We start from the raw sequence: 110,602 nt of genomic DNA on the forward strand, positions 1-110,602 counted from the left end.
TTGATGCCTGACAGGCGTATCTTCTCAGCCTGCTGATATAACGGCATGTCGACTGTGTAGATGTTGAATTCACTTTCACGCGCCAGCAGGCCTAAAGCGATTTCGTTACCCAGGCTATCTTTGCTGTGCTTGAAATTGCGGTCTGTAGGCGTGCCGGTGCACAGGCGAGCGCCTGAGTCAGTGTGAACAACATCCGCTCCTTGATTATCGGGACTGGCAGCCTGCGGGCGCTTATCTACCGGAGTGTCAATCCATTTAGCGATCTGCTTTTTGATATCCGGCCACTGTGCAGAATCTTTTGTGTTCTCACGTACCCATGCGAGCAGCTGCTCCTGCCGTTCCGGCGCCAGCGCCAGCGCGCGGGTCTCTTTCGCCAGTGCTTCTGCCAGTTCGCGGGTGAAGCTGGTGGCGTCGTCGTTCACCAGGTCGACAATCTGGCCGTACTGCGCCGCGGTGATTTCAGATACCGGGCCAAACAGCGCCAGAACCGAACAATCAATCGACTCTTCACCTACCAGTTCGTAACCATCCTCCCCGTCAGTGAGATCGATATTAAATGCAGCAAAGCACCAGCCTGCTGATTTGTTCGGACGGGCCAGCATGTCCATCCCGTTAGGCCGTTCGCGAGCTGCGCCGCCACAAGCATCTGCTGGAGGGGTTACCAGTCCTTTGTTAATCAGGGAGTGCTGGTTCCATCGGACGGTGCAGAAGTGGATTACCGCCTTATTTACGAAGCGATCCTGAAATTACGTGAAACCGTGAAAATAGCGGCGAGCCCGATTGACCCCTATGGCGCAACCGGACTGTCTCACATGTTGCAGGATGAAGGGCTGGAGCCCGTCACCATTACCCAGAACTACACCAACATGAGCGACCCGATGCGAGAGATTGAGGCTGCGATTGCTGCTGGCCGCTTCCATCACGACGGCAATCCGCTGATGACCTGGTGCATATCAAACGTGGTCGGCAAATATTTACCAGGTAGTGACGATGTTGTTCGCCCGGTAAAAGAGGGCGCAGGCAACAAAATCGATGGTGCAGTTGGCCTGATGATGGGTGTTGGCCGCGCAATGCTGAATGAGCCGAAAGACTTCCTTTCTAACCTCAATCCTGATGAGGACCTGTTATTCCTGTGAAATCACTAATTATCGATGTGGCCGGGCTGGCAGGCTTCGGCGCGCTGGTAGGAGGCGTTTACCTCAAATTTGGCGCGGCGGTAGCTCTCATGGCTGGCGGTAGCGGTCTGCTGCTGTGGGCGCTGCTGGCCGCCAGGAGAATAAAGTCATGCTGATTGATGCCATTTTTCGAAGTAACTCGCTGGAAAACCCCGCGGTACCGCTCACCGTTGAAGCCGCCGAAAATGACGGGATTTTTAACGGCGATGTGATCGTTAATCCCCGTACGGCGATGAAACTGGCAGCGGTTTATGCCTGTATTTACGTCATTTCGTCCAACGTTGCGCAGATGCCGCTGCACGTTATGCGACGCACCGGGAAGAAAGTCGAGGCCGCCCGCGATCACCCGGCGTTTTATCTGGTTCACGACGAGCCGAATGCCTGGCAGACCAGCTATAAGTGGCGCGAGCTGAAACAGCGGCACATTCTGGGCTGGGGTAATGGTTACACACGTGTAATCCGCCACGGCCGGACCGGTGAAGTGATCGGTCTTGAAGACTGTATGCCATGGGAAACAACGCTGCTCAACACCGGCGGACGTTATACCTACGGTGTTTATAACGAAGAGGGTTCCTTTGCCATCAATCCTGACGACATGATCCACGTCAGGGCGCTGGGCAACGATCAGAAAATGGGTCTCAGTCCGGTACTGCAGCACGCCGAAACCATCGGAATGGGCATGAGCGGCCAGAAATACACGGAAAGTTTCTTCAGCGGCAACGCCAGGACTGCGGGTATCGTCTCGGTTAAAGGTGAGCTGAATGATAACTCCTGGGATCGTCTGAAAAAAATGTGGCAGAAAGCCACCGTGATGCTACGCAGCCAGGAAAACAGGACGATGCTGCTCCCGGCACAACTGGACTATAAAGCGCTGACAGTCTCCCCGGTCGATGCCCAGCTCATCGACATGATGAAACTCAACCGCTCAATGATTGCCGGAATTTTCAACGTTCCGGCACACATGATCAACGACCTCGAAAAAGCCACTTTCTCCAACATCTCCGAACAGGCGATTCAGTTTGTCCGTTACACGATGATGCCGTGGGTGACGAACTGGGAGCAGGAGATTAACCGCAGGTTATTTACCCGCGCCGAACGTGAGGCCGGGTACTACGTGCGTTTTAACCTGACTGGACTTCTCCGCGGCACCCCGAAAGACGGGCTGGACGAGATGCTGGTCAGTGTCAACGCAGCAGATCCTATGAAAGATTTTAAAGACGAAGATAAAACGGAGGACAAAACCGATGAGTGACGATCGGGAAACACGCTGTTATAGCGATGAAGTCAGGGCCGAGCAGCACGATCAGCAGCCGACGCGCATTATCGGTTATGGCTCGGTGTTTAATTCACGCTCAGAACCGCTATGGGGATTCCGCGAAATTATTAAGCCAGGCGCGTTCGATGATGTGCTTGGCGATGATGTGCGCGGTCTGTTCAATCATGATCCTAACTTTATTCTGGGCCGCAGCGCGTCCGGCACGCTGACAGTTTCGACTGATGAGCGCGGGTTACGTTATGACATTGAAGCGCCTGATACCCAGACCATCCGCGATCTGGTGCTGGCACCGATGCTGCGCGGCGATATCAACCAATCATCCTTTGCCTTCCGCGTCGCCCGAGATGGGGAACGATGGTACGAGGATGAAGACGGTGTGGTGATATGTGAAATTTCACGGTTTTCCCGCCTTTTCGACGTCAGCCCCGTAACGTATCCCGCTTACACGGAGGCAGATTACGGGGTACGTTCCATGAAAGCCTGGCTGGAGGCGCGCGACAGTGGCGCGCTGCAGAAAGCCATTAACCAACGAATGGCGCGTGAGCGCGTCCTGACCCTTCTTAACGCGTAAGGAAAAACCATGAAATTGCATGAACTGAAACAAAAACGTAATACCATCGCGACCGATATGCGCGCGCTGAATGAAAAAATCGGCGATAACGCATGGACGGAAGAGCAGCGCACCGAGTGGAATAAAGCGAAGTCAGAGCTGGAAGGCCTCGATGAGCGTATTGCCCGCGAAGAAGAGCTGCGCCGCCAGGACCAGACCTACGTGGATGAAAACGAGGAAGAGCAGCGCAATAATCTGGATCCTGATAAAAACACGCAGCAGGACGAAAAACGAGGTCAGATCTTTGATAAATGGATGCGTCACGGCGCCAGCGAACTGAGTTCAGAAGAGCGCAAAGCCTTAAAAGAACTACGAGCACAGGGCGTGGCGCCAGATGAGAAGGGCGGTTATACCGTGCCTGATACCTTCCTGGCGAAAGTCGTTGAGCAGATGAAAGCTTATGGCGGCATTGCCAGCGTGGCGCAAATTCTGACGACTTCCGACGGTCGCACTATGGAGTGGGCAACCGCTGACGGTACCGCTGAAATGGGCGTGCTGCTGGGTGAGAACGAAGAAGCTGGCGAAGAAGATACCGAATTCGGTATGGACTCCCTGGGCCCGGTGAAAATGACGTCCAAAATCATCCGTGTTTCCAACGAGCTGCTGCAGGATAGCGCGATCGATATGGAAGCCTATCTTGCCCGCCGTATTGCTGAGCGTATCGGCCGCGGTGAAGCACGATACCTTATTCAGGGTACCGGCACCGGCACGCCAAAACAGCCGAAAGGGCTGAAAGCATCCGTCACCGGCACCACTCAGACGGCCGCCGCTGCCGCAGTGAAATGGCAGGAAATTCTGGCCCTGAAACACAGCATTGATCCGGCGTACCGCCGCGGGCCGAAGTTCCGCCTGGCGTTCAATGACAACACGCTGAAACTCATCAGCGAGATGGAAGACGGTCAGGGACGTCCGCTCTGGCTGCCGGATATCGTCGGCGTGGCGCCAGCGTCAGTGCTCAATGTTCCGTATGTCATCGATCAGGAAATTGACGATATCGGCGCGGGTAAAAAATTCATGTTCTGTGGCGACTTCGATCGCTTCATCATCCGCCGTGTTCGTTACATGATCCTGAAGCGCCTAGTGGAGCGTTACGCAGAATATGACCAGACAGGCTTCCTGGCATTCCATCGCTTTGACTGCATCCTGGAAGATACCTCCGCCATTAAAGCGCTGGTGGGCAAGGGCTCTGCAAGCAGCTAATAAACTACATCACTGATCAAACCATGCCGCGTTAAGCGGTTTTTTTGTGCCCGCCATCTGGCGGGCGCAGGAGGATCCTATGTTGCTTTCTCCTGAGGAAATCAAAACTCAGCTCAGGCTGGACGAGGATTACACCGATGAAGACAAGTTTCTTGAGCTGCTGGGGCGGGCGGTTCAGGCTCGGACAGAAAATTTTCTGAACCGGAAACTTTATGCGGCGGAGTCGGGGGTGCCATCCGACGATCCGGAGGGGCTTATTCTCTCGGATGACATACGGATGGGGATGCTGCTTCTGGTGACGCACTTCTACGAGAACCGCTCAACCGTCACCGAAGTGGAGAAAGTCGAGCTGCCGATGAGCTTTAACTGGCTCGTCGGTCCATACAGGTACATCCCGCTATGAAACTCAGGCAGGCGCAGGCTAGCGCCACATACCTTTTGCCCGACCCGGGCGAACTGGACCAGCGTATCGTTATCCGGCGGCGCGTCGACGTGCCAGCAGATGATTTTGGCGTGTCACCTACTTATCCGGAGCAGGTCCGGACGTGGGCCAAAAAAACACAACCCGGCGCAGCGGCGTATCAGGGGTCTGTGCAGGTAGAAAATAAGGTGACCCATTATTTCACCATCCGTTTTCGCCGCGGCATTACCGCCGATCATGAAGTGGTTCACGACGATATTTCTTATCGGGTAAAACGCGTCAGGGATCTGAATAGCAAACGCCGTTTCCTGTTGCTCGAGTGCGAAGAACTGGGTACCGACAGCGGGAGTGACTATGCCGCAGACAGCATTTTTACACGTTGATTTCGAACAGCCGGACGAGCTGGTCTTTAACCGGGCGAGGATGCGACGAGCGTTCGTCAAAATCGGTCAGGTTCACATGCGCGATGCCCGGCGGCTGGTAATGAAACGTGGTCGTTCGAAGCCTGGCGAAAACCCCTCATACCGGACGGGGCAGCTGGCGCGCTCAATCGGCTACTACGTGCCCCGCGCTTCTAAAAAACGTCCGGGGCTCATGGTGAAGATTGCACCAAACCAGAAGAACGGGGAGGGCAACCGCCATATCAACGGCGCGTTTTACCCTGCATTCCTGTTTTACGGTGTGCGCCGTGGCGCGAAGCGTAAGAAAGGGCACCATCGCGGCGCGTCCGGCGGCAGCGGGTGGCGCGTGGCACCGCGTAACAACTACATGACGGAGGTGCTGGAAAAACGCCGCAGCTGGACACGTTACGTGCTTTCCCGCGAGCTGCGTAAATCCCTCCGGCCTCAACGCAGGAAGAAAAAATGAAACTAACCCCGATAATTGCGGCGCTTCGCGCCCGATGTCAGCTGTTTGAAAACCGTGTTGGCGGTGCCGCGCAGTTTAAAGCGATTCCCGAAGCCGGAAAGCTCGCCGTGTTGACCCGTTCGGTGAACTGTGGGTTATCGCTGTGCCTGAGAGCGGGCAGGCGGCAACCGGCACGATCACCTTCTCAGGCACGGCAACAGATACGGGGGCGGTAAACCTGTATATCGGTACCACCCGTGTACAGATTACCGTGGCCGCTAATGACACCGGCGCAAATGCGGCGCAGGCGCTGCTGGCTGCCATTAACGGCAATCAGGATCTTCCGGTCACCGCGCAGTATAAGATGACCTCGGCAGGACCTGCGCAGGGAACGCTTGCGGCTATATCGATTATCTGGCGCGCAATATGTTGCCCGATTTGTGCGATGAGGACTGGTTATACCGGCACGGCAGAATCAAGCGTTGTCCCCGAAAGGATGCCGTGGCCGCGGCGGGATATGTGCGCTGGGATGGAATCAGCGGAACGCCGACGCTGCCCGCCGGTACGCAGATACAGCGTGATGATCAGGTGACTTTTACCACCACGCAAACCGTGAAAGCGTCAGGTGGCGTGTTGCGCGTGCCGCTGGTGGCGGATAACCCTGGAGCGGCAGGAAACACCGATGACGGCATTGCCTTACGTCTGGGCACGCCGGTGAGTGGCATCCCGTCTACGGGGTATGCCGACTCGGTGGTGGGCGGCGATGACACAGAAGAGCTGGAGACCTGGCGCGCCCGCGTCATGGAGCGCTATTACTGGATCCCTCAGGGTGGTGCCGACCCGGATTATGTCATCTGGGCAAAAGAAATTGCGGGCATCACCCGCGCGTGGACACTGCGCCACTATAAGGGGATCGGAACCGTAGGCGTCATGGTGGCAACCGGCGACCCGACGCACCCGGCACCGGGTGATGATCTGGTTCAGGCTGTGCGTAACCATATTCTGCCGCTGGCACCCATCGCAGGAGCAGGACTTTTCGTTTTCGCGGCCACGGAAAAAGTTATTCCGATGACGATTGCGCTGGCGAAAGATACCGCAGAAATTCGCGCGGCCGTAACAGCAGAGCTTAATTCTCTGATGCTGCGTGACGGCGTTCCTGACGGAAAAGTTTACCTGTCACGCATCAGCGAAGCGATAAGCCTGGCAGCGGGTGAGGTCGCACACCAGCTGCGTGCGCCGGTTGCTGACGTCGCGCTGGGGCCTACCGAACTGCCCGTGGTTGGCACCATCACCTGGGCAACATATACGGAGGCGAGCAGCTGATGGCAATGCAGGATGAATATGAGCAGCTGCTCTACAGGCTGCTTCCCCCTGGTCCGGCATGGGAGGGAGAGAACCCGCTGATTGAAGGTCTGGCCCCGTCGCTTACGCGCGTGCACCAGCGTGCCGATGCACTGATGAAGGAAATCGACCCGGCGCAGACAACAGAGCTGATTGATCGCTATGAAACCGTCTACGGTCTTCCGGACTCCTGTACCCCTGATGGGGTGCAATCGCTGGTCCAGCACCAGCAACGGCTGGATGCAAAAGCTAACGTGGCGGGCGGTATCAACGAACAGTTCTACCGTAACCAGCTGGACGCGCTGGGTTATACCACCGCGACAATCGAACAGTTTCAGAACCTCGACAGCACACCGGACCCTGAATGGGGGAATTCTGGCGCTATTACTGGCGTGTGAATATCCCTGCTGATGCCAACGTTAACTGGCAGACCTGCACCAGTGCGTGCAACTCCGCTATCAGAACCTGGGGCGACACGGTTGCGGAGTGTGTAATAGAAAAACTTGCGCCGTCACATACCGTCGTCGTTTTTGCTTACCCGGAAGGAACAGACAATGCATCGAATTGACACACCAACTGCTCAGGCCGATAAATTTGGTCAGGGCAAAAATGGTTTTACAAATGGTGACCCGGCCACCGGCCGCCGCGCTACTGACCTAAACAGCGATATGTGGGATGCCGTTCAGGAGGAGATCTGTAACGCTATCGAGAAATCAGGCGCGGTGCTGAATAAAGGGCAACATGATCAGCTATATCAGGCTATCGTTAAGCTCATCACCGACCGTGTGCCTGATGCGCTTTTACGCAGCAAGAATCTTGCTGACGTGGTAGATAAAGCACTGGCGCGCTCGAATCTGGAGCTGGGAACAGCGGCAATACGTAACACCGCTGACAACAGCAACAACAATGCTCTGGTGCCTGTTGGTTACAAGGGGAACTTTACAGCCGACTCTAATCACAGCGCGATTGATTTTGCGACTTATCCCTTCGTCGTTGGTGAGTCATTATTTATTGATACGCGTGGGTGTACCAACATTCCACCGTTCATCACTCAGGATTTTTATTATATTGACGTCGTCTGCGCGACCGGACCCGCTGTCGGGGGAAGAGTTAACAGGCCTTTAGTCCAGTTCGTCAGTTACACAAATTCAAAATTAATCCTCGCCATTCGTGAAGATGACGGTACGACTACAGGCTGGCGTTATTTCCGTGCGGTACAGTACGATTCTGACAATACTACCGTTACCATTCCAGGAGCACTTAAAGCTGTCAATGGCTCTACCGAGCTTTCGCAAAATGCGATAAACATTCGTGGGGCAGGGAATAAACACCTCTGGTTTTTTAATACTTCCGGTGCAGAAATGGGACTCGTTTATGCCTCAGATGATAAAGTGCTTCATCTACGCGCAGCTCAGGGACCTTCAGTAGATATTCAGTCAAACGGAAGTGTGATTGCGCCTAACTATCTTGAGGCTAAGGATGATATCCATTCAGGGCGGAACATCAGCAGTGTGGGGCTAATTCAGGCGGGGGCGGGCCTTTATGACACGCCAGGAGTTCGGGTGTACTCGCCCAATAACCCACCGCCACAACAGGATTTAAGCCCATACGCGAGACGTGACTCTATTACTACCGTAGGGCTATCATCAAACAATCCTGCATACCCCTATATGCGCCAGGAGTCCACAGGTGAAGTTATAGAACTTGCTCCTCAAAACTGGGTTAGAGGTAATTTCCTGCAGGGCATGCAGTTAGGGGCGCAGTCACTGAGTCTTTCCGCCGATGCCTCAGGAGGAAGCCTTTATTTGCCTTCGGGATGCATTGCAACAGGATATACATCACCAGGCTCATCAAATGCTAACGCAGTAAGGTTTTATTACAAACCAATTCAAGTTTATATCAATGGTTCGTGGGTAAATATATCTGGTTAAAGGTGGTATCATGCAAAATATTAAAAATTTTAAGGTTGTTTCTCCATCGGGAGATCAAATTAAAAAATTCTCAAACGACAGTGGTCTAACTCCTCTTTTTCTTATATCAGAAGATGGTAAGGATTGGTATGAATGTCAGAGTTTATTCTCTGATGATACAATTAAAATTATGTATGATGAGAATGGGATAATTTGCTCAGTCGTCGATGAGCCCATCCCTGAGCGCGGAAATATTTATGCGGTATCAATGTTTTATCCAGAAAATATGAGCGTGGCAGAGGTTCCTTTAAGTGATTATCCTGAAGGAGTGAAAATAGACGGCTCTTGGATGTTTCAAGACGGGGTAATTACCCAAGTTCCTATTGATGCTTTTGAACAGGCAACACAGCGAATAGGGGAAGCAGAGAAAGTAATTGCACCTCTTCAGAGGGCTGTAAAATATGGAATTGCTACAGATGAAGAAAAGCAACAACTTGAGGAGTGGGAAGTTTACACTGTGCTTTTAAACCGTATTGCAGCTTCTCAGTCTTCAGCTATTGAGTGGCCCGAGAAGCCTGGGATGGATACGAAAAACACCAAGTGAAGCAATGGTTGGTTAGTATTGCTCCTCCTTATCACTCCAGGAGCTCATCGATAAGCTTCAAAATCGGGCTAACATCAGCATCCATAACTCGTCGCTCTTTTAGTCTAACCTGATATGCTAATTTATAGTTTGGCCCCCACACATCTGCGTTATCTGCTGGGGCGACCAGTATTTTGAATGGGTAAACACAAATTAATTTTTTATTGAATGCTCTCGACACGTGTACAAATGATGTGTCTGGAGAGATGACTAATGCGCTATCTTTGATTATTTGTGCGGCAGAAAAGAATGAAGGGGTCGTGTTTTTAGTAACATTATATGAGTCAGGAATAGACGCAATCCGGTGTTGCTCCCCGAGGATGATCATATGATGTGAATTGGCATATTTTGCCATGTGACCAGTTATGGCTTCAATTTGGGAATCTGAGAAAAACCGCTCACTAACACTCCCGTAAGGGATGAATGAAACAATTTTTTTGTTTGTTGTATTTTTAATGAGGTTCCGCGCGGTCTCTGCATCCTCATTCGGAATAATAACACAGTAGTCATAATTTGTTGTTTGGATCCCCAGGCGCTCAAGCAAATCAATGTACCTAGTGCTAATATGGGATAGAGGGTGTTTTATTTTAATAACTTCATCATATATACGATATTTATCAGTAAACCCAATAGTTCTATAAGGTTTGGCGAGCCTAATCAAATTAAATGTGTCAATATTTGAATGAGTAACTTCGTGCGAGTCAATCAGCACATAGGGATTGATTTGCTTGAGAGTTGCAATTAGGTCTTTTTTATTGTCAGGATTATATAAATATAAGCCCTCTAAATTTCTCCATTCCTTAAACAAAAAATGAGTTCGTTTGTCAGCAATAACAGATACTCGAAAATTATTTTTCACTAAAGTCTCAATTACACCACCAATAACAACAGCATCACCAATCCCTTTAGCGATGAAAGGTATTACTAAGTGGTTTGTACCTAACTCACTTTCATGCCTACGTGGACGACACAGGGCAGTTATTGTGCTCAATAGGTTAAGTTTTAACCTTAGTTTCGCTCTTTTCAGAATGTAATTTTTGGAGCGGTTTGTTTTCCTGAGCCATCTGATCACGAACTTTTCCTTGTAAAAATCGATATTAGGAACTTAAAGACTATGTTTTACATTTTACCCGGCACATCAGTTTGGGGCAAATTTGGGGGCAAAATCACGCTGGGGGCATGATTTGGGGCGATAAAATGCCCATTATTGTCCGATAATGTCCGCCCTGAAATTGTTATAAGTTATTGATTAATAGATAAGTTATTGTTTTGGCGATGGTTGTGTTTTTCGCTAAGCAGTTTAACGCTGATTATGTTGTTGTGGGGATAAACATTGAGTAAACCGGGGAAAAGCATCCCCCTTTTCGGGCGAAAAGGGGGAGAGGAGCGTTACTTCAGCTCATCGACCATAGTGATGGCGCGGCCAATGTAGTTCGCCGGAGTCATCGCTTTCAGGCGCGTTTTCTCTTCTTCCGGCAGCGCCAGACCGTCGATGAACTGCTTCATGCCTTCGGCGTCAACGCGTTTGCCGCGGGTCAGCTCTTTCAGCTTCTCGTACGGTTTTTCGATACCGTAACGGCGCATCACGGTCTGGATTGGCTCCGCCAGCACTTCCCAGTTGTGATCCAGCTCGTCCAGCAGACGATCGCGGTTCACTTCCAGTTTGCTCACGCCTTTCAGGGTGGACTGATAGGCAATCAGCGCGTAGCCAATGCCCACGCCCAGGTTACGTAGTACGGTGGAGTCGGTCAGGTCGCGCTGCCAGCGGGATACCGGCAGTTTGCTCGCCATATGCTGCAGCACAGCGTTCGCCAGGCCCAGGTTGCCTTCGGAGTTTTCGAAGTCGATTGGGTTAACTTTGTGCGGCATGGTGGAAGAGCCGATTTCACCGGCAATGGTTTTCTGCTTGAAGTGGTTCAGGGCGATGTAGCCCCACACGTCACGATCGAAGTCGATCAGGATGGTGTTGAAGCGCGCGATGCAGTCAAACAGTTCCGCGATATAGTCGTGCGGCTCAATCTGCGTGGTGTACGGGTTCCACAGAATGCCCAGAGAGGTCACGAACTCTTCGCTGAACTGGTGCCAGTCCACTTCCGGGTAAGCGGCGATGTGGGCGTTATAGTTACCGACCGCGCCGTTGATTTTGCCGAGGATCTCAACCTGCTCCAGCTGACGGTACTGGCGCTCCATACGGTACGCGACGTTTGCCATCTCTTTACCCATCGTTGATGGGGTGGCCGGCTGGCCGTGGGTACGGGAGAGCAGCGGAATTTCGCGGTATTCCACGGACAGCGCTTTTACCGCGTCGATGATTTTACGCCAGTAAGGCAGCACCACCTCTTTGCGCGCGGTGGAGAGCATCAGCGCATGAGACAGGTTGTTGATGTCTTCAGAGGTACAGGCGAAGTGAATGAACTCAGACACTGCGTGCAGCGCAGGGACGCTTTCAACTTTCTCTTTCAGGAAGTACTCAACCGCTTTCACGTCGTGGTTGGTGGTGCGTTCAATGGTTTTAATGCGCGCGGCGTCTTGTTCGCTAAACTCGGCAACGATTTTATCAAGGTAATCGTTTGCCTTTTCGTCAAAAGCAGGAACTTCCCTGATTGCTGCCTGGGCGGCCAGCTTTTGCAGCCAGCGTACTTCAACCTGAACACGGAACTTCAGCAAACCATATTCGCTGAAGATCCCGCGCAGCGCGCTGACTTTATCGCCGTAGCGTCCATCGACAGGGGATACGGCGGTCAGTGAGGATAATTCCATAATTCGCAACTCCGGGAGGTTAACAATGAGCAAGAATTTGTTTTGCCTGAGTGGTCAGGCGATTACGAGAAAACATTAATTGCAGGCGGCCTCCGCCAACCTGGTGCCACAGCACGGCGGCGCGGATCCCTGCCAGCAGGGACGCGCGCACTTTGGCCTGTACCTGCGGACTTTGCAGCACCGCAGGAGATCCGGTGACCTGAATACGCGGGCCCAGCGGGCTGATGACGTCAACATAAATGCCGGCCATGGCGCTGAGCAGCGTGTCGGACTGCAGGTCAAAATGGTCGAGCTGACGCTGTAACCCGGCAATACGATCGCCCAGGGTATTGAGCGCGCCTTTTGCTGCGCTCAGCTTACGCTCCAGCACCATCAGGCTCAACGTGTAGCGGGTCAGCTCTGCGTTTAACCCCTGACGGCTGCTGGCGTTAAGCACGCCAAGCAGGGTTTCAAGACCGAGACGAAGATTGGTTTCACTGCCGCCGAACACACCCAGGGTCGAGCCTGGGTTGAGATCGATAACGCTGTTTAGTGAAACGTGCAGGGCATCAGCGTCGCAATGACCCTGATGCGCCAGCTGTTGCACCAGACGGGCTGACTGGCAAATTCCCGCCAGCGCCAGGGTGATGTCATAGTAGTTCTTCGCCACACGGTCTCCTTTATGTGTGAATCGTATTAAACAGCGGGCAGCGGCAGGCGCTGTTCAATGATCCCGCCGCCCAGGCAAATCTCACCGCTGTAGAAGACAGCAGACTGCCCCGGGGTGACGGCTGCGACCGGCTCGTCGAAACGCACGTCAATGCGATCGTCATCGAGTGCGGTAATGGTGCAAGGAATATCGGTCTGACGGTAGCGTGTTTTCACGGTGCAGCGCAGCGTGCCTTTCAGCGGCTCACGATCGACCCAGTGTAGCTGCTGCGCGATAAGGCCAACGGACATCAGACGCGGATGATCGTGACCCTGAGCAACAACCAGAATATTGTTTTCGACGTCTTTGTCGACCACATACCATGGATCTTCACTACCTTCTTTGGTCCCGCCGATACCCAGGCCTTTACGCTGGCCGAGCGTGTGGTACATCAGCCCCTGATGCTGGCCAATCTCTTCCCCGTCGACGGTGACAATTTTACCCGGCTGTGCAGGCAGGTAACGTCCCAGGAAATCGCGGAATTTGCGCTCGCCGATGAAGCAGATGCCAGTAGAGTCTTTTTTCTTCGCGGTGATCAGGTCCAGCTCTTCGGCGATTTTACGCACCTGCGGCTTTTCCAGTTCGCCGACCGGGAACAGGCTCTGGGCGATTTGCTCATGGCTTAGCGTATAGAGGAAGTAGCTCTGATCTTTGTTGCCGTCCAGACCGCGCAGCAGCTGGCTTTTGCCATTCACGTCTGCACGACGCACGTAGTGACCGGTCGCAATGTAGTCTGCACCCAGATCTTCCGCGGCGAATTCCAGGAAGGCCTTAAATTTGATCTCTTTGTTGCACAGGATATCCGGGTTCGGCGTACGGCCCGCTTTGTACTCTTCGAGGAAGAGTTCAAAAACGTTGTCCCAGTATTCTGCGGCAAAGTTAACGGTGTGCAGTTCAATGCCGAGCTTATCGCATACGGCCTGCGCGTCGGCGAGATCCGCTGCGGCGGTACAGTATTCCTCGCCATCATCTTCCTCCCAGTTCTTCATGAACAGGCCCTCCACCTTATAGCCCTGTTGCTGTAACAGGTAGGCGGAAACGGAGGAATCGACACCGCCGGACATGCCGACGATCACTTTTTTCTGGCTGTTATCTGACATGGAATACTCACGACATTGAACTTCAAGGCGGCGTATTCTATCACGCCCCCCCACCATTGACACCCTCTGTAAACGGCCAGTTAAATGCGCCGATGACATCCAGCGGTAAGCGGCCAGCAGACTGCCAGCAGCGAATGCTTTCCGCAACCAGCGGCGAGCGCAGGTTTGGCGCGTTCAGGATCTCGTCGGCAGTGACCCACAGACAGCGGTCGATATCGTCATCCTGCGGCTCTGTGGCGCACGTTTCGCTAAGCTCAACGGCAAATAAAAAGCGCAGGAACGGGGTGCTATCGGGCGCGATCCACTGGTGCATACGGATGAAGTGCTGGGGCTCAGCATGAATGCCGGTCTCTTCCCACAGCTCGCGTTTTGCTGCCTGCAGCAGGGTCTCATTGGCTTCAAGGTGTCCGGCAGGCTGGTTCCAGAGCGCTTTGCCGTTAATGCTTTCTTCAACAACAAGGAATTTACCCCGGGCGTGGACCACGCAGGCAACCGTGACATGAGGTTTAAACATAGTGACTCCTTAAGGGGTGACGTCGCGCCATTCACCGTTTGCCAGTGCTTCCAGGGTGTAGCTGCCCATGGCGTAGCGAATCAGACGCAGGGTAGGGAAGCCAACGTGTGCGGTCATGCGGCGAACCTGGCGGTTGCGGCCTTCATAAAGGGTGATTTTGAGCCAGCTTGTCGGGATGGATTTGCGTTCACGAATCGGCGGATTGCGCGGCCACAGCCACTCCGGTTCATTCACGCGTTCAATACCTGCGGGCAGGGTTGGGCCGTCGTTCAACGTCACGCCGCTGCGTAGTGCTGCCAGCGTGGCGTCATCCGGCTCGCCTTCCACCTGTACGAAGTATATTTTGCCGGTGCGTTTGCCCGGCTGCGTGAGCTTCGCCTGTAAAGCGCCGTCGTTGGTTAAGACCAGAAGGCCTTCGCTGTCGCGGTCCAGGCGCCCGGCTGCGTAGACCCCCTGAACGGGAATATAGTCTTTCAGCGTGCTGCGCCCGGCTTCATCGGTAAACTGCGGCAAAACATCGTAGGGTTTATTGAACAAAATAACCCGCTTAGGCTGGGTTTCTTGCGGTCTTCTGGCGGCTTGTCGCGAGCTGAATCGCTCAACCCGGTGTTTTGTAAAAGAAGTTTTCTTCATGGTATTTTCAGGCGTTATCAATTGCCGCATTATAGCCTAATAACGAAGACCTTTCATGGCGCAGGACAATCAGGTACTATCGAAGGGCTCATTACAATTTATTAACATAAGATCAGTAACAACCAGAAGCGCTCGAAGGAGAGGTTAATGGAAAGCAAAGTAGTTGTTCCGGCGGAAGGTAAAAAGATCACCCTGCAAAACGGCAAGATTAACGTTCCTCACAATCCGATTATCCCGTTCATCGAAGGTGACGGTATCGGTGTAGACGTTACCCCGGCGATGCTGAAAGTGGTTGATGCCGCTGTTGAGAAAGCCTACAAAGGCGAGCGTAAAATTTCCTGGATGGAAATTTACACCGGTGAAAAATCTACTCAAGTTTATGGCCAGGACGTCTGGCTGCCAGCAGAAACGCTGGACCTGATCCGCGACTACCGCGTTGCTATTAAAGGCCCACTGACGACGCCAGTTGGCGGCGGTATCCGTTCCCTGAACGTGGCACTGCGTCAGGAGCTGGACCTGTACGTCTGTCTGCGTCCGGTTCGTTACTATCAGGGCACTCCTAGCCCGGTTAAGCACCCTGAACTGACCGATATGGTTATCTTCCGCGAAAACTCAGAAGACATCTACGCGGGTATCGAATGGAAAGCGGACTCTGCTGACGCAGAAAAAGTGATTAAATTCCTGCGCGAAGAGATGGGCGTGAAGAAAATTCGCTTCCCTGAGCATTGCGGTATCGGCATTAAGCCGTGCTCCGAAGAAGGGACCAAGCGTCTGGTGCGTGCAGCCATCGAATATGCAATCACCAACGACCGTGACTCTGTGACCCTGGTTCACAAAGGCAACATCATGAAGTTCACCGAAGGCGCGTTCAAAGACTGGGGCTACCAGTTGGCGACCGAAGAGTTCGGCGGTGAGCTGATCGACGGCGGCCCGTGGCAGAAGATCAAGAACCCGAACACCGGCAAAGAGATCGTCATTAAAGATGTGATTGCCGATGCGTTCCTGCAGCAGATCCTGCTGCGTCCTGCTGAATACGACGTAATCGCCTGTATGAACCTGAACGGTGACTACATCTCTGACGCCCTGGCAGCACAGGTTGGCGGTATCGGTATCGCCCCTGGCGCGAACATCGGTGACGAGTGCGCCCTGTTCGAAGCTACCCACGGTACTGCACCAAAATACGCAGGTCAGGACAAAGTGAACCCAGGCTCTATCATCCTGTCCGCAGAGATGATGCTGCGTCATATGGAATGGTTCGAAGCCGCAGACCTGATCGTTAAAGGTATGGAAGGCGCGATCAACGCGAAAACCGTCACCTATGACTTCGAACGTCTGATGGAAGGCGCTAAGCTGTTGAAATGCTCAGAGTTTGGCGACGCGATTATCGCGAACATGTAATCCACTCGCTGGGTTAGTAAAGAACGGGAGCCGATCGGTTCCCGTTTTTATTATTAGTTTTCGAATGGTTATCAAAAATTTATCAAAAGAAATTATCAAAACCCTCCTTCTGAATGTTAACATTTCGGCCATCAAAAAAATGATGGATCACCTATGAAAGATAATATCGGTGCGTTTTTTAACCAATTGATAAATTATCCGTGGTTGATGATGGTCATGTCAGTCTTACTTTCAGCTATTTGGATTCTAATAGCTATGAATGAACCACTTTTATCCCTTTCAGAAAACCAGAATTTATATATTTATTCTACCCAAGCTCAGGTTTTGAGTGCGGTATACGGACTAACCCTAACTGGCTATATATTTCTTAGAAATCACCAAGAGAGAGAAATTGACAGGGATAATAGTCTAATTGAAATAATTAGAACGATTCAAGCTAAAGAATACACTTTTTTGATTATGTTGACCATTGTGTCAATTACAGCTATTTTACTGGATTTAATGACGCTATCGTTATTTCTTTCAGAAAAAAAGATATTGAGCATCATCACAAAAAATTGTGCCACTGTTTTTTTCATGAATGGACTTTTACTAATTACTTACTTTATTCTAAAAGCGTTAAAGGCCGATAAGTATAGTGAAGTTAGTAAGGAGATTATTCTGGATGCAGAGAAAAATATTCGTGACTACCTTGGTAATGAGTCAACCTTGGAAGATGTTCAAGAAGAGGATAAAAACAATGAACATATTTTATATGGTAAGTTCATGACTGGTTTCATTGATCTGGAAAATAAGCTATTTAATCTTTACGAAATCTATAATTCAAAAACAATGGTACCATCTCTAGATTTAATTCATTCGAATGCTAGAATGACCATTTCTAGAGTATTGAAAGAATTATCAGGGTCTAGGCGTATTCCCCAAGCGTTAGTCCCAGAAATTTATGCTTTGGTTAAATACAGAAATGCACTTGTGCATACTACCTCCGTTGAACCATCTCAGAATATGGTTTCAAATGTTGAACGAATTAATAATGAAATTGATAATATTTTAAAAAAATATGAAGCCGAACGCCAATAAAATACTTGGCGATTTTTAAATGTTCTGCTTCCTAGGGTTGATTTGAGTAGGAATTCTTAACCATTCCTTACCTCGGTCATCATGGTATCGGGCTGTCTGAATAGGCGATTTATGCCCTAATAGTTTCTGAGTATCAATACCTTGAGCTTCATAAAGGCGTTCTGCTAAAGATCGTTGCTCGTGAAACGTTGCTGGTGTGCCGTCCCCCCAGTTTATTTCTGCTTTATCACGGGCCTTACTAAAATTCATTGTTATTGTGTTCGATTTAACCTGTGCACCTCGTTCAGCCATTGAGGTTGCCCGGAAGAAGTGGATTAGGTATGGACTTACTGCATAGTCACGGCAACGCGCAATTACATCCCTTAAACTCCAGTCAATCGCATTAAGTCTAAGGGATAGCGGGATCGCTAGCTTGCTCCCCGTCTTCTCTTGAACTACATGAAGATGGTCATCCCAAATATCGCTAAACTTCATGTTGGAAATATCCCCGAGGCGCTGACCCGTAACGAGCGCTAATAGCATTGCATTGCCCATGTAATGATGGCGGGCATCGGCAATCGCGAAAATCTTTTGCCATTCATCGAGGTTAAGACGTTGTCGGCTAATCCGCCGGCGCGGTTGTTTTGTAGCAAGTGCCGGGTTATAACCCGGCGGTACCTCGCCATAATGTTGGGCTTCCTTGAAAACATCGATTAAAACAGAGCGGATTACTTGGGCCATCCTCGGTTGACCTTCTGCAACATAGGACTCCAGTATCTGGGCAACATCCCGAACATCGACGGCTGATATCAATTTCATTCCTACGCTCTCGCGAAGTAGGGCGACAGGTTTAGCCTTTTGCTTATGAGTGTTCGGTCTGATATCACCATTCTCCAGCCTTTCATCCTGAATTTTCCAATAACGATCTAACCACGTATTTGTTGTTATCGCCTTTCCTTTGCTGGTGGCGATCTTGTCACTGATAGCCAAAACCTGCCTGGTGCGCTGTTCAGCTAGTCGCTCATTGGCTTCGATTGCTATTGCTATTGCTTCGGCCTCGTTTGTTCCAAGGCTATGAAACTTACCTGTAACGGGATGCTTATAGCGCCAGTAAATTTTATTTACCTTACGACTGTAGAGCGGATAAAGATTAGGTATTTTGATGTTGTTTTTACGTGGTCGAGCAGCCATCAGACAGTATCCTTTGAAGCATTGGAGAATCAGATTTTTTTATTACGGGCTGGGTCAAATTACCTGTAATCTCGGCGTCCTCTCTTACCCGCCAGTATCTTCCTTCTTTGGTGGCCGGGGGGGTGAACATGCTCTCTTTAGCATATCGACGTAAAGTATTCAGACTTGGAGGATTACTCCGGTATTTTTCCGCAGCCCATTCTTCTAAAGTCAGCATTTGAAGCATGTGATTTACCTCATAATGGCCCATATCAGGGCCATTTTCTGATATTAAAAAATCAGTGTTCAGTCAGACGCTGCCAGATTGCTGACACGTATTTGACCTGATGAAGAGCATCCGAAATAGCCTTGTGAGGTTCTCCCTCAAATGGGATCTCATAGCGAGGCTTGCAGCCAACGGCTTTACCCAACTCGACAATGGTTCTTACATCCCGGTTATTCCAGAATTTCCATGGGCAGGGGATCCCCGTACGGTCATAAGATGCCTCAAGCAGGACATTGTCATAAGTGGCACCATTACCCCAGACCTGAACAGAATCAGGGCCGCTAAACGCATTCTCGCTTATAAACTCATTTAGCTGCAGTAATGCATCATCGAGCGGAATAGCGTCATCCATTACCAACTCAGAGCGCGCTTCGGGCGAAGCTTTTAGCCAGAAGATAATGGTAGATGCATCCGGAACTCCGCCGCTGGCCATGGCTGATTCCAGGCTAATAACTTTGTAAAATTCCGATCCGGTATTACCTGTAGATGGATCAAAGAACACGGCCCCGATAGATACGACTGGTGAATCAGCTTTTTTACCAAAAGCTTCAATGTCGATCATAAGGTGTGTATAGAGCATTTCAGGCTCGGCATGATTATGATGACCGGAATCATTATTTATGGCAGTTGTGCTGCTATAATTTTCAGTAGCGCTTGCGCTTGAGATAGTTTCTTCCGTGCCTTCTGATAACGCAGCACCGTCCGGGGTTTCATCATTGCCAGTTTCTTCCATCTGCACATTATCAACGTACTCCGCTGCGGTATCTTGTTGGTCGATTTCAGCGTTGCTGGTGGCCAACCCTTCAATAGAAAAAAGACCATTACCAACTTTTTCGAGAATCGGCTGCGTGCCGTCGTCGACATGTGTCTCTTCATTCTGGCCGACAGTTTCAACATCAGAATCAGTCGCTACCTCGTTTGTCCAGCTCACCTCCGGGTTATGACGTGCCGCAACAAGAGTTTCGTCTGATGGTGCAGAATGATCGCTTTCAGTCAGGTTCGCGTTAATGAATCCGCTGAGACGTGCCGGATACAGGTAATGCTCTGGGTGAGCGCTGCGGATAAGTGCAAAGATAGCTGCACGCGAGTAGTCCAAAACCCCCGGAGTTGCGCGAAGAGCTCTAGACCATTCTTTGAATGGACTTTCTTTTTTACTAACGATCTCTTTTGCCCGACGGAAAACACCACCAGGGATATCATAAATGTTGAAATCCATTGGTAACGTGGCCAGCGCAATCTCTAAATCGAGAGTGTCGAGATCATGTTTAAGGTCAAGGTTTCTGTCGGTCTTGTTGCCTCCGCCAGCATTCGTACCGCTTTCATTACGCTGTATTTCTGCAATGCGATTGCCTTTGGCCCATTCTTTTACCAGCAGGCCGCGGTCAATGTAATCAGTCGCCGCCCAGATTCTGGAGAATCGGAGAACCAAAGCGAGTTCGTGACGCTTTTCCTGGCTGAACACTTTGCGAATGGCGTCGGTATAGCGCCACAGGTCTTTGGTGTCGTAACCCTTAACCTGTTCGCAGTTTTCTGCCGCCAGCAGCAGGTTCTGGACATAACTATTGTCAGTGTCCATCTCCAGCTCGCCGATAACTTCGTATTCATCGCGTGTAATGTGGTGGCGCAGTTCGTCGGCGGTGAACTGGGCGAGTACCTGCTTGCGGAAGGGCATGCGAACGACTGGATAACGTGTGGTTTCGTCATCATTCTCGTCAATCTGGATACCGTTATCAGGTTTGAGATCATGACCAGTTGTAACGTCGGCGTCGCTGGTGCTTTCTGATTTGAGAAGAGCAAGCTTTCCGCTTCTCCACTCTTCAACTAACTGATTGCGGTCGCCAGCATCTGCTCTCGCCCAGTCAGCCATGAATGCAGCGATATTTTTAGTTTCGTGAACTTCATCTGGCGCGAATACCTGCTTAATCGCCTGAACGAGTTTCCACTCAGCGTTCAGGCTGAGTTCGGTAACTTCAGGGATGTCGTTCTTCGCCAGCAGCAGTTTCTGAAGATAGGTGTTGCCTTCATCCAGTGACATTTCGCTGGCAGCCAGCTGCTGCTCTTTAGCGATATGTGACTGGTATTTGTCGCTGGTCAGGTGAACGGCAAAACGGACCGCTGGAGTGCGGTTTTCAAGAGGAACACTCTCGACGGTACTTTCGACTTTAACGGTCGGTTCCGGTGCGGCAGTGTTGTCCACGGCTCCACTAGACTCAGCACCAGTCTTTGGCAGCCAGGTGCGTCCATCGTCCTGGAGTTCGTAGCGTTTGCACCAGGTGTAATCCACTGTGCATTCTTCCGGCAGGTCGTTGTAAACAGGGAAATCGGTACGGACAGGCTTGCTATAATCCTTGCCCCGGCCGGTTTCAATGCCAGCATCTTCCAGCTCTACATCCAGCTGCAAATTGGCTCGTGCTTCTGATTTAGCCGTGAACCAGATAACGGCATCTTCTTTGCCGGATTTCTGCGTAGCCTTGATTAAATGAAAGAATTCCATATCGGGTCCTTAATTTTGGTTGTAAGATACCCGCAGCTAGTGATTGCCGCCTTGGGTAGTGGTCATTGGTCAAAACTCGATTCCGGAAAGCTTTGGTCGGCTGACCGGGTACTTAACCCGCCTTGCGCGGGTTTTGTGCTTTTAGGGGCTGGTAGCAGCTATTGGTCACAACTCGATTAAAATTTGAAAGCTGGCTGTTGGTCGTCAGCCGATTTGTACGGGTAACACTCTCCTTTAATGTGCTGCTCTTTGGCAGCTGCATCACAGCCAGATTCGGTTTTGTATACACCGAGCATGATGTCTGAGCATTCCCCGGTGAGGGCACAGACGGTAACGATCAGTGCAAAGAACGAGTTCATGCTTTTAGCTCTGGATTGCCTTTTTGGGCCAGTAAGTAGCAAAGCTTACGAACCAGAACTTCAAACAGATTTAAGCGAACGGCTTGGGGGCCAGCTTTTTTGCGTGCGAAATCGATCATGGTTAACTCCTGTGTGCCTTTAACGCCAGGCTGGCGGAACGGTAAACCTGCTGCGCGATTGTCTTGCCATCTCATCCGGTGTTTCGTATGCCGCCGGCAGCTACTTCGTGGGCGTCCTGCCTCGATGACTCATTGCGATAGAGATATTATTATCAATACAATCGATATGTGTCAAATTAAATCGATAGTTGAGGGCGAGAAAAACCTAGGGTCATTGATGACCCGAGCACAAGAGGGTGAATTAAAAGAAAGGCTATTTGGTTGGCGGGATCAGATTACGTTTCTGCAGATATGTCTTTGCAAAATTATCGAGCTCTTCAAGTCTAAGGTCTATTATATTGATAATTCGTTCTTTTTCATCATCTGTTGGCAATTGTTCGAATGCTTCCAGAAGTCTTTCTTGAAGTTCTGTTGACGGCTTCACTTTTGGTTTTGGTGCCCAAGGATCCTGCTCTTCGAGGGTCTCACCATCCTCCATAAAGAACCATGAAAGTGGATACCCAGTCGCAGCGGGAAGAAGATTCAGTATTTCAGATCTGGGTAAAATGTCAGAATTGCACCAGCCATTAACAGATTGAGCCTTGACTCCCAGTCTGCGTGCCAGCTCAGATTGTGATATTTCGAGATCTTTTATCGCCTTTTGCAATCTCTTACCGAAGTTCATCTCTTCATCCAATTCATCTAGTTATTAGCAATTATACAGATTTTTTCTGTAGCTCTTACTATCGAAATAATTTGACGATATCGATTTAATTTGTTTTATTGTCACTCATCGTTAACAACTGAGAACAACTGATGAAGACATCAATTCAAAAAAAGCTCTTATCGATTTGCAGTCAGGCTGAGCTAGGACGCCGGATGAAAAGGAGAGCCCAAACTGTAAACGGCTGGTTTAAAAACAAAATTCCCGGAGAGCTGGTGCTCAAAGTGAGTAAGGCCGTCGATTGGCAAGTTACTCCTAATGAATTACGTCCTGATCTTTATCCCAATCCAAAAGATGGTTTACCTCAGAAGGAGGCTTAATCATGCAGTCAGCTACATATCAACATTATAACCAACGCCTGGCCGGACCGCTGAAAACTCAAAATCAATTTATGGCGCATCGGCGAGATAGCTTTAAGCACCGTTCAATACAGGTTGCAGTTCGAGAGTGGGAATCCACTTTGCCCGGCCAGGCGCAGGAGAAAATCGCTCAGATGGTGGCTGAGCAGTGGGCGAAGGAAGGGGGCCGCGGTATCGCGGTCAACAAGCAGAATTTATTCCGGTATCTGAAAAACGAAGGTGGTTCGGAAAAAACACCGCATACATCATGCAACTGTCGGGGGCAATCGTCGCCGCTATGCCCATTGAGATCGCCAGAAAGCATGGACTCAGTAACGCCAGAACGGAAGCCGAGCTGGTGGCGAGCGCTATCAAAGAATGCAGTGAGGCACATCAGGCGAAGTTGCTGGGCGCACCGCTGCAAAAGCTTGAGAAGGAGATCCGCGAAGCGGCAATCGCTTTATTCAACATGTTACCTGCTGACGCGGCGGGACCACTACTGGCGAGTATCAGCGCCGTAGCGCCGCAATTTTTTTAATCGAGTTTTGACCAATGAATTCAACCCGGAGGCTTCATGAGCATTGATGCAATGCGGTGGGCCAAGAAAGTTAAGACCGGAAAATCCTCCAGTAAGGCGATCCTGACCTGGCTGGCTGATATGTGCGGCGCTGACTTGTGCGCTTACCCATCCGTCGCTGCGCTTGCAGAGGCTACTGAGATGGACAGAAAGACGGTGCTTGCAGGCTTGCAGCATCTGCAGGAAATCGGCCTGGTTGTCGACACAGGTGAACGGCGCGGCAGGACCAAGCAAATTCCTGTGTACAAGCTGGTCGGTGTTGAGGAAAGCATCCCCGATGCCGAACAGACCCAAAACCGGAACTCTTTAAAGGATCCCAAAAACGGGACGGTTAATTTGAACCGTACCGAAAACGGAACTGTTAATACAAACAGTGCCATAAACGGGATTATTTCAGGTGATAAGGGTACCAAAAACGGGATTGTTAATAGTTCAGATTTTAACCAAAGAGTACCGTTTTTCCCTTTAAACAGTCCCAAAAACGGGACACGGAATCTACCAAGGAACCATAAAGATCTAAACCCCACACATAGAGAACTGGTCGGATCTGTTATTCCTGATTATCCGGATCAGCCAGGTATCGGAATTGGGCAACAGCAGCCATTCGGCAAATTCCGGATGTTTAAAAACTGGAATCCAACAGCCGACTTTGCACGACAAGCAAACCTGTGGGGCATGCCGATCAAGGCGGGCATAAATATTGAAGCCGAGCTGAGCAGTTTCATCGCTTACTGGCAAGCCGAAGGGAAAGTGTTTCATCAAATTCAGTGGGAGCAGAAGTTTGCTCGCCACTTGGATCGCGCAAAGGTTCTGAAAGCACCACAAACGGGAGGTACCGAGAATGCATCAGTTCGACCACAGCCAGCAGCATCCCGGGCTGTTCAGCAAATACAGTCAGCACACGCAGAGTGGCGACGCCGGAACGGACTTGATGGCGACGGAGACGGCGTGGCGGTTATGGCAGGTGATGGGGGAAATCTTCTCGAACCGCTGGACGCAGAAGAATGGGGCAGAACCCACGGCCCTGTGGATAGCTCAGATAGGTTCGATGACTGAGGACCAGATCAAACTGGTTTGTCAGCAATGTATGGACCGTTGCGCAGCAGGTAATACATGGCCCCCGGATCTTGCTGAGTTCGTTTCGCTGGTTTCAGAGAGTGGCGCAAATCCGTTCGGGCTGACATCCGACCGGGTGATGAGTGAATACCGACGCTGGCGTAACGAGTCGTATCGTTTTTCGGGTAGTGACAAATATCCGTGGCCGCAGCCGGTGCTGTATCACATCTGCATCGAAATGCGCAGAACTGGTGTTGAGCGTCAGATGACCGAGGGGGAACTTAAAAAACTGGCAGAGAGGTTATTAACCAAATGGACGAAGCACGTAAGCAACGGGCTTTCAGTTCCACCAATCCGTCGCCAGCTAGCTGCACCGCAGCATCCGGCAGGGCCAACTCCGGCACAGCTGCTGATGGAAGAGTACCAACGCCGTAAAGCGGCAGGTTTAACCAACTAATCGAGTATTGACCAATGACCAAAGTATTAACACAAAAACAGCAGGTAGCAGTGTTTGTGCGCTACCAACCGAACTGCGCCGTAGGCGATGTTGCAGAGGCACTGGATATGTCAGGTGCAACAGCTGGCAAATTGCTTCGTGACTTAAGCGACCAAGGCGTGATCGTTCGTTCCCGGAATAGTGTTCAGTACACATACGAGGTGGTACCAGACGCGGATATTCCGGATGTAATCCTTCCGTGTATGGCGGAAAAAAGCGATCCAGTCAGGATGCAGGCCGCAGAGGAGAAAGCGAAGGCGCTTGAGGCAAAAGGCCTATGGCGAAGAGCAGCTGCGGTGTATTCAGAAATGTTTGGCATAGCTGGTAGTGCTGTTGAGGTCGCCCGTATCGCCAAGCGTCGTAAAGACTGCCTGCGTCAGGCGGGGAGGGCGTAACCGATGCCGAGACCAAAAACGCAGAGTGAACGCAACCAAATCATATCAAGGATCATTGAGTTGGTGAAAAAGTATGGCCGTATCACGACGAAAGAAGTCGTTGCGATGTTCGATTTGCATCGCACCACCGCAGAGAAATACATACGAATAGCCATTGCACGGGACGAATTGATCCGTTACGGTCGTTGCGGCATTTTCCGTGACCAACGCACAATTATCGATTTCGACCTGAAACGCTTCTCACACACCAGAAAGTAAAGTGAATGTAGAAGAGAATGCAACTTAACCGCGGCATCTCTATACTCATGAAGGTCCGCTTTGAGCGAAGAGCGGAAGTTCGCAGTTGTTTATACGATTGCTAAAAAGGGTGATTTACAGCAGGATTAACACGTTAAATGCTTGACAAAAGAGAGAAAGCACTCATGGAAAGAGTTTGTGTCCGATTTGATGGCGAGATTGAATGTTCCAACTTTATTTCATAAAGCGTACACTGTTGGTAGGGTTAACAGGATAAAAGATTTATTTTTTACGAGGAATTTTATGAATTTTCTACACTACAGTGTCAATTTGCAAACCCAGGATATGGTTGAAGTTACTTTAGATAAACAAGCTAATGTACGACTTTTAGATGATTATAATTTTGGCCAATACAAACGAGGTGCTCAACATAAATATTATGGAGGTCATACTAAGACTTCTCCAGTCCGTCTGAAGGCTCCGTCGGCGGGACACTGGAATGTTGTAATTGATTTGGGGGGATATTCTGGAACGGTAAAAGCATCTGTGAATATTATTAAGGGCTAGTAATGTCTCAATCATCGAGCACTGAAAGTTCGCTTTCTCCGGTAATTAGGCGAGCAAAATTTGATACGCTGACTATATATGAGATATCCGAAGAGGAGCTTTTGATTATTGAACACGGCTCACCTGACTCTATCTATCTAACAATCTCAATTGCATTGATTTCTTTCGCTATGGCGATTTTTTGTTCATTGTTGGTTACGGATATAAAGTCAAGTATAGTCATGACACTGTACATTGTTATCGTCGTTGTCGGGTTTGTGGTTGGCGGTATCATGCTATTATTATGGAAAAAAAGTAAAAACTCAGTTTCAGTATGTGTTGCAAATATACGAAGAAGGCTGCCACCACCTGATGGAGAGTTAGTTGAATAGAAATGTTCTGCTTCCCGTTTATTAACACAGGTTGGAACTGGCAACTGCCGCTTATGGTACGGAACGGACTGGCTAACTGGGCATGGGCCCACTGTGAGAGAGGAGATGACACCCTGTTTCACAAAAAGTAGCATTGTTCTACAAGCAGCTTTCATAATGAGGTTATATGAAAATAAGAAGGTTCCGTAATGGGGATGAAATCTCATTATTTAACGTGTTTTATTCTTCTGTACATACCATCGCATCAGACTACTACACACATGAACAAATTGATGCTTGGGCCCCGGCAGAAATCGACCAGGAACAATGGGCCAATCACATGAGGGAACTATCCCCTATTGTTGTAGAGCTTGATGGCGAAATAGCTGGATATGCAGATCTCCAACCAAATGGGTACATTGACCATTTTTATGTCTCAGGAACCTATTCAGGACAGGGGGTAGGGACATTACTAATGAATTGCATTCATGAGGAAGCGAGGCAACATGGAACTAGTGAGCTTACTTCAAATGTAAGTAAGGCTGCGGAAGCGTTCTTTCTACGACACGGCTTTCATGTAGTGGAGAGAGGTTTTCCTATTTGCCGTGGAATTACATTAGAAAATGCACTGATGAGAAAACATTTGGCTAAATAATAAATAACCTGCAGCAGGTAGCATTGTTTGCCTGGTTGAGCTCAACAAAACAGTACAATGGATGTCCGCTCCTTGCACACAGGGGATTTATATGGCACAGCCAAAACTTACATACTCTAATAAGTACTTGAAACGTAATTTAACTCGTTGATTTAAATTCTTTTTTTAATAATGCGTAAACAAATGTGTTCTCATATCTTTCCTCGCCTTCATCCGTAATAAATGAAACAAACTCTTTAAAGCAACCCTCCTGTCGCATACCAAGGCGGGAGCACAATCTTTGAGAGGACAGGTTGTAGTCTTCAACGTACGCATAGAGACGCCTTGCATGTTTCACGTTAAACAAATATTTAAACAGGGCCCCAACTGATTCTGTTGCATACCCGTACCCTTCATAGCGCTGATTGAAGTGCCAACCTACGGACCACGTATTAGCATCTGGCTCGCCACTATTTTCTGCAAACAGATGGCCAATAAGGAGGTCGGTGTCTTTGAGGCAAACAGCAAATTGGCTTGGATCTTTTGCCCTTCTGCATACTTCATCTACGGCATCCTCAACTGAGTTGAGCGTTTCATCCTGAAAACAGGGAGTACGTGGCGAAGATAGATAATCCAGAAGTGCTAAAGCATCACTCTCTTTAAATGAACGAAGAATGAGTCTGGGTGAAATGGCTATTGTCATGGCTTGTCGATTCCATTAAAGATTAGTTATATGGTGCTGATTTAATGAAGAATTTATTGGGTGAATAATACTTGCTGCGACATTAACGCCCACTGTCCTGTTTGTAAACAACATAATCATGCTTTAACAATTCGTGCTGTTAAGGCGTTGATCAAACTTCTTCATAAGTGTACTGTATAAAAATACAGTTTTTGTGGTGGAGGCGCTTATGAAAGTTGAATTAACCATTGATCGCACTAAAGAACTTCCAGAGGGTGCAGTCCCGGCACTTGAGAGAGAATTATTAAAACGGCTTCAGAGTCAGTTCGATGAGTGCAGTCTGATTGTGCGTCGCGCAGGTTCCGATGGGTTAAGTGTTTACGGTGGCGAAAAAGAAGCTAAGAAAAAGGTTGAGGAAATCCTCCAGCAGACCTGGAAAAGTGCAGACGACTGGTTTTATTGAAACAGCATGCAGAAATTTTCCAGTTTGGAGGGGAGATTGGTGAAACAAAAACAAGAATTACCGAGCAAAGGCTACGCGGTCATCAGATGCCACGATGGGGTTATCGTAGCAAGACTGCCATCATTTCCTGACAGCGCGCGCGCACTCATGTACCGACGAGGCGACGAGGTGTCATTCATGCCGTTACAGGATGATGAAATAGTGGGAACACCGACACTCTTTACGCAGATGCTTGAGCGGGCCGGTTATCGAGTTTCAAAGATGAGTATGATCTCGGTCTCAGTCGAAGAGTTAATTAGATAAATTTCAGCAGAATTGTGCTTAATAAGTGTATAATTCCACCAGAGAATTATACAATAATTCTGTAATATTAATTTTTAATGACGAATTTACTTATGATAAAAGGAGTTTTTAGATGGGCTTGTATTTAGATGAGAATGTTGTTTCTAATATCAACATCCTTAATTCGATTGTAAGAAGAGATTTGACAGATTATGAAAACAATCAACTTTTCTCTAAAAAAATTATGGACTCTGAAGAAGATTTTCTCAACACCGCAGTCTTAACAGCTTGGATGACTTTTTATAGTCATTTCACAAATGAGCGAAAGTTTTTAGATGATAATACACAATTTAACCAAGAGTCTATCTCTGACTACGTCAAATTCAATGCAGATATGTATGCCAAAGATAAAATTCAGTTTTTATCAGACCTTATCAGAGTTCTCTATGAGTTGCACTTTTGGACAGGTAAGTTACGTGGCGAGGGAATAGTATCAGACGAGTTTTTGACCCTTCTGGAAAATAGATATGAAAACCTCGAGGATAAAACTACACAGTTCAAATATATCCGTGAAAACTTAGCAGTTGCGTTGGTTCAATGGTTATTAAAAAGTCAAAACTTTTCTGAAGCCAAGGGGTTGATTAAAAATATTCAAGAAAAAAAGGAGTCCTTTATTGAAGAGGTAACGACTTTAAAAGTCGAGAATCTTAATGAGATAGACCTAAAGGAGACTGAAGCGATAAAAAACATTAATGATAACTTTTCCTCCATCAAAAATGAGATAAGGATTAACAAGGAATCCGTTGATGCATCATTAAAAAATATAGCGGAGTCTTTGATCGAAATAAAAGAGCTAGAAGGTCGAGTACAAGATTTGAAATCAGAATATAATTTCGTAGGCTTGAGTTCTGGCTTCAATAAAATAAAAGAAAAAAAGGAATTAGAACTAAGAAATATAGAGGTTAATTATAAGAATTTATTTGGATGTATATTCATCGTTCCAGTTATAATTACGGTTCTTCATCTTGTCACCCCTGCAGTATTTCCAAAGGATTTGACGGTTTTGTTTCTGGCATTGCCATTTTTAACAATTGAAATGGCTTTGATTTATTTCTTCAGGCTTTCATATTTAGAAGCGAAATCAATCAGGACGCAGTTAGTTCAGATTGATTTACGCTTAAGCCTTTGCTCATTTATTGATGGTTACGTGGAATATCGCAAGAAGAATAATGTCAATATCGATAAAGTCTTAGAGATTTTCGATTCACTGATCTTTAGTCCCATTCAGACAAATGAAAATAATATTCCTTCAATGTTTGATGGTATTGAGGCGATTGCGGGTTTAGCTGAAAAAATCACAAAAAAATGAAGTCGTGGTTATTGAGTGCAAGTTAACCTTCTTGCGCTCATTTCGATGTGTGTGGCCACCTTAATATAAATTTTGTCCTTCAATTATAACTTTATGATAAAAATCGTTAGATTGTTTTTGGTTTAAAAAATTTGTTATAATTTTAACTTAGGCCTGAACACCCTAAACCTGCTGCGCCACTGGAGAGATACCATGGCGCAAATACACAACCAGAATAAATCCTTACTGACCCCTCAAAAGGCCAGCGATTCTCTTTTGCCTCTGCAACTGCAGGAGGCGGCATGAAGAAAAGCTGGTTCACTCACACCGGGCTGACAACCGAAGAAGCCAATGAGCTGGTGGCTCGCTATATGTCTAAAGGCGTCCCCGTCGAGAAAAGCCTCGATATTGACCCTCGTCTTTGGATAGTCAGCGTATTACTACCTCAGCAAAAATACTCAGCTAAGACAGCGCAAAGCATGCGTTCTCGGGCATGGGGGTGATCGTGACAGTGTACAACATCCTCCCGATGGGTAAGCCACGCATGACGCGTGCCGACAAATGGAAGAAGCGCCCTGAAGTTATGCGTTACCGGGCCTTTTGCGATCACGTCCGGCTCCTGGGCATTTGCATGCCCGAATCAAATTCACACGTTACCTTCGTTCTTCCAATGCCGAAGAGCTGGAGCAAGAAAAAGCGCGCAGAGATGAACGGGCAGCCCCATCAGGGTAAGCCCGATCTTGATAACCTGATGAAGTCTTTGATGGATGCGCTCTTCGAAGACGATACGCATATCTGGGATTCAAGGATAACAAAGCTCTGGGGCGAGAACGGGCAGATCATTATCAGGGAGAGCGAGTGATGCGTGCGCTTCTTCAACCTGTGATTGCCCGGGAGCTGGGTGTCGTACTGTTGAAGCCAGGAAGAGAGCTGATGGAGTTGTTCACCACAGGCAGAGTGCTGATCGAGCGTCAGCCTGAAAGCATGCGCGAATATCAAACAGGCCGTGTTCCCGATGCTAGGCAGCCACTGGCTGAAAAAGAGCAGTTGCGAAGCTTCTTTTTGAATGAAAAGGTCCTGACTGCTGCTGGTGGTATTAGCGGGCTTGATTACTGGTTGCTGAAGTATGGAGGAGGAAATTGCCAGTACGCTCATAGCGATTACCACTATCACGAATTAACCATCATGCACCATGAGCCGGGTTCCATTTTACTTTGTGGTTATTGTGATAACCAGCTGCGTGAACAACATACCGACGGTCTGGCAGACCTGGCCTGTAATAACGTGGTTGCCTATGTGCTGGATTCTGTCCGTATTTATCTTTGCCTGGACAAAAGCCGCGAGATCTCACTTCCAGAGCTCTGCTGGTGGGCAGTACGTAAAGGGGTTACGGATGCACTTCCAGAATCATGTGTTCGTGAAGCGCTTCGTTTACCTCAAGAAAGCAAGATTGGTCGCGAAAGCGATATTACGCCTTCTGTACCGGCCAGCAGCATCCTTTGGGAATTAGTTTCAGCTGTTGACCTGCCTGATGCGCTGACAGAACCGCTGGTGGGCGTGATAGTGGATCCGGCGCCGCCTCAGTCTTTCATGCGTCGACCGAAGCGTCTGCGCTGGGGAAGTCGCAATTATCTGAATTGGGTGAAAACACAGCCCTGCGAATGCTGCCAGCAGCAATCAGACGACCCGCATCACTTAATCGGATGGGGGCAGGGAGGCATGGCAACAAAAGCTCACGACATCTTCTCGATTCCACTTTGCCGAAAACATCATACCGAACTTCATAACGACCGCCTGGCATTCGAGCGTAAATATGGCTCGCAGCTGGAAATGATCATTAGAGTGCTGGACCGGGCCTACGCGCTCGGCGTTCTGGCGTAAGGAGCGAACAGGATGACACCACGTCAACGCCGTAATCATATTGTAGCGCTGGGTAAAGCAGCGAGTGCGCCGCGTAAAAGCTGGCTGGGTAAAAGCATGCTTCTTACAGGTATTCAGTCGGCATGGATTAAATCATTGCTGACAACATGGGGCGAGGGGGTAAGCGGTGGAACAGCCCCACGATTGCCTCGCGCTCATGCATGCTGGGATGTTCTTAAGGGCGGGCGATGGTCGGATAAGGCATTGTCTCGCTTTACAGCTGCACTGGAACAAGCTCGAGCAGAGGGATTCAGAGGGCCGCAGGCGTTAAATCGTGCTCACGCCATTTTGTGGCCACAGCCCGCCACCAGCATCATTGATGAAGCTATGCACGATGATGACGTTGATTTTGTCGAGCAGTCAGTGCTGCAGGCGCTTGATGTAAATGACCCGGTTTATATCGTCGGTCTGCAGTATTACACCACACGCAAAAAAATCTCAGACATTACGCGGGAACTACAGTCTATCGCACCGTGGCTAACGGATTGGGAGGCCAGAAAACGAGTTCGCTGGTGCCTGGAGATATTCAGGGCGAAGGTCTTTTTATCTACGCGGAAGCTCCTGGCTGAGGAGAGCTGAATGATTGGGTTTTAACTTTTCGTGCTCTAATTCTATTTATATATTGAAAACGAGCCAGGAATTTAGATAATTTATTCATGCTTGGCAGAGCTGCGCCGCGATGGCAGCGAACTTAAGCGACAATTTGAATATAACGAAAGCCCCGCCGGTCGGGGCTTTTGTTTTACGGCGATACGACAGGGGTATTCGCGAAGGTGCATTCCACCAGTACCCCTGTCATATCGCCGAACTCACCAGACATATTCGACGTAAAAAAAATTTTAAGGGCCCGGTGTTGCAAGCTATGGTTCATCTCTTGTGTTGACAGTTTGTTGATCCAGTTTGAATTAAACTGCGTACAATAAATGAACAGGGAGAATGTATTGTTAAAGATACTCAAAACGCTGGCGTTGGTAATCTGTTTTGTGGTTAGCTGTGCAATGTACTTTCATCTCTATGTAGTGATGAATAAGGATTGTATTGGGAATACCACAGAAGAGGTGACCTATGGGCGTCTGGATGATTGCCCTGATACTGATTGCCAGCCTTATAGCTGGAGTTGTTATTTACATTGATGTTATCTCGGATTTCATTATCGATGCCAATTTCCTTCATCTCCCATAGATGTTTTTGCGTGAGCGCTGCTTTTCGCAAAATTGCTGTGTGAAAATACTGACCCTTGGGTTCAGCGCTCATCCAAAAGCATCTCGTCAAAATCCAACTAACCGGGGTGGTTTGTTGGATGAGGTGCCTCAAATTCAAATAGCCTCGCTTCGGCGAGGTTTTTTCATTTGTAAGACCTCCATCAGGTGGCGATGTCTAATACCATTGACCGAAGGAATAAGTTCAGCGTAATTTATTTCTGTGGTGAATCCTTTCTAAGCGAAAGGGCGTTCCAGTCGACTGCTATCTGCAGGTATGCGCGCGGCTTTGCTGACTGGGGTAGAGTCACCGGGAGGCACCCGGCACCATGACAACAATAATACAAGCTTCAAATTCCTTGAGAGCCTGCCATAAAAAGCAGGCCTTTTTTTATGGTTTTGCAAACTGCTGCTACTCTTTGAGTTGTGGGAAGTAACTGAATGCCCTGTGGTTCTCCTGGACCGATAGTGAATCAGCCGATACAGCTTCACTCCTGAGCATAGGCCTTACTCACACCTACCTTACAAATAGTCAACTCATTAGCCCGCCTTCAAAAGCGGGCTTTTTTTATTCTCACGACAGCACCCGCATAGAGCGAGGTGAGAGCATGTATCGAATGGACAAAATAACTACTGGCATTTCCTACGGCGCATCGGGAGGTAGTGCCATTTACTGGTTTAGAAGACTTCTTGACGGTTACTCCCCAGAGCAGTGGGCGGCTATAGGTGTGATCGGTAGTTTACTGTTCGGCTTGCTCACCTTTCTCACCAACCTCTATTTCCAAATCAAAGCAGACCGTCGAAGAGCTGCGCGAGGTGAATGATGTCTAATAAATCAAAACTCAGCGCAGCAGTGCTGGCACTAATCGCATCAGGTGCATCTGCTCCACTCATTTTTGACCAGTTCATCAGCGAGAAAGAAGGCAATGCGCTGGTGGCCGTTGTTGATCCGGGTGGGGTCTGGTCTTTATGTCACGGCGTTACCTTTATCGATGGCAGACGTGTTGTTAGGGGCATGACGACCACTGAGGAACAATGCAGGAAGGTTAACGCTATTGAACGCGATAAGGCATTAGCCTGGGTTGATAGCAATATCAAAGTGCCTCTTACAGAGCCGCAGAAGGTGGGTATCGCATCCTTCTGCCCGTATAACATCGGGCCTGGTAAATGCTTTCCTTCGACGTTCTATAAGCGCATCAATGCTGGTGACCGGAAAGGGGCCTGTGAAGCTATTCGCTGGTGGATTAAAGACGGTGGCCGTGATTGCCGACTAACCAAAGGCCAGAAGAATGGCTGCTATGGGCAGGTCGAGCGGCGCGATCAAGAAAGTGCGCTGGCATGCTGGGGGCTGACCAATGAAAATTAATCCAGGTCTAATCGGCGTTGTCGTTATTGCTTTCCTTTCGGTCGCCCTCGTTAAAAGTTGTTCAGATGCCAGCAGCCTGCAGAGTGATAACAACGTTCTGAGAAGTGACAACACTTTGCAGGGGCAGGTAATTGCCACTCAGGCATTCAACTTCAATCGGTTCAATCAGGTTGCAGAGCATGCCAACAGGCTTAACTCCCTGATCGACACCAGCACTGAAGAAACCGTTATCGAATACCGGGAGATTCTCCGCCGTGAAAAAACCTGTGATCTACCTGTTCCTGCTGACATTGCTGGTGGGCTGCTCGAATACGCGTACCGTTTACGTTCCAGCGCAATGCACGCCGATCCCGACGGACCTAACGCACCCGATGATCGTACCGCTGCCGCCAGCTCAATGACGTACTGCCAGGCTGTGCTCTGGATTAAGCCGCTGCTGGCCGTGATTGAAAAGGGTAACAACAACTTCGCAGGTATTCGTGAGATGGAGAAAGAGCGACAATAGTGAGTAAAAAAAACGGAAACACTCTAGGTACAGTTAACGTGATCGGTTAGTAAATTCCCTCAATTCTGACTTATCAACTAACCTATGCTATGGCATTATTCCTTGAAAACCATTGTCAAGGATTACAAATGTCGAAGATTACCGTTAAAGCAGGGGCTGATCACATAAACGATCTTGCAACTGCTAAGCCAGTCTCAGCGATCAGTGAACTTATATGGAATGGATTTGATGCCAAGTCTCAATGCGTAGAAGTTATAATTAATAAAAACCCTGCGCTTGAATCAATCGACTCCATTATAGTGAAAGATTACGGTTCAGGAATTGATCACAATAAAGTATCGGATTTATTCGGCAACTTAGGTGAGTCTTGGAAGAAGCAAGCCAGAGCAAACGGTGATAGATCACTCCATGGTCAATATGGACGAGGCAGGTTCAAGGCTTTATCCTTGGGCTCAAAAATCAAATGGAACACGGTCTTTACTAAAGATGATAAGAGTTTCAAGTATGCAATTTCTTCTGATGCTAACAGCGTAAAAGATTTTGAGATAGGACCGATAACATCTCTTGAACGTACAGATAGCGGTACCGAAATAGAAATCTTTAACGTCACTGAAAATGTTAACTATTTGCTTAGTGAGGAAGCTCTTTCAGAGTTGGTGATGGAATTCGCCTTATTCCTGACTGAGTACCCCAATAGGAAATTAATTTTCTGTGGTGTTCATGTTAAACCTGAGGATGCTTGGGATGATAAAACTGACTTCGATTTAGGTGATATTGAGTTACCTAATGAGCAAAAAGCTAAGGTTTCTCTATCTATAATTGAATGGAAAAAGAAAAATATACAGCGTGAATTTCATTATTGCGACGCCCTAGGGTTTTCCTATTATAAAGAAAAACTTGGGCAATTAGTCAGAGCGCCAGGTTATGAATTTACCATCTATGCAAAATGTGATTACTTCAAAGCACTAAGTGAAAGAAATGAAATCTCTTTGGGAGATATGATCCCGGAGTTGAAAGTAATCAAAGACGCAGTATTGCAAAGGGCAAGGCTGCATTTTATCGATAAAGCATTCGTTAAGAAAACCAAGATAGTAGATTCATGGAAAGAGGAAGAAATCTATCCCTACGATGATGAATTGGTGCTTGATCCTACCAAAATCGTTGAACGAAAAGTTTTTGATATCTTAGCGGTCAATGTTCAAAGTTATCTTAAAACATTCGAAAAGGCTGATAAGAAAACAAAAAAATTCACTTTCATGCTATTGTCTCAAGCCATCAAACAGAATCCAGCTTCCGTGCAGAAAATAATCTCTGAAGTTCTTGGGTTGAAGAAAAAGGAGCAAGATGAATTGGCGGAATTGCTTGAGAGCACAACTCTCTCATCAATTATAAGTGCTTCAAAAATAGTAACTGACCGTCTTAATTTTCTTAATGGGCTCGACAATTTGGTGCACGACAAAGAGTCTAAAAAGAATTTGTTAGAAAGAGATCAGTTGCACAAAATACTTGAGCGTGAGGCTTGGATCTTTAAAGAAGATTTCTTCTTGGCTGGTTCGGAAAACCGTCTGGAGGAAGTACTACTTAAACATATCAAACATCTCGGAAAGCGTGAGGATGATACGTCAGCAGGGCCGGTGCTCTTACCAGATGGAAGGCAGGGTCGTGTAGATTTGATGTTTGCAAAATCACGTCAACCATATGAAGGTTTTACTGAGTATTTAGTAGTTGAATTAAAAAGACCGTCTCAGAAAATTGATTATGATGTTATTGGTCAAGTAGAAAAATATGCTTTGGCTGTAAGTGCCGATGAACGGTTCGACCACGCAAACTCCAAGTGGACCTTCATAGCTGTTTCTAACTCGATGGATGCATATGCTACGAAAAGAGCTCGTCAACGTGGCTGGCCCAAAGGGAAGACCCTTGATGATGCTGATGCTAACGTCGAGGTTTGGGTAATGACTTGGTCAGAGGTGATTCATGCTGCAAGGTCTAAATTAAGTTTCTTTAGCCAGCAGCTGAAGTATGAGGCTACCAGAGGAAGCTCGACAGAGTATCTTGAGCAGAAGCATAAAGAGTTTCTTCCTGAATTACCTGCTAATGAAGTAACAAAGGTCTCATAGCTTAGCCTGTGCATTATCTGCGGAGTGTTTAAAGGCTAAATAGTTAGAGGTTGTGTGATAATCAAAATGTATTCTGCATATCTCTTAGAGCGGATTTGGTGAGTGCCATCCGCTCTTGGGGATATTTCTAATTAGCTACCCAGCGCTGATGGGTCCTTTCCAGCCATATGACTTGTTACGGGGCGGCGACCTCGCAGGTTCTCGCTATTTATGAAAATTTTCAGGATTTTGCCTTTTCCGTTCTTCTTCTTGCTAAGTATCTGTCTTTGCTGGGTATAACCCACCACAAGAAAGGAAGTGTTAAAGCCTGGTAGTAGTCATTTTACCCGGTATGGTTTCCTTACCCTGTGTTTCGCCTGGAGTTCGTCATGGAGGTCAATAAAAAACGCCTTTCAGAGATTTTTGGTGTCAGCATCCGCACGATCCAGAACTGGCAGGATCAGGGAATGCCAGTTGCGCGCGGTGGTGGAAAAGGTAATGAAGTGCTTTATGACTCTGCCGCCGTAATCGAATGGTATTCCGCCCGTGACGCAGCGATAGAAAACGAAAAGCTGCGCAAAGAGGTTGAACAGCTGAGAGTTGATTCAGAATCAGACCTTGTGCCTGGCACGATTGATTATGAGCGCCATAGGCTTACCCGAGCCCAGGCTGATGCTCAGGAACTAAAAAATGCAAAAGAGTCCGCTGAGGTGGTGGAGACCGCATTCTGCACGTTCGTGCTGTCGCGGATAGCCGGAGAAATTGCCAGTATCCTTGATGGAATACCTCTGTCGGTTCAGCGGCGCTTTCCGGAACTGGAAAATCGACATATTGATTTCCTCAAGAAGGACATCATAAAAGCCATGAACAAAGCAGCTGCGCTGGATGAAATGATACCGGGGTTGCTGAGTGAATATATCGAACAGTCAGGTTAAGGGGCTACAGCACTCCGCGCGCTCGGGGCTCCGTTCGTTGTACCGGCCAGAACCGCAAACGGCGGTTGAGTGGGCAGACGAAAATTATTACCTTCCAAAAGAGTCTGCATATCAGGAAGGGCGCTGGGAAACGCTGCCGTTTCAGCGTGCGATAATGAATGCGATGGGTAATGACTATATCCGCGAGGTCAATGTCGTTAAGTCTGCCCGAGTAGGCTATTCAAAAATGCTGCTCGGCGTGTATGCGTATTTCATCCAGCATAAACAGCGTAACTCGCTTATCTGGTTACCTACCGACGGTGATGCAGAAAACTTCATGAAATCCCATGTCGAACCGACAATCCGGGACATCCCCTCACTGCTGGCGCTGGCGCCCTGGTACGGTAAAAAGCACCGGGACAACACGTTGAGTATGAAACGTTTCTCGAATGGGCGAGGTTTCTGGTGCCTCGGTGGTAAAGCTGCAAAAAACTACCGTGAAAAATCTGTTGATGTGGCGGGTTATGACGAACTGGCGGCATTTGACGATGATATCGAGAAAGAGGGCTCTCCAACGTTCCTGGGGGATAAACGTATTGAAGGGTCGGTCTGGCCTAAATCGATACGAGGATCCACACCCAAAATTAAAGGGACATGCCAGATTGAACGTGCCGCCAAGGAGTCGGAGCATTTCTTGCGCTTCCATGTTCCCTGCCCACACTGTGGGGAGGAGCAGTTCCTTAAATTCGGCGATAAAGAGACGCCATTCGGGTTCAAATGGACGCCGGGCGATCCTGCCAGCGTTATATATCTTTGTGAACACAATGCCTGCGTAATTAAACAGCAGGAGCTCGATTTTTCGCAGGCGCGGTACATCTGTGATGAAACCGGGATCTGGACGCGCGACGGACTTTGCTGGTTTTCATCATCGGGTACCGAAATTGATCCGCCTGACAGCGTAACCTTTCACGTCTGGACAGCATATAGCCCCTTCACAACCTGGGTGCAAATCGTCAAGGACTGGATCAAGACCAAAGGCGACACGGGAAAGCGTAAGACGTTCGTCAACACAACGCTTGGTGAAACGTGGGAGCCTAAAATTGGTGAGCGTCCTGATGCTGAGGTGATGGCCGAACGTATTGAGCACTTCGGTGCCAGGGTGCCGGAGCGCGTGGCCTATCTTACTGCCGGTATTGACTCCCAGCTTGACCGTTACGAAATGCGTGTCTGGGGCTGGGGGCCTGGCGAGGAAAGCTGGCTTATCGACAAAATTATCATTATGGGTCGCCATGATGATGAATCCACGCTTCTGAGGTTGGATGAGGCGATCAACAAAACCTATCCGAGGCCTAACGGCGTTGAGATGCTTATTTCCCGCATCTGCTGGGATATCGGCGGCATAGACCCAACGATTGTTTATACCCGCTCGAAAAAGCATGGTCTGTTTCGTGTCATCCCCGTTAAAGGCGCATCTGTCTACGGCAAGCCCGTGGCAAATATGCCTCGTAAGCGTAACAAGAACGGCGTTTATCTCACTGAGGTAGGAACAGACACCGCGAAAGAGCAGATTTATAACCGTTTCACGCTGGTGGCAGAAGGTGACGAACCGCTGGCGGGAGCGGTTCACTTCCCTAATAACCCTGAAATATATGATTTAGCTGAGGCTCAGCAGCTTACGGCTGAAGAGCAGGTTGAGAAGTGGGTAGACGGGAAGAAAAAAATCGTCTGGGACAGTAAAAAACGACGAAATGAGGCGCTTGACTGTTTTGTCTATGCACTTGCAGCTCTGCGGATAAGTATCTCCCGCTGGCAGCTGGATCTGGATTCTCTTCTGGCCAGCTTACGGGAAGAAGACACTGGCCGTAAAAATAATAAATCTCTGGCGGATTATGCCAGGGCATTAGCGGGAGATGAATAATGGCAACACAGGCTGAACTGGATGCCGCGCGCGCAGCGTTACATGATCTGATGATGGGAAAACGGGTTGCGACGGTACAGAAAGACGGTCGAAGGGTGGAATTTACGGTGACGTCAGTCAGCGATCTGAAAAAGTACATCGCCGATCTAGAGTCACAGGTCGGTACCACTTCACGACGCCGCGGGCCGGCAAGGTTCTACGCATGAAAATTCCTTCTTTAGTTGGCCCCGACGGGAAAACCTCCCTGAGGGAATATGCAGGCTATCACGCTGGTGGCGGCGGATTCGGTGGGCAGCTAAATGCCTGGAATCCCCAGAGTGAAAGTGCCGACGCCGCACTTCTGCCGAACTTCGCCCGGGGTAATGCCCGTGCTGATGATCTGGTCCGTAACAATGGTTATGCGGCAAACGCCGTTCAGCTTCACCAGGATCACATCGTCGGGTCTTTTTTCAGACTGAGTTACTGCCCGAGCTGGCGTTATCTCGGCATTAAAGAAGAGGAAAGCCGAGCATTTGCCAGGGAGGTGGAGGCCGCCTGGTATGAATATGCGGAGGATGACTTTTGCGGAATTGATGCCGAGCGCAAGCGTACCTTTACGATGATGATCCGTGAAGGCGTTGCGACGCACGCATTTAATGGTGAACTGTGCGTCCAGCCCACCTGGGACAGTGATTCATCGCGACTTTTTCGCACGCAATTTAAAATGGTTAGTCCAAAACGCGTGAGTAATCCCGGTAATACTGGTGACACGCGTAACTGTCGCGCGGGTGTCAAAATCAGTGATAGCGGCGCAGCGCTGGGGTACTACGTCAGTGAAGACAGCTATCCTGGCTGGATGTCGCAAAAATGGACCTATATACCACGGGAACTGCCGGGCGGAAGGCCATCATTCATCCATATTTTTGAACCGCTTGAGGATGGACAGACCCGCGGCGCAAACGTGTTTTACAGCGTGATGGAGCAGATGAAAATGCTCGACACGCTGCAAAATACTCAGCTCCAGAGCGCAATTGTAAAAGCTATGTATGCGGCGACAATCGAGAGCGAGCTTGATACCGATACGGCGATGGACTTTATCCTCGGCGCGGATAGTAAGCAGCAAAATAAGCTGACGGGCTGGCTTGGCGAAATGGCAGCATACTACGCTGCAGCGCCGGTTCGCCTCGGTGGCGCGAAAGTGCCTCATCTTATGCCTGGCGATTCCCTGAACCTTCAGTCAGCACAGGATACCGATAACGGTTATTCCACCTTTGAACAATCGCTCCTGCGCTATATTTCGGCCGGTCTTGGTGTTTCGTATGAGCAGCTTTCCCGTAACTACTCTCAGATGAGCTATTCGACGGCGCGCGCCAGCGCCAATGAATCCTGGGCGTTCTTTATGGGGCGTCGCAAGTTTGTCGCGGCCCGGCAAGCCTGCCAGATGTTCGTCTGCTGGCTCGAAGAGGCGATTGCGCGCCGGGTTGTCACGCTCCCGTCCAAAGCCAGGTTTAGCTTCCAGGAGGCGAGAACTGCCTGGGGTAACGCCAACTGGATTGGCTCGGGGCGCATGGCTATTATGGGCTGAAGGAGGTGCAGGAGGCCGTGATGCTGATTGAGGCTGGTCTCAGCACATATGAGAAGGAGTGTGCCAAACGCGGAGATGACTATCAGGAAATATTTTCTCAGCAGGTACGTGAAACTATGGAGCGCCGGAGCGCGGGACTTAAACCTCCGGCATGGGCGGCAGCTGCATTTGAATCTGGGCTGAAAAAATCAAACGAGGAGGTAAAAGATGACGCCAGAGCTGCGTAATCTCCCGCATATTGCCAGCATGGCCTTCAATGAGCCGCTGATGCTTGAACCCGCCTACGCGCGGGTTTTCTTTTGCGCGCTGGCAGGCCAGCTGGGAATCACCCGACTGACTGATTCCGCTTCTGGCGTCTCGCTCGGTGCTGAACAAATTGCAGAGCCGCTGGCGCTGTTTGGCGATGACGAGGAAATGGGGCCCCGGCCAGCGCGGAGCTATCAGGTAACAAACGGGATCGCGGTGCTGCCCGTTTCCGGGACGCTGGTCAGCAAAACCCGAACACTTCAGCCTTATTCCGGTATGACGGGCTATAACGGGGTCATTGCCCGACTGCAGCAGGCAATGAGCGATCCCGGCGTAGACGGTATTCTGCTGGATATGGACACGCCGGGCGGGATGGTGTCCGGGGCTTTCGACTGTGCCGACATTATTGCCCGGATGCGGGATATCAAGCCCGTTTGGGCGCTGGCAAATGATATGAACTGCAGCGCAGGGCAGCTAATTGCCAGTTCTGCATCGCGACGGCTTGTCACGCAAACGGCCAGAACCGGCTCTATCGGCGTCATGATGGCGCACAGTAATTATGGCGCTGCGCTGAAAACTAACGGCGTTGAGGTCACGCTGATTTACAGCGGCGATCATAAAGTCGACGGCAACCCGTACGAAAAACTACCAAAGGACGTTCGCGCTGATTTTCAGACGCGCATCGATGCCACTCGTCAGATGTTTGCCGAAAAGGTTTCCGCTTATACCGGAATGTCAGTGCAGGCCGTACTGGATACCGAAGCGGCCGTCTTCTCCGGCCAGGAGTCCGTGGATAACGGTCTGGCGGATGAACTTGTTAACAATACCGACGCGCTCAGCGTGATGCGCGAAGCACTCGACAGACGCAAAAAAACAACCACTGGAGGAACTATGCCATCACCTTCTGCATCTGCAGCGACCAATCAGCCAGCTGACCAGACAGCAACACAGACGACTGCACCGGCTGAGCAGGTCACCACCGTTGACACAACAACTGCTGCCTTATCGGCCCCGGCAGACCTCAGCGCTCATGTATCGGCAGCCGTAGCCGCCGAGAATGGTCGCATCATGGGTATTCTGAACTGCGAAGAGGCAAAAGGTCGTGAATCACAGGCCCGTGCGCTGGCCGAAACGCCGGGCATGACGGTCGAGAGTGCACAGCGCATTCTGGCCGCGGCGCCGCAAAGCGCCCAGGCGCGTACCGATACGGCGCTGGATCGCCTGATGGAAACCGCACCAGGCGCTCTTTCAGCAGGGAATGCCTCTGCTGAAGCCGGCGACGATTTGTTAAACACCCCCGTTTAAGAGGCTAACATGGCAATCACCGAAGTATTTACTCATCGCCAGCCGCTTGGTAACAGCGATCCGGCACACACCGCGTATGCACCGGGCGAACTGACAGCATCCACCCCGGCAATGACCCCGCTCATGCTCGATGCTACGTCCGGCAAGCTAACCGTCTGGGACGGCGAGCATGCAGGAGCAGCAACCGGCATTCTGGCGGTTACCGCTGACCAGAGCAGTGCTGAACTGGCATTCTATAAATCCGGTTCTTTCCGCATCGAAGATGTGCTCTGGCCATCTGCCGTTACCGACGAAAATATCAAGCGTAACGCGTTCGCCGGTACTGCAATCAGCATCGTTTAATAACCCTCAACTTTCATAAAAGCCGCTTATGCGGCTTTTTTTACGGGAAAAATCTATGTCAGTTTACACAACAGCCCAGCTTCTGGCGGTCAATGAGAAGAAATTCAAGTTCGATCCGCTCTTCCTGCGTATCTTCTTTCGCGAAACTTATCCCTTCAGTACAGAAAAAGTCTACCTGTCGCAAATTCCGGGCATGGTCAATATGGCGCTGTACGTATCGCCGATTGTCTCCGGGAAAGTGATTCGTTCCCGTGGTGGCAGCACGTCGGAATTTACGCCGGGGTATGTGAAGCCAAAACACGAAGTGAATCCGCTGATGACCCTCCGCCGCCTGCCTGATGAAGATCCACAGAATCTGGCCGACCCTGCCTATCGCCGCCGACGCATCATTCTTCAGAACATGAAAGATGAAGAGCTTGCAATTGCGCAGGTAGAAGAAAAGCAGGCCGTTGCTGCAGTCCTCAGTGGTAAATACACCATGACCGGGGAAGCGTTTGAACCGGTTGAAGTTGATATGGGACGCAGTGCCGGTAACAACATCACCCAGGCGGGTGCAGCTGCCTGGTCTTCTCGCGACAAAAAAACGTACGACCCGACCGATGATATTGAAAAGTACGCGCTTAACGCCAGCGGTGTGGTCAACATTATCGTCTTCGATCCAAAGGGCTGGGCGCTGTTCCGCTCCTTTGACGCGGTGAAGGAAAAGCTGGATACGCGTCGCGGTTCAAGCTCTGAGCTCGAAACCGCCGTAAAAGACCTGGGAATGGCCGTCTCATATAAGGGGATGTATGGCGACGTAGCCATCGTTGTGTACTCCGGTCAGTACATCGAGGATGACGTCAAAAAGAACTACCTGCCGGATCTGACAATGGTGCTGGGAAATACCCAGGCGCGCGGTCTGCGTACCTATGGCTGCATTCTGGATGCAGATGCACAGCGCGAAGGCATTAATGCTTCAACGCGCTATCCGAAAAACTGGGTGCAAACGGGCGACCCGGCTCGCGAGTTCACCATGATTCAGTCAGCTCCGCTGATGCTGCTGCCAGATCCGGACGCGTTCGTTTCAGTCAAGCTGGCATAACTTTCCACAGTGGCCCTGATGGGCCACATTTCTGGAGTATTTCCCATGACAGAAAAAGAAACCCTTATCGCCCGACTGAAAGAGCTGGGCGTAAAGCTGAATCGTGAGGTCAACGTCACAGGCACCATCCAGGAGCTTACGTTACGTATTTCTGAGCTCGAAGAGGAACTCGACGAAGACGGAGAAGAGGGTGCTGAGGTGTCCGTTGCCAGCACTACTGCTATCAGCACCTCGGGCCAGCCAGGCCCAGATAACACCTCTGGCTCTATTACCGAGAATCCTGCGTCAAATGAGCCCGGCGAGCTGGTGGCGGTTGAGACACTGGTGACCTTGCACATTGATGCACTTCACGCCACACGCAACGAGTCCCTCTCTATTGTTGAGCCTGGTGTCGTTATTCGCGTGACCGACGCGGAGGCTACCGAACTGATTTCTCAGGGGCTGGCCCGGGAAGTCTGACAGGGGGCCTAATGGCTGATTTCGATAATCTTTTTGATGAAGCGATGGCGCGCGCGGATACCACTATACGTGGAGTGATGGGCGCAGAGGCAAGGATAACCTCTGGATCTTTATCCGGCGTCACGCTCCGCGGGGTCTTTGACGATCCAGAGAACATCGGTTTCGCAGAAGCGGGGATCAGAATTGACGGAACCAAGCCGACGTTTTTTGTGAACTCATCGGATGTAAGCGGGCTGGAACGTCTGGACACGCTGAAGGTAAACGGGCGTGAATTTTGGGTTGATCGCGTGGGCCCGGATGATTGCGGTTCCTGCCATGTATGGCTGGGTAGTGGATCACCTCCCGGCGGATCGCGGCGGCGTTAAGGAGCATTCATGTCGATAAAAGGTCTTGAGCAGGCGATTGCCAACCTGGATAGCCTGGACAGAAATATGGTTCCCAATGCCAGCGCATGGGCTGTGAACCGGGTTGCTGCTAATGGCGTCTCGGTTGCCGTCCGAAGAGTGGCGAAAGAAACGGTAGCCGGTGATAACCGCGTTTCGGGGATACCTGTAAAGTTGGTCAGACAAAGGGTGAGAATCAACAAAGCCTCGGCGTCAGGGCACTCAGCGGCCCGAATTAAGGTTAACCGGGGCAACCTTCCCGCCATCAAACTCGGTGCCGCACAGGTCAGGGCTACGAACCGAAAAGGCCCGCTGGTTCGAAAAAGTAGCGTGCTGAGAATTGGTCGTTATGTTTTTCGCGACGCCTTTATCCAGCGCCTGGCGAACGGCCGCTGGCACGTCATGAAGCGCATTGCAGGAAAAAGTCGTTATCCCATCGACGTGGTCAAAATCCCATTGTCCGCGCCCCTCACTACTGCTTTCGAAGCAGAGAAGAAACGCATGCTTGAAGAGGAAATGCCAAAACAACTTGGCTATGCCCTCAGGCAACAACTGAGGTTGCATCTGACACGATGAAACACACTCTCATTCGCCAGAAAATTATTGATGTGCTTGAAGAGGCCATCGGGATCGACGTCATGTTTTTTGACGGGCGCCCGGCTGTCATTGAGGAGGAGGATTTTCCTGCCGTCGCGGTCTATCTGACCGATGCGGAGTATACCGGCGAAGAACTTGATGCCGATATGTGGGCGGCAACGTTACATATCGAGGTCTTCCTGTCCTCGCAGGTACCAGATTCCGAACTGGATGAATGGATGGAAAGCCATATCTATCCGGCCCTCGCTGATGTTCCCGGCCTCGATTCACTGTTAACGCTCATGGTTCCACAAGGCTTCGATTACCAGCGCGATGATGCGATGGGGCTGTGGACCTCCGCCGATATGAAATATTCAATCACTTACGAAATGTGAGGAAAACATGCCAACACCAAATCCACTTGCTCCTGTAAAAGGTGCCGGTACCACCCTCTGGCTTTACACCGGAACGGGCAACGCTTTCTCTAACCCACTGTCTGATATCGACTGGAATCGCCTGGCGAAAATCAAAGAGCTGACGCCGGGCGAAATGACCGCCGAATCGTATGACGACACTTACCTCGACGACGAGGATGCCGACTGGAACGCCACCGCCCAGGGGGCAAAATCTGCTGGCGATACCTCGTTCACCCTCGCCTGGAAGCCGGGCGAAGAAGGGCAAAAAGACCTGGTCGCGTGGTTTATTGATGGCTCAGTACGCTATTACAAAATCAAATACCCGAACGGTACCGTCGACGTTTTCCGCGGCTGGTGCAGCAGCCTGGGTAAAGCGATTCCGGCAAAAGAGGTCATTACCCGTACAGCGAAAATCACCAATACCGGCAAGCCGGAACTGGCTGAAGAAAGCGGGACCCCGAATATCCCCGTGACCGGCGTTACGCTCGATAAAGCCACGGTAAGCGTGGTCGTGGGCGCAACCACAACGCTCAATGTGACGGTTAACCCTGCAAGTGCCTCAGATACCTCGTTCCGCGTGGCAACCTCCGACGGGGCAAAAGCAACGGTCACCGTTAGCGGCAACGCGATCACCGTCACCGGCGTGGCGGCAGGTACCGCTGACGTTATTGTTATGACCAGCGACGGTAATTTCGTAGCGGTCTGCAAAGTCACCGTAACTGCAGCGTAAGGAAGGACGCATGTTTCTGAAAAAAGAGAAGTTCACCTGGCAAACAGAATCCCTGACCATCTTCGAGCTGTCGGCGCTGCAGCGTATTGAGTACATCACGTTTATGGCCGCAGAGGAAAAGGCCGTCAGCGCTGACAGCGACGGCATCAGCGATCAGGAAATGACGGCCAGGCTGATTGGCTCAAATATTCGCTGCGGTGCGCGTTTGATCGCGATGTCTTTGTGGCATAACGATCCGGCTGGCACGGATGTGGAAACGCTTTATCAGCAGGTGCTTAGCGGCTGGCCGCCGGAGGCGATCGGTAAAGCAGAAATGGAAATAAAGCTGCTCTCCGGCATGCTCGTTCCGGTTGATGATGACAACGTTGCCGATCCGGATGCCTCCGCGGAGGCCGAAAGCGCTGAACCCGTTACGGCGGAAAAGCCCTTGCCAGCGAGCTGAAGTTTGTCCTGAATCTGGCGCGCGAGTTCGGGCGACCCGACTGGCGCGCCATGCTGGCTGGAATGACTTCCAGTGAGCTGGGCGACTGGCACCAGTTCTACCGGGAGCATTATTTTCAGGACGCGCAGCTCGATGCGCATTTCTCAGAGCTGCTTTATTCCATCTCCACTCTTTTCTTCCGCGACCCGGAACTTACCCCCGCACATTTCAGCCTGCTTTCTCCTTCGGATGTCGTCATCAGCGATGACGAGCCGGATGATGACACGCTGATGACCGCCGCTGAGGGGATCACAGGAGGTATCCGATATGGCCCAGCAGATTAGCGATCTGGTTATTAAGCTGGATGTTGACCGCGCAACCTTCAGCGAGCAGGTCGCCCGAATCAAAGGGCAACTGACAGGAATGGCGGATGAGTCTGATAAAGTTCAGGCGCGAATGCAGCGTGCTGCGGACCGTCAGAGCGCTGCACTAAAGAGTGTGGGCGACGCTGGCGCGGCGGCCGCCGCAGACATGAAAGCCCGTCAGTCAGCTGCAACGGAAGGGCTGACAAAAGACTGGCAGAACGTTTCCAGGTCCGTTGATGAAACTCACCGCCGCGTGACCGAACTTAACCAACGCATGCGTGAGAATGACGGGCAGGCTGCAGCGCTTGCCCGCCGACAGGATGAACTGGCGGCATCATTTTTCCGCCAGATTGACGGCGTTCGCCAGCTCAATGGTGAAACACAGTCGCTTGCGAACGTGCAGGCGCGCTTTCGCGCAGCCAGGGCACAGGGCAACATAACCCAGCAGGATTATCTCGCCCTTATTTCCCGCACCACGGCCCGGCAAAAAGAACTGCAGATCGTGGAGGAAAAATCGGCCGCAGCGCGCACGCGATTCCTCAGCCAGCTGAAGCAACAGGTTGCAGAGCAAAAGCTCTCCGGTACCGAGCTGCTGCGCATGAAGGCGGCGCAGGTCGGTGCCAGCGATGCGGCTGAGGTCTATATCCGCAAGCTTGAAGCTGCCAAAGTGGCCACGCACGGTCTGGGGCTGCAAAGTGCTGCTGCCCGGCAGGAGCTGGGGGTGCTTATCGGCGAGGTCATGCGCGGTAACTTCGGTGCGCTACGCGGCTCCGGGATCACGCTGGCGAACCGGGCAGGATGGATAGACCAGCTGCTGTCGCTGCGCGGCCTGGGGATCGCCGGCCTAGTTGGGGGGATTGCCGCAGCGGTATTCGGGCTGGGTAAGGCCTGGTATGACGGCAGCAAAGAGTCTGAGGAATTTAACAGGCAGCTGATTCTGACCGGGAACTACGCGGGGAAAACGTCAGGGCAGCTTCAGGCGCTGGCGCGCTCGCTGGCCGGTCATGGCATCACGCAGCATGCCGCTGCAGGCGTGCTGGCGCAGGTCGTTGGAAGCGGCGCGTTCAGCGGGAATGACGTCAGCATGGTCAGCAACGTTGCCGCCAGGCTGCAGCAGGCTACCGGGCAGGCCGTTGACGAAACCATAAATCAGTTTAAACGCCTGAAGGATGATCCGGTTAACGCGGTCGCTACGCTCAACGATTCCCTTCACTTTCTGACGGCCACCCAGTATGAACAGATAGCTTCTGCTCAGGCGCTGGGGGATTCGCAGAAAGCTGCCGAGCTGGCCATGCGGGCATATTCCGACGCGGTCATTCAGCGCGCCGGGGCGGTCGAGGATAATCTTGGCTCCCTCGAAAAAGCCTGGAACTGGGTGAAGAATGCCGCCTCAGGCGCATGGGATGCGATGCTTGGCATAGGGCGTAATCCTGACTCCGCGATGAAGCGCCAGGACTCTTTTGCTGAATGGCAGGCAGCAGAGAAAGAGTACCGCGCGCTGTCCAGCAATCTTAAGGTCGACCCGGATTATGCCGGTAACAACGTTCTGCAGAAAGCGGATGCGGAAAGGCTCAGAAACGCGCGCCAGCAGGTGGAGCTGAAAAAGCAGGCATACGATCTTGCCGATCAGCAATACGCCCAGGAAGGGCTGGCAGCCGCGCGAGAAAAAATGCGGACGGACCAGCAGGCTCAGGCAATCCGCAACCAGCAGCAGTTTAATCAACTGGTGGAGTCCGGCGCGACGGCGGCAGAAAAGCGGGCTTCAGCAGAGAAAAAGCTCAGTCAGCTTATTGAGAAAAACCGCCAGGATGCGAAAGACGGTGTCGCCACGCTGTGGACTGAAAAGGACATTGCCGCTGCCCGCGCCGGGATTGAAAAGCAGTGGAAGGATCCAAAAACGCCGAAAGGCAAAAGCTACTCAACGCCCGCCGGGGATAAAGCCGAGGAAAAGGCGCAGGCCGAACTTCTCACCCTTCAGGCCCAGCTTAAAACTCTTGAGCAGCATACCAGCGTGAACGACGTCATAAGCAAACAGCGTCAGGATCTCTGGCAGACTGAAAATCAGTTCACCGTTCTGCAGGAGGCCGCGGGGCGTCGTCAGCTTACGGCGCAGGAAAAATCCCTGCTGGCGCATAAGGAAGAAACGCTCGAGTACAAGCGGCAGCTGGCCGATCTGGGCGATAAGGTTGCCAGCCAGCAAAAGCTCAACCAGCTGGCCGATCAGGCCGTGAAGTTTGAGCAGCAGCAAAAAGCTGCCAGGGCGGGCCTGCAGGCTCAGTCTGAGGGGGTATCCACCCGTGAAGCCGGGCGACAAACTACGCTGCAGCGTCTCAGCGAAAGCTATTCGTACAACCCTCAGGCGCAGCAAAAGGTTCTCGAAGAGCAAAGGGCGACGTTCGAGGCTGAAGATGTCCTGCGCGCAAACTGGCTGGCCGGTGCGAAACAGGGCTGGGCCGAATATCAGGATTCAGCGACAAACGTTTTCAGCTCTGTTCAGCAGATTTCGCAGGCTACGTTCAGCGGGCTGGCGGGCCAGCTTACCAGCCTGACGACAACCGGGAAGGCGAGCTTCAGGGACTTCACCAGCTCGATCCTTAAAATGATAGTGTCCGTTATCAACCAACTGCTGGTGGCTTACACCATCCAGAGCGCAATGGGCTGGGTTAGCGGCGGGGCGAAAACCTCCTCTGCAGGTCAGTCATTCGCGGTCCCGTCATACCGGCCACAGGGTTTTGACGTGGGCGGTTTTACCGGGCACGGCGGCAAGTACGAGCCAGCCGGTATCGTTCACCGCGGGGAGTTCGTCTTCACCAAAGAATCAACCAGCCGCATCGGCGTGGCTAATCTCTATCGCCTGATGCGCGGGTATGCCTCGGGTGGTCTGGTCGGCGGCGGTAGCGCAGCCGGTGCTGGCATGGGCGGGATCAGTGTTTATGCCCCAGTCAGCATCAGCCAGCAGGGGAGTGACGGGAGCATAAATCAGGCGAACGCCACGGGGACGGCGAAACAGCTGCAGGCGATTGTTCAGCAGACAATCACCGAGCGACTGAAAAAAGAAATGTCCGCAGGCGGAGTGCTTTATTCGAGGAGGACACAGTGACGGACACGTTTACCTGGCGCACGCGAAAAACAGCGCAGGGTACTGAAACAGCCCGAACGCTGCAGGCCCAGTTCGGGGATGGCTACAAACAGATTGCGGGGATGGGGATCAACGACAAACAGGAAACGTGGAACCTGGACTGGACGGGCACCAGACAGGAGGCGGCTGCGCTGCGCGCTTTCCTGATGTCTCACGTTACTAAATCGTTCTGGTGGACCACGCCATGGGGTGAAAAAAAGCTGTTCAGAATGAAGGCCGATTCGTTCAGCGTTTCTTTCCCTACCGGGAAAAAAGCCACTGTGGCCTTCACTTTTGAACAGGCGTTCGCGCCCTGATTTTCTCGACAAACACTGAAATCTGCCTCCGGGCGGCTTTTTTTATGGGGGGAGTATGAGTTTTACGGCAGACATCCAGCAGCTTGAGCCCGGCAGCGTTATTCAGCTGATTGAGATCGACGGCACTGAATTCGGTATGGATCAGGTGCTGCGTTTTCATGCGCACAATATTCAGGAAGAGGGGTGGGCAGCCTTCGCCGCAGCAAATCTGCCCGCCATTATCTGGCAGGGAAACCAGTACGATCCCCATCCCTACGAACTGAAGGGGATGGAGTTATCGAGTACAGGTTCCCAGCCAACGCCCACGCTGTCCGTCGGGAACGTCGGAAACTATGTCACCGCGCTGTGTCTTGAATATGACGATATGGTCAGGGCTAAGGTCAAAATCCATACCACGCTTTCGAAGTATCTCGATGCCGCCAACTGGAAAAACGGTAATCCGGGTGCAAGCCCGGCCGATGAGCGCGTACAGCTCTTTTACGTCAATGCTAAAACCGCAGAGACGCGGGTACAGGTTGATTTCGAGCTGTGTTCTCCTTTCGATATTCAGAGCCTGCAGCTGCCGACACGGCAGATTACTCCTGTCTGCACCTGGTGTATGCGGGGCTGGTACCGAAGCGGGACCGGATGCGATTACAACGGCACGAAATACTTTACCAAAGACGGTACGCCGACCGATGACCCGTCGAAAGATGTTTGTGGCGGCCGCCGGCAGGATTGTCAGGATCGTCACGGCCCGGACGCGCCGCTGCCGTTCGGCGGTTTTCCGGCTGCAAACCTGCAGGGGAAATAAAAATGCGTGAAAAATTGCTGGATGCTATCCGTCAGCACGTCGCTGCTGAATACCCCAAAGAAGCCTGCGGCCTGATTGTTCAGTCAGGCCAGCAGCAAATCTATATTCCCTGCCGCAACATTGCCGATAAACCCGAGGAGACATTCACGCTCTCCCCGGAAGACCAGCTCGCTGCCCGCGTGCGCGGTGAGATCATCATGCTCATTCATTCCCATCCGGATGTGGTTCGGCTGGTGCCCTCAGAACTGGACCGGATCCAGTGCGACTGGTCGGGTATTGAGTGGGGGATCATGTCCTGGCCGGACGGGGACTTTTGTACGATCTCCCCGCGTGAAGACCGGGATTATGCCGGGCGGCAGTGGGTGCTGGGTTACGCGGACTGCTGGTCGTTAATCCGTGAATATTATCTGCGCGAATACGGCATTGTTCTCGGGGACTATTCGGTACCTTACGAATGGTGGGAGAGCGGCAAGGAGCGGCTCTACGATGACAACTGGGAGCGCGAGGGATTCGTTGAGATTGCCGCCGGTGCAATGCAGCCCGGTGACATCATCATGATGAGCGTGCAGGCATCGGTGACTAATCACGCCGCGGTATATGTGGGTGACAACATCATTCTCCATCATCTGTTCGGGCATCTTTCTTCGCGAACGCCTTATGGAAAATATTATCGCGACAGAACGGTCCGGGTGGTCAGGCATAAGGACCGAATGCATGGTTAAGACGCTTATTCTTGAAGGGAAAATGGCTAAAAAATTCGGTAAACGCGTTCAGTTTGATGTTGCCGACCTGCGCGAAATGCTCAGGGCCATGTGTTCACAGGTTCCCGGATTCAAAAAATATATGGCGGAAGCTCATATGAAGGGGATCCGTTTCGCCTTTTTTAACGGTGACAACAATATCGGGCTGGAAGAGTTTGATATGACCCGCGGTGGAAGCGTGTACCGGATCGTGCCCGTTTATGAGGGGGCCAAAAATTCAGGCGTCCTGCAGATAGTTGTCGGTGCCGTTGCGCTGGTCGCTGCATTCTTTACCGCCGGTGCGAGTATGGCAGCCTGGGGGGCGGCGATGAGTGCAACAGCCATCAGCGCCACGTCAATTTTGACCGGAGTCGGGGTGTCAATGATGCTGGGTGGCGTTGTCCAGATGCTCACGCCACAGCCATCCTTCGGCGCGGGTAAATCCTCCAGCACGGACAACACGCCTAACTACGCCTTCGGGGCGCCGGTTAATACGGTCGCTATGGGGCATCCTGTCCCCCTGGCCTACGGTCTGATCGAGGCAGGGGGAGCGATAGTCAGCGCCGGTATGTACTCGAGCGATCAGCAGTAGGCCAGCGGCCACTAACTTAAAGGTGCTTCGGCACCTTTTTTTATGGGTGAAAAAATGCAGCTTCTTAAACAAGAAACCATCCTGCAGGGTGCCAAAGGGGGAGGTGGCAGTTCACATACTCCGGTTGAGCAGCCTGACGATCTGCTGTCGGTCGCAAAATTAAAAATGCTCATTGCCGTTTCTGAGGGGGAAATACAGGGCGACCTGACCGCTCAGAACATTTTTCTCAACGATACGCCGCTGGCAAACGACAGCGGGGAATACAACTTCAGCGGCGTGAAATGGGAGTTCCGCAAGGGCACACAGGACCAGACCTATATTGCCGGGATGCCCCAGGTCGATAACGAGCTGGCGGTGGGCACAACTGTCACCACCACCGCGCCCTGGACGCGCCAGTTTACCAATCTTTCCCTGGATGCCATCCGCATCAAGCTCAGCCTTCCGGTCCAGTATCTCTATAAAGATAACGGCGACATGGTGGGCACGGTCACCGAGTATGCGATCGATTTATCAACGGACGGCGGCGCCTGGAAAACGGTTGTAAACGGCAAGTTTGACGGAAAGACCACAACGGAATATCAGCGTGACCACCGTATCGATCTGCCAAAATCCACGTCCGGCTGGTCTGTCAGGGTCAGGCGTATTACGGCAGATGCCAGCGGTTCAAATTCGAAACTGGTTAACGCCTTCAAGGTGTTTTCGTATGCGGAAGTCATCGACAGCAAGCTTCGTTATCCTTTAACCGCGCTCCTGTATGTAGAAGTGGACAGCAGCCAGTTCAACGGCAGCGCGCCGAAAGTGACCTGTAAGATAAAAGGCAAGCTGATTAAGGTTCCGGATAATTACGATCCGATAACCCGAACCTATTCTGGTTCATGGTCCGGCGGGTTCAAAATGGCCTGGTCCAATAACCCTGCCTGGATCTTTTACGATCTGGTTCTGGATGAAATTTACGGCATGGGCACGCGCGTGGATGCGTCCATGGTGGATAAGTGGGCGCTGTATTCAATTGCCCAGTATTGCGACGAAATGGTTTCCGACGGGGCCGGTGGTACCGAACCGCGTTTCACCTGCAACGTTTTCATTCAGAGCCAGGAGGACGCCTGGCAGGTACTTAACGATCTCGCCGCGGTATTTCGTGGAATAACGTTCTGGGGCAACGATCAGATTTATGTCCAGGCAGACGTCCCTCAGGACGATGTTGACTGGGTTTATAACGTCTCAAACGTTATCGATGGGCTGTTTACTTATGCGGGCGGCTCATACAAAAATCGCTACAGCTCCTGCCTGGTGTCCTGGTCCGATCCGCAGAACCATTACAGCGATACCGTTGAGGGGGTCTATGATTCGGCGCTTGTAGAGCGTTACGACGTCCGGCAGACGTCCCTGACCGCAATCGGTTGCACCTCGCAAAGTGAAGCGCACCGACGCGGTCGCTGGGTATTGCTCTCCAATGCCAAAGACGGGACCGTATCGTTTGGCGTGGGGCTGGACGGTTATATCCCTTTGCCCGCTGAAATTATCGGTGTCGCCGATCCTTTCCGCTCCGGCAAGGAGAACGGTGGCCGCATAGTGGCGGTCAACGGCCGCCAGATTACGCTGGATCGAGAAATAGACTATGCGGCGAAAGACCGGCTGGTGGTTAACCTGCCAGATGGAAAAGCCCAGACGCGGACAATCAGCGCGGTGAGCGCCGATAAAAAAACGGTGACGGTGGCTACGGCATTCAGTCAGGTTCCTGTGGCGGGCGCTGTCTGGGCGATAGACAGTGATAACCTCGCAATACAGTACTTCAGGGTCACCTCAATCGCGGCTAACGACGACAGCACAGGCGGTTTCACTATTACGGCCGTTCAGCACGATCCAAACAAATATCGTTACATCGATGACGGCGTTCGGGTTGAGTCGCCTCCGATCACCGTCACGCCGATAAGCGTCCTGTCAGCTCCGAAGAATATCGTGGTGACTGAGAGCGATCATGTGTCTCAGGGGCTGACTGTAGCAAGCCTGGACGTGTCATGGGAAAAGGTAGAGGGCGCAATCCGGTATGTTGCCCAGTGGCGTAAGGACAACGGGGACTGGATAAACGTTCCGGTTACCAGCGCACAGGGTTTCTCGGTTCAGGGCATTTATTCTGGCAGCTATGACGTGCGCGTCCGGGCGCTGAATGCGCAGGATACGTCGTCACCATGGGGATACGGTGAAACAACTTATCTCTCCGGTAAAACGGGAAAACCGGGTACTCCGCTCAACTTCCTGGCAACCGAAGATGTGGTCTGGCATATCGACCTGACCTGGAAATTTCCGGATGGCTCAGGCGACACGGCCTATACAGAGATTCAGCGCGCCACAACTGCCGACTTCGCCAATCCTGAACTGCTGGTCCTGGTGCCGTACCCGGCTGCAGATTATCAGCATGGCCCCATGCCTGCCGGCGTTCGCCAGTGGTACCGCGCGCGCCTGATTGACCGTATCGGTAACGCCGGGGACTGGACCGACTGGATTATGGGCACGTCCTCGATAGACGTTAGTGAAATAACTAACGACATTCTGGAGGACATGAAAGAGTCGGAAACGTTCAAAGACCTTCTCGAGAACGCGGTGGACAGCAACGAAAAAATTGCTGGCATGGCTGACGAAATCAAAAACCATGCTGACGAACTCGAGCAGCAGGCGAAAGACATCAAGGAGAACGCTGACGGGCTGGCTCAGGCCGAAGTGAAGATAGACGAGATTTCTGTGTCCATGGACGGCATGACGGGAGGCGTGAAGAACTCGGCAATTGCGATAATTCAGGCCAATCTTGCGCAGGTGGCCACGCGTAAAACTCTGTCGGCATCGGTAGCCGGTAACAGCGCGCAGCTGGACCGCATTGATGAGGTGATCGTCACAGACAGGGAGGCAACGGCACGCGCATTGCTGAGCCTGCAGACGAACGTCAACGGCAATACGGCATCTATCAACAGTCTGAGTCAGACGGTTTCGAATTATCAGCAGGCCACGGCAACGCAGATTAACGCCATCACTGCGACCATAAACGGAAATACGGCAGCGATAACCACGAACGCGCAGGCTATTGCGAACGTAAACGGCCAGCTCAGCGCGATGTACAACATCAAGGTTGGGGTAACGAGCAATGGACAGTATTACGCCGCGGGGATGGGGATCGGGGTGGAGAATACGCCATCCGGGATGCAGTCGCAGGTAATCTTCCTGGCCGATCGTTTTGCTGTCACTACGGCAGCAGGAAACAGCGTGGCGTTGCCATTTGTGATCCAGAATGGGCAGACGTTCATCAGGGCCAGCTTCATCCAGGACGGTACCATTGAGAACGCCAAAATCGGCAACTATATCCAGTCGAATAATTATGTGGCTGGATCTGCAGGCTGGAAGCTTGATAAGGGAGGAACGTTCGAAATTAACGGAGTGGCCGGGGGCGGGAGGATGCTGATATCCAGCACGCTCATTCGTATCTACGACAGCAACAACGTGCTGCGTGTCAGAATGGGGTTATGGTAATGCCACAGGGTTTGCAATGCTGGGACGGCGCGGGCCGTATTGCCGTTGATTTAAGTGATTATGCTATCCGGTATATTGGAAGCACGTCTGTAACATTTGCAGCGGGGGAAACGGCTAAGGACGTTTCCTTTTCCGGGGTAACGCAGGACGGGTCATTTATATCAATCGTATCGGCGAGTTCGGCAGGAGTAATAAATGAATATTATTGCCGGGCTTTTAATGGTGGCTTTACCGTTTTTTATTTACCGAGCGGCGGCAGTATTTCGATAACTCTTAATATGGAGGTTTATAACTTTCAATGAGTGGATTCGAAGTTTATAACAGCGCTGGTAAATTGCTGGTTGATTCACAAAACAGGTCGACACTTTTTTATGATCAGCGTGCGCTAGGTGCAGTGACTGACAAAGGTTATTACCGCGTGGATAGCCCGTTCGGAAACGGAAGCACGCTGGGTATTACCCAGCCGCAATTCTGGAATGATGGGAATTTGCGCTGGCTGCAGCTGGATACTAATAAGTATGGCTTACCAGGCGCTGACCTTCTGGAAGACAATGCGGGCAGCATGATACGCACGTCCAGAAACGTTGGAATGCAGAGCGGATATCTGGATGTTTTCGACAGCGCGGGGAATCTTATCTGGAGCGCCGCCTCGGCATCGAAAATGCCGCGCGTGGTGGGCTTTTTCGACGTGCCTGCCAATTACGATCTGCAGAACAATACCTTTGCGATAAACCTGAGTTTTAATCCGTGGATTCTGGTTAACAACTGCCCTGGTAACCTCAGTGACGACGGAACTGTCGTTGGTTATTCAGGAATCGCACTCAAATGGACAGGCTCACAGCTGCAGGGGAGGTACATCACAAAAAATCAGCGCAACTGGAGCCAGACACTTCAGGGGCGAGGGCTACGAATTCCCATCGCTCAGTTTGTCGGAATTTGATACTGCCGGGACGCGGGGGTATTGAGTAGCGATCATGTTTTGCTTAACACCTTTTGCAGGTTCGAAGCGGTATACGACATCAAGCTTATCCGTTTTCTTATAACAGATATTGCTTAGCCGCTTATTTATATGTCGGCTGAAAATGCCATTGCTGCTGTCTGAAATTACGTTAACTTCCCTCGTGGCGCAGTCGATATTTACGTGAATATCTCCCCCAAGAGATAAGCGTGCCGCATCCACCGGGTAATCCATTTTAAAGGCATAGTCTCTGTCTTTATCGGCACAGCCAGCCGCCAGCAAAAGTGCCACGGCAAATAATCGTTTCATTTCTACATTCCTGTATCTGCGGGAATATCCATTTTATTCGAGTTTAAAAATTAGTCAGATTGATAAGAGCGATCAATTTTACATTATTGATCGCTTTAAACGATCGTTATTATCGTGAGGTAGTTCATGCTTTATAACACTGGCACTATTGCTATCAACGGAAATACAGCCACCGGAACGGGTACGAACTGGACTGCGCCAGCCAGCCAGGTCCGTGCTGGCCAGACGATCATCGTCATGTCTAACCCGGTGCAGATGTTCCAGATTTCATCTGTGAACAGCGCCACGTCAATGACGGTTACGCCTGCTGCTTCCCCGGCGCTGAGCGGCCAAAAGTATGGAATACTGGTGTCCGACAACATCTCTGTCGACGGACTGGCACAGGCGATGTCGCAGCTTATCAAAGAGTATGACGAGAACATTGGCGCGTGGGAGACATTCGCCACTACCTCAGCAAACCAGACCATCACCGTTACCATCAACGGAACCTCCGTTAATATTCCAAGTATTGGCGCGCTTGCCAGAAAGGGGGCCAACAGCGATATCAGCGAGCTGAAAGGGCTCACTACTGCGCTTTCTGTTGCACAGGGCGGGACTGGGGCAAAGACCGAAGCTGACGCTCGCGCAAACCTCGGTTTGGGAAGTAGCGCGACGAAGGACGTGGGAACAGCTGCAGGAAACGTAATGCAGGTGGGAGCGTTTGGCCTGGGTAATAGTTCAGCGCAGGTAATTACTGACGTGTGGGATAAATCATTAGGCAGCAGGTTTATTATGATGTCTCCATCAACTTCAGGCGGGCCACAATATTACTCTATGGGTATTAGAATATCTGAGCGCAGTTGGGGAAATGGCCCAAATGATGTTTCCCAGCAATCATTTTCTGCATTCTCGATGGGAGGAAAAAGATTCACATGGATGACAATGGCTGATGGGGTTAATTCTGGGTGGCTAGAGGTTTATCATAACGGCAATACCACAAAGTCCAGTGATGGGACACTGAAAGCTGCCTCGCCTGTGATTAAACTTTTTTCCGATGGCAGATACCTGACCAACGATGAATCAGAGGGCTGTACTGTAACCCGTCTGGCCACAGGTGAATATCTGGTTGAAGGTTGTGAAGGGCTAAACTCGGACGCCGCATGGGGCGGCATTGATGGTGGTTTTGATATCCCCACAGACCGCAACAAACAGCCCCTGATCTGGCTGGATTATGAGGTTAATGCTGACGGTTCAGTGTTAGTGAAAACCTATCACCGCACACACCGGGAAGCTCCAGCGTTCGCCAGAAATGAATTACTGGGTGTTGATGATGGCGCTCCGGTCGATATTCCGCGTGACCAGTTTGTCAGTATTCGAGTGGAAATGCCCGCGGACAGCATCTGGAATCAACGACAGAAATATACAACGAGAGCCCCTGTAAAAGAGTAAGGCCACTGAAAAAATGCAGCCCGTCATTTACCTGAACGGGCTGCAGCTGAATGCTCAGGCTTCATGATGCCGCTATTTTTAGCTTAAGCTCCTCCAGCTCGTTCTGTGTAGCCTCCAGCTTCTTGATGACGTAGTTCAGGGCCAGCACGGTATCAAGCATAATGACGTTCGTATCAAGCGCCAACGTATCATCAGCATCAATCCTGTTGCCTTCACTATCGAAAGCCGGTGATGCAGGAACCAGTTTGACGTACTCGTTGTCAATCTTCATGACATCCTGGGCAATGATGCCCCGGCGAACCCTCTCACGAGGGTCATCGTTGTAGACGTAAGTTGCTGGTAGGAATTTCTTGATATTCTCGTATGACTGATAACCATCATCATATTTAATATCGTGCTTCAGCGTAATGTCACAGTTAGGCTGCTTCTGGAAAATATAGTTACCGGAAAGATTTCCACCAGCGTTGGCGTATATATCACCGTTTGCTGTCGTGAATTGAAATATACGCTGTCCGGCAGAACCACCATCCCCGAGTGTTGTTATTGCTACATCCGCCCACGAACTAGGCCCGGTAGCTATAGAACCAAGTCCTACTGTTGAAGAATATCCACCACTGCATTGACTATGCCAACGGGCAAAAGGAATAAACCCTGCATCATTATTAACGGAAACGTTACCTCGGAAAAAAGAGATATTTCTTTGCCATGTATTAATGTCTGACCATGAGCCGCCATAACCAGCCCCATCAGCTCCACACGAAGATGATTTGAATCTCTCATCCGGGTAAAACAAAAATGAACCCGCCGTACCAGTTCCGCTATTAACATTTAACTGCGCTCTGTCTAAATTAGTTCCGCTCCCACGAACGCCGCCAAGAGACCAGTTCCCGTTATACCAGGCCCCTCCCACTGCGTTTACATAACTTCCGACAGTCCCATCCCCTGTAATGTTGTATAGCTTAACAGCCTTATCACCACCTTCCTGCGTGGATACTCCAATACTATTTCCCTGAGTTACCATCAAACTGCCGGTAACATTTCCCCCTGTTTTTTTATCGACAGTATTCAACCGCGAATCATCCCCGGCCGCCACGGTTCCGGCAGCCGTTCCAACGTTCCTTGTGGCGCTGTTTCCCAAACCGACGTTTTATAGATTGCTATCAAGCGGCCTGGCCGATAACTTCACCTGATTTTTTTGCTGAAATAACTGGGTGAAAAATATGCAAATTGGCTATGTAAGGGTGTCAACAAATGACCAAAATACGGATCTTCAGCGGCAAGCGCTCGAACGCGCAGGATGTGAACAAATTTTCGAAGAAAAAATGAGCGGAACGGTAGCAAACCGGCCAGCACTAAAAAAGCTTCTCAAGGCATTAAATGAGGGGGATACGCTGGTGGTCTGGAAGCTGGATCGGCTTGGGCGCAGCATGCGTAATCTGGTGCTGCTGGTGGACGAACTTCGGCAGCGCGGTATCCACTTTAAGAGCCTCACTGACAGCATTGATACATCCAGCCCAATGGGGCGTTTTATATTTCACATCATGTCAGCACTTGCGGAAATGGAAAGAGAGTTGATTGTGGAACGAACCCGGGCGGGATTGGCTGCGGCAAGAGAAAAAGGGCGAATAGGTGGGCGACGCCCAAAGTTGACCGAAGAGCAATGGGCTCAGGCTGGCAGATTGATCGCAAATGGAGTGGATCGGAAGCAGGTGGCAATTATTTATGATGTAGCGGTATGCACTCTTTATAAGAAGTTTCCAGCTGATCAAACTACCTAGTCGTGACAACTGTCACATAAAACCTTGTTGTTTCAGGGCTAATACCTCTCTAAGATTGATTAAAAAGCGAGGTGTTAAAATGAAAGTAAGCATAAGAAGTATCCATAATCATGGGGATGCGAAAGAGGAATACGTTGTTTTAGATGTGAATGAAGACTGCAAATTACAATATTACATGTTGCAAGATACTACCTACACGAATAACGGTAATATTTCTTCAAAACTGAGGCATTCTTATTGGTTGCCTTCTTATGATGCGAAAAAAGGTGATGAAATAATTATTAATACTCGGTCAGGTAAAAATCTGATACCAGTTAGAGAAAAAGGTGGGAAAAAATTCACCTTCTATTGGGGGTTAAATTCGGCGGTTTGGAATGATGAAGGGGATTGTGCTGTCTTATTTGAGATAAATACTTGGAAGTCAAAGGGCGTATAATTATTATGGGCCTATACGATTTTATCGTTGTCGGGGGTTATTCCCCCATTTTTCCCTAATGATTCCCCGTATAAATTTTAAACATTAAAAACCAGCCGTAAGAGGCTGGTTTTCAATGTTTTTTTGGTCGGCACGAGAGGATTTGAACCTCCGCCCCCCATGACGGATAACTATGGATTTTTCAGTAGTAGTTCATGAGCTTTAGATAACCTTCCTTCGATGGCTTTATATCTCGGGCCAGCCATCACCCCTTCACCCAATTGAAGCCCATTTTCATTATAGAACTTTCTAATCGAGCTAATGTATTTCTCAATAATTTCTATTTCTAAAGAATAGTTTTTGTCCTTCCTGGCTAAAATTGCTACTCTCTCAAAGTAAAATGGGGCAGCCACTAAGCCAACTAAATCCATTTTTTTTAGCTCGGATTCGCAACAACGCATCATCGTGTGCAAATCATTTTTATGTGTTTGAGCTAAGTTGTAAGTCTCTGTTCCATCGACAAGAAGCTCTCCGTTTGTACTTTCGGTCAAAAGCTGGCCGCTGGATTTTCCGAGGAAAGCAAATTCGTCATCAAAAGCCTTATCAAAAAAATCTTTGTGGAACAAACCCATAACTTATCACTCGATATGAATAAATATTAAGTATTTATAGATCATCTTCTACGTAAAATGAATGGTATCTTAGCTAAAACCTTCGCCATTGTGACCTTTCGATAACCGTAATTCATTGATTAATTTTATGTAAAAATTACGGTTTAGTGGCGAAAAATTAATGTATATATTTGATTGTTATGGATAACATGCGTGATTTAAAAACACCTTTGATTTAGCGTACCCAAGAGGAAGATAATTTCTTCAACTGAAAAATGGTTATCAAAACCCAAAAATAATTAAATACAATCAACTGGTTAGCCTGCGGCTAAAAATGTGTGACGAGAGCATTATTTCTGATGTTTTTACTTAAAAATCAATGCGTCATAATTGAATTCATGAAATACTGCTGCGTCATATGGAATGGTTCGAAGCCGCAGACCTGATCGTCAAGGGTATGGAAGGCGCGATCAACGCGAAAACCGTAACCTATGACTTCGAACGTCTGATGGAAGGCGCTAAGCTGCTGAAATGCTCAGAGTTTGGCGACGCGATTATCGCGAACATGTAATCCAGTTTCTGGGTTAAACAAGAGCGGGGGCCTGAGGGTTCCCGTTTTTTTTGCCTCTGCCTGCGGGAGACAACACGATGTTAGCCACCGTCCTTATCGCTGTCGTTGCATTCATCCATCTCTACATTCTTGTGCTGGAGATGTTCCTGTGGAATACCAAAACAGGGCACAAGGCCTTTAATCTGCATCCTGATTTTGCGCGCGACACACGCGTGCTGGCGGCGAATCAGGGGCTGTATAACGGTTTTCTGGCGGCTGGTCTGCTCTGGAGCCTCTGGCTCGGCGAAAAGGGTATTCAGGTGGCCATCTTCTTCCTGGCCTGCGTACTGATCGCCGGGCTCTTTGGCGCAGCCACCGCCAGCCGAAAAATTTTGTATGTACAGGCCGCGCCCGCTCTCGCAGCGCTGCTTGCGTTACTCATCTGAAGCAGTGCTTTGGTTGAGATAAGGCGTCCGATATACTGATGGCTTTACCCTTACAGGTTAGCGACGAGACTGTTATGAACAACGATATCCCACTGAAATATTATGACATTGCCGATGAGTACGCGACGGAAGCCGCAGAGCAGGTCGCTGAGTCAGAGCGCGACGCACTGGCACATTATTTCCAGCTGCTGCTCACCCGTTTATCGAATAATGAGGAGATTAGCGAGGAAGCCCAGCAGGAAATGGCCATTGAGGCCGGGATCCGTGTGGGTCGCATTGACGATATTGCGAATTTCCTCAATCAGTGGGGAAATGAATAGCCTGCCTTAAAAACCGTTATGCTGATGCTTTGCGATACAGCTCAGCATCACGCTATCGGACCACATGCATTTTTTCCGCAGAATATGCGAAGCGGGGGCGTCGATAAACAGCGCGAAAATAACGGTCAGACAAATGAGTACCACTGGGAATAGTAAGGATAATTTCACGTTTTTAACCAAAATATGAGTGTGCTTCAGGGTAATCTACCGTCTGATTGTGACGACTATATGTTTTTGCGTAAAAAATGGAAATGCCCGACAGGAAAAAAACGGATCCGCAAGACTTCGGTTACGGTGCGACCCCGGTGAGTCGCTTCGCCAGCTCGCTGCGGGTGAGTGCTTTTGAAAAATACCATCCCTGAATCAGCGCATCGGGATATCTGCTCGCAATAAAGCGATATTGAATTTCATTTTCCACGCCTTCGAAAACAAGGGTCTTATTCAATTTCGCGAGGGCATCGCTGAAGATAGCAAAGATGTTTTGTTTATAATGCTCGTTGATACCGTCTACCAGCGACTTATCGATTTTGATCTCATCATATTCGAGCAGCGAAAGGCGGGCAAGGTTTGAATTTTGCACGCCAAAATCATCTATTGATATTTTAACGCCGAGCGATTTCAGCTCCTGACAGAATCCCTCAAGAATATCTGCCGTGGAAACGGCTTTTTCGGAGAGTTCGACCTTCATCAGGGAAAGGGGAAGGTGATTGGCTAAACACGCACGGCGCAAAATGTTAATGAACTGCCCATCTTCAATTTCCTTCCGCCCAACGTTAATGGAGACTATCAGCTGATGTTTAATCGCAAGTGGGGCAATCTCTGAAAGGGATTTGCCGATAATATTACTGTAATATTTTTTATACAGACCAATCTTCTTAATTAATGGGATAAACAGCTCCGGAGAGACGTCCCCATGCTTTTGATCGCGCCATCTCGACAGAACTTCGACGCCCACGATTTTTTGATCGTGAATGCGGATAATAGGCTGGTAGTTAACGCTGATGGTATTCGTGATGACGGCTTTGATCAGCGTACGTTCCAGAGAAAAACGATCTTCGTAGATACGGAAGATAAACAAGGCTATCGCGATCCAGATAAAACAGAGAATGACCGCGAGAAGCGCAAAGATAAACGGAGGTAACGAGGCCAGCCCAGCGTCGTGATGCTTCACGATGACGCACAGGTCCCAGAGGGCGCTGCACTGTGTCAGGGTCAGGGTAAACAACGACGAATGCAGCAAGCTCTGCTGTGTTAGCTCCGGGGCGGCCGAAAAAAAGACTCTGCCGAAGTCTTTGGTGGTAGTACTTAGCGAATAGCTTGCGGTAACGGGGGTGAATTTATCGTAAGCATAGCGGGAGGTGAAGATAATAATATTATTATAAATTGCCGCATTGCCCGTGAAAAAGTCTTTTCTCGAAAACTGGGCCAGGAGAAAGCCTCTCGGCGTTTTATGCAGTTCCGCAGGAAGTGCAACGGGCGTCGCGAGCTTCCCCCAAAAAGCGGTACAGACAATTTTTCCCTTCTCAATAAAACCGATATCGGCGAAATAAAGATTATTAAGCTTGATTTGTCTGTAGCGATCGAGGCTGGTTTTATCACATCCCTGCGTCGTGATGCTTTTAAGACTCAGCGCCACGCTTTGGGAAACGTCTTCTGAATAATGTAAAAGGGTACGGGATATTTCACTCTGTTTGCTCTTCTGCTGCCCCACGATAACCGCATTGACCGCATAAAGAGACAGGAAGACCAGAAGCGTTGAAACGATAGCAACGGTAATGAGCTTTTTCACTTTACAGATATCCAGTCCGCTCCCTGATTTCATAGATCTTAACACAGCCAGGGCAAGGAACAAGCCTGATAGTCACGTCATGTGAGTAAATTCCGGCTGGTGAACTCATACGAAAGCATCAGTTTTTTAAGACAATTCTCAGCTAAGCTAATTTCATTGTTATAAGCAATACCAGGTTAGCGCTGGTTCTTTTTCCAGAACATCAATGCTTGTTTTTTCTATTAAGGAAAACATCGTGCGCAACGTGATGATCCCTATTCTAAGTGCTCTGTTTCTTTTTCTGAGCGGCATTTTGATTATTAACTGGCAGCTATGGCAGATGGCGAAGCTGAGTAATAGTCATACCGCCACGGCCAGCACCCAAAAAATAGAAAACATTCTGGCTGAAGCAGTCAGTGCGGCCAACACGGCGAAGCGCGTTGCGGCACAGGGGTGTACCAGCAGCGGACAGTTGGCGCTGGGGACAGAGGCAGCGCTAAAACCGCATCTGCGCGCCATCATGATTCAGCAGCAGGGTAAAATCATCTGCACTTCCCTTCCCGGGAATGGCGTATTGATTATTCATCCTGAGACATTACCTGCCGAAAAATTGATGCTGTTACCCGGCAATCAACTGGTGAACGGCATTCCGGTGCTTATCTTCCAGATGCCCATCGCGGAAGGGCGCGTCATCGTTAGCATCAGCGACGCGCATTTGCAGGACGTCATCGCGAGCGCATCAAACGGCGTGGATCTGGGGCTGGTTGTCGGCGAAAGCATGCTTGTTCGCAACGGTGGTGTGAGGGGCTGGAAAGCGGCCTCCTGGACGGGGGCGCTTACGGCATCAACGCAATTTCCCTTTAGCCTGGCCTGGCAACCTCCTGCCTTTTTCAGCCTGACGCGGCTACTGCACCAGGGATGGAGCCTGATACTGCTTATTCTCGCGCTATCGGTGGCTGTGGGCATTTTGATCCGCCGATACAAGGGGAAAAGCACCTCATTTGAAGACGACTTATGTAAGGCTATTTTGCAGGGGGAGATCGTGCCGTATTACCAGCCAATCGTGAATGGCGATACCGGCGGGTTGTATGGCGTTGAAGTCCTGGCTAGATGGAAGCATCCAAAGTCAGGCTTTATCCCGCCGGATGTCTTTATTCCGATTGCCGAACGTAGCGGTTTGATTATTCCACTGACTAAAGGGTTGATGGCGAAAGTGGTGACGCAGCTTAAGCCGCTTTTGCCTAAGCTACCGGACGGGTTTCATATCGGAGTAAACATCAGCGCCAGACACATTAATGCGCCTTCCTTTATCGGTGACTGTCGCGTCTTCGGGAACGGGTTTCAGGGTAAAGAGGTCAAACTGGTTCTCGAGGTGACCGAGCGTGAACCGCTGATCGATAATCCTCACCTGGTGGAAAACCTTAACATGCTGCATAACGCCGGTTTTGTTATTGCCCTGGATGATTTTGGTACGGGTTATTCCGGGCTGTCATGCCTTAATGCACTTGCCATTGATTATATTAAAATTGATAAAAGCTTTGTGAACCGGGTTTCAGATGAAAAGGATTCAACGATCCTGCTGGACTGCGTCATTGAGCTGGCGAAAAAACTCTCATTGCGCATTGTAGCTGAAGGCGTAGAAACAAAAGCGCAGCTGGAGTATCTCAACCGTAATGAGATAACCCTGTTACAGGGATATTATTTTGGTAAACCCGTCTCCTATATCGATTTTATTAAAGTCATTTTATCTAAACCCAGGGAGACCGTCAGTTTGTAAAACGAAATAAAGACGAGCTTCTGTTGTATGCTTAAGTGCAATTCATTTTCCTCTTATCCCGAGCTTTGTTACAGTGACAAGAGTTGTCAGCCAGGGATGTCAGGCGTGATAAGGTGGAAAAGCTCGTGCATGTGAAAAATACTTTTTACACAACAACCATTACCGTCATCATTGTCTCATTGATCATCTCGCTGTCGCTTGCCGTCCAAATTGCCACGTCCCGGCAGCAGTCAATCCAGCAAATTAATACCAGCGTTGCTAACCTGAGCCATACCCTTGATGTCTACACCGAGGGGATCATGCGCCAAAGCGAAATGTTAATTACTACCGTTTCCGACATAATCGAAATTTATGGCATGACCCCGCAACAGGCGACTCACATTCAGAGAATGATAAATAATCAGGATAATCTCCTTACCCAGATTAATAATGTGGTTGTTTACGATGCCAGGGGCGATATTTTTACCGCGTTGCACGAAATTTTTACAGGTCCACACAAAGGATCGGACAGGTCATTTTTTATCTATCACAAGGAAAATAAAAATCAGCAGATTTTTATTGGCGAGCCCGTAGTCAGCAGAACCAATGGTAAATGGGTCATCACCATTAGTCGGCGCCTTGAAACCCACACCGGGGCATTTAATGGTGTTGTTGTGGTGACGCTGGGTATCGAGAATTTTCTCGCGCTCTACGGGCAGATTAATATTGGTCATGCGGGGGTCATTGGCTTAACAACCGAGTCAGGCGTGCTGCTGGTCCGTTATCCTTTTAAAAATACCTATATCGGCACGATTGTTTCTGATTCACCGCTCTTCAGGAAATACCTCAAGGTACAAAATACCGGGATAGCCAGTTCCATTTCGCGGTTTGATAAAATCGAACGCATATATGCCTATGAGAAAAACAGACGCTACGGGCTGGTCACCACCGTGGCCGTCAGCATCGATGAAGCCCTTGCTTCGTGGCGCAAGCAGGCAATTCAGCTGGCGGTACTCATTTTCGTGTTTACGGCGATACTCATCGTCGCGTCATACTTCCTGTATTCCGACTTATCCAGAAAAACACGGGATAATACGGCGCTGAAGATTATTGCCTCCGAGGATGCGTTGACCGGCCTTTACAACCGTCGCATTTTTGATGAAAAAATCCTCTCGGAAATCGCGCTTTGCGCCGCACATGACGCAGCGATTTCGATACTGATTGTGGACGTGGATTACTTCAAAAAATACAACGATAACTACGGCCATCCGGAAGGGGACAGGTGTCTGGCGCTGCTGGGAAACAGTCTCAGGAAGAGCCTTAGCCGCGATAATCAGATTGTGGCGCGCTATGGAGGAGAGGAGTTTGCCCTCATATTACCTGATACGGATATCCAGGAGGCGCTTCGGCTGGCGCAGACGATTATACGCAACGTGTTTTCTCTGCAAATCGCGCATGCTTTTAGCCCCTTCGGGCGGGTGACGGTAAGCGTCGGAATTTCTACCGCGCGTGCGGTCGACATCGCGGGTAGCCAGCAGAATATCATTGTTGCCGCTGACCAGGCGCTCTACCAGGCAAAACGCGCAGGACGTAACCGGTACGCGTTTGTTGGGGTATGAACATAAAAAAAAGCCCACTTAAAAGTGGGCAAGAAATACTGGAAGCAATGTGAGCAATGTCGTACTGAATACCCGAGTGTTTTGCTCAACTATTCAGTATTGAGAAAGATAATCTTTCTCAAAAAAAGATGCAACCCCACAGTTTATGTGGCACGCTCTTTTTATTGACGAATAATTGCGCACTCTCGCATTGTGATGCCTATCACAAATTTCCTTTCTGAAATCCTGTGCTATTCTTTTTTGTGTCGTTGATTTAATGACAAAAACCATACAGAGAGGAAAGTTATGGGAATTTTATCCTGGATTATCTTTGGGCTTATTGCGGGTATTCTGGCGAAGTGGATCATGCCGGGCAAAGATGGCGGTGGGTTTATCGTCACCGTAATACTGGGTATTATCGGCGCGGTAGTTGGCGGCTGGATCAGTACGCTGTTCGGTTTTGGCAAAGTCGATGGCTTTAACTTCGGCAGCTTCGCCGTCGCGGTGATTGGTGCGCTGGTTGTTCTGTTTATCTACAGAAAAATTAAAAGCTAAGGCTTAAAAGCGTTGAAAAAGGCTGCCAGATGGCGGCCTTTTTACGTAGTGGCGTTTACCACCAGCCAAGCTGCGTGCCGGCAAACGCCGCGATGGCAACGATCAGCATAATGAGGGTCGTTTTTCTCATTTATGCCCCCGGCGCCGCGTAACCACCGACAAAAAACCACGCTAAAAAAACCACCGCCGTTATAAAAATAACGACCGGGAAGAGGATCCCTATTCTCATACCATCACCTGTTTCGGTTCTATAACGCCGTAGAGTGTACGGGGTTAATCCATAGTGAGAAAGCGCGTTTTGCTTTTTCCTTTCTTATCCTGATACATCGCGACATCCGCGGCGCGTAATGCGCTGTCCGGATCGGTTATCCCTGGGTCCACTTCGATAACGCCGAGGCTGGCTCCCGGATAAATAATATGAACGCTGCCCAGCCAGTATTCACCGGCAATGCAGGCGCTCAGGCGTGTTTTGAGCAGCGAAACCTGTGGTGGGTTATCCCCGTTCTGGTGAGGCTGGCTCAACGACGCCACCAGAAACTCATCGCCGCCCAGCCGGCCAATGATATCGTCCTGCCGTTTTTCTTCCGTCAGACGCTTGCCCACTTCAATCAGGAACTGGTCTCCAGCCTCGTGGCCGTAACGATCGTTTATCAGTTTGAAATCATCCAAATCGATGAACGCGATGACGGTGTTACGTTTAAGGTGGCGCGCCAGCGAAAACAGCGTGGTCAGATCTTCGAAAATGGCGCGACGGTTGGGTAAACCGGTAAGGGCATCCGTGTAGGAGTGCGCGATGAGTGCCGCATTAGCTTCGCGAAGCTGGGTCACCAGCGACTCTTTCTGAATAGACTGGGCAATCAGCCCGGCGAATAATTTCAGAACCTGTTCACCGCGCTCGCTAAGCGGCTTTCTGGCCGTGCTGGTGGCGCAGAGCGTTCCGTAGAGTGAACCATCCGCAAGATGGACAGGAATACTCATATAGGTCGTAATGCCGAGCGCTTTTGCCGCCTCGCAGTCCGGCCAGCGTTCGGGAACGTCGTTGCTGAATACGGTGTCACTGTCCAGCGCACGCTTACACAGTGTTTCTTCCCACGGAACGCTCAGTCCCTCAGGGATCGTCATCTGCTTGCTGTTGCGGGCGTAGAGGATATGCTGCAGTCGGGCTTCGATATCTACCTTTGTGAGGTAAGTCGACTCCATATCCGTCACGATCTCCAGCATTTCCAGCAGCTGACGAACGAGACCTTCAAGGGATTGTTCAGTGGCGAGGGTTTCTGAAACACGGGCAAGGATAATATCCGACATGACGTAGAATGACTCCCAGGCAGAAGACGTCTGCATCTGCATGTTATGCTGAATTTTTAGGCTTCAGGCATAGTAAAACATGAATATAAGAAATTTAATATATGCGGGGAGAGGGCAGCAGCAGAGAAAAAAAGCCCCGTTGTTGAGACCGGGGCAAAGACATCTTGATTACGGAATGATGTTCTCTGGTCATATCGAGAACACGCCACACTATAGTGTTGAAAAGTGCAGTTAAAAAGGAGAAATCATGGAGAAAGCGGCGATGACCCGTTACCCTTAGACTGTAATGATGTCACAAGGATCAATGAGATGAGATTTCTGCTTTTGGCGCTTGCGCTTCCCCTGGTGGCTTGCACCGCAAAAACGACCCCACCCGATGCCCCGAAACCGCCGCACGCTATCGGTATGGCGAACCCGGCCTCCGTGTACTGCCTGGAGAAAGGCGGGGAACAGATCCCGGTTCAAAGCCCGCAGGGCGTTCGCACGGAGTGCAAATTACCGGACGGCGAAGTGATTGATGAATGGACGCTCTATCGTCGCGATCGTCCGCAACCCGCCAGGTGACAGACGTATAGCGCCTGCGATACACTTCTCTTTAGGATAATTCTTAGCTAGTTTCTGGCTACCGTTACCGTGAGAGAAGTATGTTTCAGCTTAAACCGGGCAGCATGGCGATGATCATCGGTGCCCGCACGGCGTCAGGCCGTCGCAATATTGGTAAATCTGTTGAGCTGTTTGGCCTGTGCCAGCCTGGCCTGCGTTTCGTTAACCCGGTCAACGGCGTGATGACGCAATTACCCGCTACCTCAGATCGCGCGCTTTGGCTGGTGACAGGTGATGTTTACGCCTTTGACAATCAGCATGGCTTTGCGTTTGTCCGCGCCGAACATCTGATGCCGCTCACTCCCGATGAGGCGCCGCAAATTCTCGATGAGCTGGCGATCGGCTGATCAGAGATGGCGCAGCCAGTCGGCTAATACCAGGGCGTGATTTTGCTTCGTGTCTTTGGCAGCAAAGAGCAGGGTCACGGTCTGCCTGTTCGCCAGCGTCGCCAGACGCATTCCCTCGTCAGCATGCTGAGCCAGCTCTTCCCGATAGGCCTTACTGAAGGCGGCAAAATCAATGGTTTCGCTATGAAAGGCCTTGCGTAATTCATTCGAGGGCGTGAGCGCTTTACACCATTCATCATACGCGAGGTCCGTTTTTTTCACCCCGCGAGGCCACAGCTTGTCCACCAGCACCCGATAGCCGTCGTCCGGACCTGCCTGTTCGTATACGCGTTTGCATTGAATCATAATTCCACCCTCCCAATTTAAGGTATTGTGATAATTGCAGAAGATCGGTAGTCTGAGGTTCCTTATGTTATCTGATAATACTCTGGCATAAGGAACCTTTCATGGAACACCTCCCGGTTAAAACGACGCTGCGCATTGCGCTGGTTGGCGATTACAATCCCAATGTAATTGCGCATCAGGCGATCCCGCTGGCCATTGACGACGCCGCCGCAGTCCTTGACCTCACCGCCGATTACGACTGGCTTGCCACCACGGAGCTGACAAGCCCTGAAGATCTGGTGGGCTACGATGCCATCTGGCTGGTTCCTGCCAGCCCCTATAAAAACACCGAGGCGGCCTTTATCGCCGCACGCTACGCCCGCGAAAACGGCATACCGTTCCTTGGCACCTGCGGCGGATTCCAGCACGCGCTGATTGAGTATGCCCGTAATGTGTTGGGCTGGGCTGATGCGGCACATGCCGAGACGGATAGCGAAGGCACCATGGTGATTGCGCCGCTGACCTGCTCGCTGGTGGAAAAAACCGATGCGATTGAGCTGCGCAAAAATACGCTGATCGCGAAAGCGTACGGCAAGCCGGAAATTGAAGAGGGCTATCACTGTAACTATGGCGTGTCGCCGGCGTTTGCTCAGGCGCTGGAAAGCGGTGATATGCATGTTACGGGCTGGGACGAACAGGGGGAGATTCGCGCTGCAGAATTGGTTACGCACCCGTTCTTCGTGATCACCTTATTCCAGCATGAGCGTGCCGCGCTGGAAGGACGCCCGGTCGTGCTGGTGCAGGCGATGCTGCGCGCGGCTCGCGGGTAAGAAAAGGCAGACCCGATGGTCTGCCACAGTCTTTAACGAGGCGCGATCTCCCGGTCTCGCCCGGCAAGCACGCCGCAGAGCGCCATTATCACGGCGGCCAGCGCGCAGCCCAGTAGCGGGATTTGCCAGTCTCCTGCGGTATCGTGAATTTTCCCCATCAGCGGAGGGCCGCAGGCGGCGAGCAGATAGCCAATCGACTGCGCCATGCCGGACAGCGCCGCAGCCTGATGCGCGGAGCTGGCGCGCAGACCGATGAACGTCAGGCCGAGGATCATCGTTGCCCCTGTGCCAAAGCCAAACACCAGCGTCCACATCACCGCCATGTCAGGCATAAACCATAGCCCCGCCGCGCTTACCGCGCACAACAGCGCCACTGCGCCTGCAATGGCCCGCTGATCTTTCAGACGGTGGAGGACCAGCGGCACGGCAAGCCCCGGCACGGCCGTGGCCAGCTGCAGCAGCCCGTGCACCGAGCCGGCCTGCGCTTCGCTGTAGCCGTGGCTAAGCAATATCGCCGGCAGCCAGCCGATGATGACGTAGTAAATCAGCGAGTTAATACCCAAAAAGAGCGTTACCTGCCAGGCGAGGGCCGAGCGCCAGATGGCGCGGTTTTGCAGCGCGCCTGCGCCCGTTACCGTTGCAACGTGTTTCTGACGCCACTGCGGCAGCCAGAGCAGCAGCGCGACCAGCGGAAACGCCATCAGCATCAGCAGCGCGCCATGCCAGCCCGCATTCCCCTGCGCCAGGGGAACTATCATCGCTGAGCCAAACGCCGCCGAGACGCCCATCGTCAGGGAATAGGCTCCGGTGAGCTTCGCTACCTGGCCCGGAAAATCACGTTTAATTAATCCGGGTAACAGCACGTTCCCGAGCGCAATCCCGCAGCCAATGACCGCGGTTCCGATGAAAAGCAGCGCGGCGGAAGGCAGCGAGCGAAGTGCAATTCCGGCGCAAATCAGCAGCAGGGCGACAAACAGGCTGCGCTCCATGCCGATTCGTCGGGCAATGCCTGCGGCGAGGGGCGAGACAAGGGCGAAAGCCAGCAGGGGCAGGGTGGTCAGCAGACCGGTTTGCGCCGTGCTTAAGCCATAATCAAGACGAATAGTGTCGAGCAGCGGGGCTGCCCCGGTAAAGGTGACGCGAAGCGTAGTGGCAATCATCAGGATGCCTGCAATCAACAGCGCGCCGTGTTTTCCTGAGGTGCGAATAGCAGTAGTCATTATGTTCTCATACGTTCAAGCGAGGGCACACAATACCGATTTTCTCAGCGGTTGAAATCAGGCTAAAATGACAGTTTATCGCTAAAATCGGACAAACTGATGATTGGTCTGGGACTGGAGGGCTACAATCCTGATAGCCAGTACGATGCGGCCGTCGCATTTCGCATTCGCGTGGTGGCGGAGGAACAATATATTCCCCGACATCATCACCGTAAGGGACAGCTGATTCTGGCCCTCGGCGGCGCAATCACCTGTGAAGTGGAAAATGCCATGCTGATGGTTCCGCCCCAGTATGCCGTCTGGATCCCTGGCCAAATGCCGCACAGCAACAGGGCCACGCCGGGCGCGCAGCTCTGCTTTTTGTTCATTGAACCGGGGGCGGCAAGCTTGCCCGACCGCTGCTGTACCCTGAAAATCTCTCCTCTGGTGCGGGAGCTGATTTTATCCCTGGCGGAAAAACCGCGTGAACAACTTCCTCTTGCGGCCACATCGCGCCTGGTGGACGTCCTGTTTGACGAGCTGCCGCTCCAGCGTCAGGAGCATCTGCAGCTGCCCGTGTCGCCCCATCCTAAAATTCGGCTGATGAGCGAGAAAATGGCGGAAGAGCCTGCCGCCTGGCAAACGCTGGCGCAGTGGGCGAGCCATTTTGCCATGAGCGAACGCAGCCTGGCGCGGCTGGTGGTGAAAGAGACCGGTTTAAGCTTTCGCCGCTGGCGTCATCAGCTGCAGCTGATCGTGGCGTTACAGCATTTGATCGGTGGGAAATCGGTACAGCAGGTGGCACAGGCACTCGGCTATGACTCTACCACCGCGTTTATCACCATGTTCAGGAAGGGACTAGGCCAGACGCCGGCGCGTTATATGGCCAGCCTGACTACGACTTCCCGATAAACAGAGAGACCAGGCCTGCCGCAATCAGCGGCCCCACCGGAACGCCGCGGAAGAGCGCCACGCCCAGAACGGTACCCACCAGCAGACCCGCCACCAGAGAGGGCTGGCTGCTCATTAGCGTAACGCCGCGTCCGCCCAGCCATGAAACAAAAATCCCCACCGCGATTGCCACCAGCGATTTCCAGTTTACAAACGAGTGCAGCAGGGTTGAGGCGGGAAGCGTGCCGCTGGCGATGGGCGCCATTACCCCGATGGTTAAAATGATGATCCCGATGGTGAGGCCTTGTTTTTCTATCCACGGGAAAAAGGTATTTAACGGGGTCACGCGAACAATAATAAGCACCAGAATCGAGATGGCGACGGTGGTGTTATGGCTGACAAAGCCGAGTGCGGCAAGTGCCAGAAGAATGAGCAGAGTAGGGTCAAACATAGGGGAATCCTTGCCAAAATAATTAACCTGCATACTGTACGCGCAAACGCGACGCAGGACAGTTTTAAAAAGATTTTATTGTTGTCATAACCTTGTCATTTACGCGGATTAAAACGGAGGCAGATATCGCAAAAGAGGTCGCCATCATGAACGATCGCATGTTTGTTGAAATGCTGATTATCTCCTCATCGTTTTTCGCTATTGCCGTTATTCTCGTCGCCTCCGTGCTGTTTCTGGAAAGAAAAGGCTGACAGGGTCGTGAGCCATCACGGTTACGCTTTATGGAAGGTCACCAGCTCAGGACGAGCGATGCGCAGGTAATCCTGGGTATCCATAATCACGGATTTCTCCAGCAGGCCGGCGTTAAAGGCGATTTCGTCAAAGCGCTCGAACAGCAGCGGGTCGGCAACCAGTGCTAAATCAGGATGGAAGCTAAAGGGCGGTATAGCGCCGAAAACGCAGGCGGTCAGAGCATCAACTTCGGCCGGGCTGGCGAGGGAGGCCTTTAGCCCGCCAAAATGGCTGGCAAGCTGGCTCAGGTCAGCCTGCAGATCGGCGGCGAGGATCGCCAGAACGTGTTTTTTTACGCCGTTTCCCTTCACTTTGCAGACCAGGGCCTTTGCGCCTTGCCGCAGATCGGTCCCGCGAATTTCACTTACCGCTTCACACTTCCCGACCGCTTCGTGCTCCATGACGCGAAACCGCGCGCCCTGCTCGGTGAGTAAAGTAATCAGTTGCTGGTGGGTTCCTGCCCCAATAATGTCGTCAGTCATAACGATTTCCCGGTGATAATCCAGTATGCAGCGTTCTACATTAGCACGGGATGAACGGGGTCGAAAGAAAACAGCCAGCGCGTTCGCTGGCTGTTGGATTAGGCGTTGCTGGTAGCAGATTGCTTGTGGAACAGCTCCCTGAACACCGGATAAATATCATCCTGGTCACGGATATGCTGCATGGCAAAATTATCGAACATCGATTGCAGATGTTCATACTCCCGCCACAGGGTCTGGTGCGCGCGACGGGTAATCTCGATATAGCTGTAGTAACGCACCACCGGCAGAATCTTCTTCGCCAGGATCTCGTGACACAGCGGTGAGTCGTCGGCCCAGTTGTCGCCATCGGACGCCTGCGCGGCATAAATATTCCACTGCGCCGGGTCGTAACGCTCTTTGACCACTTCATCCATCAGCTTCAGGGCGCTTGATACGATGGTCCCACCGGTCTCCTGCGAGTAGAAGAACTCATGTTCATCCACCTCTTTCGCCTGAGTATGGTGACGGATATAGACCACCTCCACGTTCTTATAGGTTCTGCTCAGGAACAGATAGAGCAGAATATAAAAACGCTTCGCCATATCCTTGGTGGCCTGGTCCATCGATCCTGAAACGTCCATCAGACAGAACATCACCGCCTGGCTGGAGGGCTCCGGGCGTTTTTCGTAATTCTTGTAGCGCAGGTCAAAGGTGTCAATAAACGGTACCCGTTCGATCTTCGCCCTCAGCTCTGCAATCTCTTTACGCAGACGCTCCTCTTCCAGCAGTTGCGCCGGTTCCGTATTTTCCACGACCTTCAGGCTGCTCTCCAGCTCACGCAGTTCGCGACGTTTGCCTGCCGTCATCGCCGTTCGTCGCGCCAGCGAATTTTGCAACGAACGCACTACGCTGATATTGGCGGGCACGCCGTTGGCGGTATAGCCAGCGCGATGGGTTTTATATTCATTAAGCTGACGATGCTGATTCTTTTTAAGATTCGGCAGCGCCAGGTCTTCGAACAGCAGGTCGAGATATTCATCTTTCGAAATCTGGAAGACAAATTCGTCCTGACCTTCACCGTCCTGGCTGGCCTGTCCCTGACCGCTTCCTGAACCACCGCCGCCGCCCTGAGGGCGCTCAATTCTGTCGTTCTGAACGAAGTGGTCATTACCTGGGTGTACGCGATGGCGCAGGCCGCCTCGCCCCTGATGAAACATCGGTTCGCTGATGTCATCGGTGGGGATGGAGACGGATTCGCCGCTGTCGACGTCGGTCACCGAGCGTTTGTTGATGGCCTCGGAGATAGACTGTTTAATTTGCGCTTTATAACGACGCAAGAAGCGCTGGCGGTTCACCGTGCTCTTGTTTTTGCCGTTAAGACGCCGGTCAATAAACCAGGTCATATACCCCCCGTACTGCATTTGCCAACTTGCATTTTGTAGGCCCGGTCAGCGCTAACCGCCACCGGGCACTTGTTTTTAAGACGATTTACGCACGCGCAGATACCATTCGCAAAGCAGGCGAACCTGCTTGCGGGTGTAGCCTTTTTCCATCATACGGTCGACAAAATCGTCGTGTTTTTTCTGCTCATCGGTTGAGGTTTTGGCGTTAAACGAGATCACCGGCAGCAGCTCTTCGGTATTGGAGAACATTTTCTTCTCAATGACCGTGCGCAGTTTCTCGTAGCTGGTCCAGTTCGGATTGCGCCCGTTGTTATGCGCTCTGGCGCGCAGGACGAAGTTCACAATCTCGTTACGGAAGTCTTTCGGGTTGCTGATCCCGGCAGGCTTCTCAATTTTTTCCAGCTCCGCGTTCAGGGATTCTCGGTCAAACAGCTGGCCGGTATCCGGGTCGCGGTACTCCTGATCCTGGATCCAGAAATCAGCATAGGTGACATAACGGTCGAAAATGTTCTGCCCGTATTCTGAATAGGATTCCAGGTAGGCCGTCTGGATCTCTTTGCCAATGAACTCGGCGTATTTCGGGATCAGGTAACCTTTCAGGAACTCAAGGTAGCGTTCCGCCTGCTCCTGCGGGAACTGCTCGCGTTCGATTTGCTGTTCCAGCACGTAGAACAGATGGACCGGGTTGGCCGCCACTTCCGTATGGTCAAAGTTAAATACGCGGGAGAGGATCTTAAACGCGAATCGCGTGGACAGACCGTTCATCCCCTCATCAACCCCGGCATAGTCGCGGTATTCCTGATACGACTTCGCTTTCGGGTCGGTATCTTTCAGGCTTTCACCGTCATAGACGCGCATTTTCGAATAGATGCTGGAGTTTTCCGGCTCTTTCAGACGCGAAAGGATAGAGAAGCGCGACAGCGTTTCCAGCGTTCCGGGCGCGCAGGGTGCATGCACCAGCTCACTGTGGTTAAGCAGCTTCTCGTAAATTTTGATCTCTTCGGAGATCCGCAGGCAATAAGGCACCTTGACGATGTACACGCGGTCAAGGAAGGCCTCATTGTTTTTGTTATTACGGAAGGTGACCCATTCAGATTCGTTCGAGTGGGCGAGAATAATCCCGTTAAACGGCAGGGCGGAGATACCTTCCGTCCCGTTGTAGTTGCCTTCCTGAGTAGCCGTCAGCAGAGGATGCAGCACTTTGATGGGCGCTTTAAACATCTCGACGAATTCCATGACCCCCTGGTTAGCGCGGCACAGCGCGCCCGAGTAACCGTAGGCATCCGGGTCGTTTTGCGCGAAGTTTTCCAGCTTGCGGATGTCGACTTTACCCACCAGAGCCGAGATGTCCTGGTTGTTCTCATCACCGGGTTCTGTCTTGGCGATGGCGATCTGTTCAAGGATGGATGGCCAGACTTTCACCACGCGGAATTTGGTGATGTCGCCACCAAACTCATGCAGGCGTTTTGCCGCCCACGGCGACATGATGGTGCCGAGATAGCGACGCGGGATACCGTATTCTTTATCCAGAATCTGTGCATCTTCCTGCGGATTGAACAAGCACAGCGGATGGTCATTCACTGGACTACGCTCGCCGTTAGCGCTCAGCACGTAGATAGGCACGCGCTGCATCAGCGACTTCAGGCGCTCAGCCAGCGAGGATTTACCGCCACCCACCGGACCGAGTAAATAGAGGATCTGTTTCTTCTCTTCCAGACCCTGAGCGGCATGCTTCAGATAGGAGACAATCTGTTCGATGGCATCTTCCATACCATAGAACTCTTCAAACGCCGGGTATCGGGCGACCACCCGATTCGAAAAGAGACGGGAAAGCCGAGGCTCCAGGGCAGTGTCAACCATGTTTGGCTCACCAATAGCCATCAATAGCCGTTCTGCCGCATTGGCATAGGCACTGCGATCTTGCCGACAGATGGTAAGAAACTCCTGCAGTGTGAACTCTTCGTCCTTGGCAGCTTCATAGCGCTGGCGATAGTGATCGAATATATTCATGGCATGCCGTCCTTTCGTTTTTTAGCACAGGATAAGAGCCGTTCGTATGAGTAGTGGAGGCTCCCGGAAGAGAATCTCTCGCACCTCACTGCCAGAGCAGCAACCTGTGTGCCAGGTCAGACGCTAAGAACCGCAGGTGTTCAGGAAAACTCTTCTTAAATTAAAGCGTAGATGGCATTTGCAAAACTTGCATGCCCATAAAATCTACTTTCAATGGCATATCAATAACTCATCCAAAAATTTCCACTCCGGTAATAAGGCAAAAGCACGTTTTTCATGCAGCGGTCATGTAAATGAAAGCAGGTTGTCATCTAATAAGTTAAAAATAATGGGTTAATCGGACTAATTAGCAGGCAAAAAATTTTGGGATGTACGGGAATGGCGGTTACACTTCACCCGCTGATTATTTGACTACAGGAAAGAATGGATTGTGACCAAACTCAAACTTCTGGCATTAGGCATCCTTGCCGCGACCGCAGTAAGCACCGCACAGTCGGAAAGTCAGTGGACGGTTGGCGCGGGTGTTGGCGTCATTAACAGCCCGTACAAACAGTATGACCGTGATGTGTATCCTGTTCCCGTTATCACCTATGAAGGGGATAACGTCTGGTTCCGCGGGCTCGGCGGCGGCTACTATCTCTGGAACGATACGGCCGATAAGCTCTCCATCATGGCCTACTACGATCCTACGCACTTCAAGCCTGGTGACAGCGACAGCAACGCGCTTCGCCAGCTCGACAAGCGTAAAAGCTCAATGATGGCCGGCCTATCTTATGTGCATAACACCCAGTATGGCTTCCTGCGTACGGCCCTGGCAGGCGATACGCTGGATAACAGCAATGGGTTTATCTGGGATCTGGCGTGGTTGTACCGCTATACCAACGGTGCATTGACCCTGACTCCGGGTATCGGTGTGCAGTACAGCAGCGAGAATTACAACGACTACTATTACGGTGTCTCTAAAAACGAGTCCCGTCGTAGCGGTCTGAAGAGCTATAGCGCCGATGACGGCTGGGATCCGTACCTGGAGCTGACCGCGAGCTACAACTTCCTTGGCGACTGGAGCGTGTACGGTACTGGCCGTTATGAACGTCTGAGCGACGAAGTGAAGGATAGCCCGATGGTCGACAAATCGTGGGCAGGTATTTTCTCTGTCGGCGTGAGCTACAAGTTCTGATTGCGCACTAATATTGTGCAATTCGTGCATTAAAACGGGGCGCTTGCGCCCCGTTTGCTTTATCGTGGTGCGGTGAAATTATCGCTTAACAATGCGAATCGTCTGGCCTAAACGAGACGGTTTTTCTTCGCTCGCTTTCTGCGGGGTGGTCACGCAGGCTGTTTCCACGCAGACGAACGTTTTATATCCGTCGTCAGGCATATCGGCCATGCTCACGGACAGTGCAGGGCCCGGGTTCCAGCCTACCACGTTGCTGTGATGGTGATGAACCACTTCAATGCCGCGGTTCAGGGCGCCGTCGTGGATCACGCTGCACGCTTCCGGGTGCAGGTAGACGCGGTCGGTGCGGTCAGGGAATGCCTGTACTCCGTCGCTCAGTTTACCTTCTTTCGCGTTATCCACTTTGTCGATAAAGGTATCGCCCAGGCCGCTCACCTTCACTGCGCTAATATCACCTACGTTGAAGTAGGTGTGCAGTGCTGCGGTGGTTTCAAACTCACCGTGGGCTTCCAGTTCGATTTCGCAGGTTTTACCCAGCTTAAAGCGGGCGTACAGGGTGAAATCGTGCGGCCAGAGGGCGCGGGTTTCATCATTAGCCTGCAGCTCAAAGGTCAGCACTGTGCCGTTGTCATCTTCATTATGTGCTTTGAGCGTCCACTGCTGGTTACGGGCAAACCCGTGAGACGGTAAATCCGGCTGCGCGGACGGGCCGAACCACGGCCAGCAGATCGGTATCCCACCGCGGATAGCTGCCCCTTTTTTGAAGGAGGTCGCATCGCTCAGCCACAAACCTTCGGCTTCGCCTTCCGGTTTCCAGGAGAGCAGGTGGGCGCCGTTCAGCGCTACGGACGCTTTAACGCGTGGGTGGTCAACGACGATGATATCAGCACCGTCAATCTGACGGCGGGAGAGCACAGGGGTAAGTTGTTCGACTACCGGAAGTGCAAAAATTTTATTAATCATTAAGCAATCCTCTGTCTTATAAATAAAAAAGGCGACCGAAGTCGCCTTTTTGGATCAAGCACTCATCTCAACTTATTTGGAGATGTGAGCGATCAGGTCCAGTACTTTGTTAGAGTAACCGGTTTCGTTGTCGTACCAGGATACCAGTTTAACGAAGTTGTCGTTCAGTGCGATACCCGCTTTAGCATCGAACACGGAAGTGCACACTTCGCCGTTGAAATCGGTAGATACAACGTCGTCTTCGGTGTAGCCCAGAACGCCTTTCATTGCGCCTTCGGAAGCAGCTTTGATTGCTTTCTTAATTTCTTCATAAGAAGCAGCTTTTTCCAGACGAACGGTCAGGTCAACAACGGATACGTTAGGAGTTGGAACGCGGAACGCCATACCAGTCAGTTTGCCATTCAGTTCTGGCAGTACTTTACCTACAGCTTTAGCAGCACCGGTAGAGGATGGGATGATGTTCTGAGCCGCGCCACGGCCGCCACGCCAGTCTTTGTGAGACGGGCCATCAACGGTTTTCTGAGTAGCGGTGGTTGCGTGAACGGTAGTCATCAGACCTTCGATGATGCCGAAGTTGTCGTTGATAACTTTAGCCAGCGGTGCCAGGCAGTTGGTGGTGCAGGATGCGTTAGACACGATATCCTGGCCAGCGTAAGTTTCGAAGTTTGCACCACGAACGAACATTGGGGTGTTGTCTTTGGATGGACCAGTCAGAACAACTTTCTTCGCACCTGCGGTGATGTGTTTACGCGCAGTTTCGTCGGTCAGGAAAATACCGGTTGCTTCAGCAACAACGTCAACACCGATTTCGTTCCATTTCAGGTTAGCTGGGTCTTTTTCAGCAGTAACGCGGATGGTTTTGCCATTAACAACCAGGTGGCCGTCTTTCACTTCAACGGTGCCGTCGAAACGACCGTGAGTTGAGTCGTACTTCAGCATGTACGCCATGTATTCAGCGTCCAGGAGATCGTTGATACCAACGATTTCGATGTCAGAACGTTTCTGAGCAGCACGGAAAACAATACGGCCGATACGGCCAAAACCGTTGATACCTACTTTGATAGTCATATATTCCACCAGCTATTTGTTAGTGAATAAAAGGTTGCCTGTAAAATTACAAAAACCTTACGCAGCGTCAAGCGGAATCGTGTCAATCATTGCGACAAATCAATCCTGTGACTAACGTTTGTGCGACTGACTCGCCTCACTTTCCCTTTGAGCTTGCAACCACATGGGGGCTGCGCCCGGGATTTTAAAGTCGTCGCAGGATAAAAATGTGAACATGATCACAATTGCCTGACCGCTTTTTCGCGACACATAAGTTTAGATCAAAAGTGCACGCAAGGGTGTTAATGTTTTGTTAGAATCCGGGGTAAAAGATGTCTGTTTCTACAGCGAGATGTAAGCATATGTCGAACCAACGTAACCCTGACGATTTGAAAAAAAACCTCACAGAAATGCAGTTTTACGTGACGCAGAATCACGGAACGGAACCGCCGTTCACCGGGCGTTTACTGCACAACAAGCGAGACGGCGTCTACCACTGCCTGGTCTGTGATGCCCCCCTGTTCAATTCACAAACGAAATTTGATTCTGGCTGCGGCTGGCCGAGTTTCTACGAGCCGGTGAGCGATGAGGCAATCCGCTACCTGACCGACTCGTCGCACGGCATGGTGCGCACGGAAATTCGCTGCGGCAACTGCGATGCGCACCTTGGGCACGTCTTCCCGGATGGCCCGCAGCCAACGGGCGAGCGTTTCTGCGTGAATTCAGCCTCAATGAGCTTCACCGATGATGAAAACGGTGACCAGATTAAGGGTTGAAAAAACGATTCAGCAAATTATTCCTTTGAAAGGGCGCGAGTGTGAATATTGAAGACATGATTAGCGGCATGACGCCGGAGATTTATCAGCGTCTGGTGACCGCCGTAGAGCTGGGAAAATGGCCAGACGGCGTTGCGCTGACGCCGGAGCAAAAAGAGAACAGTCTGCAGCTGGTGATGTTGTGGCAGGCGCGCAATAACACCGACGCGCAGCACATGACAATCGACACCAAAGGCCAGATGGTCATGAAGAGCAAGCGCGAGCTGAAAGAAGATTTTGGTATCACGCCGAAGCCGATTGCGACGATGAAAATGCAATAACGGTGCGGGTTGATGCCCTCACCCAACCCTCTCCCACGGGGAGAGGGCTTGATTGTCTTACTACTTATGCGGGCTCCCGAGTGACTCCGCCAGCTGTTTCGCTAACTGATTGTTGTCATCAGCCCCGTACTCCCAGAACATGGCTCCGGCGAGACCTTTCTCTTTGATGTAGTCCGCTTTGATCGCAACGGAACGTGGGTTCTCATACGAAATCGCAAACTGCGCGTTGCCATCGGCACCCTTCACCGAGAGCCACGGCACTTTCGCCTGGTCGTCCCAGTGCTCGGTAAAGCGCTTCTGCGGATCGTTCAACAGCTTCTTCACGATATCGTTGTACTTCACGTAGGTATCTTTGGTCAGGTCATAGCCGAGTGACTTGAACAACCCGATCTCCTGAGGTCCGAAGTAGGGCTGGGTAACCGGATTTTTTTGCGCATCCGGTTTCGTCCAGTCGATCCCCGACTCTACGGCGCGTTTCGGTACGCGGCCATAGAAACCAATCCCGAGGTTCATCTGCTGCGGCTTCAGCCCGGCGGCCAGATAGTTGTTCACCACAAAATCCACGCTGTACTTGTCTGCGGCAGCCACCGTCGGCCAGGCGCTTGAGTCATACAGGTTGGCATTGAAGTACTGCGTACCGTACGCCATGTCGTAGGTCATCAGGTTGATGTAGTCGAGCAGGGGCGCGATGGCTTTGATATCCACCCAGCTTTTCGGACTTTCCGCATTCGCGCCTACCGCAATAGTAACCAGCTTTTTATGCCCGAACGCCGCGCGCATCTCTTTCAGCAGGGTGGTGAAGTTATCCCGGTCGGCGGGCTGGCTTGCGACCAGACCCCAGGCGCCGTTGACCGGATACTCCCAGTCGAGATCGATCCCGTCCAGGTTGTATTTGTCGACAATCTCCTGCGCGGAGCGGATAAACACCGCGCGCGTCTCCTTGGTTGCCGCTGCGCCAGAGAAGCCACGCGCGCCCCAGCCGCCTACGGAAAGCAGCACTTTGAGGTTCGGGTTTTGTTTACGCAGGGTCGGGATGAGGGCCAGATCGGCGGCGACTTTTGGCGATAGCCAGATCTGATGCAGTTTCGCCGGATCTTTTAGCGCGGCGTTGGTTTCGTCTTTTTCGTCGTTATAGACCAGACCAAACGAGTAGTTCAGGTGGGTGATCTGACGAACGTCCAGTTTATTGATATCGCCACCCGGTCCGGCGGTGACATCTCCACCCCCGTTAAAGTAGCCAACGGACATGAGGGTACTGGCGGAGGCAACTGACGCGCAAAGCAAGGGTAATGCTGCCAGCAAGGGCAAACGTTTCATACAAGTTCCTCTTTGACTTAACAAAACGACCACGCCACAGAAAAGGCGTGGCGAAAAAACAGCCTGACGAGAATAGCATTGCCGCTTCGCTGAGGATGCGAGGGAGTTCACTTTATGGGAGAGAGGAGAGGGTTGTTTTGCCGGGTAAGCGTCTGCGCTACCCGGCTTAAAAAGCTTACGCCTGCGTTTCCAGCCAGTCTTCGAGCGTATACAGCGTTGCGCCTTCCGCAGCCATATCCATAAACGCCTGAGCGCTGTCCTGCGGGTGAATATTCACCCCGCGGCAGCCGTCGGTGATGACGCTGACGGTATAACCTAACTGGAGCGCGTCCAGCACGGTAAACTTCACGCAGTAATCCGTTGCCAGGCCCAGCACAATCAGCTCCGTGATTTCGTGGTGACGTAACCACGCGTCCAGCGCCGTTTTCTGGCGATGCCCGTTATCAAAAAACGCGCTATAGCTGTCGATAGACGGATTTTCACCTTTATGGAACACCGCATCGATGGCTTTCTGGTTCAGGAGCGGATGCAGCTCCGCGCCTTCCGTCTGCTGTACGCAGTGATCCGGCCAGAAGGTTTGCGCCAGCCCGTCGAGTTCACCTTGGGTGAACGGCTCAACGTTGTGCTGGCTGGCAAAGCTGCCATGGTTCGTCGGGTGCCAGTCCTGGCTTGCAACAACCGCTTCACCGCGAGATTTGCACCAGTCAATCAGCGTGTTTGCCACGTCAACGGTGCTGTCACCTTCGGCGACGGCCAGCGCACCGCCCGCGCAGAAATCATTTTGCAAATCGACCAGTAGCAGGGCGCGTTGCTTCATGAGCACTCCTTATTCGTCCGGGGTCAGCTCGCCGCGCAGGTTTTGCATCATCGCGCTGCGAATGGACTGAATGTCCAGATCCTGACTCAGTAAATAGTGAAGTTTAGTCAGCGTTGCCTCAACGGTCATATCGAAGCCGCTGATAACCCCCGCATGCGCCAGCGCGTTACCGGTGGCATAGCCGCCCATGTTGACCTTTCCGGACATACACTGTGTCAGGTTCACGACCACAATTCCGCGCTCGCTGGCTTCATGAAGCTCTTTCAGGAATTCGCCGTTCTGCGGCGCATTGCCCACGCCGTAGGAGCGCAGAATCAGCGCTTTCACCGGCTGGCGCAGGAAGTTACGCACCACGTCCGCAGAGATACCCGGGTAGATAGTGACCACGCCAATCGGTTGCGGAGTAATCGGATGCACAATCAGCTCGCCGGCGGTGTTCGGCGCAGGCGGCGTGCCCAGACGACGGATATGAATCCCAGCCTCCAGCAGCGGCTGCAGGTTAGGGGACGCGAAGGCGTCAAAACCGTCGGCATGGGCTTTGGTGGTGCGGTTGCCGCGATAGAGGCGGTTGTTGAAGAACAGCGACACTTCATTGATCGGGTAATTCGCCGCCACGTACAGGGAGTTTAGCAGGTTGATCTGCCCGTCCGAGCGCAGCTCCGCCAGCGGGATTTGCGATCCGGTGACGATAACCGGCTTGCTCAGGTTCTCAAGCATGAAGGAGAGCGCCGAGGCTGTAAACGCCATGGTGTCGGTGCCGTGCAGGATCACGAAGCCGTCGTACTGGTCGTAATGGGCTTTAATGTCATCCGCGATGTGCTGCCAGTCTTCCGGCGTCATGTCGGAGGAGTCCATCAGCGGCTCGTATTCGTGGATGGTGAAGTCAGGCATTTCCGGACGGTGGAATTCAGGCATCAGCGCAAGCTGACGCTGCAGGTGGCCGGAGACGGGGATATAGCCGTTTTCAGAGCGCTGCATACCGATGGTACCGCCAGTGTAGGCTACATAAATCGATTTCTTCTGCATGGTAGTGAGTTCTTGTTCTTCAAAAGAAAAAAATCCCCTCTTCGCGGGAAGAGGGGACGGATTTTAACGGACGTTAGCGCAGGTCAGGCAAAACGCGTAACGACTCTGTGGATCGTTAAAGGCCGCGAGCTTATCGCTTTCCGCCTTCATCGCTTTCGCTGCGGTGGCGACCGGCGCAGGCAGGTAAGCCTGCATCGCCTCCGGCAACATGGCGCGTACCGAGCCGGACATGCTGTCCATGACCATATCGAAGAACGAAGGCTCGTCCTGATAATACTCGATATGCCACTGCTTGAGTTTCGCCAGCTCGGCGGCTTTCTTCACCGCATCATCGAAGTCGCCAAGGCTGTCTACCAGACCGTTGCTCTTCGCATCCTGGCCGGTCCAGACGTGGCCCTGCGCGATCTGGTCGATCTGCTCAGGCGTCTTTTTACGCGAGTCCGCTACCAGGGTGATAAAGCGTTTATAGCCGTTCTCAATGCTGAGCTGCATCATCTCAGAGACTTCCGGCGGCAGGGATTTGGTCACCGACACATCCGCCAGCGGGGAGGTGGCCACGCCATCGGTATGCACGCCCAGAGAATCCAGGCTGTTCTCCACGGTGTTGATCACCCCGAAGATGCCAATCGAACCGGTCAGCGTGCTTGGGTTCGCCACGATGTAGTTGGCTGGCGTTGAGATCCAGTAACCCCCGGAGGCGGCCATTCCGCCCATGGATACGACCACCGGCTTGCCGGCGGCGCGCGCCGCGGCCAGTTCAGCGCGGATCACCTCGGAGGCGCTGACGCTGCCGCCAGGGCTGTTCACCCGCAGGACAATCGCTTTCACTTTCGGATCCAGGCGAGCATCGCGGATTTGTGACGCGGTAGTATCACCGCCCACGTTCCCCGGGGTCTCCTGACCGTCCATGATGGCGCCGTTGGCAAACACCACCGCGACGCTGTCACCGTTCTCATCCGGTTTCTTCGCCGAGTAATCGTACATGCTGATGGCGCTGTAATTTTTGTCCTCTTTGCTCCAGCCAAACTGTTTGCTCAGGGATTTTTCAATCTCGGGGCTGGTGCCCAGGGCATCAACCAGTTTGTTATCGAGCGCATATTTGGCGGTATCACCGTCAACCTTGCGCAGGCCTTCCAGCACGCCCTGCGCGCCAGGGAACGCCTGCTCAGGCGTAATCTGGCGGTTGGCGGCAACGGTGCCGAGATAGTTCTGCCACAGCTCGCCAATCCAGCGGCTGTCCGCTTCGCGGGCGGCAGGAGACATGTCGTCGCGGATAAACGGCTCTACGGCTGATTTATACGTGCCGACGCGGAAGACGTGGGTGGTGACCTTCAGCTTGTCGAGCAGCGATTTGTAGTACAGGCCGTTGGTGGCAAAGCCGTGCAGATCCACCGTGCCCTGCGGGGAGAGCCAGATTTTATTGGCGAAGCTCGCCAGATAATATTGCCCCTGGCTGTAGCTGTCGCCCACGGCAATCACAGGCTTGCCGCTGTCGCGGAATTCGCGCAGCGCTTTACCGATGTACTGCATAGAAGGCTGATCGCCTCCGGCAAAATCTTTCAGATCCAGCACGATCCCGGTGATGTTCCGGTCGTCTTTGGCCTGGCGGATGGTATCGACGATATCGAACAGGGAATTTTCCTGCAGACGGTCTGATGTCGCGCCAAACAGCTGGCGGCTGATTGCCCCCAGGCGGTTGCTGGCGGACGGTTTATCTACGATAACGCCGGTGATATCGAGTAACAGAGCCCCGCGAGTAGAATGCTGCGCCTGATTCGCGTTGCTGATATGTATCCAGATGCCCGCACACACCAGAACCAGCAGGATGAAGAAGATGTTCATCACCAGGTTGCGGACGAAGTTGAGCAGTCGCCACGTCCATTTAAAGAAACCGGCAATGATTCGCCAAAGGGTTCGCATGTATTCTCCCTAACCAGAAAATGACTGTTTCCGTCGCCACTGGACGGTAATGTTGGGTTATCGTAATGACCCAACCGCCACTTGTCAGCAGGAATCGCCTGCCAGGCTGTAACAAAATCTGCCGTCGTGTTAATTTTGTGAGTAAATTTCAAGAAAGGAGTTAACCAATGGACGCACTCGAACTGCTTGTTAACCGCCGTAGCGCTTCCCGTCTGGCCGAACCTGCCCCGGCAGGCGAGCAGCTGGAGAACATTCTGCGTGCCGGCATGCGTGCCCCCGATCACGGCACGCTGCAGCCGTGGCACTTCTTTGTGATTGAAGGCGAAGGCCGCGATCGTTTCAGCCAGCTGCTGGAGCAGGGTGCGGTGGCCGCCGGGCAGGATGAGAAAGGTATCGACAAGGCGCGTAATGCCCCGTTCCGCGCCCCGATGATCGTCACCGTCGTGGCGAAATGTCAGGCTGGCCATAAGGTGCCGGTCTGGGAGCAGGAGATGTCCGCAGGCTGTGCGGTGATGGCGATGCAAATGGCCGCCGTCGCGCAGGGTTTTAACGGGATCTGGCGTACCGGAGCGCTGACCGAAAGCCCGGCGGTTCGTGACGGTTTTGGCTGCGGTGAGCATGACAAAATTGTCGGCTTCCTCTATCTCGGCACCCCGCAGCTTAAAGCCTCCAGCACCATCAGCGTGCCGGACACCACGCCTTTCGTCAGCCGTTTCTGATAACGCACGCTAAACTGTCTGGATTCTGAGCATCTGCCGCAGAATTCAGACGGTCATACTTACCTCTTTATGGAATGAGCGCTACCATAGCGCGATTGAGATGACAGGAGACGTCCATGAGCGAGCAAACCATTCGTTTAACGCAGTACAGCCACGGAGCCGGTTGCGGTTGTAAAATTTCCCCGAAAGTGCTGGAGACCATCCTGCACAGTGAACAGGCGAAGTTTGTCGACCCGAACCTGCTTGTCGGCAACGAAACGCGTGACGATGCTGCAGTTTATGACTTAGGTAACGGCACCAGCATTATCAGCACCACCGACTTCTTTATGCCGATTGTCGACAACCCGTTCGACTTCGGCCGTATTGCGGCCACCAACGCCATCAGCGATATCTTCGCGATGGGCGGTAAGCCAATCATGGCGATTGCCATTCTGGGTTGGCCGATCAACACCATCCCGCCGGAAGTGGCCCGTGAAGTGATTGATGGCGGACGTTTTGCCTGCCAGCAGGCGGGGATTGCGCTGGCCGGCGGTCACTCTATTGATGCGCCCGAACCTATCTTTGGCCTGGCGGTGACGGGCGTGGTGCCGACCGACCGCGTGAAGCGCAACAGCACCGCGCAGGCGGGCTGCAAGCTGTTCCTTACCAAGCCGCTTGGCATTGGCGTGCTGACAACCGCCGAGAAAAAATCCCTGCTGAAACCGGAGCACAAGGGCCTTGCAACGGAAGTCATGTGCCAGATGAACCTCGCCGGTGCGGCGCTTGCCAATATCGACGGCGTGAAGGCGATGACCGACGTCACCGGTTTTGGTCTGCTGGGACACCTCTCTGAAGTGTGTCAGGGCGCGGGCGTACAGGCGCAGGTCTGGTATCAGGACGTGCCGAAGCTGCCGGGCGTGGAGGAGTATATTGCTCAGGACGCGGTCCCGGGCGGTACCCAGCGTAACTTCGCCAGCTACGGTCACCTGATGGGCGAAATGCCTGAGGAGTGGCGCAACCTGCTGTGCGATCCGCAAACTTCCGGCGGCCTGCTGCTGGCGGTCACGCCGGAATCCGAAGCCGAGGTTCAGGCCACTGCCGCCGAGTTCGGCATCACCCTGACGGCGATCGGCGAGCTGGTGACCGCGCGCGGCGGTCGTCCGATGATTGAGATCCGTTAATTCGATGCGGTTGTTTATTGCCGAAAAGCCGAGCCTGGCCCGTGCCATTGCCGATGTGCTGCCTAAGCCGCATCGCAAAGGCGACGGCTTTATCGAATGCGGTAACGGGCAGGTGGTCACCTGGTGTATTGGTCACCTGCTTGAGCAGGCGCAGCCGGACGTCTACGACAGCCGCTACGCCCGCTGGAACCTGAACGATCTGCCCATCGTGCCGGAAAAATGGCGCCTGCAGCCCCGGCCTTCGGTCACCAAACAGCTCAACGTGATCAAGCGTTTCCTGCATGAAGCGGCTGAAATCGTGCACGCGGGTGACCCGGACAGGGAAGGGCAGCTCCTGGTCGATGAAGTGCTGGACTACCTGGAGCTGGCACCTGAAAAGCGTCAGCAGGTGCAGCGCTGTTTAATTAACGACCTCAACCCGCAGGCCGTCGAGCGAGCCATTTCGCGCCTGCGCGCCAACAGCGAGTTTATTCCGCTGTGCGTTTCCGCGCTGGCGCGTGCGCGCGCGGACTGGCTGTACGGTATCAACATGACTCGCGCCTACACCATCCTCGGGCGCAACGCAGGCTATCAGGGCGTACTCTCCGTGGGCCGCGTGCAGACGCCGGTGCTGGGGCTGGTCGTGCGTCGTGACGAAGAGATTGAGAACTTCGTCGCCAAAGATTTCTTTGAAGTGAAAGCGCATATCGTCACCCCAAAAGACGAGCGCTTTACCGCCGTCTGGCAGCCGAGCGACGCCTGCGAATCGTATCAGGATGAAGAGGGGCGTTTGCTGCACCGCCCGCTGGCGGAGCATGTGGTTAACCGCATTACCGGTCAGCCGGCTATCGTCACCAGCTATAACGATAAACGGGAATCAGAACCCGCGCCGCTGCCGTTCTCGCTGTCGGCTCTGCAGATTGAGGCCGCGAAGCGCTTTGGCCTCAGCGCGCAGAACGTGCTGGACATCTGCCAGAAGCTCTACGAAACCCATAAGCTCATCACCTACCCGCGTTCGGACAGCCGCTATCTGCCTGAAGAGCACTTTGCCGGACGCCATTCGGTGATGAACGCCATCAGCGTCCACGCGCCGGATCTGCTGCCGCAGCCGGCGGTGAACCCGGACACCCATAACCGCTGCTGGGACGACAAAAAGGTGGACGCTCACCACGCGATTATCCCGACGGCGCGCGCCAGCAGCGTCAACCTGACCGACAACGAAGCGAAGGTCTATAACCTGATCGCCCGTCAGTACCTGATGCAGTTCTGCCCGGACGCGGTATTCCGTAAGTGCGTGATTGAGCTTGAGATAGCCAAAGGCAAGTTTATCGCCAAAGCGCGTTTCCTCGCAGAAGCAGGCTGGCGCACGCTGCTGGGGAATAAAGAGCGCGACGAAGAGAACGACGGCACGCCGCTGCCGGTGGTCGCTAAAGATGACGAACTGCTGTGCGAGAAGGGCGAAGTGGTTGAACGTCAGACCCAGCCGCCGCGCCATTTCACCGATGCGACGCTGCTGTCGGCGATGACCGGGATAGCCCGGTTTGTGCAGGATAAAGATCTGAAGAAGATCCTGCGCGCCACCGACGGTCTGGGTACGGAAGCAACCCGCGCGGGGATCATCGAGCTGCTCTTTAAGCGCGGCTTCCTGGAGAAAAAGGGACGCTACATCCACTCAACGGAACCGGGCCGGGCGCTGATCCACTCTCTGCCGGAGCTGGCCGCGAGGCCGGACATGACCGCGCACTGGGAATCGGTGCTGACGCAGATCAGCGAGAAGCAGTGCCGCTATCAGGACTTTATGCAGCCGCTGGTGGGAACGCTTTACCAGCTTATCGATCAGGCGCGCAGCACGCCGGTAAAAACGTTCAGGGGGATGGTTGCTCCCGGTGGTGGCGCGAAGAAACCGTTTAAAAAGAAAAAGAGCGCGGCCTGATACGCCTGGTTTTCTCCCTCTCCCGGTGGGAGAGGGCCGGGGTGAGGGCAGCCGGCCGCACGCTATAAACCTTAAATCACACCCTGGCCAATCATCGCATCCGCCACCTTCACAAACCCGGCGATATTCGCCCCGCGCACGTAGTTGGTTTGCGACGCCTCGCCGCCGTACTCCACGCAGGCATGGTGAATATCCAGCATGATATGGTGCAGGCGCGCATCCACTTTCTCCGCCTTCCAGCCGAGACGCGCGGCGTTTTGCGCCATCTCGAGGCCGGAGGTCGCCACGCCGCCCGCGTTAGCGGCCTTGCCCGGGGCAAACAGCACGCCCGCTTCCAGGAACAGGTCCGTCGCATCGATGGTGGTCGGCATATTCGCCCCTTCGGCCACCGCTTTTACGCCATTGCTAATCAGCGTGCGCGCGGCGTCCACGTCCAGCTCATTCTGCGTGGCGCACGGCAGGGCGATATCCACCGGCACGCCCCACGGCTGTTTACCTTCAAGGTAGGTCAGGCCAAACTCCCGGGCGTAATCCGCCACGCGGCCATCGCGGCTGGCTTTGATTTCACACAGGCGGGCCAGTTTCTCTGCCGTGAATCCCGCTTCATCCACCACCGTGCCGCTCGAGTCAGAGGCGGTCACCACGCGAGCGCCAAACTGCATCGCTTTCTCAATAGCATACTGCGCTACGTTACCGGAGCCGGACACCGCAACGCGCATGCCTTCAAAGCCTAAACCGTGACGCTTGAGCATCGCCTCGCTGAAATAAACCAGGCCGTATCCTGTCGCTTCCGGGCGGATCAGGCTCCCGCCAAACGACAGCCCCTTGCCGGTAAAGACGCAGGCGCTATTGTTGGAGAGCTTTTTCATCATCCCGGCCATAAAGCCCACTTCTCGTCCGCCCACGCCGATGTCACCGGCAGGAACATCGGTATCCGGGCCGAGGTGGCGATAGAGCTCGGTCATCAGCGACTGGCAGAAGCGCATCACTTCGCCTTCGCTTTTACCTTTCGGGTCGAAATCGCTGCCGCCTTTCCCGCCGCCCATCGGTAGCGTGGTGAGGGCGTTTTTAAAGGTCTGCTCGAAGCCGAGGAATTTCAGAATCGACAGGTTCACGGACGGATGAAAACGCATGCCGCCCTTAAACGGGCCAATGGCCGAGTTAAACTGTACGCGCCACGCGCGGTTAACCTGTACCTGATTGCGATCGTCAACCCACGTCACGCGGAACTGGATTACGCGCTCTGGCTCGACAAGGCGTTCAAGCAGCGACATCTGGCGATAACGCGGGTTTTGTTCAAGGAAGGGCCACAGGGTGGTCATAACTTCACGTACGGCCTGCGCGAACTCGCTTTGGTGCGGGTCGCGCTGCTGAACATGGGCAAGGAAACTTTCCAGAGAGCTTGTCTGATCCATAGATATAAGAACCTCTTATCGTATTTTATGTGTATTACTTATGCGATTTGTGTTGTTTTTTTGACTATACCACCCGTACCGCTTTGTGAGGCAAGCAGAAATTTATGACGAAAGGGAAATTAATGAGAGGGAGTGCGTCATAACTAAAAGCGATGAAGAGATAAATTAAAGGTTCCGCTCTGATTTACCGTTATAGTCATTATCAAGGAACCTCAGGAAGATGTGTCTATGAACCGTTATATACTCACCGCGTTATGTTTGATCTTTACCGCAGGCGTGCAGGCTGACCGCATTCGTCCGGATGTGGAAGTGAATGTGCCGCCGGAAGTGTTTAGCTCCAGCGGCCAGAATCAAACGGTGCAACCCTGTAATCAGTGCTGTATTTATCAGAATCAGAACTACTCGGAAGGGGCCGTTGTGAAAGCAGACGGCATTCTGCTGCAGTGCCAGCGTGACGAGCGCGCCATCAGCACGAACCCGCTGGTCTGGCGTCGCGTAAAACAATAAACGCTTCCAGCAGCGGAATATCCGCGGGGGCCAGGGCGTAGCCAAACGCCTCTTCTGGCGTACACCACACAAGCGCGCTGTGGTAGTGCGCCGTGAGCTCACCGCGAAAAGCAGGAACGTGCCAGGCATGCAGGTTAATCAAGCGCCGGGAGACTTCCCGCTGGTGGCTTGCCACGTATTGCCCCGGCAGGGCGTCAATGCCCAACTCTTCACGCAGCTCGCGGATAAGCGCTTCTGGCTGGGTTTCTCCGGCCTCGACTTTACCGCCTGCAAATTCCCACATTCCCGGCTGGTCGGCATGGGCAGGGCGCTGCGCCAGTAAAATATTGCCGTCTTTTTCGATGATGGCGGCAACGACATCGAGTGTTTTCAGCATGGTCGTCAATAATTGATAGCGAAAAAAGACATATTATCGTGCCCTTTCTCAGAGTCCAGTAATCAGGAGAATCAGGTGAAAGAGACCACCGCCTGGGTTGCCCCCCTCGAAACCCTTCCCGTCAGCCTTAAACCGATTGCCGCCATGCAGAAAAAGCATTTTGGCGCGGTGCTGAATCCCACCCGCTGGTGGGGGCGCATGCCGCGTCTGTTCTGGCTGGTGGCGCTGTTTGTCGGTTTTCTGGAGCGTCGTCACGCGCGCCTGACGCCCGTGCTTCGTTCGCTTCTTATGACGCGGGTGTCCCAGCTCTGTCACTGCGCTTTCTGTATTGATGCCAACAGCCTGCGGCTGGCCGAGCGCTGCGGCGCGCTGGATAAGGTTCAGGCCGTGGCCGAGTGGCAAGATTCCGCCTTGTTTACTGAGCAAGAGCGCGCGGCGCTGGCCTACGCCGAGGCGGTAACCGCCACGCCGCCCCGGGCGGATGAGGCTATCAGAACGGCGCTGAAACGCCACTTCACGGACGATGCCATAACCGAGATGACGGCGCTCATTGCGTTTCAGAATCTCTCTGCCCGCTTTAATGCCGCGCTGGATATTCCGGCGCAGGGGCTGTGCGCCACGTTTACCGAGACTCCCCATGCTTGACCGTCACCTGCATCCGCGGGTAAAGCCCGTTCTGAATCGTCTGGTTTCCGCGCTGGATAAGCCGGGCATCACGCCCGACGGATTAACCCTGACCGGCTTTGCCATCGGCGTGCTGGCGCTGCCGTTTCTGGCCCTCGGCTGGTATCCGGCGGCGCTGGTCGCCATCGTGCTTAACCGCCTGCTGGACGGTCTGGACGGCGCGCTGGCGCGCCGGAGAGGGCTGACCGACGCGGGGGGATTTCTCGATATCGCGCTCGATTTTCTGTTCTACGCCCTGGTGCCGTTTGGCTTTGCGCTCGCGGCTCCCGCAGAGAATGCGCTCGCGGCCGCCTGGCTGCTGTTTGCGTTTATCGGTACCGGCAGCAGCTTTCTGGCGTTTGCGGCGCTGGCCGCGAAGCACGACATCGACAACCCCGGCTATGCGCACAAGTCGTTTTATTACATCGGTGGGTTAACGGAAGGGACGGAGACCATCGCGCTGTTCGTGCTGTGCTGCCTGTTCCCGGCACACTTTGCGCTGTTCGCGTGGGTATTCGGCGCGCTGTGCTGGCTGACCACCACAACGCGCATCTGGAGCGGCTATGTGACGCTGAAGTCACTCACCCCTTAGAGAGCACTCTCTGGCCCGCGCTCTCCGGTGGTGACCGGGTTCTGCGGATGACTGCTCCATTCGTACCAGCCGCCGTCATAGACGGCGACATTCTTCCAGCCCATCGCCCGGGCGTACATAAAGGTTTCTGACGCCCGCCACCCGGTGCCGCAGTAAAACGCAACGTGCTGCTCTGGCAGAATATTCCAGCGCTTCCACTGGGCGGCGATATCGTCCGCGCTGCGCATGGTGCCATCCGGGTTATGGAAGTCTTCCATATGGGTCGCGTCGCTGCCCGCATGACCCCAGCGGGCACCGGCTATTTCACCTTTTGGCTTGATGTAGCTGTAGCCGCTGGTTTCACCGATGAACTCCGGCCACGAACGTATGCTGACCAGGGAGGCATCCTGGCGGTGCAGCATCCCGCGCGCCTGCTCCATATCGACCATCAGCTGCGGCTTGCCGGGGATAGGCGCGCCGAAATCGGGGGCTGGCGCCACTTTGCCGGGCGTGCCGCGTTCAACCGGCAGGCCTGCATCTGACCACGCCTTCCAGCCGCCATCGAGAATACGTACATCCTTCACGCCCGCATACAGCATAATCTGCGCCACGCGTGCGGCGGCGTAGACGTCGCGGCCGTACAAGATGACGGTGGTGTCGTGACGGATCCCGTGCTTCGCCAGCATCGCTTTCAGCTTGTCGTCGGAGACTTTATTCCACAGCGGCTCGCTTTCCACCTCGTTAGTGTCGATGTAGCCCGCGCCGGGAATGTGGTTCAGCAGGTAAAACTTCGGTGCACCCCAGGCGGCTTCAATCACTTTCCAGTCACCCGCCGGCGCGGCGGTCACGGGCTTACCCTGCTGGAGGCGGTGGATCCACTGCGGGTAAACCAGCTGTTCAAAGTGAGGCAGGCGCTGAAGGCGGTCGGGCGTCTGTAAAGCATCGCTGAGCAGTGAGACATGGCGGTATCCGGCTTTCTCCAGGCGGGATTTCACCGCCTGGTTATCGTTCTCGTCGCCGTACAGGGCGATGGCCGTCTCAGGCGTAAGCTGATGCTGCTTTGCCCAAAGCGCAATCTGATCGTCGCTCATTGCGCTCAGCCAGGCGGCAGCGAGGTTGAGTGCGGCGGGTTCATGCCCGGAAGGACCGCTGAGCGTCTGCGGCCAGCCGTTATAAAACGCGCTGGGGCGGGTGTCGACAGGCGCGCCATGCTGAGCCTGAAGCTGAGACAGCGTTATTGCGTGAGGCATATCAGCCGCCAGAGAGGAAAAGGAAGCGAGGCCGCAGAGCAGGGCCAGCGCGGTCAGTTGAGAAACACGTTTCATCGAATAACCTGACGTCAGTAAAAGAGGGGGGCATTGTCGTCTCTCCCGAATCGGAAAACATTGCGTTAGCACATTATTGCCAGCGAGAAATCTCAATCAGCTCGCCGCCGGGCGGAATATCATCCTCATCGTGGGTGACCAGCACTACCGGGATATTGCGCGCGCGGACGGCGTCAAATACCCATGCCCGAAACGTTGTGCGCAGCGTTTTATCGAGGCGGCTGAACGGTTCGTCCAGCAGCAGCGCCTGCGGCTCTGCGAGCAGGGCCCGCAGCAGGCTCACCCGGGCACGCTCCCCGCCGGAGAGGGTGGCCGGATCGCTGGCGTAATGACCGCTCAGCCCGGCGGAATCCAGCGCCTGCTTGACCGCGTCCCGACGCGCGCGCCCGACGACGCGCTCAGGCAGCGCCAGCAGCAAATTTTGCCCGACGCTGAACTGTTCAAACAGCAGCGCGTCCTGAAAGAGAATGCCCAATCCGCGGGATTCGACGGGAAGGCCGTCGCAGCGACGCGAGTCGAGCCACAGTTCGCCCCGCGCCTGAAAATCGTCTGATAGCGCGCCGATCATCCACGCAAAAAGGGTCGATTTGCCGCTGCCAGATGGCCCCATCAGGGTAACTATCTCCCCGCGAGGAACGCAAAAATTGACCTCGCGGAAAAGCGGTTCGATGGTGAGATCTTTTACCTTCAGCATTAACGTAATCCTTGACGGTAGCGGCCCGCGAGCCGGGATAACAGTGCGGCAAGACCGAACACCGTGCCCGTGACCAGCAGTAAACCCAGCGCCCGGTTAGCGAGAACAGGGATGCTGCCCCCGCTGCTGAGCGCGACGGTTTCGGTGGTCAGCGTGGCGAAGCGCCCCGCGCCAAGCCAGAGCGTCGGCATGTATTGCGCCATGCTGACGGAAAAACCGGTGGCAAAGGCCAGCAGCGCCGGGCGCGCCAGCAGGGGGCATTTCAGCAGTAAGAATATTTTTGCCCGTCGCCAGCCGAGCGTTCTGGCGGTAAGGATAAGCCGGGGATCGATCCGCCGCCAGGCGGGCTGCAGAACCAGCAGCATCCACGGTAACACCCACAGCAGATGGCTCCAGAGCACGGCGGCGTAGTGCCCGTCGATGCCCAGGTGCAACGCAATCGCATACTGGCCGGTGACGAGCGGCAGCGCCGGAAGGGCGAGCGGTGACCACACCCACGCCGCGCCGCGCTGCGGTCCCCATTCCAGCCAGAGAAAAATGACGATGAGGGCGATCAGGCTCGACAGCAGGCCGAAAGACAGGCTGGTACCCACGGGACCAACGTCGCCCCCTTGCGCCAGCATCAGCAGTACCGCAGCGCACAGGATGCCGCACGCGGGCAGTAACCCGCTGAGTGTCCGTTCAGGCAGAACGCGCTGAGGCCGGGGGCGCGTCCCCGCGAGGTCCGGAAGCGTGCGACGCCATACTCTCCAGAGGCCGTACCCGAGGGCGGCAAGCGCGGCCAGCAGCAGAAGGAGAAGCAGGCACAGCAGCGTCCCTTTTGCCTGCTGCTGCGCGTCGCCCTGGCTTAGCCACTGCCAGGCCAGCACGGCCAGCGTGGGCGGGTTGCCTGGCCCGAGAACGATCGCCACGTCCACGACCGACAGTGACCACGCCAGCACCGCCAGCATCACCGCGCCCAGGACTGGCGCGATCGCCGGTAGGATCAGCCAGCTGAGCGTCTGATAACGCCCGTAGCCAAAGGTTTGCAGGACGATCTTCTGCTGCGCGAGCCGTTTTTCCGGCAGCGCGGCGTAAATGGCCCACAGCACAAACGCGCTCTCTTTGACCGCGAGCGTCAGGCCCAGCCCGGCGCCGTAGCGGTCAAACGGTGGCGAACAGACGGTGCAGACCTGATAAAACAGACCGCCCTCGGCAAACAGCAGTAGCGCGCCGGTGGCGAACGCCACATGGGGGATCGCCAACAGCCACGGCAGGCGTGTCGTGAGGCGTCGCCAGCGTTTACCGGGCCAGACAAGGCTGACGAGGAAAAGGGCAATCAGCAACGCTCCCAGCGTGGCGATGAGCGTAGAGACCAGCGTGGCGATTGCCGCCTGCGGCAGCTGAGGATCGTCCAGCAGCCGCTGCCAGTTTGTCGCAGAAAGCGCCGGTGCGAACAGCATGACGCCGGCGGGCAGGAGTGGCAGATAAATCACCGCCATCGCCAGCCAGACAAGCCCGCTCAGCGGGTGCCGTAACGACGCAGCCATTCCTGCTCCAGCGCGTTCACCCAGGCGGACTGCGGCTCTGCAAGCACCTGCGGCAGCCCCTTAGGCGTATGGGCCAGCAGCTGTTTCGCTTCCCCTTCGGGCAGCGTTTTCGCATCCAGCACGCTTGGATCGCCCCAGACGGCCGGGTCAGCCTTGCGGATTTGCGCCTGCGGTGAAAGCAGGAAATTAGCGACCACCTTTGCGCCCGCGCTCGCGCCGGCATTGGCCGGAATCGCTACAAAATGGACGTTGCCGAGCATCCCGTTCTGGAAACCAAAGCTGTAGCTGTCGGCAGGCAGTTCGCCGCTTGCCACTTTCTGCTGCGCATGGGCCGGGTTAAAGGTCAGCGACAGGTTCAGACTGCCGCTGGCAAGCAGGGCATCCATTCGGGCAGGTGAAGGGGGAAAGTCTTTGCCTTCGCGCCACAGCAGCGGGTGCAGCTTATCGAGGTAGGCCCAGAGCGGCGCCGTAACCTCAGCAAACGTTGCATCTGGCGCGTTCTGTAAAGCCTCAGGGCGATCGGTGAGCGTCAGCAGCAGCTGCTCAAGAAATGCCGTGCCGGTAAAATCGGGCGGGCGAGGATAGCTGATCTTGCCCGGGTGCTGGCGCGCGTAATCCAGCAGCGCCTGAGGATCCTCCGGCGGGGTCGGCATGCTGGCCTGTCGGGCGATAAAGGTCAGCTGCGCGCCGCCCCACGGGGATTCCGCCCCGTCGGTTGGAATCGCAAAATCTTCCGTTACGGGCTTGCGGGTATCGACATAGCGCCAGTTTGGCAACGTCTGAGCCCATCCGGTTTGCAGCAGGCTCGCCTCTTTCAGCGTACGGAAGTTTTCGCCATTGACCCACAGCAGGTCGACCGAGCCGTTGGTCTTACGCCCCGCGGCGGCTTCGGTCTGAATACGTTTTACCGCATCGGCGGCATCCGCCAGCGGGACAATTTTTAGGGTAATGGCATAGTGCGTTTGCATCTCGCCGCTGACCCACTCCAGGTAGCGGTTGACCGCCGGATCGCCGCCCCAGGCGTTAAGCCAGACGGTCTGGCCTTTGGCCTGCTGTTGGATAGCGTGCCATCCCTCGGCGGCACACAGGGGGGCTGCCAGCAGCAGACCGGTCAGGAACGCGCAAAAACGCACACGGCGCATAATGCCTCACTTTTTAACAGACGGGAGATAACGGGAAAACAGCCGGCGCGTAGCCAGCGGTAATAACCCCAGTAGTGTAAAGGCGAATAGCATGCCCGGCGACAAAATATCGCGCAGCGAGGCCACTTTCCCCAGCTCGCGCCCGGCGTTCAGAAAGATAATCGTGGCGGGCAGCATGGCTGACTGGCTGACCCACCAGTAGCGAAATACGCCAATTCGGGTCAGCCCCATCAGCAAATTCACCAGGAAAAACGGGAACAGCGGCATCAGGCGCAGGGCAAAAAGATAGCCCGCGCCGTCATGCGCCATACCGGCGTTCACCGTTTTCATCTGCTGAGCAAACCGCCGCTGAACCCCGTCGCGCAGCAGATACCGGCTGGCGAGCATCGCAAGCGTCGCCCCGAGCGTGGAGGCAAACGAGACCAGCACGGTGCCTTCCCACAGGGGAAATAACGCCCCGCCCAGCAGGGTGAGGATCGCCGCGCCGGGTATCGACAGGGCGGAGACCGCCACATAAATCGCAAAAAAGATCAGCGCGCTTCGCAGCGGCGCATGGTCGACATGGGAGAGGAGTGCCTGCTGGTGAGTTTTAATCCCTTCCAGGGAGAGGGTGCCTGGGGGAAGCATGACAAACGTCAGAATAAAGGCGCCCAGAAGGGCGCACAGGAAAAGTGTTTTTCGAATATTCACGCGTCATTACAGCTTGAATTTAGCCCACACCGGCGCGTGGTCAGACGGTTTTTCCATGCTGCGGATATCGTAGTCGATCCCGGTTTCAATGCAGCGCTCTGCCAGCGGTGAACTGGCCAGCAGAAGGTCGATACGCAGGCCGCGGTTGTCGTCAAAGCCTTTGGAGCGGTAGTCAAACCAGGAGAAGCGATCCTGCGTTTCCGGGTTGGCATTGCGGAAGGTATCCACCAGGCCCCAGTCAAGCAGGCGCTGCATCCACTCGCGCTCTTCCGGAAGGAAGGAGCATTTGCCTGTACGCAGCCAGCGTTTGCGGCTGTCTTCACCGATGCCAATATCCAGATCGGTCGGGCTGATGTTCACATCACCCATGATCAGCACCGGATTGTCTTTATTGAGTTCGGTGGTCAGATAGTTCTGCAGATCCTGATAAAACTTGGCTTTAGCCGGGAATTTGGTCGGATGGTCGCGGCTTTCGCCCTGGGGAAAGTAACCATTAATCACGGTGATGTTACCCAGCGGGGAAGGCAGCTCCGCCATGATGATGCGGCGCTGTGCTTCTTCGTCATCGCCGGGAAAGCCACGGCGCACGGAAACCGGCGTCTCTTTGGTCAACAGCGCAACGCCGTAATGGCCTTTCTGCCCATGATAGAAGACGTTGTAGCCGAGCTTCGCCACCTCTTCGAGGGGGAACATATCGTCGTGAACCTTGGTCTCCTGCAGGCCGATCACATCTGGCTGATGTTGCTCAACAATAGCTTCAAGCTGATGAGGGCGGGCGCGCAGGCCGTTGATATTAAAAGAGACAAATTTCATAGTCGCTGCCAGTGCAAGGTGAATAGTGCATGGATGGTAGCAGAATTTGCGTCAACTGTTACGGGGTTCGGCCAATAACTGCGACAGATAATGCCGGTGGTGCAATATTTGCACCATTCTGACGCGCATCGCCCTCAAACAGGGCGTAAATGACCGATAAATTTCGCGAGCGATCACAATTCCAGAATTATATTTGGCCTGTGCATACTCTTTCTGATTTTCATGTGGCAAAGCGCCGCTTGTCGTAAAAATATTCACTTTTTATGCACTAACAGTGAATAACTCCATATTGTAACTTATTGATATTCTGTTACCTCAACCCGTTTATGCATTTTTATCGCTGGCTGGCACGAAGGCTGCAATCTACATTCACAGTGCAAACACTCAATTATTTAACATTCAAATAACTTTTTATTTACCGGATGAGGTCGCTATGTCTCTGTCAATTACGCGTGAAAATTTCGATGAATGGATGATGCCGGTTTACGCTCCGGCGGCTTTTATTCCGGTTCGTGGGGAAGGCTCGCGCCTGTGGGATCAGCAGGGTAAAGAGTATATCGACTTTGCAGGTGGGATTGCGGTCAACGCGCTGGGTCATGCGCACCCTGCATTGCGTCAGGCGCTGAATGACCAGGCGGCGAAGTTCTGGCATACCGGCAACGGCTTTACCAACGAGCCCGCGCTGCGCCTGGCCAAAAAACTGATCGACGCGACGTTCGCCGAAAAAGTCTTTTTCTGTAACTCGGGGGCGGAAGCCAACGAAGCGGCGCTGAAGCTGGCGCGCAAATATGCGCACGATAAATTTGGTACCCACAAGAGCGGCATCGTGGCGTTTAAAAATGCCTTCCACGGCCGCACGCTCTTTACCGTCAGCGCGGGCGGCCAGCCCTCCTACTCGCAGGATTTCGCACCGCTGCCGCCGGATATTCGCCACGGCATCTATAACGATCTGCAGTCTGCCAGCGAGCTGATTAACGATACCACCTGCGCGGTGATCGTCGAGCCGATGCAGGGCGAGGGCGGCGTGCTTCCGGCACAAAAGGAATTCCTGCAGGGGCTGCGCGAGCTGTGCGATCGTCACAACGCGGTCCTGATTTTCGACGAAGTGCAGACCGGCGTGGGCCGCACCGGCGAGCTGTATGCCTATATGCACTACGGCGTGACGCCGGACGTGCTTTCAACCGCCAAAGCGCTGGGCGGCGGCTTCCCGATTGGCGCGACGCTGACCACCGATAAATTCGCCAGCGTGATGACCGTGGGCACCCATGGTACCACCTATGGCGGTAACCCGCTGGCAACCGCCGTCGCCGGGCAGGTTCTCGACATCATTAACACGCCTGAGGTGCTGAAAGGCGTTAAGCAGCGTCACGACTGGTTTGTTGAGCGCCTGAACGCCATCAACAGCAAAACGGGGCTTTTTAAAGAAATTCGCGGTCTGGGGCTGTTAATCGGCTGCGAGCTCACCGCTGAGTTTGCCGGAAAAGCTAAACTTATTTCACAGGAAGCGGCAAAAGTGGGCGTGATGGTGCTGATTGCCGGTGCCAACGTGGTGCGTTTTGCGCCTGCGCTGATCGTCAGCGAGGAAGAGGTGCAAACCGGTCTGGACCGTTTTGCGCTGGCGTGTGAAAAAGTGAAATCCGGGGTGTCATCATGATGGTCATCCGTCCCGTTGAGCGCGGCGATCTCGCCGGGCTCATGCAGCTTGCCGGTAAGACGGGAGGCGGGCTGACCTCGCTTCCTGCCGATGAAAAAACGCTGTCGGCGCGCATTGAGCGCGCCCTGCAAACCTGGCAGGGGACGTTGCCAAAAAGCGAACAGGGGTATGTGTTCGTGCTGGAAGACACCGACACGGGGACCGTGGCCGGGATCTGCGCCATTGAAGTGGCCGTCGGGCTTAACGACCCGTGGTACAACTATCGTGTCGGCACCATGGTTCACGCCTCGAAAGAGCTGAACGTCTATAACGCGCTGCCCACGCTGTTTCTCTGTAATGACCACACGGGCGCCAGCGAGCTCTGCACGCTGTTCCTCGACCCAGCGTGGCGCAAAGAGGGCAACGGCTATCTGCTCTCCAAATCGCGCTTTATGTTTATGGCCGCCTTCCGCGATCGCTTTAACGAGAAAGTGGTCGCAGAGATGCGCGGCGTGATAGACGACACCGGCTACTCGCCTTTCTGGGAGAGCCTGGGCGAGCGCTTCTTCTCGATGGAGTTCAGCCGGGCGGACTATCTCTGCGGCACGGGCCAGAAAGCCTTTATTGCCGAACTGATGCCGAAGCATCCTATCTATACCCATTTCCTCAGCCCGGAGGCGCAGGCGGTGATTGGCGAAGTCCATCCGCAAACCGCGCCCGCCCGCGCGGTGCTGGAGAAAGAAGGGTTCCGCTACCGGAACTATGTCGACATCTTTGACGGCGGACCCACGCTTGAGTGCGATATCGACCGCGTGCGCGCGATCCGTAAAAGCCGTCTGGTTGAGGTCTCTGAAGGTCAGCCCGCGCCGGGTGACTGGCCCGCCTGTCTGGTGGCTAACGAAAATTACGCCAACTTCCGCGCCATGCTGGTGCGTACCAACCCGAAATGTGAACGTCTGGTGCTGACGGCTGCAGAACTGGATGCCCTGAAATGTAACGCCGGCGATAAGGTTCGCCTGGTGCGTCTCTGCCCTGAGGAGAAAACAGCATGACATTATGGATTAACGGTGACTGGGTCACGGGCGAAGGCGAAGAGCGCGTAAAAACCAATCCGGTTGGAAAAGAGGTGCTCTGGAAGGGGCGTGACGCCAGCGCCGCGCAGGTAGAACAGGCCTGCCGTGCCGCGCGCCGCGCGTTTCCGGCGTGGGCAAAACAGCCTTTCGCCGTGCGCCAGGCGATTGTTGAAAAGTTTGCCGGGCTGCTGGAGGCAAACAAGGCCGAACTGACGCGCATCATCGCGTCTGAAACCAGCAAGCCGCGCTGGGAAGCGGCAACCGAAGTGACGGCGATGATCAACAAAATCGCCATTTCGGTGAAGGCGTATCACACCCGCACCGGCGAACAGCACACCGAGATGCCGGACGGCGCCGCCACGCTGCGCCACCGTCCGCACGGCGTGCTGGCGGTGTTTGGTCCGTATAATTTCCCGGGACACCTGCCGAATGGCCACATCGTGCCTGCGCTGCTGGCGGGCAATTCCGTCATCTTCAAACCGAGCGAGCTCACGCCATTCACCGGCGAGGCGGTGGTTAAGCTGTGGGAACAGGCTGGCCTGCCGCCGGGCGTGCTGAATCTGGTACAGGGCGGACGTGAAACCGGCCAGGCGCTGAGCGCGCTGAGCGATATCGACGGCCTGCTGTTTACCGGCAGCGCGGGAACGGGCTATCAGCTGCACCGCCAGCTGGCGGGGCAGCCGGAGAAAATCCTCGCGCTGGAGATGGGGGGCAACAACCCGCTGATTGTGGAAGACCCTGACGATATCGACGCCGCGGTGCACCTGACGATTCAGTCCGCCTTTATTACCGCCGGACAGCGCTGCACCTGTTCCCGCCGCCTGCTTGTGAAGAGGGGCGCTCAGGGGGATGCCTTCCTGAAGCGTCTGGTAGAAGTGAGCTCGCGTCTGGTGCCAGCCGCGTGGGATGCCGATCCGCAGCCGTTTATCGGCGGGCTGATCTCCGAGCAGGCCGCGCTGAACGTGCTGAAGGCCTGGCAGGATCACGTCGCGCGCGGCGCGAAAACCCTGTTGGAGCCGAAGCAGGTTCAGCCGGGTACCTCGCTGCTGACGCCGGGCATCGTAGAGATGAGCGGCGCGAGCAACGTGCCGGATGAAGAGGTCTTTGGCCCGCTGCTGTGCGTCTGGCGTTACGACGATTTCGATGCGGCCATTGCGATGGCGAATAACACCCGCTATGGCCTGTCGAGCGGTCTGATCTCACCTCATCGCGAGAAGTTTGATCGGCTGCTGCTGGAGGCGCGCGCCGGGATTGTGAACTGGAATAAACCGCTCACCGGGGCCGCGAGCACCGCGCCGTTCGGCGGCGTAGGCGCGTCGGGCAACCATCGCGCCAGCGCGTGGTATGCCGCCGACTACTGCGCGTGGCCGATGGCGAGCCTGGAAACTCCGGCGCTGACGCTGCCGGACACGCTTAATCCGGGGCTGGATTTTACCGGAGGGGATCGTCATGAAAGCGCGTGAAGTTAACTTTGACGGGCTGGTGGGGCTGACGCACCACTATGCCGGTCTCTCTTTTGGTAATGAGGCCTCGACGAAGCACCGTTTTCAGGTCTCAAATCCGAAGCTGGCGGCGAAGCAGGGGCTGCTGAAGATGAAAGCGCTGGCGGATGCCGGTTTCCCGCAGGCGGTGATCCCGCCGCAGGAACGCCCGAACGTGGCTGTCCTTCGTCAGCTCGGTTTCACCGGCAGCGATGAGCAGGTGGTTGAAAAAGCGGGTACGCAGACGCCGCATCTGCTCTCGGCGTCAAGCTCCGCCTCCTCTATGTGGGTGGCAAACGCCGCGACCGTCGCACCGTCAGCCGATACGCTGGATGGCAAAGTCCACCTGACGGTGGCGAACCTAAACAACAAATTCCACCGCGCCACCGAAGCGGAAACCACCGAGCGCGTGCTGCGCGCCATATTCAACCATGACGCCCATTTTGAGGTGCATCAGGCTCTGCCGCAGGTGGCGATGTTTGGCGACGAAGGCGCGGCCAACCATAACCGCCTGGGGGGCGACTATGGCGACCCGGGCCTGCAGCTGTTTATCTACGGGCGAGAAGAGGGTGGGCACGCCGCGCCCACCCGTTATCCTGCTCGTCAGACGCTGGCGGCCAGCCAGGCGGTCGCCCGCCTGAACCAGGTCAATCCTTCCCAGGTGATTTTTGCCCAACAGAACCCGCATGTGATCGACCAGGGCGTGTTCCACAACGACGTGATTGCCGTCTCTAACCGCCAGGTGCTGTTCTGCCACAAGCAGGCGTTTGCCCATCAGGAAAAGCTGCTCGCCACGCTGCATGAGAACGTGCGTGGCTTCACGCCAATTCAGGTGCCAACGGAGGCGGTCAGCGTGCAGGACGCGGTAGAAACGTATCTGTTTAATAGCCAGCTGCTCAGCCGCGATGACGGCAGCATGATGCTGGTCCTGCCGCAGGAGTCCCGGGAGCATCAAGGCGTGTGGCGCTACCTGACGGAGCTGGTGAAGGCCGATAACCCGATTGACGAACTGCGCGTGTTTGATCTACGCGAAAGCATGGCCAACGGCGGTGGTCCCGCCTGTTTACGTCTGCGCGTGGTCTTGACCCAGGACGAAATGCAGGCGGTAAACCCGGCGGTCATGATGAACGATACGCTCTTTACGCGGCTGAATGACTGGGTCGATCGCTACTATCGCGATCGGCTAACGCAGGCCGATCTGGTTGACCCACAGCTGCTGCGTGAAGGGCGCGAGGCGCTGGACGCGTTATCGACAATCCTGCAGCTGGGATCGGTTTATCCGTTCCAGCGCTAAAGGAGTGGAAATGGAAAATTTACTGGCGTTGACCCTGGCCGATGAGACGCCGGAACAGCGTGAGGGGGACGGCCCCTCGTTTCGCTGGCGGTGGCTGGGGCGCGGGGTGCTTGAGCTGACGCCGACCGCAAAAAGCGATCTCTCGCTGCTGCTTTCAACGGGTATTCACGGGAATGAAACGGCACCCGTTGAGATTGTCGATCTGCTGCTGCGCGCGCTGTATCGCAATGAGATCGCCCTGAAGTGCCGCGTGCTGGTGGTGCTCGGCAATCCGCCTGCGCTGGCGCAAAATAAACGGTATCTGGTGAGCGACATTAACCGCATGTTCGGCGGCCGCTGGTCGCAGTTTCCGCAGAGCGATGAAACGGCGCGTGCACAGTGGCTGGAGAGCATCGTGGCCGCGTTTTTTGCAGAGGCGGGGCCCGCGCGCTGGCATCTGGATCTGCATACGGCGATTCGTGCGTCTTACCACGTTCGCTTCGGCGTTCTGCCGCAGCGTAATCAGCCGTGGGATGAAGCGTTCCTGAGCTGGCTGGGTGACGCCGGGCTGGAGGCGTTGGTATTTCATCAGTCGCCGGGCGGAACGTTTACCCATTTCACCTGTGAAGGTTTCGCTGCGCTGTCCTGCACGCTGGAGCTGGGAAAAGCGCTGCCTTTCGGCCAGAACGATCTCACCCGCTTTGCGCCCACGCATCTCGCCCTTCGGGCGCTGCTGGGAGGAACGGCTCCCGAGCACGCGCATCAGCCCGTGGAGCGGTATCGGGTCGTACAGCAGATCACCCGCCGCAGCGATGCCTTCCTGCTTCACATGGCCGCGCACACCCTGAACTTCACGCCGTTCCGCAAAGGGGCGCTGCTGGCCGAAGATGGCGAGGAACGTTACGAGGTGCAGAAAAGCACCGAGTATGTTTTATTCCCTAACCCCACCGTCGCGTTTGGACTGCGGGCCGGGCTGATGCTGGAAAAAATATCCTGAACCTTTCCCCTCTCATCATCCGGGAGGGGGAAGTAAAAAACTTTTCTTAATGATTAAAGCGCTTGCGCTTGTTTTGCAGAATATTCCTGGTGAATTGCTTTATAATTGATCTTCACTTCGCTATACTTCTGCTAAATCGCTTTAAAATCATCGTATTGAATATTCTTTGTTGCAACCCTCCACGCTTTATCCTTATTTCCTCCACATTTGGCGAAAATTTGTTTTTTACGCTTTCATTGTTTTACCGTTGCTCTGACTAATTGACGATAAACCCCGTAAAGTTAATCTCGTCAACACGGCATAGCGCCGAAGAATAACTGAAAGAAAGGAAATAAATTATGCGTAAGTTTACTGCACTGTTTGTTGCTTCTACCCTGGCTCTGGGCGCTACCAGCATGGCGTTCGCCGCAGATACTGCGACCACTACCGCTGCCGCGCCTGCTGAAGGCAAAATGATGATGCATCATAAAGGCCCGGGTATGCACAACGAGATGATGATGTTTAAGGATCTCAACCTGACGGATGCTCAGAAACAGCAGATCCGCGATATCCGGAAAAGCGAACGCGACCAGATGAAACGTCCGCCGCTGGAAGAGCGTCGCGCAATGCATGACATCATTGCCAGCGACAGCTTTGACAAGGCGAAAGCCGAAGCGCAGATCGACAAAATGGCCGAGCAGCACAAAGCCCGCATGCTGGCTCATATGGAAACCCAGAACAAGATCTACAACATTCTGACCCCGGAACAGAAAAAACAATTTAATGCGAATTTTGAGAAGCGTCTGACAGAACGTCCGGCGATGGAAGGTAAAATGCCAGCACCAACCGAATAATCGGTTCACTCTCTTAAGACCGCCGGGATCCTGTCCACAAAAGCGCAATCGCTGTGGACAGGACCGGCGGTTTTTCTTTCCTGCCCTCTTGCCTGCCGCCATGAGCGCGGTATTCTCCTGTAGTCGCTTCAGAGAATGTTTGTAGAGTCATGGCGTTAGCATTTTTATTAACGTTCCGCTAAGGCCTGCCCGCTCTGCTGCCGATACTGTGTCTGTATACCTAACGATAACAAACAAGACAGCAACGATAGCAATATCCTTGCCCTGGCACGGGTTGTGCCATTCAGGAGTGGTGATGGAGTTCTTTGATATCCGTAAGATGCCGGTCAGCCTCTGGCGCAATGGTGCGGGTGAAACGCGGGAAATTTGTTGTTTCCCTCCCGCGACGCGGGATTTTCACTGGCGTGCCAGTATCGCGACTATCGCCAGCAACGGCGAATTTTCCTCTTTTCCCGGCGTCGACCGGGTGATTACGTTACTGGAAGGCGGGGAGGTGACGCTGGATGCCGGCCAGGCGTTCTCCCATACCCTCAAGCATCATCAGCCCTACAGCTTTGCTGGCGACCTGCCGGTGAAAGCGCTGCTGTCCGATGGGCGGATGGCGATGGACTTCAACATTATGACCCGTCGCGACTGTTGTCGGGCGAAGGTGCGCGTTGCCGACCGTACCTTTACCACCTTTGGCACACGCGGGGGCGTGGTGTTTGTGTTAAGCGGGGCGTGGCAGCTGGGTGATAAATTGCTAACGGCCGATCAGGGTGCAAGCTGGGAGGAGGGTACCCATACGCTGCGTCTGCTGGAGGCTCAG

120 protein-coding genes and 7 pseudogenes (2 of these 127 only partly in view) are annotated in these 110,602 nt (G+C 52.9%); 86 read left to right on the forward strand and 41 right to left on the reverse strand.

From position 1 onward, the window contains the following. Positions 1 to 602, reverse strand: partial view of an exodeoxyribonuclease VIII gene (locus tag KGP24_RS09395; protein WP_223563129.1) — the start only. The gene continues 1,024 nt to the left of window position 1, outside the view; only the first 602 of its 1,626 coding nucleotides appear in the window; it begins with the start codon at positions 600 to 602; the stop codon falls past the left edge of the window. 57 nt (positions 603 to 659) lie between these two features. On the opposite strand from KGP24_RS09395, the pseudogene KGP24_RS09400 reads away from it, so the two are divergent. The 12 genes and pseudogenes from KGP24_RS09400 to KGP24_RS09455 all read left to right on the forward strand — a co-directional run. Continuing rightward, positions 660 to 1,136, forward strand: a pseudogene (locus tag KGP24_RS09400) (terminase TerL endonuclease subunit); the annotation flags it as partial. Then, on the forward strand, positions 1,133 to 1,291 hold the full coding sequence (locus KGP24_RS09405; RefSeq protein ID WP_187808752.1) for a hypothetical protein: 159 nt from the start codon (positions 1,133 to 1,135) through the stop codon (positions 1,289 to 1,291). The pseudogene KGP24_RS09400 and the gene KGP24_RS09405, both read left to right, overlap by 4 nt. Beyond that, complete coding sequence (locus tag KGP24_RS09410; protein WP_223563130.1) at positions 1,285 to 2,427, forward strand: phage portal protein; 1,143 nt, start codon at positions 1,285 to 1,287, stop codon at positions 2,425 to 2,427. The genes KGP24_RS09405 and KGP24_RS09410 overlap by 7 nt, the downstream gene beginning before the upstream one ends. After that, the gene (locus tag KGP24_RS09415; RefSeq protein ID WP_223563131.1) at positions 2,420 to 3,022 is read left to right on the forward strand and encodes an HK97 family phage prohead protease; all 603 of its coding nucleotides are present in this window, start codon (positions 2,420 to 2,422) and stop codon (positions 3,020 to 3,022) included. Before KGP24_RS09410 ends, KGP24_RS09415 begins: the two co-directional genes overlap by 8 nt. A gap of 9 nt (positions 3,023 to 3,031) precedes the next feature. After that, a complete protein-coding gene (locus KGP24_RS09420; protein WP_223563132.1) occupies positions 3,032 to 4,261 on the forward strand; it encodes a phage major capsid protein in 1,230 nt (409 codons plus the stop codon). 79 nt (positions 4,262 to 4,340) lie between these two features. Next, positions 4,341 to 4,664 (forward strand): head-tail connector protein, encoded by a 324-nt coding sequence (locus tag KGP24_RS09425; RefSeq protein WP_223563133.1) that lies wholly within the window; start codon positions 4,341 to 4,343, stop codon positions 4,662 to 4,664. Further along, complete coding sequence (locus KGP24_RS09430) at positions 4,661 to 5,065, forward strand: phage head closure protein (RefSeq protein WP_223563134.1); 405 nt, start codon at positions 4,661 to 4,663, stop codon at positions 5,063 to 5,065. Before KGP24_RS09425 ends, KGP24_RS09430 begins: the two co-directional genes overlap by 4 nt. Then, the gene (locus tag KGP24_RS09435; protein ID WP_059346930.1) at positions 5,037 to 5,549 is read left to right on the forward strand and encodes a hypothetical protein; all 513 of its coding nucleotides are present in this window, start codon (positions 5,037 to 5,039) and stop codon (positions 5,547 to 5,549) included. Before KGP24_RS09430 ends, KGP24_RS09435 begins: the two co-directional genes overlap by 29 nt. A gap of 378 nt (positions 5,550 to 5,927) precedes the next feature. Beyond that, positions 5,928 to 6,851 (forward strand): annotated as a pseudogene (locus tag KGP24_RS09440) (baseplate J/gp47 family protein); the annotation flags it as partial. Next, positions 6,851 to 7,437, forward strand: a pseudogene (locus KGP24_RS09445) (putative phage tail protein). The pseudogenes KGP24_RS09440 and KGP24_RS09445, both read left to right, overlap by 1 nt. Continuing rightward, positions 7,424 to 8,800, forward strand: coding sequence for a hypothetical protein (locus KGP24_RS09450; protein ID WP_223563135.1), 1,377 nt, complete (start codon positions 7,424 to 7,426; stop codon positions 8,798 to 8,800). The pseudogene KGP24_RS09445 and the gene KGP24_RS09450 overlap by 14 nt, the downstream one beginning before the upstream one ends. Positions 8,801 to 8,810: 10 nt before the next feature. Continuing rightward, the gene (locus tag KGP24_RS09455; protein ID WP_223563136.1) at positions 8,811 to 9,383 is read left to right on the forward strand and encodes a tail fiber assembly protein; all 573 of its coding nucleotides are present in this window, start codon (positions 8,811 to 8,813) and stop codon (positions 9,381 to 9,383) included. A 31-nt stretch (positions 9,384 to 9,414) separates the two neighbouring features. Here KGP24_RS09455 and KGP24_RS09460 read toward each other — a convergent pair whose 3' ends face one another. The 6 genes from KGP24_RS09460 to rluE all read right to left on the reverse strand — a co-directional run bounded on the left by KGP24_RS09460 (position 9,415) and on the right by rluE (position 15,147). Continuing rightward, the gene (locus tag KGP24_RS09460; RefSeq protein WP_223563137.1) at positions 9,415 to 10,494 is read right to left on the reverse strand and encodes a lipopolysaccharide heptosyltransferase family protein; all 1,080 of its coding nucleotides are present in this window, start codon (positions 10,492 to 10,494) and stop codon (positions 9,415 to 9,417) included. Between the two features lie 317 nt (positions 10,495 to 10,811). Further along, the gene (gene purB / locus KGP24_RS09465) at positions 10,812 to 12,182 is read right to left on the reverse strand and encodes an adenylosuccinate lyase (RefSeq protein ID WP_223563138.1); all 1,371 of its coding nucleotides are present in this window, start codon (positions 12,180 to 12,182) and stop codon (positions 10,812 to 10,814) included. A 19-nt stretch (positions 12,183 to 12,201) separates the two neighbouring features. Continuing rightward, positions 12,202 to 12,831: a high frequency lysogenization protein HflD gene (gene hflD / locus KGP24_RS09470; RefSeq protein ID WP_008500756.1), complete on the reverse strand. Its 630-nt coding sequence runs from the start codon at positions 12,829 to 12,831 to the stop codon at positions 12,202 to 12,204. 26 nt (positions 12,832 to 12,857) lie between these two features. After that, on the reverse strand, positions 12,858 to 13,970 hold the full coding sequence (mnmA, locus tag KGP24_RS09475; protein ID WP_032657963.1) for a tRNA 2-thiouridine(34) synthase MnmA: 1,113 nt from the start codon (positions 13,968 to 13,970) through the stop codon (positions 12,858 to 12,860). A 40-nt stretch (positions 13,971 to 14,010) separates the two neighbouring features. Then, positions 14,011 to 14,484, reverse strand: a complete 474-nt coding sequence (locus KGP24_RS09480; RefSeq protein ID WP_223563139.1) for an NUDIX hydrolase — start codon at positions 14,482 to 14,484, stop codon at positions 14,011 to 14,013. Between the two features lie 9 nt (positions 14,485 to 14,493). After that, positions 14,494 to 15,147, reverse strand: coding sequence for a 23S rRNA pseudouridine(2457) synthase RluE (gene rluE / locus KGP24_RS09485; protein WP_223563140.1), 654 nt, complete (start codon positions 15,145 to 15,147; stop codon positions 14,494 to 14,496). A 117-nt stretch (positions 15,148 to 15,264) separates the two neighbouring features. Between rluE and icd the strand changes: the two genes are divergently transcribed. Both icd and KGP24_RS09495 read left to right on the forward strand, forming a co-directional pair. Next, positions 15,265 to 16,515: an NADP-dependent isocitrate dehydrogenase gene (gene icd / locus KGP24_RS09490; protein ID WP_045327001.1), complete on the forward strand. Its 1,251-nt coding sequence runs from the start codon at positions 15,265 to 15,267 to the stop codon at positions 16,513 to 16,515. 153 nt (positions 16,516 to 16,668) lie between these two features. Beyond that, the gene (locus tag KGP24_RS09495) at positions 16,669 to 17,595 is read left to right on the forward strand and encodes a hypothetical protein (RefSeq protein WP_155022692.1); all 927 of its coding nucleotides are present in this window, start codon (positions 16,669 to 16,671) and stop codon (positions 17,593 to 17,595) included. A gap of 15 nt (positions 17,596 to 17,610) precedes the next feature. Here the strand turns inward: KGP24_RS09495 and KGP24_RS09500 are convergent, their stop codons facing one another. The 7 genes and pseudogenes from KGP24_RS09500 to KGP24_RS09525 all read right to left on the reverse strand — a co-directional run bounded on the left by KGP24_RS09500 (position 17,611) and on the right by KGP24_RS09525 (position 22,666). Further along, the gene (locus KGP24_RS09500; RefSeq protein ID WP_223563141.1) at positions 17,611 to 18,765 is read right to left on the reverse strand and encodes a site-specific integrase; all 1,155 of its coding nucleotides are present in this window, start codon (positions 18,763 to 18,765) and stop codon (positions 17,611 to 17,613) included. Then, positions 18,746 to 18,991 (reverse strand): excisionase, encoded by a 246-nt coding sequence (locus KGP24_RS09505; RefSeq protein ID WP_071787694.1) that lies wholly within the window; start codon positions 18,989 to 18,991, stop codon positions 18,746 to 18,748. Before KGP24_RS09505 ends, KGP24_RS09500 begins: the two co-directional genes overlap by 20 nt. A gap of 52 nt (positions 18,992 to 19,043) precedes the next feature. After that, on the reverse strand, positions 19,044 to 19,763 hold the full coding sequence (locus KGP24_RS09510) for a 3'-5' exonuclease (RefSeq protein WP_348984484.1): 720 nt from the start codon (positions 19,761 to 19,763) through the stop codon (positions 19,044 to 19,046). Further along, positions 19,752 to 21,524, reverse strand: a pseudogene (locus tag KGP24_RS09515) (RecE family exodeoxyribonuclease); the annotation flags it as partial. The gene KGP24_RS09510 and the pseudogene KGP24_RS09515, both read right to left, overlap by 12 nt. 176 nt (positions 21,525 to 21,700) lie before the next feature. Further along, complete coding sequence (locus KGP24_RS09520) at positions 21,701 to 21,883, reverse strand: DUF1482 family protein (protein ID WP_223563142.1); 183 nt, start codon at positions 21,881 to 21,883, stop codon at positions 21,701 to 21,703. Further along, entirely contained in the window at positions 21,880 to 22,002 is a 123-nt protein-coding gene (locus KGP24_RS24750; RefSeq protein WP_259281114.1) for a hypothetical protein, read from the reverse strand. The genes KGP24_RS09520 and KGP24_RS24750 overlap by 4 nt, the downstream gene beginning before the upstream one ends. Positions 22,003 to 22,255: 253 nt before the next feature. Continuing rightward, complete coding sequence (locus KGP24_RS09525) at positions 22,256 to 22,666, reverse strand: helix-turn-helix domain-containing protein (RefSeq protein ID WP_223563143.1); 411 nt, start codon at positions 22,664 to 22,666, stop codon at positions 22,256 to 22,258. Positions 22,667 to 22,797: 131 nt separating this feature from the next. On the opposite strand from KGP24_RS09525, the gene KGP24_RS09530 reads away from it, so the two are divergent. From KGP24_RS09530 to KGP24_RS09570, 9 genes and pseudogenes are all read left to right on the forward strand, one after another. Beyond that, positions 22,798 to 23,025 (forward strand): YdaS family helix-turn-helix protein, encoded by a 228-nt coding sequence (locus KGP24_RS09530; protein ID WP_029485136.1) that lies wholly within the window; start codon positions 22,798 to 22,800, stop codon positions 23,023 to 23,025. A gap of 2 nt (positions 23,026 to 23,027) precedes the next feature. Then, positions 23,028 to 23,581, forward strand: a pseudogene (locus KGP24_RS24775) (toxin YdaT family protein). Between the two features lie 36 nt (positions 23,582 to 23,617). Next, a complete protein-coding gene (locus KGP24_RS09540) occupies positions 23,618 to 24,676 on the forward strand; it encodes a DnaT-like ssDNA-binding domain-containing protein (protein ID WP_223563144.1) in 1,059 nt (352 codons plus the stop codon). Further along, complete coding sequence (locus tag KGP24_RS09545; RefSeq protein ID WP_223563471.1) at positions 24,588 to 25,133, forward strand: replication protein P; 546 nt, start codon at positions 24,588 to 24,590, stop codon at positions 25,131 to 25,133. The genes KGP24_RS09540 and KGP24_RS09545 overlap by 89 nt, the downstream gene beginning before the upstream one ends. 14 nt (positions 25,134 to 25,147) lie before the next feature. After that, the gene (locus KGP24_RS09550; RefSeq protein ID WP_223563145.1) at positions 25,148 to 25,567 is read left to right on the forward strand and encodes a PerC family transcriptional regulator; all 420 of its coding nucleotides are present in this window, start codon (positions 25,148 to 25,150) and stop codon (positions 25,565 to 25,567) included. 3 nt (positions 25,568 to 25,570) lie between these two features. Continuing rightward, entirely contained in the window at positions 25,571 to 25,825 is a 255-nt protein-coding gene (locus KGP24_RS09555) for a DUF977 family protein (protein WP_223563146.1), read from the forward strand. A 177-nt stretch (positions 25,826 to 26,002) separates the two neighbouring features. Next, positions 26,003 to 26,371: a DUF1883 domain-containing protein gene (locus tag KGP24_RS09560; protein ID WP_223563147.1), complete on the forward strand. Its 369-nt coding sequence runs from the start codon at positions 26,003 to 26,005 to the stop codon at positions 26,369 to 26,371. Positions 26,372 to 26,373: 2 nt separating this feature from the next. Next, positions 26,374 to 26,742 (forward strand): hypothetical protein, encoded by a 369-nt coding sequence (locus KGP24_RS09565; RefSeq protein ID WP_050928424.1) that lies wholly within the window; start codon positions 26,374 to 26,376, stop codon positions 26,740 to 26,742. A 166-nt stretch (positions 26,743 to 26,908) separates the two neighbouring features. Further along, a complete protein-coding gene (locus tag KGP24_RS09570) occupies positions 26,909 to 27,376 on the forward strand; it encodes a GNAT family N-acetyltransferase (RefSeq protein WP_086581624.1) in 468 nt (155 codons plus the stop codon). Between the two features lie 139 nt (positions 27,377 to 27,515). On the opposite strand, the gene KGP24_RS09575 is transcribed toward KGP24_RS09570, so the two are convergent. Beyond that, positions 27,516 to 28,058, reverse strand: coding sequence for a GNAT family protein (locus KGP24_RS09575; protein ID WP_223563148.1), 543 nt, complete (start codon positions 28,056 to 28,058; stop codon positions 27,516 to 27,518). Positions 28,059 to 28,266: 208 nt separating this feature from the next. Between KGP24_RS09575 and KGP24_RS09580 the strand changes: the two genes are divergently transcribed. The 33 genes and pseudogenes from KGP24_RS09580 (at position 28,267) to KGP24_RS09740 (ending at position 57,958) form a co-directional block, all read left to right on the forward strand. Then, a complete protein-coding gene (locus tag KGP24_RS09580; protein ID WP_223563149.1) occupies positions 28,267 to 28,500 on the forward strand; it encodes a DinI-like family protein in 234 nt (77 codons plus the stop codon). A 6-nt stretch (positions 28,501 to 28,506) separates the two neighbouring features. Continuing rightward, positions 28,507 to 28,803, forward strand: a complete 297-nt coding sequence (locus tag KGP24_RS09585) for a hypothetical protein (RefSeq protein ID WP_223563150.1) — start codon at positions 28,507 to 28,509, stop codon at positions 28,801 to 28,803. A gap of 112 nt (positions 28,804 to 28,915) precedes the next feature. Next, positions 28,916 to 30,151: a hypothetical protein gene (locus KGP24_RS09590; RefSeq protein ID WP_223563151.1), complete on the forward strand. Its 1,236-nt coding sequence runs from the start codon at positions 28,916 to 28,918 to the stop codon at positions 30,149 to 30,151. Positions 30,152 to 30,432: 281 nt separating this feature from the next. Continuing rightward, complete coding sequence (locus KGP24_RS09595) at positions 30,433 to 30,633, forward strand: hypothetical protein (RefSeq protein WP_223563152.1); 201 nt, start codon at positions 30,433 to 30,435, stop codon at positions 30,631 to 30,633. Then, positions 30,624 to 30,992: a RusA family crossover junction endodeoxyribonuclease gene (locus KGP24_RS09600; protein ID WP_048980359.1), complete on the forward strand. Its 369-nt coding sequence runs from the start codon at positions 30,624 to 30,626 to the stop codon at positions 30,990 to 30,992. Before KGP24_RS09595 ends, KGP24_RS09600 begins: the two co-directional genes overlap by 10 nt. Continuing rightward, positions 30,992 to 32,011 carry a DUF968 domain-containing protein gene (locus tag KGP24_RS09605; protein WP_223563472.1) on the forward strand — a complete coding sequence of 340 codons (1,020 nt, stop codon included), beginning with the start codon at positions 30,992 to 30,994 and terminating at the stop codon, positions 32,009 to 32,011. The genes KGP24_RS09600 and KGP24_RS09605 overlap by 1 nt, the downstream gene beginning before the upstream one ends. Positions 32,012 to 32,023: 12 nt before the next feature. Next, entirely contained in the window at positions 32,024 to 32,629 is a 606-nt protein-coding gene (locus tag KGP24_RS09610; RefSeq protein ID WP_223563153.1) for a hypothetical protein, read from the forward strand. Positions 32,630 to 33,857: 1,228 nt separating this feature from the next. Continuing rightward, a complete protein-coding gene (locus tag KGP24_RS09615; RefSeq protein ID WP_023292747.1) occupies positions 33,858 to 34,073 on the forward strand; it encodes a class II holin family protein in 216 nt (71 codons plus the stop codon). Next, positions 34,073 to 34,615: a lysozyme gene (locus KGP24_RS09620; RefSeq protein WP_223563473.1), complete on the forward strand. Its 543-nt coding sequence runs from the start codon at positions 34,073 to 34,075 to the stop codon at positions 34,613 to 34,615. Before KGP24_RS09615 ends, KGP24_RS09620 begins: the two co-directional genes overlap by 1 nt. Continuing rightward, positions 34,605 to 35,120, forward strand: coding sequence for a hypothetical protein (locus tag KGP24_RS09625; RefSeq protein ID WP_223563154.1), 516 nt, complete (start codon positions 34,605 to 34,607; stop codon positions 35,118 to 35,120). The genes KGP24_RS09620 and KGP24_RS09625 overlap by 11 nt, the downstream gene beginning before the upstream one ends. A gap of 128 nt (positions 35,121 to 35,248) precedes the next feature. After that, the gene (locus KGP24_RS09630) at positions 35,249 to 37,240 is read left to right on the forward strand and encodes an ATP-binding protein (RefSeq protein WP_223563155.1); all 1,992 of its coding nucleotides are present in this window, start codon (positions 35,249 to 35,251) and stop codon (positions 37,238 to 37,240) included. 368 nt (positions 37,241 to 37,608) lie between these two features. After that, positions 37,609 to 38,154 carry a terminase small subunit gene (locus tag KGP24_RS09635; RefSeq protein WP_023292740.1) on the forward strand — a complete coding sequence of 182 codons (546 nt, stop codon included), beginning with the start codon at positions 37,609 to 37,611 and terminating at the stop codon, positions 38,152 to 38,154. After that, positions 38,129 to 40,051 (forward strand): phage terminase large subunit family protein, encoded by a 1,923-nt coding sequence (locus tag KGP24_RS09640; RefSeq protein ID WP_223563156.1) that lies wholly within the window; start codon positions 38,129 to 38,131, stop codon positions 40,049 to 40,051. The genes KGP24_RS09635 and KGP24_RS09640 overlap by 26 nt, the downstream gene beginning before the upstream one ends. After that, positions 40,051 to 40,257, forward strand: coding sequence for a gpW family protein (locus KGP24_RS09645; protein WP_223563157.1), 207 nt, complete (start codon positions 40,051 to 40,053; stop codon positions 40,255 to 40,257). The genes KGP24_RS09640 and KGP24_RS09645 overlap by 1 nt, the downstream gene beginning before the upstream one ends. After that, positions 40,254 to 41,842, forward strand: a pseudogene (locus KGP24_RS09650) (phage portal protein). The gene KGP24_RS09645 and the pseudogene KGP24_RS09650 overlap by 4 nt, the downstream one beginning before the upstream one ends. Further along, the gene (locus tag KGP24_RS09655) at positions 41,823 to 43,166 is read left to right on the forward strand and encodes a S49 family peptidase (RefSeq protein WP_223563158.1); all 1,344 of its coding nucleotides are present in this window, start codon (positions 41,823 to 41,825) and stop codon (positions 43,164 to 43,166) included. Before KGP24_RS09650 ends, KGP24_RS09655 begins: the two are co-directional and overlap by 20 nt. Before the next feature lie 9 nt (positions 43,167 to 43,175). After that, positions 43,176 to 43,508: a head decoration protein gene (locus tag KGP24_RS09660; protein ID WP_223563159.1), complete on the forward strand. Its 333-nt coding sequence runs from the start codon at positions 43,176 to 43,178 to the stop codon at positions 43,506 to 43,508. 55 nt (positions 43,509 to 43,563) lie between these two features. Next, positions 43,564 to 44,589, forward strand: a complete 1,026-nt coding sequence (locus tag KGP24_RS09665; protein WP_223563160.1) for a major capsid protein — start codon at positions 43,564 to 43,566, stop codon at positions 44,587 to 44,589. Between the two features lie 45 nt (positions 44,590 to 44,634). Beyond that, positions 44,635 to 45,048 (forward strand): DNA-packaging protein FI, encoded by a 414-nt coding sequence (gene gpFI / locus KGP24_RS09670; protein ID WP_214575544.1) that lies wholly within the window; start codon positions 44,635 to 44,637, stop codon positions 45,046 to 45,048. Between the two features lie 11 nt (positions 45,049 to 45,059). After that, entirely contained in the window at positions 45,060 to 45,413 is a 354-nt protein-coding gene (locus KGP24_RS09675) for a head-tail joining protein (protein ID WP_048029717.1), read from the forward strand. A 9-nt stretch (positions 45,414 to 45,422) separates the two neighbouring features. Next, complete coding sequence (locus KGP24_RS09680; protein WP_023292731.1) at positions 45,423 to 46,007, forward strand: phage tail protein; 585 nt, start codon at positions 45,423 to 45,425, stop codon at positions 46,005 to 46,007. Next, positions 46,004 to 46,402, forward strand: coding sequence for a phage minor tail U family protein (locus tag KGP24_RS09685; protein WP_000683284.1), 399 nt, complete (start codon positions 46,004 to 46,006; stop codon positions 46,400 to 46,402). Before KGP24_RS09680 ends, KGP24_RS09685 begins: the two co-directional genes overlap by 4 nt. Before the next feature lie 7 nt (positions 46,403 to 46,409). Beyond that, entirely contained in the window at positions 46,410 to 47,153 is a 744-nt protein-coding gene (locus KGP24_RS09690) for a phage tail protein (RefSeq protein ID WP_223563161.1), read from the forward strand. A gap of 10 nt (positions 47,154 to 47,163) precedes the next feature. Then, positions 47,164 to 47,595 carry a phage minor tail protein G gene (locus KGP24_RS09695; protein WP_032623281.1) on the forward strand — a complete coding sequence of 144 codons (432 nt, stop codon included), beginning with the start codon at positions 47,164 to 47,166 and terminating at the stop codon, positions 47,593 to 47,595. A 50-nt stretch (positions 47,596 to 47,645) separates the two neighbouring features. Then, positions 47,646 to 47,918: a phage tail assembly protein T gene (locus tag KGP24_RS09700; RefSeq protein WP_023292728.1), complete on the forward strand. Its 273-nt coding sequence runs from the start codon at positions 47,646 to 47,648 to the stop codon at positions 47,916 to 47,918. Next, positions 47,902 to 51,039 (forward strand): phage tail tape measure protein, encoded by a 3,138-nt coding sequence (locus tag KGP24_RS09705; protein WP_223563162.1) that lies wholly within the window; start codon positions 47,902 to 47,904, stop codon positions 51,037 to 51,039. Before KGP24_RS09700 ends, KGP24_RS09705 begins: the two co-directional genes overlap by 17 nt. After that, the gene (locus KGP24_RS09710; protein ID WP_001704112.1) at positions 51,036 to 51,374 is read left to right on the forward strand and encodes a phage tail protein; all 339 of its coding nucleotides are present in this window, start codon (positions 51,036 to 51,038) and stop codon (positions 51,372 to 51,374) included. Before KGP24_RS09705 ends, KGP24_RS09710 begins: the two co-directional genes overlap by 4 nt. Before the next feature lie 55 nt (positions 51,375 to 51,429). Next, positions 51,430 to 52,167 (forward strand): phage minor tail protein L, encoded by a 738-nt coding sequence (locus KGP24_RS09715; RefSeq protein WP_113519581.1) that lies wholly within the window; start codon positions 51,430 to 51,432, stop codon positions 52,165 to 52,167. Positions 52,168 to 52,169: 2 nt separating this feature from the next. Further along, positions 52,170 to 52,889 (forward strand): C40 family peptidase, encoded by a 720-nt coding sequence (locus tag KGP24_RS09720; protein ID WP_223563163.1) that lies wholly within the window; start codon positions 52,170 to 52,172, stop codon positions 52,887 to 52,889. Continuing rightward, positions 52,882 to 53,499 carry a tail assembly protein gene (locus KGP24_RS09725; RefSeq protein ID WP_223563164.1) on the forward strand — a complete coding sequence of 206 codons (618 nt, stop codon included), beginning with the start codon at positions 52,882 to 52,884 and terminating at the stop codon, positions 53,497 to 53,499. Before KGP24_RS09720 ends, KGP24_RS09725 begins: the two co-directional genes overlap by 8 nt. A 42-nt stretch (positions 53,500 to 53,541) precedes the next feature. Next, complete coding sequence (locus KGP24_RS09730) at positions 53,542 to 57,018, forward strand: DUF1983 domain-containing protein (RefSeq protein WP_223563165.1); 3,477 nt, start codon at positions 53,542 to 53,544, stop codon at positions 57,016 to 57,018. Beyond that, complete coding sequence (locus KGP24_RS09735) at positions 57,012 to 57,320, forward strand: hypothetical protein (protein WP_047749202.1); 309 nt, start codon at positions 57,012 to 57,014, stop codon at positions 57,318 to 57,320. Before KGP24_RS09730 ends, KGP24_RS09735 begins: the two co-directional genes overlap by 7 nt. After that, positions 57,317 to 57,958, forward strand: coding sequence for a hypothetical protein (locus tag KGP24_RS09740; protein ID WP_223563166.1), 642 nt, complete (start codon positions 57,317 to 57,319; stop codon positions 57,956 to 57,958). The genes KGP24_RS09735 and KGP24_RS09740 overlap by 4 nt, the downstream gene beginning before the upstream one ends. On the opposite strand, the gene KGP24_RS09745 is transcribed toward KGP24_RS09740, so the two are convergent. Next, positions 57,923 to 58,285, reverse strand: a complete 363-nt coding sequence (locus tag KGP24_RS09745; RefSeq protein WP_109846129.1) for a hypothetical protein — start codon at positions 58,283 to 58,285, stop codon at positions 57,923 to 57,925. The two genes, KGP24_RS09740 and KGP24_RS09745, sit on opposite strands and share 36 nt — an antisense overlap. Before the next feature lie 126 nt (positions 58,286 to 58,411). On the opposite strand from KGP24_RS09745, the gene KGP24_RS09750 reads away from it, so the two are divergent. Beyond that, complete coding sequence (locus KGP24_RS09750; RefSeq protein WP_223563167.1) at positions 58,412 to 59,713, forward strand: phage tail protein; 1,302 nt, start codon at positions 58,412 to 58,414, stop codon at positions 59,711 to 59,713. A 61-nt stretch (positions 59,714 to 59,774) separates the two neighbouring features. Here KGP24_RS09750 and KGP24_RS09755 read toward each other — a convergent pair whose 3' ends face one another. Further along, the gene (locus KGP24_RS09755) at positions 59,775 to 60,782 is read right to left on the reverse strand and encodes a tail fiber domain-containing protein (protein ID WP_223563168.1); all 1,008 of its coding nucleotides are present in this window, start codon (positions 60,780 to 60,782) and stop codon (positions 59,775 to 59,777) included. Positions 60,783 to 60,933: 151 nt separating this feature from the next. Between KGP24_RS09755 and KGP24_RS09760 the strand changes: the two genes are divergently transcribed. Together KGP24_RS09760 and KGP24_RS09765 are read left to right on the forward strand one after the other, a co-directional pair. After that, positions 60,934 to 61,491, forward strand: coding sequence for a recombinase family protein (locus tag KGP24_RS09760; protein WP_047174609.1), 558 nt, complete (start codon positions 60,934 to 60,936; stop codon positions 61,489 to 61,491). Between the two features lie 79 nt (positions 61,492 to 61,570). Beyond that, positions 61,571 to 61,927, forward strand: coding sequence for a hypothetical protein (locus tag KGP24_RS09765; protein ID WP_048979566.1), 357 nt, complete (start codon positions 61,571 to 61,573; stop codon positions 61,925 to 61,927). A 170-nt stretch (positions 61,928 to 62,097) separates the two neighbouring features. Here the strand turns inward: KGP24_RS09765 and KGP24_RS09770 are convergent, their stop codons facing one another. Further along, positions 62,098 to 62,538: a hypothetical protein gene (locus KGP24_RS09770; RefSeq protein WP_223563169.1), complete on the reverse strand. Its 441-nt coding sequence runs from the start codon at positions 62,536 to 62,538 to the stop codon at positions 62,098 to 62,100. Between the two features lie 379 nt (positions 62,539 to 62,917). Here KGP24_RS09770 and KGP24_RS09775 point away from each other — a divergent pair. The 3 genes and pseudogenes from KGP24_RS09775 to KGP24_RS09785 form a co-directional block, all read left to right on the forward strand. Then, positions 62,918 to 63,088 (forward strand): annotated as a pseudogene (locus KGP24_RS09775) (NADP-dependent isocitrate dehydrogenase); the annotation flags it as partial. Between the two features lie 77 nt (positions 63,089 to 63,165). Continuing rightward, entirely contained in the window at positions 63,166 to 63,513 is a 348-nt protein-coding gene (locus tag KGP24_RS09780; RefSeq protein WP_223563170.1) for a DUF1304 domain-containing protein, read from the forward strand. A gap of 74 nt (positions 63,514 to 63,587) precedes the next feature. Next, positions 63,588 to 63,833, forward strand: a complete 246-nt coding sequence (locus tag KGP24_RS09785; protein WP_223563474.1) for a DUF2543 family protein — start codon at positions 63,588 to 63,590, stop codon at positions 63,831 to 63,833. A gap of 289 nt (positions 63,834 to 64,122) precedes the next feature. Here the strand turns inward: KGP24_RS09785 and KGP24_RS09790 are convergent, their stop codons facing one another. Next, positions 64,123 to 65,622: a cyclic diguanylate phosphodiesterase gene (locus tag KGP24_RS09790; protein ID WP_223563171.1), complete on the reverse strand. Its 1,500-nt coding sequence runs from the start codon at positions 65,620 to 65,622 to the stop codon at positions 64,123 to 64,125. A 235-nt stretch (positions 65,623 to 65,857) separates the two neighbouring features. On the opposite strand from KGP24_RS09790, the gene KGP24_RS09795 reads away from it, so the two are divergent. From KGP24_RS09795 to KGP24_RS09805, 3 genes are all read left to right on the forward strand, one after another. After that, positions 65,858 to 67,378, forward strand: coding sequence for a cyclic diguanylate phosphodiesterase (locus KGP24_RS09795; RefSeq protein ID WP_223563172.1), 1,521 nt, complete (start codon positions 65,858 to 65,860; stop codon positions 67,376 to 67,378). A gap of 125 nt (positions 67,379 to 67,503) precedes the next feature. Then, positions 67,504 to 68,976 carry a sensor domain-containing diguanylate cyclase gene (locus KGP24_RS09800; RefSeq protein ID WP_223563475.1) on the forward strand — a complete coding sequence of 491 codons (1,473 nt, stop codon included), beginning with the start codon at positions 67,504 to 67,506 and terminating at the stop codon, positions 68,974 to 68,976. 285 nt (positions 68,977 to 69,261) lie between these two features. After that, a complete protein-coding gene (locus KGP24_RS09805; protein WP_006174788.1) occupies positions 69,262 to 69,510 on the forward strand; it encodes a GlsB/YeaQ/YmgE family stress response membrane protein in 249 nt (82 codons plus the stop codon). Between the two features lie 130 nt (positions 69,511 to 69,640). On the opposite strand, the gene KGP24_RS09810 is transcribed toward KGP24_RS09805, so the two are convergent. Next, positions 69,641 to 69,739: a YoaK family small membrane protein gene (locus KGP24_RS09810; protein WP_014883431.1), complete on the reverse strand. Its 99-nt coding sequence runs from the start codon at positions 69,737 to 69,739 to the stop codon at positions 69,641 to 69,643. Positions 69,740 to 69,783: 44 nt separating this feature from the next. Next, complete coding sequence (locus KGP24_RS09815) at positions 69,784 to 70,815, reverse strand: sensor domain-containing diguanylate cyclase (RefSeq protein WP_223563476.1); 1,032 nt, start codon at positions 70,813 to 70,815, stop codon at positions 69,784 to 69,786. 309 nt (positions 70,816 to 71,124) lie between these two features. Between KGP24_RS09815 and KGP24_RS09820 the strand changes: the two genes are divergently transcribed. Together KGP24_RS09820 and KGP24_RS09825 are read left to right on the forward strand one after the other, a co-directional pair. Next, positions 71,125 to 71,379: a DUF333 domain-containing protein gene (locus KGP24_RS09820; protein WP_223563173.1), complete on the forward strand. Its 255-nt coding sequence runs from the start codon at positions 71,125 to 71,127 to the stop codon at positions 71,377 to 71,379. 80 nt (positions 71,380 to 71,459) lie between these two features. Next, positions 71,460 to 71,765: a hypothetical protein gene (locus KGP24_RS09825; protein WP_194401097.1), complete on the forward strand. Its 306-nt coding sequence runs from the start codon at positions 71,460 to 71,462 to the stop codon at positions 71,763 to 71,765. Here the strand turns inward: KGP24_RS09825 and KGP24_RS09830 are convergent, their stop codons facing one another. Then, positions 71,766 to 72,110 (reverse strand): DUF488 domain-containing protein, encoded by a 345-nt coding sequence (locus tag KGP24_RS09830; RefSeq protein WP_047061597.1) that lies wholly within the window; start codon positions 72,108 to 72,110, stop codon positions 71,766 to 71,768. Positions 72,111 to 72,211: 101 nt separating this feature from the next. On the opposite strand from KGP24_RS09830, the gene KGP24_RS09835 reads away from it, so the two are divergent. Further along, a complete protein-coding gene (locus KGP24_RS09835; RefSeq protein WP_223563174.1) occupies positions 72,212 to 72,919 on the forward strand; it encodes a CTP synthase in 708 nt (235 codons plus the stop codon). A gap of 32 nt (positions 72,920 to 72,951) precedes the next feature. On the opposite strand, the gene KGP24_RS09840 is transcribed toward KGP24_RS09835, so the two are convergent. Next, entirely contained in the window at positions 72,952 to 74,139 is a 1,188-nt protein-coding gene (locus tag KGP24_RS09840) for a CynX/NimT family MFS transporter (RefSeq protein ID WP_223563175.1), read from the reverse strand. 99 nt (positions 74,140 to 74,238) lie between these two features. Here KGP24_RS09840 and KGP24_RS09845 point away from each other — a divergent pair, with 99 nt between their 5' ends. Next, positions 74,239 to 75,030, forward strand: a complete 792-nt coding sequence (locus tag KGP24_RS09845) for a helix-turn-helix transcriptional regulator (RefSeq protein ID WP_282454306.1) — start codon at positions 74,239 to 74,241, stop codon at positions 75,028 to 75,030. Here KGP24_RS09845 and KGP24_RS09850 read toward each other — a convergent pair. Beyond that, positions 75,014 to 75,460, reverse strand: coding sequence for a DUF441 domain-containing protein (locus tag KGP24_RS09850; protein WP_024908579.1), 447 nt, complete (start codon positions 75,458 to 75,460; stop codon positions 75,014 to 75,016). The two genes, KGP24_RS09845 and KGP24_RS09850, sit on opposite strands and share 17 nt — an antisense overlap. A gap of 146 nt (positions 75,461 to 75,606) precedes the next feature. Between KGP24_RS09850 and yoaI the strand changes: the two genes are divergently transcribed. Beyond that, positions 75,607 to 75,711, forward strand: coding sequence for a small membrane protein YoaI (gene yoaI, locus KGP24_RS09855; protein WP_223563176.1), 105 nt, complete (start codon positions 75,607 to 75,609; stop codon positions 75,709 to 75,711). Positions 75,712 to 75,732: 21 nt separating this feature from the next. Here the strand turns inward: yoaI and KGP24_RS09860 are convergent, their stop codons facing one another. From KGP24_RS09860 to yeaG, 3 genes are all read right to left on the reverse strand, one after another. Next, a complete protein-coding gene (locus KGP24_RS09860; protein ID WP_223563177.1) occupies positions 75,733 to 76,233 on the reverse strand; it encodes a YbaK/prolyl-tRNA synthetase associated domain-containing protein in 501 nt (166 codons plus the stop codon). Positions 76,234 to 76,331: 98 nt separating this feature from the next. Beyond that, on the reverse strand, positions 76,332 to 77,615 hold the full coding sequence (locus tag KGP24_RS09865) for a YeaH/YhbH family protein (RefSeq protein WP_023292702.1): 1,284 nt from the start codon (positions 77,613 to 77,615) through the stop codon (positions 76,332 to 76,334). Positions 77,616 to 77,690: 75 nt separating this feature from the next. Beyond that, on the reverse strand, positions 77,691 to 79,625 hold the full coding sequence (gene yeaG / locus KGP24_RS09870; protein ID WP_223563178.1) for a protein kinase YeaG: 1,935 nt from the start codon (positions 79,623 to 79,625) through the stop codon (positions 77,691 to 77,693). Positions 79,626 to 80,055: 430 nt separating this feature from the next. Between yeaG and KGP24_RS09875 the strand changes: the two genes are divergently transcribed. Further along, on the forward strand, positions 80,056 to 80,802 hold the full coding sequence (locus KGP24_RS09875) for a MipA/OmpV family protein (protein ID WP_223563179.1): 747 nt from the start codon (positions 80,056 to 80,058) through the stop codon (positions 80,800 to 80,802). 78 nt (positions 80,803 to 80,880) lie between these two features. Here KGP24_RS09875 and KGP24_RS09880 read toward each other — a convergent pair whose 3' ends face one another. After that, positions 80,881 to 81,765 (reverse strand): D-hexose-6-phosphate mutarotase, encoded by an 885-nt coding sequence (locus tag KGP24_RS09880; protein WP_223563180.1) that lies wholly within the window; start codon positions 81,763 to 81,765, stop codon positions 80,881 to 80,883. A 72-nt stretch (positions 81,766 to 81,837) separates the two neighbouring features. Beyond that, on the reverse strand, positions 81,838 to 82,833 hold the full coding sequence (gene gapA, locus KGP24_RS09885) for a glyceraldehyde-3-phosphate dehydrogenase (RefSeq protein ID WP_014831506.1): 996 nt from the start codon (positions 82,831 to 82,833) through the stop codon (positions 81,838 to 81,840). Positions 82,834 to 83,174: 341 nt separating this feature from the next. Here gapA and msrB point away from each other — a divergent pair, with 341 nt between their 5' ends. Further along, the gene (gene msrB, locus KGP24_RS09890) at positions 83,175 to 83,588 is read left to right on the forward strand and encodes a peptide-methionine (R)-S-oxide reductase MsrB (RefSeq protein ID WP_008500710.1); all 414 of its coding nucleotides are present in this window, start codon (positions 83,175 to 83,177) and stop codon (positions 83,586 to 83,588) included. Positions 83,589 to 83,629: 41 nt separating this feature from the next. After that, a complete protein-coding gene (locus KGP24_RS09895) occupies positions 83,630 to 83,908 on the forward strand; it encodes a YeaC family protein (RefSeq protein ID WP_048977352.1) in 279 nt (92 codons plus the stop codon). Positions 83,909 to 83,968: 60 nt separating this feature from the next. Here KGP24_RS09895 and KGP24_RS09900 read toward each other — a convergent pair whose 3' ends face one another. The 4 genes from KGP24_RS09900 to sppA all read right to left on the reverse strand — a co-directional run bounded on the left by KGP24_RS09900 (position 83,969) and on the right by sppA (position 88,988). Next, positions 83,969 to 85,225 (reverse strand): glycoside hydrolase family 18 protein, encoded by a 1,257-nt coding sequence (locus KGP24_RS09900; RefSeq protein WP_223563181.1) that lies wholly within the window; start codon positions 85,223 to 85,225, stop codon positions 83,969 to 83,971. Positions 85,226 to 85,400: 175 nt separating this feature from the next. Beyond that, positions 85,401 to 86,042 (reverse strand): bifunctional nicotinamidase/pyrazinamidase, encoded by a 642-nt coding sequence (gene pncA / locus KGP24_RS09905; protein ID WP_223563182.1) that lies wholly within the window; start codon positions 86,040 to 86,042, stop codon positions 85,401 to 85,403. 9 nt (positions 86,043 to 86,051) lie between these two features. Further along, positions 86,052 to 87,068 carry an asparaginase gene (ansA, locus tag KGP24_RS09910; protein WP_223563183.1) on the reverse strand — a complete coding sequence of 339 codons (1,017 nt, stop codon included), beginning with the start codon at positions 87,066 to 87,068 and terminating at the stop codon, positions 86,052 to 86,054. 63 nt (positions 87,069 to 87,131) lie between these two features. After that, positions 87,132 to 88,988, reverse strand: coding sequence for a signal peptide peptidase SppA (sppA, locus tag KGP24_RS09915; protein WP_223563184.1), 1,857 nt, complete (start codon positions 88,986 to 88,988; stop codon positions 87,132 to 87,134). A gap of 167 nt (positions 88,989 to 89,155) precedes the next feature. Between sppA and KGP24_RS09920 the strand changes: the two genes are divergently transcribed. The 3 genes from KGP24_RS09920 to KGP24_RS09930 all read left to right on the forward strand — a co-directional run bounded on the left by KGP24_RS09920 (position 89,156) and on the right by KGP24_RS09930 (position 92,779). Continuing rightward, entirely contained in the window at positions 89,156 to 89,707 is a 552-nt protein-coding gene (locus tag KGP24_RS09920; protein ID WP_223563185.1) for an NAD(P)H nitroreductase, read from the forward strand. Between the two features lie 116 nt (positions 89,708 to 89,823). After that, the gene (gene selD / locus KGP24_RS09925; protein WP_223563186.1) at positions 89,824 to 90,867 is read left to right on the forward strand and encodes a selenide, water dikinase SelD; all 1,044 of its coding nucleotides are present in this window, start codon (positions 89,824 to 89,826) and stop codon (positions 90,865 to 90,867) included. A 4-nt stretch (positions 90,868 to 90,871) separates the two neighbouring features. Next, a complete protein-coding gene (locus KGP24_RS09930; protein WP_223563187.1) occupies positions 90,872 to 92,779 on the forward strand; it encodes a DNA topoisomerase III in 1,908 nt (635 codons plus the stop codon). Between the two features lie 71 nt (positions 92,780 to 92,850). Here the strand turns inward: KGP24_RS09930 and gdhA are convergent, their stop codons facing one another. Beyond that, the gene (gene gdhA / locus KGP24_RS09935) at positions 92,851 to 94,194 is read right to left on the reverse strand and encodes an NADP-specific glutamate dehydrogenase (protein ID WP_223563188.1); all 1,344 of its coding nucleotides are present in this window, start codon (positions 94,192 to 94,194) and stop codon (positions 92,851 to 92,853) included. 228 nt (positions 94,195 to 94,422) lie between these two features. On the opposite strand from gdhA, the gene KGP24_RS09940 reads away from it, so the two are divergent. Further along, the gene (locus tag KGP24_RS09940; protein ID WP_223563189.1) at positions 94,423 to 94,701 is read left to right on the forward strand and encodes a DUF1496 domain-containing protein; all 279 of its coding nucleotides are present in this window, start codon (positions 94,423 to 94,425) and stop codon (positions 94,699 to 94,701) included. On the opposite strand, the gene KGP24_RS09945 is transcribed toward KGP24_RS09940, so the two are convergent. Further along, positions 94,661 to 95,077 (reverse strand): pyrimidine (deoxy)nucleoside triphosphate diphosphatase, encoded by a 417-nt coding sequence (locus KGP24_RS09945; RefSeq protein ID WP_282454307.1) that lies wholly within the window; start codon positions 95,075 to 95,077, stop codon positions 94,661 to 94,663. The genes KGP24_RS09940 and KGP24_RS09945 overlap by 41 nt on opposite strands. A 75-nt stretch (positions 95,078 to 95,152) precedes the next feature. On the opposite strand from KGP24_RS09945, the gene KGP24_RS09950 reads away from it, so the two are divergent. Both KGP24_RS09950 and KGP24_RS09955 read left to right on the forward strand, forming a co-directional pair. After that, the gene (locus tag KGP24_RS09950; RefSeq protein ID WP_223563190.1) at positions 95,153 to 95,722 is read left to right on the forward strand and encodes a carboxymuconolactone decarboxylase family protein; all 570 of its coding nucleotides are present in this window, start codon (positions 95,153 to 95,155) and stop codon (positions 95,720 to 95,722) included. Continuing rightward, positions 95,715 to 96,332 (forward strand): CDP-alcohol phosphatidyltransferase family protein, encoded by a 618-nt coding sequence (locus tag KGP24_RS09955; protein WP_223563191.1) that lies wholly within the window; start codon positions 95,715 to 95,717, stop codon positions 96,330 to 96,332. The genes KGP24_RS09950 and KGP24_RS09955 overlap by 8 nt, the downstream gene beginning before the upstream one ends. Here the strand turns inward: KGP24_RS09955 and KGP24_RS09960 are convergent. From KGP24_RS09960 to xthA, 6 genes are all read right to left on the reverse strand, one after another. Continuing rightward, positions 96,329 to 97,636 carry a sulfurtransferase gene (locus KGP24_RS09960; protein WP_223563192.1) on the reverse strand — a complete coding sequence of 436 codons (1,308 nt, stop codon included), beginning with the start codon at positions 97,634 to 97,636 and terminating at the stop codon, positions 96,329 to 96,331. The two genes, KGP24_RS09955 and KGP24_RS09960, sit on opposite strands and share 4 nt — an antisense overlap. A gap of 73 nt (positions 97,637 to 97,709) precedes the next feature. Continuing rightward, entirely contained in the window at positions 97,710 to 98,330 is a 621-nt protein-coding gene (locus tag KGP24_RS09965) for an ATP-binding cassette domain-containing protein (RefSeq protein ID WP_223563193.1), read from the reverse strand. Beyond that, complete coding sequence (locus tag KGP24_RS09970) at positions 98,330 to 99,859, reverse strand: thiamine ABC transporter permease (RefSeq protein WP_223563194.1); 1,530 nt, start codon at positions 99,857 to 99,859, stop codon at positions 98,330 to 98,332. The genes KGP24_RS09965 and KGP24_RS09970 overlap by 1 nt, the downstream gene beginning before the upstream one ends. Beyond that, positions 99,832 to 101,001: an ABC transporter substrate-binding protein gene (locus KGP24_RS09975; RefSeq protein WP_223563195.1), complete on the reverse strand. Its 1,170-nt coding sequence runs from the start codon at positions 100,999 to 101,001 to the stop codon at positions 99,832 to 99,834. The genes KGP24_RS09970 and KGP24_RS09975 overlap by 28 nt, the downstream gene beginning before the upstream one ends. A 6-nt stretch (positions 101,002 to 101,007) precedes the next feature. Then, the gene (locus KGP24_RS09980) at positions 101,008 to 101,691 is read right to left on the reverse strand and encodes a TVP38/TMEM64 family protein (protein ID WP_223563196.1); all 684 of its coding nucleotides are present in this window, start codon (positions 101,689 to 101,691) and stop codon (positions 101,008 to 101,010) included. Positions 101,692 to 101,697: 6 nt separating this feature from the next. After that, positions 101,698 to 102,504 (reverse strand): exodeoxyribonuclease III, encoded by an 807-nt coding sequence (xthA, locus tag KGP24_RS09985; RefSeq protein ID WP_223563197.1) that lies wholly within the window; start codon positions 102,502 to 102,504, stop codon positions 101,698 to 101,700. A 433-nt stretch (positions 102,505 to 102,937) separates the two neighbouring features. On the opposite strand from xthA, the gene KGP24_RS09990 reads away from it, so the two are divergent. The 7 genes from KGP24_RS09990 to ves all read left to right on the forward strand — a co-directional run. Further along, complete coding sequence (locus KGP24_RS09990; protein ID WP_223563198.1) at positions 102,938 to 104,158, forward strand: aspartate aminotransferase family protein; 1,221 nt, start codon at positions 102,938 to 102,940, stop codon at positions 104,156 to 104,158. Beyond that, positions 104,155 to 105,189, forward strand: a complete 1,035-nt coding sequence (gene astA, locus KGP24_RS09995; RefSeq protein WP_008500686.1) for an arginine N-succinyltransferase — start codon at positions 104,155 to 104,157, stop codon at positions 105,187 to 105,189. The genes KGP24_RS09990 and astA overlap by 4 nt, the downstream gene beginning before the upstream one ends. Next, entirely contained in the window at positions 105,186 to 106,673 is a 1,488-nt protein-coding gene (gene astD, locus KGP24_RS10000; RefSeq protein WP_223563199.1) for a succinylglutamate-semialdehyde dehydrogenase, read from the forward strand. Before astA ends, astD begins: the two co-directional genes overlap by 4 nt. Beyond that, positions 106,660 to 107,985 (forward strand): N-succinylarginine dihydrolase, encoded by a 1,326-nt coding sequence (gene astB, locus KGP24_RS10005; protein WP_223563200.1) that lies wholly within the window; start codon positions 106,660 to 106,662, stop codon positions 107,983 to 107,985. Before astD ends, astB begins: the two co-directional genes overlap by 14 nt. A gap of 10 nt (positions 107,986 to 107,995) precedes the next feature. Next, on the forward strand, positions 107,996 to 108,961 hold the full coding sequence (gene astE, locus KGP24_RS10010; protein ID WP_223563201.1) for a succinylglutamate desuccinylase: 966 nt from the start codon (positions 107,996 to 107,998) through the stop codon (positions 108,959 to 108,961). A gap of 338 nt (positions 108,962 to 109,299) precedes the next feature. Next, positions 109,300 to 109,794, forward strand: a complete 495-nt coding sequence (gene spy, locus KGP24_RS10015) for an ATP-independent periplasmic protein-refolding chaperone Spy (protein WP_223563202.1) — start codon at positions 109,300 to 109,302, stop codon at positions 109,792 to 109,794. 295 nt (positions 109,795 to 110,089) lie between these two features. Beyond that, a protein-coding gene (ves, locus tag KGP24_RS10020) for an environmental stress-induced protein Ves (protein WP_223563203.1) crosses the window boundary here: on the forward strand, positions 110,090 to 110,602 show its 5' portion. 45 nt of this gene lie beyond the right edge of the window; the window shows 513 of its 558 coding nt (coding positions 1–513); the start codon lies at positions 110,090 to 110,092; its stop codon lies off the right edge, out of view.

It is taken from the genome of Enterobacter sp. JBIWA008, assembly GCF_019968765.1.
In the GTDB taxonomy this organism is placed as follows: domain Bacteria; phylum Pseudomonadota; class Gammaproteobacteria; order Enterobacterales; family Enterobacteriaceae; genus Enterobacter.

What these genes read in the sequence shown, in the direction of transcription:
- KGP24_RS09645 (WP_223563157.1), top strand. Translation starts at nt 40,051, where the DNA reads ATGGCAACACAGGCTGAACTGGATGCCGCGCGCGCAGCGTTACATGAT.
- KGP24_RS09430 (WP_223563134.1), top strand. Translation starts at nt 4,661, where the DNA reads ATGAAACTCAGGCAGGCGCAGGCTAGCGCCACATACCTTTTGCCCGAC.
- KGP24_RS09695 (WP_032623281.1), top strand. Translation starts at nt 47,164, where the DNA reads ATGTTTCTGAAAAAAGAGAAGTTCACCTGGCAAACAGAATCCCTGACC.
- KGP24_RS09750 (WP_223563167.1), top strand. Translation starts at nt 58,412, where the DNA reads ATGCTTTATAACACTGGCACTATTGCTATCAACGGAAATACAGCCACC.
- xthA (WP_223563197.1), bottom strand. Translation starts at nt 102,504, where the DNA reads ATGAAATTTGTCTCTTTTAATATCAACGGCCTGCGCGCCCGCCCTCAT.
- astB (WP_223563200.1), top strand. Translation starts at nt 106,660, where the DNA reads ATGAAAGCGCGTGAAGTTAACTTTGACGGGCTGGTGGGGCTGACGCAC.
- KGP24_RS09565 (WP_050928424.1), top strand. Translation starts at nt 26,374, where the DNA reads ATGTCTCAATCATCGAGCACTGAAAGTTCGCTTTCTCCGGTAATTAGG.
- KGP24_RS09820 (WP_223563173.1), top strand. Translation starts at nt 71,125, where the DNA reads ATGAGATTTCTGCTTTTGGCGCTTGCGCTTCCCCTGGTGGCTTGCACC.
- KGP24_RS09715 (WP_113519581.1), top strand. Translation starts at nt 51,430, where the DNA reads ATGAGTTTTACGGCAGACATCCAGCAGCTTGAGCCCGGCAGCGTTATT.
- KGP24_RS09840 (WP_223563175.1), bottom strand. Translation starts at nt 74,139, where the DNA reads ATGACTACTGCTATTCGCACCTCAGGAAAACACGGCGCGCTGTTGATT.
- KGP24_RS09550 (WP_223563145.1), top strand. Translation starts at nt 25,148, where the DNA reads ATGACCAAAGTATTAACACAAAAACAGCAGGTAGCAGTGTTTGTGCGC.
- ansA (WP_223563183.1), bottom strand. Translation starts at nt 87,068, where the DNA reads ATGCAGAAGAAATCGATTTATGTAGCCTACACTGGCGGTACCATCGGT.
- KGP24_RS09540 (WP_223563144.1), top strand. Translation starts at nt 23,618, where the DNA reads ATGAGCATTGATGCAATGCGGTGGGCCAAGAAAGTTAAGACCGGAAAA.
- KGP24_RS09960 (WP_223563192.1), bottom strand. Translation starts at nt 97,636, where the DNA reads ATGAAACGTGTTTCTCAACTGACCGCGCTGGCCCTGCTCTGCGGCCTC.
- KGP24_RS09940 (WP_223563189.1), top strand. Translation starts at nt 94,423, where the DNA reads ATGAACCGTTATATACTCACCGCGTTATGTTTGATCTTTACCGCAGGC.
- KGP24_RS09685 (WP_000683284.1), top strand. Translation starts at nt 46,004, where the DNA reads ATGAAACACACTCTCATTCGCCAGAAAATTATTGATGTGCTTGAAGAG.
- KGP24_RS09810 (WP_014883431.1), bottom strand. Translation starts at nt 69,739, where the DNA reads ATGAGAATAGGGATCCTCTTCCCGGTCGTTATTTTTATAACGGCGGTG.
- icd (WP_045327001.1), top strand. Translation starts at nt 15,265, where the DNA reads ATGGAAAGCAAAGTAGTTGTTCCGGCGGAAGGTAAAAAGATCACCCTG.
- selD (WP_223563186.1), top strand. Translation starts at nt 89,824, where the DNA reads ATGAGCGAGCAAACCATTCGTTTAACGCAGTACAGCCACGGAGCCGGT.
- KGP24_RS09680 (WP_023292731.1), top strand. Translation starts at nt 45,423, where the DNA reads ATGTCGATAAAAGGTCTTGAGCAGGCGATTGCCAACCTGGATAGCCTG.
- yoaI (WP_223563176.1), top strand. Translation starts at nt 75,607, where the DNA reads ATGAACGATCGCATGTTTGTTGAAATGCTGATTATCTCCTCATCGTTT.
- gdhA (WP_223563188.1), bottom strand. Translation starts at nt 94,194, where the DNA reads ATGGATCAGACAAGCTCTCTGGAAAGTTTCCTTGCCCATGTTCAGCAG.
- KGP24_RS09880 (WP_223563180.1), bottom strand. Translation starts at nt 81,765, where the DNA reads ATGATTAATAAAATTTTTGCACTTCCGGTAGTCGAACAACTTACCCCT.
- KGP24_RS09665 (WP_223563160.1), top strand. Translation starts at nt 43,564, where the DNA reads ATGTCAGTTTACACAACAGCCCAGCTTCTGGCGGTCAATGAGAAGAAA.
- rluE (WP_223563140.1), bottom strand. Translation starts at nt 15,147, where the DNA reads ATGCGGCAATTGATAACGCCTGAAAATACCATGAAGAAAACTTCTTTT.
- KGP24_RS09630 (WP_223563155.1), top strand. Translation starts at nt 35,249, where the DNA reads ATGTCGAAGATTACCGTTAAAGCAGGGGCTGATCACATAAACGATCTT.
- spy (WP_223563202.1), top strand. Translation starts at nt 109,300, where the DNA reads ATGCGTAAGTTTACTGCACTGTTTGTTGCTTCTACCCTGGCTCTGGGC.
- KGP24_RS09620 (WP_223563473.1), top strand. Translation starts at nt 34,073, where the DNA reads ATGTCTAATAAATCAAAACTCAGCGCAGCAGTGCTGGCACTAATCGCA.
- KGP24_RS09635 (WP_023292740.1), top strand. Translation starts at nt 37,609, where the DNA reads ATGGAGGTCAATAAAAAACGCCTTTCAGAGATTTTTGGTGTCAGCATC.
- KGP24_RS09500 (WP_223563141.1), bottom strand. Translation starts at nt 18,765, where the DNA reads ATGGCTGCTCGACCACGTAAAAACAACATCAAAATACCTAATCTTTAT.
- KGP24_RS09945 (WP_282454307.1), bottom strand. Translation starts at nt 95,077, where the DNA reads ATGCTGAAAACACTCGATGTCGTTGCCGCCATCATCGAAAAAGACGGC.
- KGP24_RS09590 (WP_223563151.1), top strand. Translation starts at nt 28,916, where the DNA reads ATGGGCTTGTATTTAGATGAGAATGTTGTTTCTAATATCAACATCCTT.
- purB (WP_223563138.1), bottom strand. Translation starts at nt 12,182, where the DNA reads ATGGAATTATCCTCACTGACCGCCGTATCCCCTGTCGATGGACGCTAC.
- KGP24_RS09425 (WP_223563133.1), top strand. Translation starts at nt 4,341, where the DNA reads ATGTTGCTTTCTCCTGAGGAAATCAAAACTCAGCTCAGGCTGGACGAG.
- KGP24_RS09580 (WP_223563149.1), top strand. Translation starts at nt 28,267, where the DNA reads ATGAAAGTTGAATTAACCATTGATCGCACTAAAGAACTTCCAGAGGGT.
- KGP24_RS09455 (WP_223563136.1), top strand. Translation starts at nt 8,811, where the DNA reads ATGCAAAATATTAAAAATTTTAAGGTTGTTTCTCCATCGGGAGATCAA.
- KGP24_RS09780 (WP_223563170.1), top strand. Translation starts at nt 63,166, where the DNA reads ATGTTAGCCACCGTCCTTATCGCTGTCGTTGCATTCATCCATCTCTAC.
- KGP24_RS09735 (WP_047749202.1), top strand. Translation starts at nt 57,012, where the DNA reads ATGGTAATGCCACAGGGTTTGCAATGCTGGGACGGCGCGGGCCGTATT.
- KGP24_RS24750 (WP_259281114.1), bottom strand. Translation starts at nt 22,002, where the DNA reads ATGATCGATTTCGCACGCAAAAAAGCTGGCCCCCAAGCCGTTCGCTTA.
- KGP24_RS09765 (WP_048979566.1), top strand. Translation starts at nt 61,571, where the DNA reads ATGAAAGTAAGCATAAGAAGTATCCATAATCATGGGGATGCGAAAGAG.
- KGP24_RS09655 (WP_223563158.1), top strand. Translation starts at nt 41,823, where the DNA reads ATGACGCCAGAGCTGCGTAATCTCCCGCATATTGCCAGCATGGCCTTC.
- astA (WP_008500686.1), top strand. Translation starts at nt 104,155, where the DNA reads ATGATGGTCATCCGTCCCGTTGAGCGCGGCGATCTCGCCGGGCTCATG.
- KGP24_RS09900 (WP_223563181.1), bottom strand. Translation starts at nt 85,225, where the DNA reads ATGAAACGTTTGCCCTTGCTGGCAGCATTACCCTTGCTTTGCGCGTCA.
- KGP24_RS09520 (WP_223563142.1), bottom strand. Translation starts at nt 21,883, where the DNA reads ATGAACTCGTTCTTTGCACTGATCGTTACCGTCTGTGCCCTCACCGGG.
- KGP24_RS09975 (WP_223563195.1), bottom strand. Translation starts at nt 101,001, where the DNA reads ATGCGCCGTGTGCGTTTTTGCGCGTTCCTGACCGGTCTGCTGCTGGCA.
- KGP24_RS09990 (WP_223563198.1), top strand. Translation starts at nt 102,938, where the DNA reads ATGTCTCTGTCAATTACGCGTGAAAATTTCGATGAATGGATGATGCCG.
- KGP24_RS09545 (WP_223563471.1), top strand. Translation starts at nt 24,588, where the DNA reads ATGGGGGAAATCTTCTCGAACCGCTGGACGCAGAAGAATGGGGCAGAA.
- KGP24_RS09805 (WP_006174788.1), top strand. Translation starts at nt 69,262, where the DNA reads ATGGGAATTTTATCCTGGATTATCTTTGGGCTTATTGCGGGTATTCTG.
- gpFI (WP_214575544.1), top strand. Translation starts at nt 44,635, where the DNA reads ATGACAGAAAAAGAAACCCTTATCGCCCGACTGAAAGAGCTGGGCGTA.
- KGP24_RS09930 (WP_223563187.1), top strand. Translation starts at nt 90,872, where the DNA reads ATGCGGTTGTTTATTGCCGAAAAGCCGAGCCTGGCCCGTGCCATTGCC.
- KGP24_RS09530 (WP_029485136.1), top strand. Translation starts at nt 22,798, where the DNA reads ATGAAGACATCAATTCAAAAAAAGCTCTTATCGATTTGCAGTCAGGCT.
- KGP24_RS09450 (WP_223563135.1), top strand. Translation starts at nt 7,424, where the DNA reads ATGCATCGAATTGACACACCAACTGCTCAGGCCGATAAATTTGGTCAG.
- KGP24_RS09970 (WP_223563194.1), bottom strand. Translation starts at nt 99,859, where the DNA reads ATGGCTGCGTCGTTACGGCACCCGCTGAGCGGGCTTGTCTGGCTGGCG.
- KGP24_RS09845 (WP_282454306.1), top strand. Translation starts at nt 74,239, where the DNA reads ATGATTGGTCTGGGACTGGAGGGCTACAATCCTGATAGCCAGTACGAT.
- gapA (WP_014831506.1), bottom strand. Translation starts at nt 82,833, where the DNA reads ATGACTATCAAAGTAGGTATCAACGGTTTTGGCCGTATCGGCCGTATT.
- KGP24_RS09745 (WP_109846129.1), bottom strand. Translation starts at nt 58,285, where the DNA reads ATGAAACGATTATTTGCCGTGGCACTTTTGCTGGCGGCTGGCTGTGCC.
- KGP24_RS09740 (WP_223563166.1), top strand. Translation starts at nt 57,317, where the DNA reads ATGAGTGGATTCGAAGTTTATAACAGCGCTGGTAAATTGCTGGTTGAT.
- KGP24_RS09625 (WP_223563154.1), top strand. Translation starts at nt 34,605, where the DNA reads ATGAAAATTAATCCAGGTCTAATCGGCGTTGTCGTTATTGCTTTCCTT.
- KGP24_RS09955 (WP_223563191.1), top strand. Translation starts at nt 95,715, where the DNA reads ATGCTTGACCGTCACCTGCATCCGCGGGTAAAGCCCGTTCTGAATCGT.
- KGP24_RS09830 (WP_047061597.1), bottom strand. Translation starts at nt 72,110, where the DNA reads ATGATTCAATGCAAACGCGTATACGAACAGGCAGGTCCGGACGACGGC.
- KGP24_RS09725 (WP_223563164.1), top strand. Translation starts at nt 52,882, where the DNA reads ATGGTTAAGACGCTTATTCTTGAAGGGAAAATGGCTAAAAAATTCGGT.
- KGP24_RS09700 (WP_023292728.1), top strand. Translation starts at nt 47,646, where the DNA reads ATGCTGGCTGGAATGACTTCCAGTGAGCTGGGCGACTGGCACCAGTTC.
- KGP24_RS09860 (WP_223563177.1), bottom strand. Translation starts at nt 76,233, where the DNA reads ATGACTGACGACATTATTGGGGCAGGAACCCACCAGCAACTGATTACT.
- KGP24_RS09585 (WP_223563150.1), top strand. Translation starts at nt 28,507, where the DNA reads ATGCAGAAATTTTCCAGTTTGGAGGGGAGATTGGTGAAACAAAAACAA.
- KGP24_RS09720 (WP_223563163.1), top strand. Translation starts at nt 52,170, where the DNA reads ATGCGTGAAAAATTGCTGGATGCTATCCGTCAGCACGTCGCTGCTGAA.
- KGP24_RS09420 (WP_223563132.1), top strand. Translation starts at nt 3,032, where the DNA reads ATGAAATTGCATGAACTGAAACAAAAACGTAATACCATCGCGACCGAT.
- KGP24_RS09610 (WP_223563153.1), top strand. Translation starts at nt 32,024, where the DNA reads ATGACACCACGTCAACGCCGTAATCATATTGTAGCGCTGGGTAAAGCA.
- KGP24_RS09965 (WP_223563193.1), bottom strand. Translation starts at nt 98,330, where the DNA reads ATGCTGAAGGTAAAAGATCTCACCATCGAACCGCTTTTCCGCGAGGTC.
- astD (WP_223563199.1), top strand. Translation starts at nt 105,186, where the DNA reads ATGACATTATGGATTAACGGTGACTGGGTCACGGGCGAAGGCGAAGAG.
- KGP24_RS09835 (WP_223563174.1), top strand. Translation starts at nt 72,212, where the DNA reads ATGGAACACCTCCCGGTTAAAACGACGCTGCGCATTGCGCTGGTTGGC.
- KGP24_RS09850 (WP_024908579.1), bottom strand. Translation starts at nt 75,460, where the DNA reads ATGTTTGACCCTACTCTGCTCATTCTTCTGGCACTTGCCGCACTCGGC.
- KGP24_RS09555 (WP_223563146.1), top strand. Translation starts at nt 25,571, where the DNA reads ATGCCGAGACCAAAAACGCAGAGTGAACGCAACCAAATCATATCAAGG.
- KGP24_RS09525 (WP_223563143.1), bottom strand. Translation starts at nt 22,666, where the DNA reads ATGAACTTCGGTAAGAGATTGCAAAAGGCGATAAAAGATCTCGAAATA.
- KGP24_RS09660 (WP_223563159.1), top strand. Translation starts at nt 43,176, where the DNA reads ATGGCAATCACCGAAGTATTTACTCATCGCCAGCCGCTTGGTAACAGC.
- KGP24_RS09615 (WP_023292747.1), top strand. Translation starts at nt 33,858, where the DNA reads ATGTATCGAATGGACAAAATAACTACTGGCATTTCCTACGGCGCATCG.
- mnmA (WP_032657963.1), bottom strand. Translation starts at nt 13,970, where the DNA reads ATGTCAGATAACAGCCAGAAAAAAGTGATCGTCGGCATGTCCGGCGGT.
- KGP24_RS09760 (WP_047174609.1), top strand. Translation starts at nt 60,934, where the DNA reads ATGCAAATTGGCTATGTAAGGGTGTCAACAAATGACCAAAATACGGAT.
- KGP24_RS09770 (WP_223563169.1), bottom strand. Translation starts at nt 62,538, where the DNA reads ATGGGTTTGTTCCACAAAGATTTTTTTGATAAGGCTTTTGATGACGAA.
- KGP24_RS09600 (WP_048980359.1), top strand. Translation starts at nt 30,624, where the DNA reads ATGGGGGTGATCGTGACAGTGTACAACATCCTCCCGATGGGTAAGCCA.
- KGP24_RS09570 (WP_086581624.1), top strand. Translation starts at nt 26,909, where the DNA reads ATGAAAATAAGAAGGTTCCGTAATGGGGATGAAATCTCATTATTTAAC.
- KGP24_RS09605 (WP_223563472.1), top strand. Translation starts at nt 30,992, where the DNA reads ATGCGTGCGCTTCTTCAACCTGTGATTGCCCGGGAGCTGGGTGTCGTA.
- KGP24_RS09495 (WP_155022692.1), top strand. Translation starts at nt 16,669, where the DNA reads ATGAAAGATAATATCGGTGCGTTTTTTAACCAATTGATAAATTATCCG.
- KGP24_RS09785 (WP_223563474.1), top strand. Translation starts at nt 63,588, where the DNA reads ATGAACAACGATATCCCACTGAAATATTATGACATTGCCGATGAGTAC.
- KGP24_RS09480 (WP_223563139.1), bottom strand. Translation starts at nt 14,484, where the DNA reads ATGTTTAAACCTCATGTCACGGTTGCCTGCGTGGTCCACGCCCGGGGT.
- yeaG (WP_223563178.1), bottom strand. Translation starts at nt 79,625, where the DNA reads ATGAATATATTCGATCACTATCGCCAGCGCTATGAAGCTGCCAAGGAC.
- KGP24_RS09675 (WP_048029717.1), top strand. Translation starts at nt 45,060, where the DNA reads ATGGCTGATTTCGATAATCTTTTTGATGAAGCGATGGCGCGCGCGGAT.
- KGP24_RS09415 (WP_223563131.1), top strand. Translation starts at nt 2,420, where the DNA reads ATGAGTGACGATCGGGAAACACGCTGTTATAGCGATGAAGTCAGGGCC.
- KGP24_RS09690 (WP_223563161.1), top strand. Translation starts at nt 46,410, where the DNA reads ATGCCAACACCAAATCCACTTGCTCCTGTAAAAGGTGCCGGTACCACC.
- msrB (WP_008500710.1), top strand. Translation starts at nt 83,175, where the DNA reads ATGTCGAACCAACGTAACCCTGACGATTTGAAAAAAAACCTCACAGAA.
- KGP24_RS09705 (WP_223563162.1), top strand. Translation starts at nt 47,902, where the DNA reads ATGGCCCAGCAGATTAGCGATCTGGTTATTAAGCTGGATGTTGACCGC.
- KGP24_RS09435 (WP_059346930.1), top strand. Translation starts at nt 5,037, where the DNA reads ATGCCGCAGACAGCATTTTTACACGTTGATTTCGAACAGCCGGACGAG.
- KGP24_RS09865 (WP_023292702.1), bottom strand. Translation starts at nt 77,615, where the DNA reads ATGACCTGGTTTATTGACCGGCGTCTTAACGGCAAAAACAAGAGCACG.
- KGP24_RS09920 (WP_223563185.1), top strand. Translation starts at nt 89,156, where the DNA reads ATGGACGCACTCGAACTGCTTGTTAACCGCCGTAGCGCTTCCCGTCTG.
- KGP24_RS09815 (WP_223563476.1), bottom strand. Translation starts at nt 70,815, where the DNA reads ATGTCGGATATTATCCTTGCCCGTGTTTCAGAAACCCTCGCCACTGAA.
- pncA (WP_223563182.1), bottom strand. Translation starts at nt 86,042, where the DNA reads ATGAAGCAACGCGCCCTGCTACTGGTCGATTTGCAAAATGATTTCTGC.
- sppA (WP_223563184.1), bottom strand. Translation starts at nt 88,988, where the DNA reads ATGCGAACCCTTTGGCGAATCATTGCCGGTTTCTTTAAATGGACGTGG.
- KGP24_RS09505 (WP_071787694.1), bottom strand. Translation starts at nt 18,991, where the DNA reads ATGCTTCAAATGCTGACTTTAGAAGAATGGGCTGCGGAAAAATACCGG.
- KGP24_RS09510 (WP_348984484.1), bottom strand. Translation starts at nt 19,763, where the DNA reads ATGGAAGAAACTGGCAATGATGAAACCCCGGACGGTGCTGCGTTATCA.
- KGP24_RS09825 (WP_194401097.1), top strand. Translation starts at nt 71,460, where the DNA reads ATGTTTCAGCTTAAACCGGGCAGCATGGCGATGATCATCGGTGCCCGC.
- KGP24_RS09595 (WP_223563152.1), top strand. Translation starts at nt 30,433, where the DNA reads ATGAAGAAAAGCTGGTTCACTCACACCGGGCTGACAACCGAAGAAGCC.
- KGP24_RS09410 (WP_223563130.1), top strand. Translation starts at nt 1,285, where the DNA reads ATGCTGATTGATGCCATTTTTCGAAGTAACTCGCTGGAAAACCCCGCG.
- astE (WP_223563201.1), top strand. Translation starts at nt 107,996, where the DNA reads ATGGAAAATTTACTGGCGTTGACCCTGGCCGATGAGACGCCGGAACAG.
- KGP24_RS09730 (WP_223563165.1), top strand. Translation starts at nt 53,542, where the DNA reads ATGGGTGAAAAAATGCAGCTTCTTAAACAAGAAACCATCCTGCAGGGT.
- KGP24_RS09575 (WP_223563148.1), bottom strand. Translation starts at nt 28,058, where the DNA reads ATGACAATAGCCATTTCACCCAGACTCATTCTTCGTTCATTTAAAGAG.